This is a genomic window from Phytoactinopolyspora halotolerans (assembly GCF_010550675.1).
GTDB classification, from domain to species: Bacteria; Actinomycetota; Actinomycetes; order Jiangellales; family Jiangellaceae; genus Phytoactinopolyspora; species Phytoactinopolyspora halotolerans.
On record NZ_JAAGOA010000007.1, the window covers coordinates 1 to 112666 of the forward strand.

General features: G+C 67.2%; 113 protein-coding genes, 1 tRNA gene and 2 pseudogenes (1 of these 116 cut by a window edge). 53 read left to right on the forward strand and 63 right to left on the reverse strand.

The genetic code is table 11. The annotated features are described in order from the left end of the window. Positions 1-122: 122 nt before the first annotated feature. Both G1H10_RS11440 and G1H10_RS11445 read right to left on the reverse strand, forming a co-directional pair. Positions 123-2525: a M14 family zinc carboxypeptidase gene (locus G1H10_RS11440; RefSeq protein WP_163737208.1), complete on the reverse strand. Its 2403-nt coding sequence runs from the start codon at positions 2523-2525 to the stop codon at positions 123-125. Between the two features lie 104 nt (positions 2526-2629). Beyond that, complete coding sequence (locus G1H10_RS11445; protein ID WP_216853160.1) at positions 2630-3007, reverse strand: hypothetical protein; 378 nt, start codon at positions 3005-3007, stop codon at positions 2630-2632. Positions 3008-3121: 114 nt separating this feature from the next. Between G1H10_RS11445 and G1H10_RS11450 the strand changes: the two genes are divergently transcribed. Genes G1H10_RS11450 through G1H10_RS11460 form a run of 3 tightly spaced genes read left to right on the forward strand, consistent with a single transcriptional unit; the run spans position 3122 to position 5324 of the window. Then, positions 3122-3745 carry an ArsR/SmtB family transcription factor gene (locus G1H10_RS11450; protein ID WP_163737214.1) on the forward strand — a complete coding sequence of 208 codons (624 nt, stop codon included), beginning with the start codon at positions 3122-3124 and terminating at the stop codon, positions 3743-3745. After that, entirely contained in the window at positions 3735-4559 is an 825-nt protein-coding gene (locus G1H10_RS11455) for an SRPBCC family protein (protein ID WP_216853161.1), read from the forward strand. Before G1H10_RS11450 ends, G1H10_RS11455 begins: the two co-directional genes overlap by 11 nt. 12 nt (positions 4560-4571) lie before the next feature. Next, positions 4572-5324: an SDR family NAD(P)-dependent oxidoreductase gene (locus tag G1H10_RS11460; RefSeq protein ID WP_163737868.1), complete on the forward strand. Its 753-nt coding sequence runs from the start codon at positions 4572-4574 to the stop codon at positions 5322-5324. A gap of 10 nt (positions 5325-5334) precedes the next feature. Here the strand turns inward: G1H10_RS11460 and G1H10_RS11465 are convergent, their stop codons facing one another. Together G1H10_RS11465 and G1H10_RS11470 are read right to left on the reverse strand one after the other, a co-directional pair. Next, on the reverse strand, positions 5335-5742 hold the full coding sequence (locus G1H10_RS11465) for a hypothetical protein (RefSeq protein WP_163737216.1): 408 nt from the start codon (positions 5740-5742) through the stop codon (positions 5335-5337). Next, complete coding sequence (locus G1H10_RS11470) at positions 5742-8051, reverse strand: CehA/McbA family metallohydrolase (RefSeq protein WP_163737220.1); 2310 nt, start codon at positions 8049-8051, stop codon at positions 5742-5744. The genes G1H10_RS11465 and G1H10_RS11470 overlap by 1 nt, the downstream gene beginning before the upstream one ends. Positions 8052-8156: 105 nt before the next feature. On the opposite strand from G1H10_RS11470, the gene G1H10_RS11475 reads away from it, so the two are divergent. Next, positions 8157-8621, forward strand: coding sequence for an SRPBCC family protein (locus tag G1H10_RS11475; RefSeq protein ID WP_163737223.1), 465 nt, complete (start codon positions 8157-8159; stop codon positions 8619-8621). Between the two features lie 19 nt (positions 8622-8640). On the opposite strand, the gene G1H10_RS32360 is transcribed toward G1H10_RS11475, so the two are convergent. The 4 genes from G1H10_RS32360 to G1H10_RS11490 all read right to left on the reverse strand — a co-directional run bounded on the left by G1H10_RS32360 (position 8641) and on the right by G1H10_RS11490 (position 11835). Beyond that, entirely contained in the window at positions 8641-9045 is a 405-nt protein-coding gene (locus G1H10_RS32360; RefSeq protein WP_216853163.1) for a hypothetical protein, read from the reverse strand. Then, positions 9042-9479 (reverse strand): class I SAM-dependent methyltransferase, encoded by a 438-nt coding sequence (locus tag G1H10_RS32365; RefSeq protein WP_216853164.1) that lies wholly within the window; start codon positions 9477-9479, stop codon positions 9042-9044. The genes G1H10_RS32360 and G1H10_RS32365 overlap by 4 nt, the downstream gene beginning before the upstream one ends. Positions 9480-9612: 133 nt before the next feature. Beyond that, positions 9613-11265 (reverse strand): LuxR family transcriptional regulator, encoded by a 1653-nt coding sequence (locus tag G1H10_RS33930; protein WP_163737225.1) that lies wholly within the window; start codon positions 11263-11265, stop codon positions 9613-9615. 189 nt (positions 11266-11454) lie between these two features. Then, positions 11455-11835, reverse strand: a complete 381-nt coding sequence (locus G1H10_RS11490; RefSeq protein ID WP_163737230.1) for a winged helix-turn-helix transcriptional regulator — start codon at positions 11833-11835, stop codon at positions 11455-11457. A gap of 75 nt (positions 11836-11910) precedes the next feature. Between G1H10_RS11490 and G1H10_RS11495 the strand changes: the two genes are divergently transcribed. After that, positions 11911-12321, forward strand: a complete 411-nt coding sequence (locus tag G1H10_RS11495; protein ID WP_163737233.1) for a RidA family protein — start codon at positions 11911-11913, stop codon at positions 12319-12321. Positions 12322-12375: 54 nt separating this feature from the next. On the opposite strand, the gene G1H10_RS11500 is transcribed toward G1H10_RS11495, so the two are convergent. Further along, a complete protein-coding gene (locus G1H10_RS11500) occupies positions 12376-13128 on the reverse strand; it encodes an SDR family oxidoreductase (protein ID WP_163737236.1) in 753 nt (250 codons plus the stop codon). 102 nt (positions 13129-13230) lie between these two features. Between G1H10_RS11500 and G1H10_RS11505 the strand changes: the two genes are divergently transcribed. Together G1H10_RS11505 and G1H10_RS11510 are read left to right on the forward strand one after the other, a co-directional pair. After that, complete coding sequence (locus tag G1H10_RS11505) at positions 13231-14070, forward strand: helix-turn-helix transcriptional regulator (protein ID WP_163737239.1); 840 nt, start codon at positions 13231-13233, stop codon at positions 14068-14070. 38 nt (positions 14071-14108) lie between these two features. After that, positions 14109-14819 (forward strand): helix-turn-helix domain-containing protein, encoded by a 711-nt coding sequence (locus tag G1H10_RS11510; protein ID WP_163737242.1) that lies wholly within the window; start codon positions 14109-14111, stop codon positions 14817-14819. On the opposite strand, the gene G1H10_RS11515 is transcribed toward G1H10_RS11510, so the two are convergent. After that, on the reverse strand, positions 14801-15379 hold the full coding sequence (locus tag G1H10_RS11515) for a dihydrofolate reductase family protein (RefSeq protein ID WP_163737245.1): 579 nt from the start codon (positions 15377-15379) through the stop codon (positions 14801-14803). The two genes, G1H10_RS11510 and G1H10_RS11515, sit on opposite strands and share 19 nt — an antisense overlap. Before the next feature lie 141 nt (positions 15380-15520). After that, complete coding sequence (locus G1H10_RS11520; RefSeq protein WP_163737249.1) at positions 15521-16426, reverse strand: SDR family oxidoreductase; 906 nt, start codon at positions 16424-16426, stop codon at positions 15521-15523. Positions 16427-16527: 101 nt separating this feature from the next. Between G1H10_RS11520 and G1H10_RS11525 the strand changes: the two genes are divergently transcribed. Further along, complete coding sequence (locus tag G1H10_RS11525) at positions 16528-17106, forward strand: TetR family transcriptional regulator (RefSeq protein ID WP_163737252.1); 579 nt, start codon at positions 16528-16530, stop codon at positions 17104-17106. A gap of 277 nt (positions 17107-17383) precedes the next feature. Here G1H10_RS11525 and G1H10_RS32370 read toward each other — a convergent pair whose 3' ends face one another. Both G1H10_RS32370 and G1H10_RS11530 read right to left on the reverse strand, forming a co-directional pair. Further along, positions 17384-17530 carry a hypothetical protein gene (locus tag G1H10_RS32370; protein ID WP_216853165.1) on the reverse strand — a complete coding sequence of 49 codons (147 nt, stop codon included), beginning with the start codon at positions 17528-17530 and terminating at the stop codon, positions 17384-17386. A 593-nt stretch (positions 17531-18123) separates the two neighbouring features. Next, the gene (locus G1H10_RS11530) at positions 18124-18951 is read right to left on the reverse strand and encodes an SDR family NAD(P)-dependent oxidoreductase (RefSeq protein ID WP_163737255.1); all 828 of its coding nucleotides are present in this window, start codon (positions 18949-18951) and stop codon (positions 18124-18126) included. A gap of 101 nt (positions 18952-19052) precedes the next feature. Here G1H10_RS11530 and G1H10_RS11535 point away from each other — a divergent pair, with 101 nt between their 5' ends. Continuing rightward, a complete protein-coding gene (locus tag G1H10_RS11535) occupies positions 19053-19970 on the forward strand; it encodes a LysR family transcriptional regulator (RefSeq protein WP_216853166.1) in 918 nt (305 codons plus the stop codon). Positions 19971-20013: 43 nt separating this feature from the next. Here G1H10_RS11535 and G1H10_RS11540 read toward each other — a convergent pair whose 3' ends face one another. Both G1H10_RS11540 and G1H10_RS11545 read right to left on the reverse strand, forming a co-directional pair. Then, complete coding sequence (locus G1H10_RS11540; RefSeq protein WP_163737258.1) at positions 20014-20874, reverse strand: helix-turn-helix domain-containing protein; 861 nt, start codon at positions 20872-20874, stop codon at positions 20014-20016. A gap of 78 nt (positions 20875-20952) precedes the next feature. Continuing rightward, positions 20953-21300, reverse strand: coding sequence for a MerR family transcriptional regulator (locus tag G1H10_RS11545; RefSeq protein WP_163737263.1), 348 nt, complete (start codon positions 21298-21300; stop codon positions 20953-20955). A 75-nt stretch (positions 21301-21375) separates the two neighbouring features. Between G1H10_RS11545 and G1H10_RS11550 the strand changes: the two genes are divergently transcribed. Further along, on the forward strand, positions 21376-22122 hold the full coding sequence (locus tag G1H10_RS11550; protein ID WP_163737266.1) for an SDR family oxidoreductase: 747 nt from the start codon (positions 21376-21378) through the stop codon (positions 22120-22122). Positions 22123-22226: 104 nt separating this feature from the next. Here G1H10_RS11550 and G1H10_RS11555 read toward each other — a convergent pair whose 3' ends face one another. Next, complete coding sequence (locus G1H10_RS11555) at positions 22227-23420, reverse strand: MFS transporter (RefSeq protein ID WP_163737269.1); 1194 nt, start codon at positions 23418-23420, stop codon at positions 22227-22229. An 86-nt stretch (positions 23421-23506) separates the two neighbouring features. Between G1H10_RS11555 and G1H10_RS11560 the strand changes: the two genes are divergently transcribed. After that, positions 23507-24088, forward strand: coding sequence for a TetR family transcriptional regulator (locus G1H10_RS11560; RefSeq protein ID WP_163737272.1), 582 nt, complete (start codon positions 23507-23509; stop codon positions 24086-24088). A 13-nt stretch (positions 24089-24101) separates the two neighbouring features. Here G1H10_RS11560 and G1H10_RS11565 read toward each other — a convergent pair whose 3' ends face one another. Both G1H10_RS11565 and G1H10_RS11570 read right to left on the reverse strand, forming a co-directional pair. Then, positions 24102-25118 (reverse strand): alcohol dehydrogenase catalytic domain-containing protein, encoded by a 1017-nt coding sequence (locus tag G1H10_RS11565; protein ID WP_163737275.1) that lies wholly within the window; start codon positions 25116-25118, stop codon positions 24102-24104. A gap of 183 nt (positions 25119-25301) precedes the next feature. Next, positions 25302-25763 (reverse strand): MarR family winged helix-turn-helix transcriptional regulator, encoded by a 462-nt coding sequence (locus G1H10_RS11570; protein WP_216853167.1) that lies wholly within the window; start codon positions 25761-25763, stop codon positions 25302-25304. Positions 25764-25847: 84 nt separating this feature from the next. On the opposite strand from G1H10_RS11570, the gene G1H10_RS11575 reads away from it, so the two are divergent. From G1H10_RS11575 to G1H10_RS11585, 3 genes are all read left to right on the forward strand, one after another. After that, positions 25848-26495 (forward strand): FMN-dependent NADH-azoreductase, encoded by a 648-nt coding sequence (locus G1H10_RS11575; RefSeq protein ID WP_163737278.1) that lies wholly within the window; start codon positions 25848-25850, stop codon positions 26493-26495. Between the two features lie 143 nt (positions 26496-26638). Then, positions 26639-27700: an LLM class flavin-dependent oxidoreductase gene (locus tag G1H10_RS11580; RefSeq protein ID WP_163737281.1), complete on the forward strand. Its 1062-nt coding sequence runs from the start codon at positions 26639-26641 to the stop codon at positions 27698-27700. Next, positions 27697-28317 carry an NAD(P)H-dependent oxidoreductase gene (locus tag G1H10_RS11585; protein WP_163737284.1) on the forward strand — a complete coding sequence of 207 codons (621 nt, stop codon included), beginning with the start codon at positions 27697-27699 and terminating at the stop codon, positions 28315-28317. The genes G1H10_RS11580 and G1H10_RS11585 overlap by 4 nt, the downstream gene beginning before the upstream one ends. Positions 28318-28322: 5 nt before the next feature. On the opposite strand, the gene tal is transcribed toward G1H10_RS11585, so the two are convergent. From tal to G1H10_RS11600, 3 genes are read right to left on the reverse strand one after another with little or no spacing between them, the layout of a single operon-like run. Beyond that, entirely contained in the window at positions 28323-29435 is a 1113-nt protein-coding gene (tal, locus tag G1H10_RS11590; RefSeq protein WP_163737286.1) for a transaldolase, read from the reverse strand. After that, entirely contained in the window at positions 29432-30445 is a 1014-nt protein-coding gene (locus G1H10_RS11595) for an SDR family NAD(P)-dependent oxidoreductase (protein WP_163737289.1), read from the reverse strand. The genes tal and G1H10_RS11595 overlap by 4 nt, the downstream gene beginning before the upstream one ends. Beyond that, entirely contained in the window at positions 30442-31482 is a 1041-nt protein-coding gene (locus G1H10_RS11600) for an aldo/keto reductase (protein WP_163737292.1), read from the reverse strand. The genes G1H10_RS11595 and G1H10_RS11600 overlap by 4 nt, the downstream gene beginning before the upstream one ends. Before the next feature lie 281 nt (positions 31483-31763). On the opposite strand from G1H10_RS11600, the gene G1H10_RS11605 reads away from it, so the two are divergent. Next, entirely contained in the window at positions 31764-32330 is a 567-nt protein-coding gene (locus G1H10_RS11605; RefSeq protein WP_163737877.1) for a TetR/AcrR family transcriptional regulator, read from the forward strand. Between the two features lie 13 nt (positions 32331-32343). On the opposite strand, the gene G1H10_RS11610 is transcribed toward G1H10_RS11605, so the two are convergent. Beyond that, the gene (locus tag G1H10_RS11610) at positions 32344-33030 is read right to left on the reverse strand and encodes a FadR/GntR family transcriptional regulator (RefSeq protein WP_163737295.1); all 687 of its coding nucleotides are present in this window, start codon (positions 33028-33030) and stop codon (positions 32344-32346) included. Positions 33031-33212: 182 nt separating this feature from the next. Between G1H10_RS11610 and G1H10_RS11615 the strand changes: the two genes are divergently transcribed. The 5 genes from G1H10_RS11615 to G1H10_RS11635 all read left to right on the forward strand — a co-directional run bounded on the left by G1H10_RS11615 (position 33213) and on the right by G1H10_RS11635 (position 38188). Continuing rightward, positions 33213-34436: an aminotransferase class V-fold PLP-dependent enzyme gene (locus G1H10_RS11615; protein WP_163737298.1), complete on the forward strand. Its 1224-nt coding sequence runs from the start codon at positions 33213-33215 to the stop codon at positions 34434-34436. A 68-nt stretch (positions 34437-34504) separates the two neighbouring features. Beyond that, positions 34505-35833 carry an ABC transporter substrate-binding protein gene (locus tag G1H10_RS11620; protein WP_163737301.1) on the forward strand — a complete coding sequence of 443 codons (1329 nt, stop codon included), beginning with the start codon at positions 34505-34507 and terminating at the stop codon, positions 35831-35833. Positions 35834-35846: 13 nt separating this feature from the next. Continuing rightward, complete coding sequence (locus tag G1H10_RS11625) at positions 35847-36788, forward strand: carbohydrate ABC transporter permease (RefSeq protein WP_376778603.1); 942 nt, start codon at positions 35847-35849, stop codon at positions 36786-36788. Further along, on the forward strand, positions 36785-37684 hold the full coding sequence (locus G1H10_RS11630; RefSeq protein ID WP_216853170.1) for a carbohydrate ABC transporter permease: 900 nt from the start codon (positions 36785-36787) through the stop codon (positions 37682-37684). Before G1H10_RS11625 ends, G1H10_RS11630 begins: the two co-directional genes overlap by 4 nt. A gap of 54 nt (positions 37685-37738) precedes the next feature. Beyond that, positions 37739-38188, forward strand: a complete 450-nt coding sequence (locus G1H10_RS11635) for a nuclear transport factor 2 family protein (protein ID WP_163737303.1) — start codon at positions 37739-37741, stop codon at positions 38186-38188. 338 nt (positions 38189-38526) lie between these two features. Here the strand turns inward: G1H10_RS11635 and G1H10_RS11645 are convergent, their stop codons facing one another. Continuing rightward, on the reverse strand, positions 38527-38733 hold the full coding sequence (locus tag G1H10_RS11645) for a tautomerase family protein (RefSeq protein WP_163737306.1): 207 nt from the start codon (positions 38731-38733) through the stop codon (positions 38527-38529). Between the two features lie 29 nt (positions 38734-38762). After that, on the reverse strand, positions 38763-39521 hold the full coding sequence (locus G1H10_RS11650; RefSeq protein WP_163737309.1) for an SDR family oxidoreductase: 759 nt from the start codon (positions 39519-39521) through the stop codon (positions 38763-38765). A 101-nt stretch (positions 39522-39622) separates the two neighbouring features. On the opposite strand from G1H10_RS11650, the gene G1H10_RS11655 reads away from it, so the two are divergent. Next, positions 39623-40468, forward strand: a complete 846-nt coding sequence (locus G1H10_RS11655) for a helix-turn-helix transcriptional regulator (RefSeq protein ID WP_163737312.1) — start codon at positions 39623-39625, stop codon at positions 40466-40468. 318 nt (positions 40469-40786) lie between these two features. Next, complete coding sequence (locus tag G1H10_RS11660; RefSeq protein ID WP_163737315.1) at positions 40787-41506, forward strand: VOC family protein; 720 nt, start codon at positions 40787-40789, stop codon at positions 41504-41506. A gap of 49 nt (positions 41507-41555) precedes the next feature. Here the strand turns inward: G1H10_RS11660 and G1H10_RS11665 are convergent, their stop codons facing one another. From G1H10_RS11665 to G1H10_RS11675, 3 genes are all read right to left on the reverse strand, one after another. Further along, the gene (locus G1H10_RS11665; protein ID WP_163737318.1) at positions 41556-42560 is read right to left on the reverse strand and encodes a MerR family transcriptional regulator; all 1005 of its coding nucleotides are present in this window, start codon (positions 42558-42560) and stop codon (positions 41556-41558) included. After that, positions 42547-43230, reverse strand: coding sequence for a HEAT repeat domain-containing protein (locus tag G1H10_RS11670; protein ID WP_174264280.1), 684 nt, complete (start codon positions 43228-43230; stop codon positions 42547-42549). Before G1H10_RS11670 ends, G1H10_RS11665 begins: the two co-directional genes overlap by 14 nt. Positions 43231-43423: 193 nt before the next feature. Next, complete coding sequence (locus G1H10_RS11675) at positions 43424-44149, reverse strand: SDR family oxidoreductase (RefSeq protein ID WP_163737325.1); 726 nt, start codon at positions 44147-44149, stop codon at positions 43424-43426. An 82-nt stretch (positions 44150-44231) separates the two neighbouring features. On the opposite strand from G1H10_RS11675, the gene G1H10_RS11680 reads away from it, so the two are divergent. Together G1H10_RS11680 and G1H10_RS11685 are read left to right on the forward strand one after the other, a co-directional pair. Beyond that, entirely contained in the window at positions 44232-45110 is an 879-nt protein-coding gene (locus tag G1H10_RS11680; protein ID WP_163737328.1) for a LysR family transcriptional regulator, read from the forward strand. A 243-nt stretch (positions 45111-45353) separates the two neighbouring features. Continuing rightward, a complete protein-coding gene (locus G1H10_RS11685) occupies positions 45354-46358 on the forward strand; it encodes a beta propeller repeat protein (RefSeq protein WP_163737332.1) in 1005 nt (334 codons plus the stop codon). Between the two features lie 124 nt (positions 46359-46482). Here the strand turns inward: G1H10_RS11685 and G1H10_RS11690 are convergent, their stop codons facing one another. Then, positions 46483-47718, reverse strand: coding sequence for a glycosyl hydrolase (locus tag G1H10_RS11690; protein WP_216853172.1), 1236 nt, complete (start codon positions 47716-47718; stop codon positions 46483-46485). On the opposite strand from G1H10_RS11690, the gene G1H10_RS11695 reads away from it, so the two are divergent. The 5 genes from G1H10_RS11695 to G1H10_RS11715 all read left to right on the forward strand — a co-directional run bounded on the left by G1H10_RS11695 (position 47696) and on the right by G1H10_RS11715 (position 51654). Then, positions 47696-48289, forward strand: coding sequence for a TetR/AcrR family transcriptional regulator (locus tag G1H10_RS11695; RefSeq protein ID WP_216853173.1), 594 nt, complete (start codon positions 47696-47698; stop codon positions 48287-48289). The two genes, G1H10_RS11690 and G1H10_RS11695, sit on opposite strands and share 23 nt — an antisense overlap. Positions 48290-48608: 319 nt before the next feature. After that, positions 48609-49298: a helix-turn-helix domain-containing protein gene (locus G1H10_RS11700; protein ID WP_163737338.1), complete on the forward strand. Its 690-nt coding sequence runs from the start codon at positions 48609-48611 to the stop codon at positions 49296-49298. 56 nt (positions 49299-49354) lie between these two features. Further along, entirely contained in the window at positions 49355-49897 is a 543-nt protein-coding gene (locus tag G1H10_RS11705) for a dihydrofolate reductase family protein (protein ID WP_281354214.1), read from the forward strand. Between the two features lie 111 nt (positions 49898-50008). Then, positions 50009-50776 carry an alpha/beta fold hydrolase gene (locus G1H10_RS11710; protein ID WP_174264281.1) on the forward strand — a complete coding sequence of 256 codons (768 nt, stop codon included), beginning with the start codon at positions 50009-50011 and terminating at the stop codon, positions 50774-50776. A 137-nt stretch (positions 50777-50913) separates the two neighbouring features. Then, complete coding sequence (locus G1H10_RS11715; protein WP_163737344.1) at positions 50914-51654, forward strand: GNAT family N-acetyltransferase; 741 nt, start codon at positions 50914-50916, stop codon at positions 51652-51654. 147 nt (positions 51655-51801) lie between these two features. Here G1H10_RS11715 and G1H10_RS11720 read toward each other — a convergent pair whose 3' ends face one another. Both G1H10_RS11720 and G1H10_RS11725 read right to left on the reverse strand, forming a co-directional pair. After that, positions 51802-51996, reverse strand: coding sequence for a helix-turn-helix transcriptional regulator (locus tag G1H10_RS11720; RefSeq protein ID WP_163737346.1), 195 nt, complete (start codon positions 51994-51996; stop codon positions 51802-51804). Then, positions 51993-52409 carry a hypothetical protein gene (locus tag G1H10_RS11725; RefSeq protein ID WP_163737350.1) on the reverse strand — a complete coding sequence of 139 codons (417 nt, stop codon included), beginning with the start codon at positions 52407-52409 and terminating at the stop codon, positions 51993-51995. The genes G1H10_RS11720 and G1H10_RS11725 overlap by 4 nt, the downstream gene beginning before the upstream one ends. An 85-nt stretch (positions 52410-52494) precedes the next feature. Between G1H10_RS11725 and G1H10_RS11730 the strand changes: the two genes are divergently transcribed. Then, entirely contained in the window at positions 52495-52686 is a 192-nt protein-coding gene (locus G1H10_RS11730) for a hypothetical protein (protein WP_163737352.1), read from the forward strand. A gap of 89 nt (positions 52687-52775) precedes the next feature. Further along, positions 52776-53171, forward strand: coding sequence for a DUF2237 family protein (locus tag G1H10_RS11735; protein ID WP_163737356.1), 396 nt, complete (start codon positions 52776-52778; stop codon positions 53169-53171). Positions 53172-53326: 155 nt separating this feature from the next. Here G1H10_RS11735 and G1H10_RS11740 read toward each other — a convergent pair whose 3' ends face one another. From G1H10_RS11740 to G1H10_RS11755, 4 genes are all read right to left on the reverse strand, one after another. Next, on the reverse strand, positions 53327-53542 hold the full coding sequence (locus tag G1H10_RS11740) for a hypothetical protein (RefSeq protein ID WP_163737360.1): 216 nt from the start codon (positions 53540-53542) through the stop codon (positions 53327-53329). A gap of 133 nt (positions 53543-53675) precedes the next feature. Beyond that, complete coding sequence (locus G1H10_RS11745; RefSeq protein WP_163737363.1) at positions 53676-54422, reverse strand: SDR family oxidoreductase; 747 nt, start codon at positions 54420-54422, stop codon at positions 53676-53678. 73 nt (positions 54423-54495) lie between these two features. Continuing rightward, complete coding sequence (locus G1H10_RS11750; RefSeq protein WP_163737365.1) at positions 54496-55566, reverse strand: aldo/keto reductase; 1071 nt, start codon at positions 55564-55566, stop codon at positions 54496-54498. 67 nt (positions 55567-55633) lie between these two features. Next, on the reverse strand, positions 55634-56359 hold the full coding sequence (locus G1H10_RS11755; RefSeq protein ID WP_163737368.1) for an SDR family oxidoreductase: 726 nt from the start codon (positions 56357-56359) through the stop codon (positions 55634-55636). A gap of 136 nt (positions 56360-56495) precedes the next feature. On the opposite strand from G1H10_RS11755, the gene G1H10_RS11760 reads away from it, so the two are divergent. Next, the gene (locus tag G1H10_RS11760) at positions 56496-57095 is read left to right on the forward strand and encodes a TetR/AcrR family transcriptional regulator (protein WP_163737371.1); all 600 of its coding nucleotides are present in this window, start codon (positions 56496-56498) and stop codon (positions 57093-57095) included. Here the strand turns inward: G1H10_RS11760 and G1H10_RS35245 are convergent. After that, positions 57048-57224, reverse strand: a complete 177-nt coding sequence (locus G1H10_RS35245; RefSeq protein WP_446686744.1) for a hypothetical protein — start codon at positions 57222-57224, stop codon at positions 57048-57050. The genes G1H10_RS11760 and G1H10_RS35245 overlap by 48 nt on opposite strands. A 666-nt stretch (positions 57225-57890) precedes the next feature. Continuing rightward, positions 57891-58328, reverse strand: coding sequence for a nuclear transport factor 2 family protein (locus G1H10_RS11765; protein ID WP_216853174.1), 438 nt, complete (start codon positions 58326-58328; stop codon positions 57891-57893). On the opposite strand from G1H10_RS11765, the gene G1H10_RS35000 reads away from it, so the two are divergent. The 8 genes and pseudogenes from G1H10_RS35000 to G1H10_RS11805 all read left to right on the forward strand — a co-directional run bounded on the left by G1H10_RS35000 (position 58327) and on the right by G1H10_RS11805 (position 65450). Then, positions 58327-58641 carry a recombinase family protein gene (locus tag G1H10_RS35000; protein ID WP_216853175.1) on the forward strand — a complete coding sequence of 105 codons (315 nt, stop codon included), beginning with the start codon at positions 58327-58329 and terminating at the stop codon, positions 58639-58641. The genes G1H10_RS11765 and G1H10_RS35000 overlap by 2 nt on opposite strands. A gap of 348 nt (positions 58642-58989) precedes the next feature. Then, positions 58990-59247 (forward strand): annotated as a pseudogene (locus tag G1H10_RS11775) (ATP-binding cassette domain-containing protein); the annotation flags it as partial. A 398-nt stretch (positions 59248-59645) separates the two neighbouring features. After that, positions 59646-60808, forward strand: a pseudogene (locus G1H10_RS11780) (amidohydrolase family protein). A gap of 389 nt (positions 60809-61197) precedes the next feature. Further along, the gene (locus G1H10_RS11785; protein WP_163737380.1) at positions 61198-62142 is read left to right on the forward strand and encodes an ABC transporter ATP-binding protein; all 945 of its coding nucleotides are present in this window, start codon (positions 61198-61200) and stop codon (positions 62140-62142) included. After that, on the forward strand, positions 62139-62975 hold the full coding sequence (locus tag G1H10_RS11790; protein WP_163737383.1) for an ABC transporter permease: 837 nt from the start codon (positions 62139-62141) through the stop codon (positions 62973-62975). The genes G1H10_RS11785 and G1H10_RS11790 overlap by 4 nt, the downstream gene beginning before the upstream one ends. A gap of 53 nt (positions 62976-63028) precedes the next feature. Further along, a complete protein-coding gene (locus tag G1H10_RS11795; protein WP_163737385.1) occupies positions 63029-64231 on the forward strand; it encodes a sensor histidine kinase in 1203 nt (400 codons plus the stop codon). After that, the gene (locus G1H10_RS11800; protein WP_163737388.1) at positions 64228-64902 is read left to right on the forward strand and encodes a response regulator; all 675 of its coding nucleotides are present in this window, start codon (positions 64228-64230) and stop codon (positions 64900-64902) included. The genes G1H10_RS11795 and G1H10_RS11800 overlap by 4 nt, the downstream gene beginning before the upstream one ends. Positions 64903-65177: 275 nt before the next feature. After that, positions 65178-65450, forward strand: a complete 273-nt coding sequence (locus G1H10_RS11805) for a hypothetical protein (RefSeq protein ID WP_163737390.1) — start codon at positions 65178-65180, stop codon at positions 65448-65450. Positions 65451-65465: 15 nt separating this feature from the next. Here G1H10_RS11805 and G1H10_RS11810 read toward each other — a convergent pair. Next, a tRNA-Ala gene (locus G1H10_RS11810) sits at positions 65466-65538 on the reverse strand. A gap of 271 nt (positions 65539-65809) precedes the next feature. Here G1H10_RS11810 and G1H10_RS11815 point away from each other — a divergent pair. Continuing rightward, positions 65810-68017, forward strand: coding sequence for an MMPL family transporter (locus tag G1H10_RS11815; RefSeq protein WP_163737394.1), 2208 nt, complete (start codon positions 65810-65812; stop codon positions 68015-68017). A gap of 58 nt (positions 68018-68075) precedes the next feature. Further along, a complete protein-coding gene (locus G1H10_RS11820) occupies positions 68076-68678 on the forward strand; it encodes an acyl-CoA-like ligand-binding transcription factor (protein ID WP_163737397.1) in 603 nt (200 codons plus the stop codon). Positions 68679-68793: 115 nt separating this feature from the next. Here G1H10_RS11820 and G1H10_RS11825 read toward each other — a convergent pair whose 3' ends face one another. The 7 genes from G1H10_RS11825 to G1H10_RS11850 form a co-directional block, all read right to left on the reverse strand. After that, the gene (locus G1H10_RS11825) at positions 68794-69444 is read right to left on the reverse strand and encodes a histidine phosphatase family protein (RefSeq protein ID WP_163737401.1); all 651 of its coding nucleotides are present in this window, start codon (positions 69442-69444) and stop codon (positions 68794-68796) included. Next, on the reverse strand, positions 69441-69830 hold the full coding sequence (rsfS, locus tag G1H10_RS11830) for a ribosome silencing factor (protein ID WP_163737404.1): 390 nt from the start codon (positions 69828-69830) through the stop codon (positions 69441-69443). The genes G1H10_RS11825 and rsfS overlap by 4 nt, the downstream gene beginning before the upstream one ends. Before the next feature lie 36 nt (positions 69831-69866). Further along, a complete protein-coding gene (nadD, locus tag G1H10_RS11835) occupies positions 69867-70463 on the reverse strand; it encodes a nicotinate-nucleotide adenylyltransferase (RefSeq protein WP_163737407.1) in 597 nt (198 codons plus the stop codon). 10 nt (positions 70464-70473) lie between these two features. Beyond that, positions 70474-70620 carry a hypothetical protein gene (locus G1H10_RS32135; RefSeq protein WP_174264283.1) on the reverse strand — a complete coding sequence of 49 codons (147 nt, stop codon included), beginning with the start codon at positions 70618-70620 and terminating at the stop codon, positions 70474-70476. Positions 70621-70702: 82 nt separating this feature from the next. After that, on the reverse strand, positions 70703-71965 hold the full coding sequence (locus G1H10_RS11840) for a glutamate-5-semialdehyde dehydrogenase (protein WP_163737410.1): 1263 nt from the start codon (positions 71963-71965) through the stop codon (positions 70703-70705). A gap of 28 nt (positions 71966-71993) precedes the next feature. Then, positions 71994-72599, reverse strand: a complete 606-nt coding sequence (locus G1H10_RS11845) for a histidine phosphatase family protein (protein WP_163737413.1) — start codon at positions 72597-72599, stop codon at positions 71994-71996. 134 nt (positions 72600-72733) lie between these two features. Then, entirely contained in the window at positions 72734-73921 is a 1188-nt protein-coding gene (locus tag G1H10_RS11850) for a beta propeller repeat protein (RefSeq protein WP_163737416.1), read from the reverse strand. 167 nt (positions 73922-74088) lie between these two features. On the opposite strand from G1H10_RS11850, the gene corA reads away from it, so the two are divergent. Next, on the forward strand, positions 74089-75150 hold the full coding sequence (corA, locus tag G1H10_RS11855; RefSeq protein ID WP_163737417.1) for a magnesium/cobalt transporter CorA: 1062 nt from the start codon (positions 74089-74091) through the stop codon (positions 75148-75150). Between the two features lie 45 nt (positions 75151-75195). Here corA and G1H10_RS34510 read toward each other — a convergent pair whose 3' ends face one another. The 4 genes from G1H10_RS34510 to G1H10_RS11875 are packed head-to-tail and all read right to left on the reverse strand — an operon-like array spanning position 75196 to position 81876. Continuing rightward, a complete protein-coding gene (locus G1H10_RS34510; protein ID WP_163737420.1) occupies positions 75196-76368 on the reverse strand; it encodes a Wadjet anti-phage system protein JetD domain-containing protein in 1173 nt (390 codons plus the stop codon). Next, on the reverse strand, positions 76365-79769 hold the full coding sequence (locus tag G1H10_RS11865) for an ATP-binding protein (protein ID WP_163737423.1): 3405 nt from the start codon (positions 79767-79769) through the stop codon (positions 76365-76367). Before G1H10_RS11865 ends, G1H10_RS34510 begins: the two co-directional genes overlap by 4 nt. Then, entirely contained in the window at positions 79769-80425 is a 657-nt protein-coding gene (locus tag G1H10_RS11870; RefSeq protein WP_216853177.1) for a DUF4194 domain-containing protein, read from the reverse strand. The genes G1H10_RS11865 and G1H10_RS11870 overlap by 1 nt, the downstream gene beginning before the upstream one ends. Further along, entirely contained in the window at positions 80422-81876 is a 1455-nt protein-coding gene (locus G1H10_RS11875) for a DUF3375 domain-containing protein (protein WP_163737426.1), read from the reverse strand. Before G1H10_RS11875 ends, G1H10_RS11870 begins: the two co-directional genes overlap by 4 nt. A 222-nt stretch (positions 81877-82098) precedes the next feature. On the opposite strand from G1H10_RS11875, the gene G1H10_RS11880 reads away from it, so the two are divergent. Then, complete coding sequence (locus G1H10_RS11880) at positions 82099-83496, forward strand: ATP-binding protein (RefSeq protein WP_163737429.1); 1398 nt, start codon at positions 82099-82101, stop codon at positions 83494-83496. A 74-nt stretch (positions 83497-83570) separates the two neighbouring features. Here the strand turns inward: G1H10_RS11880 and G1H10_RS11885 are convergent, their stop codons facing one another. Continuing rightward, positions 83571-85577: a glycoside hydrolase family 84 protein gene (locus tag G1H10_RS11885; protein WP_163737432.1), complete on the reverse strand. Its 2007-nt coding sequence runs from the start codon at positions 85575-85577 to the stop codon at positions 83571-83573. Positions 85578-85714: 137 nt separating this feature from the next. On the opposite strand from G1H10_RS11885, the gene G1H10_RS11890 reads away from it, so the two are divergent. Next, positions 85715-86059 (forward strand): hypothetical protein, encoded by a 345-nt coding sequence (locus tag G1H10_RS11890; protein WP_163737435.1) that lies wholly within the window; start codon positions 85715-85717, stop codon positions 86057-86059. On the opposite strand, the gene G1H10_RS11895 is transcribed toward G1H10_RS11890, so the two are convergent. The 14 genes from G1H10_RS11895 to G1H10_RS11960 all read right to left on the reverse strand — a co-directional run bounded on the left by G1H10_RS11895 (position 86056) and on the right by G1H10_RS11960 (position 101804). Next, positions 86056-86973 carry a sulfotransferase domain-containing protein gene (locus G1H10_RS11895; protein ID WP_163737437.1) on the reverse strand — a complete coding sequence of 306 codons (918 nt, stop codon included), beginning with the start codon at positions 86971-86973 and terminating at the stop codon, positions 86056-86058. The genes G1H10_RS11890 and G1H10_RS11895 overlap by 4 nt on opposite strands. A gap of 67 nt (positions 86974-87040) precedes the next feature. Further along, a complete protein-coding gene (locus G1H10_RS11900; protein WP_163737439.1) occupies positions 87041-87727 on the reverse strand; it encodes a FadR/GntR family transcriptional regulator in 687 nt (228 codons plus the stop codon). A 9-nt stretch (positions 87728-87736) separates the two neighbouring features. Beyond that, positions 87737-88708, reverse strand: a complete 972-nt coding sequence (locus G1H10_RS11905; protein WP_163737442.1) for an NAD(P)-dependent oxidoreductase — start codon at positions 88706-88708, stop codon at positions 87737-87739. A 4-nt stretch (positions 88709-88712) separates the two neighbouring features. Beyond that, positions 88713-90215, reverse strand: coding sequence for a tripartite tricarboxylate transporter permease (locus tag G1H10_RS11910; RefSeq protein ID WP_163737445.1), 1503 nt, complete (start codon positions 90213-90215; stop codon positions 88713-88715). Positions 90216-90218: 3 nt separating this feature from the next. Next, on the reverse strand, positions 90219-90722 hold the full coding sequence (locus tag G1H10_RS11915; RefSeq protein WP_163737448.1) for a tripartite tricarboxylate transporter TctB family protein: 504 nt from the start codon (positions 90720-90722) through the stop codon (positions 90219-90221). A 1-nt stretch (position 90723) separates the two neighbouring features. Continuing rightward, positions 90724-91683 (reverse strand): tripartite tricarboxylate transporter substrate binding protein, encoded by a 960-nt coding sequence (locus G1H10_RS11920; RefSeq protein WP_163737450.1) that lies wholly within the window; start codon positions 91681-91683, stop codon positions 90724-90726. 63 nt (positions 91684-91746) lie between these two features. Beyond that, on the reverse strand, positions 91747-93159 hold the full coding sequence (locus G1H10_RS11925) for a sulfatase family protein (RefSeq protein WP_216853179.1): 1413 nt from the start codon (positions 93157-93159) through the stop codon (positions 91747-91749). A 668-nt stretch (positions 93160-93827) separates the two neighbouring features. Next, positions 93828-94961, reverse strand: a complete 1134-nt coding sequence (gene proB / locus G1H10_RS11930; protein WP_163737456.1) for a glutamate 5-kinase — start codon at positions 94959-94961, stop codon at positions 93828-93830. Between the two features lie 15 nt (positions 94962-94976). Then, positions 94977-96335 (reverse strand): GTPase ObgE, encoded by a 1359-nt coding sequence (gene obgE, locus G1H10_RS11935; protein ID WP_163737897.1) that lies wholly within the window; start codon positions 96333-96335, stop codon positions 94977-94979. A gap of 129 nt (positions 96336-96464) precedes the next feature. Continuing rightward, positions 96465-96725 (reverse strand): 50S ribosomal protein L27, encoded by a 261-nt coding sequence (gene rpmA / locus G1H10_RS11940; RefSeq protein ID WP_163737458.1) that lies wholly within the window; start codon positions 96723-96725, stop codon positions 96465-96467. Between the two features lie 9 nt (positions 96726-96734). Then, positions 96735-97046, reverse strand: a complete 312-nt coding sequence (rplU, locus tag G1H10_RS11945) for a 50S ribosomal protein L21 (protein ID WP_163737461.1) — start codon at positions 97044-97046, stop codon at positions 96735-96737. Positions 97047-97309: 263 nt separating this feature from the next. Beyond that, positions 97310-99028 (reverse strand): DNA polymerase/3'-5' exonuclease PolX, encoded by a 1719-nt coding sequence (gene polX / locus G1H10_RS11950; protein WP_163737463.1) that lies wholly within the window; start codon positions 99026-99028, stop codon positions 97310-97312. A 50-nt stretch (positions 99029-99078) separates the two neighbouring features. Further along, a complete protein-coding gene (locus G1H10_RS11955) occupies positions 99079-99753 on the reverse strand; it encodes a FadR/GntR family transcriptional regulator (protein ID WP_163737466.1) in 675 nt (224 codons plus the stop codon). A 53-nt stretch (positions 99754-99806) separates the two neighbouring features. Next, the gene (locus G1H10_RS11960) at positions 99807-101804 is read right to left on the reverse strand and encodes a glycoside hydrolase family 20 protein (RefSeq protein ID WP_174264285.1); all 1998 of its coding nucleotides are present in this window, start codon (positions 101802-101804) and stop codon (positions 99807-99809) included. Between the two features lie 202 nt (positions 101805-102006). Here G1H10_RS11960 and G1H10_RS11965 point away from each other — a divergent pair, with 202 nt between their 5' ends. The 8 genes from G1H10_RS11965 to G1H10_RS12000 all read left to right on the forward strand — a co-directional run. Then, a complete protein-coding gene (locus tag G1H10_RS11965; protein WP_216853180.1) occupies positions 102007-103914 on the forward strand; it encodes an alpha-L-fucosidase in 1908 nt (635 codons plus the stop codon). A gap of 70 nt (positions 103915-103984) precedes the next feature. Then, entirely contained in the window at positions 103985-105007 is a 1023-nt protein-coding gene (locus G1H10_RS11970; protein ID WP_216853181.1) for a LacI family DNA-binding transcriptional regulator, read from the forward strand. Beyond that, positions 105004-106011 carry a LacI family DNA-binding transcriptional regulator gene (locus G1H10_RS11975; RefSeq protein ID WP_163737468.1) on the forward strand — a complete coding sequence of 336 codons (1008 nt, stop codon included), beginning with the start codon at positions 105004-105006 and terminating at the stop codon, positions 106009-106011. The genes G1H10_RS11970 and G1H10_RS11975 overlap by 4 nt, the downstream gene beginning before the upstream one ends. A 529-nt stretch (positions 106012-106540) precedes the next feature. Then, positions 106541-108787 (forward strand): glycoside hydrolase family 127 protein, encoded by a 2247-nt coding sequence (locus G1H10_RS11980; RefSeq protein ID WP_216853182.1) that lies wholly within the window; start codon positions 106541-106543, stop codon positions 108785-108787. Between the two features lie 50 nt (positions 108788-108837). Further along, a complete protein-coding gene (locus tag G1H10_RS11985; protein WP_163737471.1) occupies positions 108838-110493 on the forward strand; it encodes a type 2 periplasmic-binding domain-containing protein in 1656 nt (551 codons plus the stop codon). Between the two features lie 4 nt (positions 110494-110497). Further along, a complete protein-coding gene (locus G1H10_RS11990) occupies positions 110498-111466 on the forward strand; it encodes an ABC transporter permease (protein ID WP_163737474.1) in 969 nt (322 codons plus the stop codon). A gap of 16 nt (positions 111467-111482) precedes the next feature. Next, positions 111483-112394 (forward strand): carbohydrate ABC transporter permease, encoded by a 912-nt coding sequence (locus G1H10_RS11995; protein ID WP_163737477.1) that lies wholly within the window; start codon positions 111483-111485, stop codon positions 112392-112394. A gap of 4 nt (positions 112395-112398) precedes the next feature. Next, positions 112399-112666 carry the start of a YesL family protein gene (locus G1H10_RS12000; RefSeq protein WP_163737480.1) on the forward strand. Its footprint extends 446 nt past the window's final position, so 268 of the gene's 714 nt are visible here — the first part of the coding sequence; the start codon lies at positions 112399-112401; the stop codon falls past the right edge of the window.

Here is a 112666-nt window from a genome sequence, read left to right on the forward strand (position 1 = left end):
CCGCCGCCGCGCCCAGCCGCTCAGCACGGAACGCTCCTCATCGGACAACACGACTTGATCAAGCTTCGGACTCGGCACGACCCGAGTCTACCCATTTGCCAACGAATTATTGACTCACGACACTAGTCGATCAGGACCACTCCGCGGCGGTAGTTGCGAGCGTGTCCGTTGGGGTCGTAGTTGCCTTCGACGTTGCCCGCCGCGTCCACCGAGAACCAGTGCACGGTGTATCGGCCCGGTTCGAGCTCGATCGGTGCCGCGCCTTCGCGCAAGCCTGCCGACTCCACCCGGGGTGAGGAGTACGTCGGCCGGGATCCGTCCAGCGTGTAGTGGATGGTGACCGGTTCCGTTTCCTCGAAGGTGATGGCGCCGTCCTGTTCGACCAGCGTCGTCCGCGGTGGGCGTCTGTCATTGCCGAATGCCTGCGCCACCTCCAACAGTCCGATCGTGCCGCTGGCGAACTCCATCGCCTCCTCGTATCCCTCCGCGAACGGCGGCTGGAAACCCACGGCCTCCCATTCGCCGGTCTCGGGATTCCAGAGGTCGGCGCCCACCTCGAAATCCCAACCGAAGATTCCGCGCTCATACCAATGCTCGTCGGCGGAGTTGCCGGCAGCGGAGTAGAGCACGTCGATGACCGGCCCGGTCCGTCCCGGCCACACCGCCGTGCCTCGCCACGACTGGACGGCCTCGAGAATGTAGCTGGACGACGCCCAGAAGTAGTTCTCCTCACCCACGGTGGGCCGTTCCAGCGGCACCCGACCGTCCTGGATGTACGCGCCCGGCGGCCACATGAAGTAGCCACCATAGGAGTGCGTGTTCATCGCGAACTTGATGTTGGGGAACTGCTCGGTGAGCCATACCTCGTTGCGGGCCTCCGGCTCGGACAGCTCGGCCGGCCCGGAGTAGACCGCGCTGGTGCACGACGCCGACGCTCCCGCATACCCGTCGAACCGCGAGCCTACGCTGAAGTTGCGGTTCAGGTCGACGCCCCACGCGTCCCGGGCCAGCGGGTCGCTGAACTCAGGGCCGCAGTGGTTCGTCATGTTCTTGCGCTGGAAGTTGTAGTCGTAGATCGAGTAATGCCCTCCGTCGGGGTTCACCGTGGGGATGATGAACACGTCGAGATCGTCGACGAGCTTCCTGGTGCGCGCGTCGTTGGAGTAGTTGCGCAGCAACCGCTCGGCCGTCTCCACCTTCACCAGCGGCGTCACCCACTCGCGCGCGTGTTCCTGCGAGTACGCGAGCACGCCGGTCTTGGACCCGTCGCGGTCCTTGCCGATGCGGATCGCCTTGACCGTGAACGGCTCCCGCGAGACCGAGTCCGGCGCGTCCAGAAAGTCGGACAGCTGCTCGCTTCCCACCTCGGCGATGCCGCCTCCGGCGTTACCCCGGTACGTCGATGCGGTCACCAGGCCGGCGGCGTCGTCAGATGCGTTGATAGCGGCGACCACGTCCGCTGCGGTGCTGGTCAGGTCGCCCGAATCGTCCGTCGCCAAGGTGACGATGATCTGTCCGTCCTGCACTGTCACGCCCAGAGAGCTGCCGGGGGTGCCCGGATCGACGGTCGCCAGGCGTAGGTCGTTCCCGCCCTCGTGGCCCCAGGCGTGCGAGGTGACATAGAAGGCGTTGCCGACGGTACTGCCGATCAGCGCCTGGGCGTGCCGGCGGTAGCCATTGGTCTGGTAGGGCAGCTCGACGATCTCGGCAAGATCGGGAAACTCCGCGGCGAGCGCCTCGATCCGTTCCGTTACCTCGGTCGGGTCCATGTAGTGGTCGACGAATCCGGTGGCGTAGTGCGGGCCGGGTGGCTTGCGCGGCTCGCCGAGCCACTCGTCGACGTGCGCCGTGACCTCGCCTCCCGCACTGCTGGTGATGGTCACCTGGTCGGGCACGTCGTCGATCGGAACCGGCTGGCTGAACCGGTGGTAGAGGTACTGGCCGGCGTCGACGAACCGGCTCATGGTGTAGTCGTTCCCGTCCCAGCTCACCGTGAGGACCGTTTCGCTGTCGGCTCCGGCCGACGTCTTCACCTCGACGTTCAGATAGATCTCGCCGCCCACGCTCTCGAACCACTCCGCACGCAGGACGTTCAGGGCGTCGGTTGCCTGAGCGGACACCGCATCGGAGCGGCGCAACGCCGCCTCGCGCTCATCGACGACGTCCTCCATCTCGTCCGCGGTGACCACCGGCTGATCGAGGTCGAACCCTAGGCCCGCAAGGCGCTCCTGCTCTTCCTCGGTGGCGACGACGTGCACCTCCACACCGCCGGATACGGGTTTGGTGTACTCCGTGACGTCGGCGCCGGCAGCGATGAGCTCGTGCACGTCGGACTCGTCCGGAACGATGACCGGCACCAGTTCCGCCGGCCCGGCCGACTGCGGCGGCAAGGGATCGTCGTCGTTCGACTCAGGCGATGCCTGCAAACCCATCGGCAGGCCGACGACCAGCAGCGGGATCGCGGTGAACACGACCAGCCAACGGCGGCTGACGGAGCGAGAGGTGGACGTCGGCGGTCTGGACATAACGGACTCCTCCACTCGGACGGAGTGCCGATGCGACACTGACCAACATCGAAAGCGATCACACGCACCGCGTCAATCCTCGCGGACCGAACTTTTCGGACGATTTACGTATTCTGGATACGCCCGCGTACCCGCTGACTGAGCACGACGTCATGCGGCACCCGCCGGAGCTCGGCCACATCGACCGCAACCCCCTGCCGCTGAAGGTTTCGCTGAAGGTAAGCCCAATGGTCTGCCTCCATGTCCTCATGGGTGCGGCCGCCGAACGGTTCGTCAGGTCCGACCACCACGCGTGCGGTCTCCTCGATGTCCTCAGCCGACGTCTCAGCCCAGCCCTGCGAGGAACTCCACCCTCGATCGTCCAGCAGCAGCACCCGACGTCCGTCGACGAGTTCCACCTCGTGCCGTGCCGACACCGACACGGTGCCGGCTTGCTGTCCGCTCACGTCGACGAACGTCACCAGGCGCGCCACCTCGGTCACGCACCCCTCCTCACACCAGGCTTCGGGACCTGCTCGCTGGCCCATATCTCTCCGAATCGTAATAAAGCCTCCGAACCATTGACAAATTATTTTGTCAATGGTTCGCTGGAGGCCATGCGGGACGTCGATGTGATCGCGGATCCGGCTTCGGCCGCGGCCGCAATGGATCCGGTACGCGCCAAGTTGCTGGCCGAGTTGCGGGAACCGGCTTCCGCGTCTGCCTTAGCCGGCCGGCTCGGCGTGTCCCGGCAGCGGATCAACTACCACCTGCGCCTGCTGGAGCGGCACGGCCTCGTCGAGGTGGCCGGCACCCGAACATGGGGCGGGCTGACCGAACGGCAGTTGGTGGCCACCGCGGCCGGTTATGTGGTCTCCCCCGAGGCACTCGGAGCCGCCGCCAGCACCCCGCAGCCGTCGGCCGAACGAATGTCGGCCGCGTACGTCGTCTCACTCGCTGCACGAGTAGTTGCCGAGGTGGGCGGCATGGCCCGCAACGCGGTTCGACAGCGGAAACGACTGCCGGTCTTCGGCCTGGACACCGACATCCGGTTCGGCTCGCCTGCGGACCGCGCCGCGTTCGCCGAGGAACTCACGGCGGCGGTGAACCGCTTGGTCTCCAAGTACCACGACGAGCGCACACCGGACGGCCGCTGGCAGCGACTGATGATCGTCGCCCATCCCGTGCCCAAGGGCGTCGAGCCCGGCGCCACGGTGAGCAGGAACACACGTGACGGATGAGAAGAACAGCCACATGAGCGACGATCCGACCGCCCGGCTCCGGAGCAACGAGATCGAGGTGCCGGGTACCCCGGAGGAGGTGTGGCGAGCGATCGCCACCGGACCGGGACATGCGGCCTGGCTGTTCCCGGCCGACATCGAACCGGACGAGGGCGGCGCGATGGTGATCCATCGCGAGCCGTACGCGGATGCGGCGAGCGCCACGGTGCAGACCTGGCAACCGCCGCACAGGTTCGGCTACAGGGAGCCGATCGGCCCGGACCGCAAGCCGTTGACCACTGAGTTCCTCGTCGAAGCCACGCGCGGCGGCAGCTGCGTGGTACGTGTCGTGAGCGGCTTCTACCACGACGGTGACGGGTGGGAAGACCTGGTCGACGGTGCCGGAGAGGGCTGGCGGATGGCGTTGACCGTCCTACGGGCCTACCTGACCCATTTCGCCGGGCTACCCGCCGGCAATGTCGACGTGATCGTCGACCTGGGCCGTCCCGCAGCGCAACGGGCTGCGGTCTCCGCCCGCCTGATGGAGCTGCTGGGGTTGTCAGACGTGGCCGCCGGCGCCGCGTTCCGAACCCCTCTGGACGCGCCCGACCTGACCGGAACCGTCGAGCACGTCAGCGAGGGGTACGTGCTGCTACGCGCCGTCGCGCCGCACCCCGCGCTGTACGCGATCTCCTGTTTCCCGATGGCCGACGGTGCGCCGCTCTCCGCGAACTTGCTGGCCCGGCTGTATGGAGCACCAGCGGCCGTCGCGGAACGAGAACGGGCGAGATGGCAGAACTGGCTCGTCGACGTACGACGGGCATTCGATGAGTAAGGGATGACGGACATGCTGTTGCGAGACAAGAACGCGATCGTCTATGGCGCCGGCGGAATCGGACGCGCTGTCGCCCTGGTATTCGCTCGCGAAGGTGCGACGGTGCACCTGGCGAGCCGTACACAGAAACGCCTCGACGCCGTCGCCGAGGAGATCAGATCGGCTGGCGGGACGGTACACACGGCACAACTCGACGCGCTGGACGAGGCGGCCGTCGACGCGCACGCCGACGCCGTCGCCGCCGAGTCGGGCAGCATCGACGTCTCGATCAACCTGATCTCCGTCGGTGACGTGCAGGGAACGCCGCTGGCGGAGATGTCTCTGCGCGATTTCGAGCAGCCCATCCACAGCGCCGTACGGACGACGTTCCTGACGTCGAGGGCGGCCGCTCGGTACATGCTCAGGCAACGGTCTGGCGTTCTGCTCACGTTCGGCGGCGCCGGCGACCCGATGCACGACTACTTCATCGGCGGATTCCAGGTCGCTCTCGCCTCCGTCGACATGCTGCGCCGGCAACTGGCCGCCGAACTCGGCCCGCACGGCATCCGCGTCGTCGGCCTGAAGACCGGCGGTGTGCCCGAGACCATCCCAGCGGATTTCCCGGGCCGCGACGCTCTGGTCGAGTCACTCGTGCAGCCGACCATGCTCGGCCGGACGGCCACCCTCGAAGATGTCGGGAACGCCGCCGCGTTCGCCGCCTCGGACCGGGCCGGCGCGATCACGGCCTCGGAGTTGAACATCACCTGCGGCGCGATCGTGGACTGAACCGGCGTCGTCAGGCAAGGGCCCGGGTGTCGGAGCGCAGCAGCAGGTGGATCGTGCTGTGGGTAGCGAGCCCGCCGAGAGCACCCAGCGCACGGAACGTGAGCGTGATGTCGGCGGCGGTCGGGACCCCGAATCGCACCCGGAACATGCCGTCCTGACGATGCTCGCCGGTGAGTTGATGGACCGGCAAATCGAGCTCGACGCCGGGGACGGGTTCAGCCTCGATGGCCAGCGGGCCCGTCACATATCCGTCGTTGACGATGGTGACGTCGACGGTGTGCCAATCGCCGACCGACATGGGACCGAGACGGGCACGCGTCCGGGCCACGTTGACTCGCGCCTCGGGGTTGACGGTGACCGAGATGGGCGCCGTGGTCTCGACCGGCGCGCAGCAGCCGGCCGGTTCGCCGTGGTTCATCAGTCCACCTCGCACTCGTCGTGCCGGGCCCGGTAGGCGGCCCTCGCCGCATCGTATGCCTCGCGCGCCGCGGCGCGTTCACCGTCGCGGATGAATCCGGACTTCGACTCCCACAGCGCCTCCACGGAGTCGTGCAGCCACTGCGCGCTGCGACGGGACGCACGGATCGGCTGGCCGGCGATCTCGACGAAGACCGGTTGCGTGTGCACGCTTGGCAGGATCCGCATGGCGATCCAGGACGAACGCTCCAGCGGCACGTCGAAGGCGACCGCGTGTTCGGCGCCGTCCGCAGCCACTTCCCGTGACGCGACCGGGACACCGTTGACCAGCACCTCCAGCAGGACGTCGCGGGTGTCCCCGATCCGGGCGCGTTCCAGGTGCCATCCGACCGGTGCGCTGTAGGCGGATCGGCCCGGTTCAGGCGGTGGTGGTGGCTGCTCGGGCAGCCAGGCGGCGACCGTCGCGGTCACTCGCACCGTTCCCGTTGCGTCCATGGCGTGCTCGCGGACGACGTCGCCGTCGACGGCCAGATCGAACACGTGGCTGCGCCCGTCGCCGAAGTACGACGCGTTGTTCTGAAGGCCGGCCATCCACGTCTCCAGCGCATGCGGACCGTGTGGCGCCTCGGGCAGGCGGACGTAGGTGCGGCCCACGCCCGGGCCTTCGTCATAGATGCAGGGGTAATCGGTCTCGCCGAGCATCAACGTGCGGTAACCGACGTTGAGCAGGTGGTACCAGATGTTGAGCTCGGCGGCCGGGGCGACCTCTGCGCCACATTGGAAGTCCGCCGCACCGAGCGGGACGTCGACGATGATCTCGTTCGATCCGATCGACGCGAACGAGGGGACGAGGTGGTTGGGCAGCTCGTCCGTGCCGACGGAGAGTCCGAGCCCACAGTGCGCATACCCGACCAGCGCCCCTTGCGCGCGTGCCCAGCGCATGATCGGTAAGTTCCACGACGGCCAGTCCTCCAGCAGGGTGATGTTCGGATAGTCCTGATCGGTGAGGCCGAGCAGGATGGCATGACCCGAATGGCTGGAGGGGAACCCCGACACCTCGACGTCGTACCGGAGCATGCTCTCGTGGTCGCGATCAGTGGGCCGCGGTGTCCAGGTCATGCCCTGTGCCTGCTGCATCTGAGCGTGCTCCAGCAGTGCGGGCGGACTGATCGACTCGCCGCTGAAGAACTGTTTCTGGTGGTAGTAGCACGGCCCCCACGTGAGCACGCTACCCAGCCACAGACCCTCGCCGCGCACGTGGCGGATCATCGTCTCCGGTGTCACACCCTCGGTCGGCACGTTGTAGTGCGAACAACCACCGGCGTGGATGTGCGGATCACCCGAGTAATACCCGCGGCGTGCAGGGTCGACCCAACGGTCCAGCGCGATCGCGACCGCTTCCGTGCCGGACGTGATCTCCACGTCCCGCCGGGTCTCCCGGTACTCCGGCCCCCGGCGTGCCGAGATCTGGTAGTGACCTTCGGGCAGCCGGATCACCTCGCCGGTCGCGCGGTAGACGTGATCGTGGAAGAACATGTCCGGCGCCAGCCGCATCGCCTTCGACGGATAGATCCGGCCCTGGGCGTCGCACACGGTGATGGTGGCGACACAACTGCTGCCGTCCGGCTCACGGACATCGAAGCGGATCTCCTGCGACGGCCGGCAGTCGAACTCGAACGATGCGGCGTACGACCGGCCCTCGAACATGGTCCGGCGCATGGCCAGACGCTCCGGCGGGCGGGTCAGGCTCTCCGGCTCGTCCGGCGCGGCGACGGCGAACATCACCGCCCCGGACCGGGTACCGCCGTCTCGGCTGTACAGGCTGATGACCGTGTACTCGGCCTCCAGCCCGGACAGATCGCCCGGCGACGCCAGCTTCACCTCCAGCCACGACCCCGCGATCCGCGGCACGCTGGTCAGGGCGTCGGGCAGCGCGGTGCGTGCCGCGTGGCTCCGCTGATCGATGATGCCGAACACACCCTGCGCCTGCGGATACAGCGTCGTCTCGATCCGGTGCGGATTCGCCACCCGCATCAGAAAACTCCGCCACCCGTGCTGCACCAACCGAGGCGGTGCCGCGCCAGGCGTGCAGACGATCATGCCGGACCGGTCGATCTCCGCCTCCACGAGCACGAACGGTCGCAACAGCGACTCCAGCTCGCGACGTAGTTCAACATCCGGCGACGAGCCGGGTACCAGTTTGGACACCTGGGCGGCCACGTCGGCCGGCAGTGGATCACCGAGCTCCGCCAGTCTCTGGACGGCGCGCGATGCGGATGCGAGCAGCGGCTGCGCGGCAGGCTCGGACAATGAGACCTCCTCTATGGGCGCCCATGGTTCGTCGACGGTCGTGACGTGCCGACTCCAGGCACCCTACGCCTGGTCCGGTCCTACGCGTGATGCTTCCATAGAGGCATGATCAGTCATGAGGACACACCGCGTGTCGTTTCCGCCAGCCGCGAGATCTCGGCCCCTGCCGAGCACATCTTCGAGCTCATCGCGGACCCGGCACAACAACCACGATGGGACGGCAACGACAACCTGGCCGAGGCACCCGGCGGGCAGCGGATCCGCGCCGTCGGTGACATGTTCACCATGACGCTCACGCGGACCGGCGCGGTCAGGGAGAACCACGTGGTGGAGTTCGATGAGGGCCGCCTCGTCGCGTGGAGGCCCGCCGAGCCCGGCACGAAGCCGCCGGGTCACCTGTGGAGGTGGACGCTGGAACCGGTCGACTCGTCGCGTACGCGCGTCACTCACACGTATGACTGGACCGAGCTGACCGACGAGAAGCGGTTTGCGCGTGCTCGTGCGACAACGGCCGACAAGCTTCAGGCGTCCCTGGACCGCCTTGCCACGCTGGCGGAACGGGACGGCTGAGCGCCGCGGTCGCTGGCCGTCACACGGTTCCGATGCCGATATTCATCTCGGTGTGTACCACGACGTCGGGGGCACCGCCGGAACGTTCCCGGAAGATCCCGTCGAGTACTTGCTTGGCCTCGGTTCGCTGCTCGTCGGTCAGGTCTCGAGTCATCTGCACCGCGATCGGATGACTGGAGGTGACGACGTCCCAGAACCGGTCGGCGGACGCGTGGATCATCTCCTCGGTGATGGTGTAAACGACGACGTCGGTCAGGCCGGCGTCGGCCAGGTGCTCCCCGAACCGAGCGGGATCGGCCAGCTGGAACGGCAGCGGCGGTGGATCCATCGGCGACGGCGTGAACCCGGGGACGGACGCCTTGAGTGCGCCGACAAGCAGGGCGAGGAACTCCGCCTTCTGCAGCGCGCCGAACGTGGCGATCATGACCTGGCCACCGGGCCTGGTGACCCGGACGATCTCCCTGAGCCCGTCCTTGAGGTGCGGAAACAGCGACACGCCGTTGAGTGAGGCGGAGAGGTCGAACGCGTCATCGGCAGCTCGAGGGCTTCGCCATTCATGACTCTGCCCTCGATGCGGGACAGCCCGTCGGCTTCCGCCCGCGCACGTAGCCGCTCGATCATGGTGGGAGCGATGTCCACCGCCACGACCTCCGCCCCGCGGCGAGCCGCCGGGATGGCGAGCGCGCCGCTGCCGCAGGCGACGTCCAGGAACCTGACGCCGGGATGGATGTCGAGCCGGTGAAGGACCCGCTCGCCGAACGGGAGCGTCCACTCCGTGGTGGTGAACTCGTCGAACCGCGGCGCAAGGGCGTCCCATGCGCCACGGATCTGCTCGGGCGTGGGTGTATGGATGGTCATGGCGGTGGTCCTCTCTCTCGCATGACGGCGATGAGAGAAGACTCCGCGTTCAGCACCGGCGTCCGCATCGGTCGCATCGACCAATTCGGCCGATGCATGCCGAGTGGGTATTTCTATGTAGCCGAGCCGGTCGTCAGACGAGGTCGTGTTCGTAGGCATAGGCCGTCGCCGCGGCCCGCGAAGAGAGTCCGAGCTTGGTGAACATGTTGCTCACATGGCGCGCGACGGTCTTCTCGCTGATCACCAGGTCCTCTGCGATCTCGCGGTTGGTCGCACCGGTCGCCAGCAGGCGCAGCACTTCGACCTCGCGCCGGGTCAGGCCGCCGGGGACAGCTGACACGGTGCGCTCCGCGAGTTCCCGGACCTGTTCCAGCCCTGGCGCCGAGCCCAGTTGCTCGAACGCCTGACGGGCCGCGGCCAATTCCATCTCGGCGGTGTCGTGGTCGCCCAGCTCGCGGCAGACCCGCACCATCTGCAGCCGCACTCGGGCCGACTCGTAGGAAGCTTTGAGCTCGTACCAGGCCGCCGACGCACGGCGCAGCGCGGCATGGGCGGCCCCTGCGTCGCCGTCGGCAAGGAGCAGACAGCCACGGGCGTATTCGACCATCGCGCGCAGGTAGAGCGTGTCGAACGCGGCCGCGATCTGGTCGAGTTCGTCCAGTGCGGAGCGTGCGTCGTCGCGTTCACCCGCGGCGAGCATGATCTCGACATACGCCGACAGCACCCGGGACCGGTCCACCGGACCGTCGGCCTCGGCGAGCGTCCGTTGGATGGCGGCGGCCGCGTCGTCGAGCCTGCCCTGCGCCAGCCGGAGCAGGGCCATGCCGGGCTGCGTCGGATGCCCGCAGCCGCTGGCATCGCGGTAGCACGTCTCGGCCCGGGCGAACTCGCCGCGCAGCCGGAGCAGTTCGCCTTGCTGGTACAGAGCCATCCCCAGGACCGGATCACCGGGCGGGTCGCTCAGGTGCTCGCGCGCCTGCCGTACCTCTTCCATGGCTGCCGGCCACTCGCCCCGCAACTGCATGATCTCCGAGCGATGCACCAGGCACTGGCCTCGATACGGCTTGAGATCCTGTTGGCGAGCACACCAGCGGCTCAGTACTACGGTCCACTCCTGCATCCGTTGCACGTCGAAGATCGCCCGGCAGACGATGACCATGGTGCAGTAGACGATGCCGGCGGCGACCGGCGATACCTCTCCGGTTGTCACTGCCACCATCGCCTCATCCAGCCTCGCCAGGCCTTCTGCCACCTGGCCCTGCGTGACCAGCGATCGGCCTTGCCCCAGCCGGCCGAGCGCCCGCAGGTCGGCGTCGCCGAACCGGTCTGCCAGCTCCGTGATGGCGACGAAGGAGCGGTACGCCGTCTCTGGATCGCCGCCCTCCAAGGTCCGCAGCGCCATCGGGATGCGCAGGTACCCTTGCTCGACGCAGTCCAGCGCCGCGTCGTCCAGGATGTGCTGCGCCCGTGCTAGCCAGCCACCGCCTCGCGCCTGCTCGCCGCGCTGCACGAGCGTCATTGCGAGCCAGAACGCGCACCGCACCGCGGCCGCCGTCGCACCACGGTCGAGGAACGCATGATGTGCGCGCTCCCAGGTTTCGCCGGACGCGTCGACGCGGCCGATCAGGTAGGCAGCCCGGGCCAGCTTGTCGAGATCCTCGGCGGCGAGGGTGTCCTGCCGGTCCGCGGCGGTCAGATGCTCGCACGCGTCCCGCCATGCCATCCGCTGGTACGCCTCGCGGCCGCGGGCGGCGGCGACGTCAGCGGCCGAAGATGCCTGTGCCATGGCCACAACTCCCCCGGCATCGGTCGGCTCTTCCGAGCCGTGCTCACCGTGCTCCGAAACGCCCTCACCTTGGAGGGAAATGTACTACCGAACCTGAGATTTCGCCCTGCTCCGTCTGAACTGACGGAACCGTGACACGCCGGGGACCGGAGCACTCGGGACCGCGGAACCAGACCGCGCCGATGAGGTTCACAGCGGCGTCTCGTCGTCGAACCGCTCGCGTGCACGCTGGACGTCGGCCATGTGGGCCGCGGTCCAGTGCAGAAGCGCGTCAATGAGGTCTTGAAGGGTCTTCCCCAGGGCGGAGATGCGGTACTCGACGGCGAGGGGTCGCGTGCTCGTGATGACTCGGTCGATCATCCCGTTGCGTTCAAGCCGTCGCAGTGTCGCGGTCAGGGATTTCTGCGTCACCACCGAGATCGCTCGACGCAGCTCGTTGAAGCGCCGGGGCCGCTCGCACAGCTTGTCCAGCACCTGCAGCGACCACTTGTCGAGTACCTGATCGAGCAGCTCGCGGTGTGCCTCGGTGAGCTGAGGCGGCGCGGCGTCGAGGCGGGAGGTATCGGCCATGACACCTAGTCTCGTTGAAGTTCCCTTCGTCTACCAAGTAGACATTGGATACCTACTACGCGACGGAGGAACCCTATGACCGTGCAATCACTGACCCCCAAGGGCATGTTCCAGCCTGTGCCGTATCACCACGTGTCGATCGGCACCGGCACCCGCCACGTGCATGTGGCCGGCCAGATCGCCCGCGACGCCGAAGGTCACCGCATCGCCACTGGCGATCTCGCCGGCCAGCTGATGCAGGCGTTGCGCAATACGGCACGCGGTCTTGCCGGTGCCGGAGCGACCTTCTCCGATGTGGTGCGGCTCAGGTTCTTCGTCACCGATTGGAGCCCGGAGAAGTACGACGACTTCGTCGCCGGCATCGAGGGTGTCGCCGACGAGCTCGGCATCCCGCGGCCGCTGCCGCCGCTGTCGGCCATCGGGGTGGACTACCTGTTCGAGCCGGACGTCCTCGTCGAGGTCGAGGCGTACGCCATCCTGGACTGACGCGAGGTGTGCGCCCGCGCCCCGGCACCCGCGGGCGCGCACCCCTTCACGGGTTCAGCGTTGGGCCGCCGGACGGACGATGATCTCGTTGACATCCACGTCGGCAGGCTGCGAGACAGCGAAGCTGACAGCTCGTGCGATGGCGTCGGCCGGTATGGCGGCGGCGCGGTAGTCGACCATGACCTTGGCCGCGTGCGGGTCGGTGATGTGATCGGCCAGCTCGGACTCGGTCACGCCCGGCGAGATCGTCGTCGCCCGGATGCCCGGATCGGATTCCTGCCGCAGGCCCTCGGTCAGCGCCCACGCCGCGAACTTGGTCGCCGAGTAGATGGCCGACGTGGGGACGACCTCGTGCGCGCCGATCGACGCGATGCTCACAACGTGCCCCGTCCCCTGTTCCTGGAAGTGCGGCAGCACTGCGGCGATCCCGTTGTACAGCCCGCGGACGTTGACGTCGAGCATCCGGTCCCACTCATCGACCAGCAGCGCGTCGAGACGGGAGAGCAGCATGACGCCCGCGTTCGCGACCAGGACGTCGAGCCTCCCTCGCCGCTCGATCACGCTGTCGACGAGTGCCCGGAACGCCGCCCGGTCCGTCACGTCCAAGGCACGCCCCTCTGCACTGTGACCGGCACCCTGAAGATCCCCGACGATCGCGTCGAGGCGGTCGGTACGCCTGGCGGTGAGCACGACGTGGTGGCCTTCGGCCGCCAGCCGCCGGGCCGTGGCCTCACCGATGCCGCTGGAGGCACCCGTGACCAGGATGACCTGCCGTTCCTGCCTGTTCATGTCGTTGTCGGTAGTCATGGCAACAAATCTGGTCGGCGCGGCGGCGACCAGGAAGGCAACCGTGTTCCTGGGAGTCACACACCCAGGAACACGGCCGGTTTCCGGCCTAGCATGGGCTCTATGTCGGAGAACCTCCTCGGTGACTTTCTACGGGCCCGGCGCGGGCAGGTCAGCCCCGCGGACGCCGGCATCCCCACCATGGGGACGCGACGTGTCCCGGGCCTTCGCCGCGAGGAGGTCGCGACGATGGCCGGCATGAGCGTCGACTACTACGTGCGGCTGGAACAGGGTCGCGAGCGCAATCCATCGGCCCAGGTCCTCGACGCCATCGCCCGGGTGCTGCAACTGAGCGACGACGCTCGCCTGCATCTGTTCCAGGTGGCCGGGCTGACCCCGACCCCATACCGCGGTTCCGCACCCGAGCGAGTCGATGCCCAGCTGCTGCGGCTGATGGACATGTGGCCGGACAACCCGGCGATCGTGCTGGGCAGGGCCTATGACGTCCTGGCCGGAAACCGGCTGGCGTATGCACTTTTCGATGGCTTTCGGTACGGCCCGAACCTGCTGATGAAGGTCTTCCTCGACCCGGCAGCACGGACCTTCTATGCCGACTGGAACCGTGCGGCGCTGAACACCGTCGCAGGCTTCCGGGTGCTGTACGGCGCGTACCCGAACGACGCACGCATCCAGGAGGTCCTGGAGACCGTCCGCATCCAGAGCCCGGACTTCGCGGCGATGTGGGAGCGCCACGACGCGCAGAGCAAGCAGTTGGAGAACAAGACGCTGCATCATCCCGAGGTCGGAGACCTCACGCTGGACATGAACGCCTTCGACGTGAAGTCCACCCCCGGGCAGGAGCTGATCGTCTACCACGCCGAGCCCGGCTCCCCCAGCGCCGACGCGCTGAGGTTACTCGGCACTCTCGTCGCCACCCGGGACGAGGAACAGCGCTCCCGGTGAGCTCGCCGTAGTTGCCCGGCCACGCTACTGTTCGCCTCGTGGAACTGCGGTTCGAGACACGCGGGTCTGACTCGCCATGGGTCGACATCGTGTGGACCTGCACGAGTGAGCGGGTCACGGAGATGACCTCCGTGGCGGCTGCCCGTTGGGGCCTGGTGTTCTGGGAGCACGAAGGCAGGGCATACGCAGGCGTCTCCGGCCCGGAATCCAGGACCGGCACAGCGCCGGTACCCGAGGGTGCCACCTTTACGGGCATCGAGTTCGCCCTGGGCACATCCCTCCGCGCCGTGCGCACGCAGACTCTCGTCGACGGCGGCATCGAGCTCCCCGACACCACGCGTCGGACCTTCCGGCTCGACGGCACGCGCTGGGAGATCCCGGGCCCCGACGACGCCGAGGCGCTGGTAGGGCACCTCGTCCGGTCCGGGATAGTCGCCCGTGATGCGCTCGTCGCCGAGGTTCTGCGCGGGCAGCGCCCGGCGGTTTCGGGCCGCACCGTCGAACGCCGGTTCCGCACGGCGACCGGGCTGACGCAAGGCGCGGTCCGACAGATCGAGCGTGCCCGCACGGCCGCCACAATGCTGGCCGGCGGCGATCCGGTCGCCGACGTCGTCGCCAAGCTCGACTACTTCGACGAATCACACCTGGCCCGGGCCCTGCGCACGTACGTGGGACGGACCGCCGGGCAGCTCCGCGACGGCGCCGGTGGGGCGATCGCGCTCGACCTGGCTCAGCGCGCGACGTCGTAGATCAGCTTGGTGATCCCGTTCGCATAGACCGCGGAGTCTCTGAGCTTGAGCATCTGCTTCTCCTTGTCCTCCCTGCTGAACAGGCTCTTGCCGGCCCCGAGCAGCACCGGGAACAGGAGCAGGTGGTACCTGTCGATCAGTCCCGCGTCCGACAGCCGCCGGGTCAACTCCGCGCTTCCATGAATGAAGACCGCTCCGCCGTCGCCCTCCTTGAGCGCGGCCACGTCGTCGGTGGAGCGCAGGATCGTCGTTGCGCCCCAGCCGTCGACGAGATCGTCGTCGGAGAGCGTGGTCGACACCACGTACTTGGGCAGTTCCTTGTATGCGGCGTGGTCCTCCGACTCGCGCCAGACCGGAGCGAACATCTCGTAGCTCCGGCGGCCGAACATCAGCGCCGTCGTCTCCTCGAGCTCCTCGCCCTTGATCGACCAGGCCTCGGGCACGAACTCGAGGTCCTTGAACACCCAGCCAGCGCTACGGTGCTCCTCCCCCGGGCCGCCGCCCGGGGAGTCCACGACGCCGTCGAGCGACATGAACCCCGTATAGACCAGATCACGCATGGTGCTGCCTCCAATGATCGAGCGAACTACCGCGCACCGTGGTGTGCGCACGCGCCAACGCTAGACCGCGCCGCCGCGATCGTCTTGGACGGAAACGACAGCAGGTGGCGGTGGCGGTGGCCGCGGCCGCCGCCGGATCGGTCAGGGCTGATCGTAGTGACCCGCGGCGATGTCTTCCAGCAACGTGGGTCCGGCTGGCCGCCACCCGAGCAGATCGCGGGTGATCTCACTCTTTGCCGGTATGCCGGCTGCCAGAAATCGTCCGATGAACGGGATCTCCTCGGCGATCTGCTCGGCCGGGGCCGACTTCGCCGGTACGCCGAGCCGGCCGGCGAGCGCTTCGGCGATCTGCCGGACAGCCACGCCCTCTTCGGCGACAGCGTGCAGGATCGTGCCGGCAGGAGCATGCTCGAGTCCGAGCCGGACCAGGCGTGCGGCGTCGGACCGATGAACAGCGGGCCAGCGGTTGCCGCCGTCGCCTGGATAAACCGAGGCACCGCGTCGCCGGGCGGCCTGCGCGACGATGGAGATGAAGCCGTGATCACCCTCGCCGTGCACGGTCGGGGCGAAACGGACAGGAATGACGCGCACGCCCTTCTCGACGTAATCCAGGGCGAGGTTCTCAGCGCCACCACGAGGCGAATCCGGGCCGACAGCCTCATTGCGGTCCCGTTCCGTCACCGGACGGCCGAGACCCGACTGACCGGCCAGGGCCGTGCCGGATGCCAGCATGAACGGCCGGCCGGACCCATCGAGGGTGTCGCTGATGACCTGGACCGCCGCCCGTTCAGCCCGGTTGGAGACCTCGGGATTGTCCCAGTCGTGCTTGTTCGCCAGATGGATCACGGCGTCGGCCGCTGTCGCGCCCTGGCGGATCGAGTCCAGATCGTCCAGGTCCCCACGACGGACCGCCGCCCCGAGTCTGGTGACGACGGAGGCCGACTCCGCAGAGCGGGCCAAGCCGGTCACCTCGTGACCAGCCGCCACAAGGTCGGCGACGACGGCGCTCCCGATGAACCCGGATGCTCCGGTGACGAAAACGTGCATGGTGTGCTCACTCCCTAGTGATGTCAGTGTCTGACATCAATGAGCTTAGCAATGATGTCAGTTTCTGTCATCACATTTCTCGTCCGGCTACGATTGCGGACATGGCACGTTGGGCACCCGGAGCGTCGGATCGTCTACAGCGAGCGGCGATGGAGCTGTTCGCTGAGCATGGCTTCGAAGCGACGACGGTGGCCGGAATCGCCGAGCGGGCTGGAGTGACCGAGCGCACATTCTTCCGGTACTTCGCGGACAAGCGCGAGGTGCTGTTCGCCGGCGAGCAGCACCTTGAGGCGGTCTTCGTCAGCGCAATCGCAGGGGCACCGGCAGACGCTCCCTTGACCGACCTGTTGGTCGCGGCACTCGACGCCGGCGGAGCGGCCCTGCAGGACATGCGAGGACGCGAGTTCGCCCGTGCACGAAACGAGATCATTGGGGCAAACGAGCAACTCCAAGAGCGCGAGCTGCTCAAACTAGCGAAGCTCTCTCACTCCGTGGCCTCCGCGCTCGTCGAACGCGGTATCGCTGACGTACCCGCACGCCTGGCCGGTGACCTCGTCGTATCCGTGTTCAGCACGGCTTTCGCCCGGTGGGTCGCCGCGGATGAGACTCGTGACCTGGTCGAGCTCCAGCGCCAAGGGCTCACCGCGATCAACACCCTGGTCCGAACTGAGACGGGGTAACGGCAGTTTCAACCGATGGGCTTGGGCAAACAAGCGCGACTGAAACATACGAACTTGTATCGTGCAACACGTATGTTTTCTGCCGGTAGAAGAGGCAAACCGGGTGCGACCGTTCTATGGCAGGTCCAACCTGCTGGCCACGTTCAGGCGGCACCTCCGCGACATCGAGGCATCGGGCGAAGGACGCATGCTCACCGTACGAGGACGTCGGTAGACGGAAATCAAGACTCCCTCACGCAACTGGTCGAGACTTCCGTTCGATCCGAACGAGTGTGCGTCAGTGCTCGCCCCGGCCATGAGTGCCGCGGACATCTTCGATGCCTATCTGGTCACGGGCGGGTATCCACGTCTCATCACCGAACTCGCGCGGTTCGGGGACGTTCATGAATTCATCCGAGACCAGCTTCGAGACGAGAACAGCCATCAAGCTACTGAGGGAGACAAAGGGCGTACTCGCCGTCGACCGTCCGGTTTGGCAGCAACGAGAACACAAAGCTCCGTCGCTACCGTATAGACCATCCGTATCTGCGGTTCTGGTTCCGGTTCGTCGAGGACCAGACCAGCCAGATGTCACGTGGCCGCTCCGACCTCGCCATTGGCCCGTTCGAACGGGATCGGCTCACATGGCGCGGCAAAGCCACCAAGCCCGTCGTCCACGATGCTGCGTTCCGACGCGCGGGGTACCCTGCCGGGCCTCAGCAAGGTGGAGCGGGTCGGCAGCTGATGGAACCGTACGAACACCCACGAGTTCGATGTCGTGGCTACCGATCGGCACACGAGCGTGGTCCTGGTCGGCACAGTCAGATGGCGTGATCACAAGCAGGTCAGCCATCGCGACGTGGCAGCGCTCACGACGGCGACATGCTCAGAGCATGGGTGACGTCGGACGGGTGCACAGAGCACCTGGATCCAAGGTGGCCATGATGCAGCCAGGGGTCGATCAGGTCGGCCGAGAGTGCGAAGCCGAGACAGCCGGCCGCCCGCCAGGCCTGCTCGACCACGCGCACGCAGTGCCGACTATGCCGCCTCGACGCCCTGGCCCGTTTCCCCGAACGCAGCGAGAGCGACAGGCTGCCATTCACGCCAGGTACGCAGGCGTTCGGTGTAGATCTGCTCGATCTCGGCGAACGTCTTGCCGAGGATGACCCGCAGCGGCGGGTCGTCGGCGTCGGCGATAGTCAGGATCGCTTCGCGCGTCGCCTGCGGGTCGCCGATGTCGAATTGCGGGGCGGTCGCCACGCGGACGTCGGCGTAGTCGGGCAGCTCGTCGCTGATGCGCAGGTTATCGGCGAACTCGGTGGCGTACGGGCCAGGTTCGACGTTGGTGACGTGGATGCCGAACGCCGCCACCTCCTGAGCGAGCGATTCCGAGAGACCTTCCACCGCCCACTTGGAGGCGTGGTAGGCACCGAAGGTCGGGTAGGCGCGCACGCCGCCCTCGCTCGTCACCTGCATGATCCTGCCTGCCCGCTGTGCGCGCAGCACGGGCAGGACCGCCTGGGTCAGCCACACCGCGCCGAAGAAGTTGGTCTCCATCTGGGCGCGGAGCTCAGCTTCGGAGAGCTCCTCGACCATACCGATGTGCCCATAGCCGGCGTTGTTCACGACGACGTCGAGCCGGCCGAGTGCCTCCGCCGCAGATGCGACGGCCTCGTGCACTGCGGCACGGTCGGTGACATCGAGCTGGATAGGGATCACAGCGTCGCCGAATCGCTCGACAAGCCGATCAAGCGAGGACCTGTCGCGGGCTGTGGCGGCGACACGGTCACCGCGCTCGAGCGCTGCTTCAGCCCACAGGCGACCGAAGCCGCGCGAGGCGCCAGTGATCAACCAAGTCTTGTACATGTCGTCTCCATGTGCGTGATGTGCTGCTGTCACTTCGAGCATGCTGCGGCAGAAGACATTCCACAAGCGAGACTTTCGCACTCTAGACATGAGTAGAACGCATGCCTCAAGCTGAGGGCATGGCCGAACTGACGGTGACTGCGTTGCGCGTCGCCCAAGCCGTCGTCGGGACCGGGTCGTTCACCGCTGCCGCCGACATGCTCGGGTACACACAGTCGGCGATCTCCCGGCAGGTGGCGGCGGCCGAGGCGGCGGCGGGCACGCCGCTGTTCGTCCGCGGTCCTCGCGGAGTCGAGCCCACGCCGGCCGGGGCCGCGGTGGCACGACGCGCGGCGAGCGCACTCAGTGAGATCGACGCCGTGGCCCGTGACCTGGCCGAGCTGACGGACCAGTTGGCCGGGCGCGTCGTGCTCGGCGCATTCCCGACGGCGATGTGGACACTCGCCCCGCGGACGGTCGCTGACCTCCGCCGGCGGCATCCGGCACTGGCGGTCGAACTGCGGGAGGGGTCCACTCCGGTGCTGCTACGACAGCTACGGTCCGGACGCGTCGACGTCGCCGTGATCGCGCTCGGACCCGACCTGCCCGCCTATGAGCTGGACGGGCTGCGCACGAGCCGCCTACCCCAAAGCGACCTGCTCGTCGCCCTCCCCCGCGACCACCGGCTCGCCGACCGGGGTCAGGTCCCGGTCACCGAACTCGCGGGCGAGGACTGGGTGGCCGGCACAGGCCTGCGCGGCGATCCGCAATTCGGTCCATGGCCTACATTGCCCAACCCACGCATCGCCCACACCGCACGCGAATGGCCCGCCCGCCTCGGCCTGGTCACCGCCGGCCTCGGGATCACCGTCGTGCCGAGCATCGCCGCGGATGGCTTACCTGCCGGGATAGTGACCATCCGGATCGACGACCCCAGCTGGCTCGGTCGTACCGCCGTCGCAGCCACCAGAGAAGAACGCGGGGCAGTCATCGATGTCGTCGTGGCGACCCTCCGCCACGTAGCCCTCAGCCTCCGATGATCATGAACACTAACCGTGCTATGTGAACGGTAAGTGTTCATGATCATGGGAGTTCGAGCTCCGGCACACGCGCCCAGCTTGCGAGCAGGTTCATCGCCTCCCGCGACGAGGTGCCGGCCTCGGTGGTGTAGACGAAGAGGGCCTGGTCGCGGTCGCCCGGCATGGTGAGGGTCTCGTACTGGACGGTCAGGTCCCCGACGACGGGGTGCCGCAGTCGCTTGGAGCCGAACGTGCGCTGATAGACGCCGTGTTCCTCCCACCACGCGCGGAACTGCGGGCTGTGCTGTGCCAGATCGGCGACGAGGTCTCGCGCAGCCGGGTCGTCCGGATAGTTGCCGAGATCGAGCCGCAGGTTCTCCACGCATGCCCGCGCCTGCTGGTCCCAGTCCAGGAACAGCGTCCGGGCGGCTTCGTCAAGGAACATCCAACGGGCGTAGTTGCGCTCCTTCGGCCGCATCGTGTCGAAATCGGTGAACAGCGCCCGGGCCAGCCGGTTGCTCGCCAGCACGTCGGTCCGCCGGCCCAGGATCAGTGCCGGGTGGCCGTCCAGCGAGTCGAGGAACTGGTACAGGCCAGGTCGCACCCGCTGGACGGTGGGCGTGTTGGTGCGCGGCGTGCCCGCCGTCGCGCCGACCAGGTGTCCCAGATGGGTCCGGCCCGCCTCGTCCAGACCGAGTGCCCTCGCGATCGCATCGAGCACGCTCTCCGATGGTGTGATCCGCCGACCTTGCTCCAAGCGCGTGTAGTAGTCGGTCGAGACGCCGGCCAACAGAGCGACCTCCTCGCGACGCAGCCCGGGGACGCGGCGGATCCTGCCGTCGTACGGCAGCCCGGCCCGCGCCGGATCCACCTTGCTCCGGGCACGGCGGAGGAAATCGGACAGTTCACGGTTGACGCTCGCCATTCCCCCATGGTGCCAAGAAACGCGCGGTCCTGCCTGGACCGATGAGTCCTAGGCATGCGGGACGCACCGCGCGCCGGGTCATGCGGGACGCGCCTCGGCCGCGGCGACGAGCTCGTCGAGTCGCGCCAGCGCATCGGTCAGCTCCGCGATCCGGCCCTGCAGGCGCGCGCGCTCCGCGTCGAGCATGGCGCGTTGCTCCGCCGTGGTGGTGCCGGTGTCGATGCACGGGAGCAGTTCGGCGATGCGCCGGCTCGGCAATCCGGCGGCGTAAAGCTGCTGGTAGAAACGGACGCGGTCGACGGCGTCGGCGGCGTACTCACGATGTCCGCCTGGGGTGCGATCCGAGGTGAGGAGGCCCTGTTCCTCGTAGTAGCGCAGCGCGCGGACGCTCACCCCGGAGCGTCGAGCGACCTCTCCTATCCGCATGTGACGCACCTCATATCCCGCGATCAACACACATACTTGATTCTGACGTCAACGTCAGGTTCTAGCGTACATCGCATGAACGCGCAGAACTCTCACCCGACCTCCGGTTTCCCTATCGAAGGCGCGATCGCGCTCGTCACCGGCGCCAATCGCGGCCTCGGTCGCCATTTCGCCGAGCAGCTCCTGGAACGAGGCGTGGCCCGCGTGTATGCGGCGGCACGCCGCCCGGAGACGATCGATCTGCCCGATGTCGTCCCGTTGCGGCTCGACATCACCGACGACGACGCCGTCCGCGCGGCAGCCGACACCGCGAGCGACGTGACGCTGCTGGTGAACAACGCCGGAATCAGCCGCTGGACGAGCCTCATGACCAGCGACCTCGAAAACATCCGTGCGGAGATGGAGACCAACTTCTGGGGCACCCTGGCCATGGTGCGCACGTTCGGGCCGGTGCTCGCGAGGAACGGCGGCGGAGCCATCCTCAACGTCCTGTCCGCACAGTCCTGGTTCGGGTTTCCGAACGTCAACGGCTACCACGCCTCCAAAGCTGCACAGTGGGCGCTGACCAACGGTGTCCGGCTCGAGCTGGAGGAGCAGGGAACACTCGTGACCGGCCTGCACCTGGGCGCGATCGACACCGACTTCAGCGCCGCCTACGACGGACCCAAGGGCGACCCTGCCGACTCCGCTCGTGCCGGCCTCGACGGACTCGGAAAGGGCGCCATCGAGGTGATCGCCGACGACTGGAGCGCACACGTCAAACGGTCGCTGGCCCACGACCCTGCGCGCCTCTACGCGGAGATCCGCGCCGGCATCGTCTGAGGAACGAACGGCTCCGCTTCGCACGTCGGCTCCGCTTCGCACGTCGGCTCCGTGTGGCCTTACGCTCCGTGCATGCGGAGCCGACGCTTCGCACGGGACGCCCGCTAGGTGTTCATGCGGGAGCCTGCCGCGAACGCGATGGCGGGGATCAGAAGGATGGCTGCGAGAACGCCGCACGTCACGGCGAACCCTGCCCCAGAGAGGGCGCCGGCCAGGAGCGGGCCGACGCTCGCGCCGGCACCGATCAGAAAGGCGTAGCCCGCCATGCCCGCCCCGCGCGCGGGTCCGGCGGCCATGGCGACGACGGTGACGGCCGCGGGCACAGCGACGGCCAGACCGGCGACGAACACGGCGCTACCGGCGAGCGTGAGCCACAACGGCCCGCCGAGAGCCTCGACACCGAGGCCGGCCGCTGCCAGCAGGAACGCCGCGGCTCCGGTCCGGTGCGGGCCGAACCGTCCGATGAACGTGCCGGCGAACCAGCCCACGACGATGCCCGGGAGCCCCGGCAGGCGGAGAAGCAGGCTGGTCACGGCGCCGGACGCGCCCAGCTCGGCACTGGCGTCCTGCAACGCGACATACATACCGACGAATGTCAGCAGAATCGTCAACGCCGCGGTGTAGGCGATGAGGATCTGCGGGCGCCGTACCATGCCGGCGAGTGTGCCCAAGACCCCGGCGAAGGACCCGGGAACGTCGGGACGAGCCGTTGCCGGGAGCCGGACGACCAGAAGAGCCACAACGGTCAGTAATGGCACCATTCCCCAGAGCACCCAGCGCCAGCCCAGGACCGGCTGCACCGACAGCGCCCACGCCTGACCGACGATCCCCGCCAGCAGAAAGCAACTGGACAGGACGGCGATCGCCGTCGGCCGGATCCGGTCCGGCACCACACGCGGCAGGTAGGCCAGCGCGACGGGCGGCAGGGCGGGGGCCACGAATCCCTGGACCGCACGGGCGGCGATCAGCGCCGGCAGGTTCGGCGCCAACCCCGCCAGTACACCGGTGACGGCGAGCGCCACCAGCCCGAACGCCATGACAGCACGCGGATCGACATGGTCGGACAGCGTCGGGAACACCAGATTTCCCACCGCGAACGTGAAACCGAACCCACTGCCGATCCACGCGGCGGCGGTCAGCGTCGTGCCGTACTCGTCGGCGACGTGCGGCACCAGCGGAATGGTCACGTAGATGTGCGAGACGACAAGAAGTACCGCCGCGATGAGGACCGCCGTGACTGCGACGGGCCGCTCGACGCGTGCGCGAGGCAACGCCTCGTTGTGGACGAGAGCGGTCACGATTTCTCCTAAACCCAACTCCAACGTTTCCGTTGGAAGTGTGACAGATCCAATTCCAACGTGCAAGTTGGAATTACGATGGAGCCATGGCCTGGAACACCGCAGCGACGAAGCAGAAGATCCTCGACGCCGCACTCGCCGAGTTCGCCGAGCACGGCCCCACCGGCACGACGATCGACCGGATCGCCGCCGCAGCGGGCGTCAACAAGGAGCGGATCTACAACTACTTCGGCAACAAGCGCGTCCTGTTCAGGCAGGTGCTCGCGGTCGAAAGCGAGCGCATCGCCGGTTCGGTGGTGTTCGATCCCACGCACGACGACCCCGTCGGCGACTACGCCGGACGGATCTTCGACTATCACGCTGCACACCCTGAGCTGATCCGCCTCATCCTGTGGGAGGGTCTGACCGTTCCGGGCGAGGTTCCTGACGAGGCGAACCGCGCGGCGTACTACGGCGCCAAGGTCGACTCGTTCGCCAAGGCGCAACGCGACGGGGTCCTACGCGATGATCTCGGCCCCGGGACTCTCCTGTTCTCGATCATCGCCATCGCCGCCTGGTGGCATGCCTCCCCGCACATCGCGCGCATGATGACCGGGGTCGGCGCTGACGACACCGGCACGCGGCGGGCGGCGGTCGTGACCGCCGCCCGCCGTCTCGCCGCGGCTTAGCGGTACGTACGTCTCAGTTGCCGGTGGTCAGCACGACACGGAAGCGGGCGTCGCCCGACAGCATCCGCTCGTAGCCGGCACTGATCTGGTCGAGCGAGTAGGTCTCGGTCATCGGACGGACACCGGCCAGAGTGGCGAACCGCAGAGTGTCCTCGACGTCCTTGGCAGTGCCGGACGGGTGGCCATGCAGGCCCTTGGATGTCGAGAGGATCTGGAACGGGCTGACCTCGATCGGCTCCGGTGTGGCGCCGACGACGAGCAGCTCGCCGTTATGGCGCAGCCCGTCGATGGCAGCCGTCATGGCGGCGGAACTCATCGCCGTGGCAAGCACGACCTGGGCGCCGCCGAGGGCCTGCAACCTGGCGGCCACGTCCCCGCCGTTGGAGTTGATGTAGTGGTGTGCACCCAACCCGGTGGCCAGCTCCGCCTTCTCTTCGCCGCGGGCGATGGCGACGGTCTCGAATCCCATCTTGTTGGCGAACTGCACGCCCAGGTGCCCCAGTCCGCCGATACCGAGCACGGCGACCAGGTCGCCGGGACGAGCACCGCTACGGCGCAACGAGTTGAACGTGGCCACACCCGCACACCCCATCGGGGCGGCCTCCACCGAGGTCAAGCTCTCCGGGATGCGGGCCAGCGCATTGGTCGGCACGATCGTCACATCCGCATAGCCGCCGGCGTACTGCCATCCAGGGGTCTTGACCTGGGCGCAGTGGATGAAGTCGCCCTCGCGACAGGCATCGCACCCGCCGCAGTTGCCGCCGAACCAGCCGACCGCGACCCGGTCGCCGATGTTCCAGCCCTCGACACCTTCCCCGAGAGCGTCGATACGCCCGGCGATCTCGTGGCCGAACACCGCCGGCCACTCGACGGGGAAGCCCCCGTTGATGAAGTAGTAGTCGGTGTGGCAGACCCCGACCGCTTCCACGGTGAGGCGGACATGGCCGTGGCCAGGCTTGTCGATCTCGCCGGTGACGATGCGGAACGGACCACCGGTCTCGCCCACCTGAGCGAAACGGACACTGGACATCGGTACTCCTTCGTGAGGTTCTCCCGCGCCACCGATCGGTGACGGTACGTGTCCAGTCTTGGCGCCGGAACGGCCTTCTAGGAGCTCATCAACGGCCCTGTCCGACCTGGGATACGCCCGCCTAGGACGCCCAGACCCACCCACCCCCGATGATCATGAACAGTAGCCGTGCTATGTGAACGGCTACTGTTCATGATCATGGGGCTGGGTGGGGTCGAGACGATCCCAGATGTCGGCGAGCCGGCGGAGATCGTCGTCGTCAAGCCGGTCGAAGAACAGTTCGCGGAGGTCTCGATAGTGCCGCCGCCACGCCCGACGCAGCAGTGCCCGCCCTTCCTTCGTCAAGACCGCATCAAGACTGCGGCCGTCGACGGTCGACGGGCGCCGCTCGATGAGTCCGCGGCGTTCCAGGCGGTCGGCGAGACGCGTGAATCCGCCGGTGGACATCAGCCGCCGCTCGGCGAGTTCCGACATCCGCATACCTTTCGGCCCGGCCTCACCGAGAAGAGCCAGCACGCCGTACTCGGCCATGCTGACATTCAGCGGAGCGATCCCCTCCTCCAGGGAACGCCAGATCCGGTCGTGAGTGAGCAGGAATCCCCGCCACGCCGCATCTTCGAGGGGTCGCAGTCGTTCGGTCGCCATGGCAGCACTGTATCCCGGGGGAATAGGTGCCGCCCGAGACTGGTTATAGCTGCCTGCGCAGGCAACTATAAGGAGAGTTGAACCATGCCACAGCTATTGCACATCGACGCGAGCATCCAGGGCGACAACTCGGTCAGCCGGCAGCTCACCGCCCGCGCCGCCGGCACCTGGCGCGCCGCTCATCCCGACGGCGCCGTCGTCTACCGTGACCTCGGGGCCGAGCCGGTCCCCCACCTCGACAGCATCGGCGGCCTCGCTCGCCTCCTGCCGCAAGACCAGCACACGCACGCCCAGGCAGAGTCCTGGACCCTGACCGAGGAGTTGGTCGGCGAGGTCGCCGCCGCCGACACGATCGTGCTCGGCCTCCCGCTGTACAACTACGGCCCGCCGAGCTCCGTGAAGGCTTGGGTCGATCACCTCATCGCGCCCGGCCTGTCCCACGACCCCGAAAGCGGACAGGGCCTGCTGGGCGGTCGCGAGTTCATCGTCGTTGTCTCCCGCGGCGGCGGCTACAGCGAGGACGCCCCGAAGGCGGGCTGGGACCACGCCACCGCGTGGCTTCCGCATGGGCTCGCCATGACCGGCCTGGAACCGCGGTTCATCGGCGTCGACCTCACGCTCGCACCAGTGGTCCCGCAGATGTCGGGCCTCGTACCACTCGCCGAAGAGCGCCGTCGACAGGCCGAGAAGGCCATCGATGACCTCTGGCCGCGCGTGCTGCCAACCGCATAACCTCAAGTCCCCCGCACGCCCGCGCCCCGCCGACCGGGACATGATCCGAGCGCCGGAATATCCGGAAATAACTGCCTGCGCAGACAAGTTAGTCAAGTAGGACAGGCGCTTTCATCGGCGCCGACGACCGAAAGGGAACCACAATGGCGTTCGAGATCGGAATCATGACCTTCGGAGAAGTGACCCAGGACCCCGTCACCGGGAGACTGCCATCACCGCGGCAACGTGTGCGGGAGACGATCGAGCAGGCCAAGGTCGCCGACGAGGCCGGCCTCGATGTGTTCGGCGTCGGCGAGCACCACCGCACGGATTTCATCGGATCCGCACCGACGATCCTGCTGGCGGCAGCTGCCGAGGCGACCGAACATATCCGGCTGACGAGCTCGGTCACCGTGCTCAGCTCGGAGGATCCCGTGCGCGTGTGGGAGCAGTTCGCGACGATCGATCTGCTCTCACACGGCCGGGCCGAGATCATCGCGGGCCGGGGCTCCTACACCGAGTCCTTCCCATTGTTCGGGTACGACCTGCGGGACTACTCCGACCTGTTCCGCGAGAAGCTCGACCTACTGCTGAAGATCCGCGAACGCAACCCGCTCACCTGGTCCGGGCGCTTCCGCGCCCCGCTGGTCGACGCCGACATCGCGCCGCGCGCCGACGGCGAGACGATTCCCATCTGGGTGGGAGTCGGCGGTTCCACGGCGTCCGCGATCAGCACCGGGCGGCTCGGCCTGCCGATGGCGATGGCCCTCCTGCTCGGGCCGTTGACCTTCCACGAGCAGACCATCGAGCTCTATCGCGCATCCGCCGAGCAGGCAGGGCACGACGCGCGTGCGCTGCCGGTCAGCATCAACACGCACGGATACGTCGGCCGCACCAGCCGGCAGGCGCGGGACGCGATGTATCCGTACTTCGCGAAGGGTATGGCGGAGAACAACCACCAGCGGGGCCGGGGGATCGAGCTTCCGAGGGCGGTCTTCGACGCACAGGCGTCACCTGGAGCCGGACTCCTGGTGGGCAGCCCGCAGGAGATCATCGACAAGCTGCTCGCCTACCACGAGTTGTACGGCATCAACCGTGCGATCATCCAGATGGGCTTCGGCGGGATGCCGCAGAAGGAACACCTGGAAGCGATCGAGCGGCTCGGAACCGAGGTGGCGCCCGTCGTGCGCCAGGAGATCACCGCACGGCAGGAGGTCGCAGCATGACCGTCACCAACCCGCCCGTCGTCGATGCAGGCCCGGGCATCCCCACGGCCGGCGCGGTTCTGCGAGTGGTCGTCGTCAACGGCAGCCCGAGCCGGCGGTCCAAGACCCTGGGACTCGCCGACGCCGTCCTCGACACGCTGGGAAAGATGCTTCCCATCGACGTGTCCCGGGTCGACGTGTACCGCTTGGGTCCGGGGTTCACCGCGGCCACCGAGCGCGACGATGTCACGCCCGACGTCGAGGCCATGCTCCGGCTGGCCGAGGACGCCGACCTCCTGATCGCGGCGGCACCGGTGTATCGAGGCTCCTACCCCGGGATGTTCAAGCACTTCTTCGATCTGGTCGACCAATACGCGCTCGCCAACACGCTCGTCCTGCTGGCGGCCACCGGCGGCGGCGAACACCATGCGCTCGTCCTCGAACACGCGATGCGACCACTCTTCGCCTTCTTCCAGGCGTTGACGGTGCCCGTCGCGATCTTCGCGTCCTCCGGGGACTTCGACGGCGTCACACTGCTGAACCCCCGCGTCCACGGCCGCATCGAGATGGCGCTCGCCGACGTCCTGGACCTGCTCAAGTCCCGCGCGACCGGGACGCGAGCAACCGCCGACAGCTGAGATCGCTAGGCGGCTTTCAGGGGCGCGAGCACGCCGTACACCGTCTGTTGCAGCTCGTACCAGGAGGCGATGGACCGCTGCACGCACTTGCGTTCGAGTACCCGCGCCACGTCGTCGACGTCGACGCCGATCGCCGCGAGTCGCTCGAACACGGCTCGCGCCTCCGCATACCCGCCTGTGACGACGTCACCGGTGATCTCAGCACGGTCGAGCGTGGCCCCGAGTGTCTTCTCCGGCAGCGTGCAGACCGTGTCCGGCGCGACGAGGCCCGCGATGTACGTCGTGTCGGGCCAGGCGGCATCTCCGACGCTGGTGGACGCCCACAGCAGACGTTGCACGTTGGCGCCGGCCGCGAGCAGCGCGGCGGCTCGCTCCTCGGCGAAGCGCTGCTTGTACAACTCGTAGGCGAGCCGCGCGTTCGCCAGCCCGGCGCGCGAGGCCAGGGCGTCGGCCTCATCGGTGCCGATGGCGGCGAGGCGCCTGTCCACCTCGGAGTCGACATCCGAGACGAAGAACGACGCGACCGAGTGAATGCCGGAGAGGTCGATACCCGCCTCGCCGGCCTTCTCCAACCCAGCGAGGTACGCATCGATCACCTCGCCGTAACGTTCGCGGCCGAAGATCAGCGTGACGTCGACGCTGATGCCGGCCCCGATCACCTCGGTGATGGCGGGCAAGCCCGCCGTCGTCGCCGGGATCTTGATGAGCACGTTCGGGCTGTCCACACGCGACCACAGTTCCTTGGCCTGGGCGACGATGCCCTCGGTGTCATGCGCGAGCTCGGGCGAGACGTCGATCGACACGCGGCCGTCGACACCCGCCGTCGCGTCATAGATGGGAAGGAACAGGTCGCAGGCGCTTCGCACATCGACCGTCGCGATCGAGAAGATCGCCTCGTCGATCGGCACCCGCCGCCTCGCGAGCCGGTCGACCTGGGCCTCGTACTCCTGGCCCGTCGACAGCGCGTTCGCGAAGGTCGTGGGGTCGGTCGTGGCGCCTGTGACGTGACGGGTGGCGATCAGTCGGGCGAGCTTGCCGGAGAGGATGTCCGGACGCGACACGTGGTCGAGCCAGACGCTCACACCCTCGGCGGCAAGCCGTTCGGTGGGGGTGTTCATGCGTACTCCTTGAATGATCCATAGGCGTCATGCTTGAGCAGCTGCTCGCTCAGGTCCCACAGCCGGCGAGCGGACTGCGGATCGATCGAGTGCGACACGACGTCGCCCGAGACCTCCTCCGCGGTCACGGGCGGTTGGTCGTCGTTCAGCTGCGAAACGTCGCTGTTGTTCAGGTAGACACCGCCGATCTCGGCGAGCAGAGGGCTGGTCGCCCCGAACACGATCGTGGCGGCCCCCTGCTCCTGGGTCTTCTTCCCGCGCTCGGGGTCGATGATCGGCCGACCGGCCTCGTCGATCAGCCCCATGGCGCGCTGCGCGTCCGCGCCGACCGAACTGTTGAAGGACGTGCTGGCGATCACGCCGGGGTGCGCGGCGTAGGCACGGATACCGTCCGCTGTCCACCGCCGGTCCAGCTCGACGGTGAACAGCACGTTGGCGGTCTTGGACTGGGCATAGGCGAGGACCGGCTCGTAGCCGCCGGAATCGAAGTGTGGGTCGTCCCACAGGATGTCGGACATCCGCTGGGCGCCGGACGTCGTATTGACCACCCGGGCGCCACGGGCGGCGCGCAGCGCCGGGTACAGGCCCAGGGTCAGCTGGAAGTGACCGAGATGGTTGGTCGCGAACTGCGCTTCGTAGCCGCGCGCGTCCCGCACGATCTGGGCGGGAGCAGGGAGGGCGGCGTTGTTGATCAGGATGTGGAGCGGTCGGCCGGAGTCGACATAGCGCGCGACGAAGGCGTCAATCGAGGTCGGGTCGATCAGGTCGAGTTGGCTGACATCGACGTGCTCGATCCCGGCCACCGCGGCGGCGGCGCGATCGGGGTCTCGGGAACCGACGGTGACCGAGGCGCCGGCCGTGGCCAGCGCCCGGGTGGCCACCAGACCGAGCCCGGAGTGCCCGCCGGTGACGACGACGTTCTTGCCGGTCAGGTCGATTCCTGCGAGAACGTCGTCGACCGTCGACGCGGCGGTGAATCCGGTTCCGATGGGGTGCTGTCGGTGTGTCATGCGGCAGAGCGCTCGCCGACGGGTCGGCGGCGGAGGCCGGGGCGCTCGATGGCCGGAGGGAGGTAGGCAGCCCCGTCACGCGCGCCGACATCGGTGCCGGGCGGAACGATCTCGTCGATCCGGTCGAGAATGTCGTCGCTGAGTGCGACGTCGATGCCGGCGAGCAGGTCGTCGAGGTGCTCCATCGTGCGTGGCCCGATGATCGCGGAGGTGACACCGGGGTGGGCGATGGCGAACGCCATCGCCATGTGGGTCAGCTTCAGCCCGGCGGCCTCGGCGACGGGAATGAGCTGTTCGACGACGTCGAGCCGGTACTCATCGCTGAACTGACCGGCCAGCACGGGTAGCGCGGTGCGGCGGAGGTCGGTCTGCTGCCCCTTGCGGACTCGTCCGGTGAGCATCCCCTTGGCAAGCGGGCTCCACACCATGGTGCCCATCCCATAGCGCTGCGCGACCGGCAGCACCTCGCTCTCGATGCCGCGGTTGAGGATCGAGTAGCTCGGCTGCTCGGTGCGGAAGCGTTCCAAGCCGCGCCGCTCGGCCACCCACTGGGCCTCGACGATCTCGGAGGCAGGCATCGCGGACGAACCGATGGCGCGGACCTTGCCGCTGCGCACCAGGTCCGACAGCGCCGAGAGGGTCTCCTCGACGTCGGTCTCGGGGTCCGGCCGATGGATCTGGTAAAGGTCGATGTGGTCGGTCTGCAGGCGACGCAGCGAGTCTTCGACGGCTCGGACCAGCCAGCGCCTGGACGCTCCCTGCTGGTTCGCGTCATCGCCCATCGGAAGCCGCGCCTTGGTGGCGAGCACGACGTGGTCGCGGCGACCCTTGAGGGCTTTGCCCACCACCTCCTCGGACTCCCCACGGGAGTAGGCGTCGGCGGTGTCGACGAGGTTGATTCCCGCGTCGAGGGCCTTGTGAATGATCTTGATCGAGTCGTCATGGTCGGAATTGCCGATGGCCGCGCCGAACATCATGGCGCCGAGCGCATAGGGGCTGACCTTGATGCCGGTTCTGCCGAGGGCGCGGTACTGCATGCTTCTCTCCTGGAGTCTGTGGTGCGGGCGTGGTGGGGCGGCATTCATTGCCGTATCCTCGAGGCTGAAAGCGGAACGCCCTTCCAGTACTATACGGAATAGCGTTCCGGTTATGCAAGTGAAGGAGAGACGTGACCGAGCACGAGAACACGGCGCCGACCGAAACCGGCTCGACCGAACCGGCCGGTCCGAGCAGTGCGGATCGTCCGGATGGTCCGGATCGTGCGGGTGGTCCGGATCGTGCGGGTGGTCCGGGTGAACGGCAACGCGCGCCGCGCCGGCTGCGCGCGGACGCGCAACGCAACGTCGATTCCTTGCTTCAGGCGGCGAAGACCGCCTTCGCCACGTCAGGCGTGGACGCACCCGCCAAGGAGATAGCGGACCTGGCCGGGGTGGGCGTCGGCACGCTGTACCGGCACTTCCCGCAACGCTCGGATTTGATCAAGGCCGTCTTTCAGCGCGAGGTGGATGCCTGCGCCGACGCGGCTCCGACGCTCGCCGCCGCGCACCCGCCCGGTGTGGCGGTCGAGCAGTGGCTGCGCCGGTACACCGAATTCCTCGCGACCAAACGTGGGCTCGCTACCGCCCTGCACTCGGGCGATCCGGCGTTCGACGCCTTGCCCGGCTATTTCATGCAACGCCTCGGACCCGCGCTCGGGTCGCTGCTCGACGCCGCGACAGCGAGCGCCGAGATCCGGGCCGACATCAGCGCCAAGGACCTCCTGTACGCCGTCGCGCTGCTCTGCCAGCCCGTGTCTGACGAGGGAGTCACGTACAACGAGCGCATGGTCGCGCTGCTCATCGACGGGTTGCGCTACGGCGCCGGCACTAGCCGGCCGGCCTCCTGACCGCGGGTCGCGATCATCCCGCCGCCGGCGGCCGATGCTTGCGTAACCACACCTCGGTCTGCGCGACGTGTGCCGCGGCCGCGGCAGCGGCGGCGACCGGATCTCGGCTCTCCAGCGCGCGTAGGATGGCGCGGTGCCCGGCGTCGGAGAGCTTCTTGATCTCGTCGGCATCCGCGGTGCTGAAGATCCGGTAGGCGCGCGAGCGCGAACGGAGCACCGAGAGCATGGCCACGAACGCATCGTTTCCGCCTAGCTCGACGATGCGCATGTGGAACGCGTGGTCGAGGCGGGATTGTTCGTCGCCGTCGGTCGTGTCTTCGAGCTCGTCGAGCACAGCCGCCAGCTCCACGATGGTCTCGTCATCGGCGCGCGCGGCGGCGAGCGACGCGGTGTGCGCCTCGAGGGCGCGACGCAGCTCGTAGAGCTCCAGGATGGCCTCGAGCGGCAGCAGCCCCACCGTCAGCGACAGGCTCTCGATCACGTCGGCGGCCCTGAGCTCGCCGACGTAGCTACCCGAGCCATGCCGCGTATCGAGGACCCCGAGCGCCGCGAGCATCCGGATGGCCTCTCGGAGCGACCCCCGGGACACGCCCAGCTGCTCGCACAACTCGCCTTCGCTCGGCAGCTTGTCCCCCGGGCCCAGCGTTCCGTCGGCGATGATCGATCGCAGGCCGTGCAGAGCCGTCTCGACCGCGCTCATGTGCACCCCTCCTCGTGGCCGGGTAGTCCAGCGCCGCGGCGCGTGATATGTTTCGCTGTCATTAAAGTTGTTGGACAACCTCTCCGAATCACCGCACGAGAGAGGCGCTTGTCCCGATCATTATGGCATGGTTGTCCGACAACTACGCGGCGACGCTCCGCGTCCGGTCCACAAGGAGAGCAATGGAACACCTCGGCACCGCCCCGTCGGCCGTACGGCTGGCCACGTGGGGGCGTGCCCGTGAGGCATGGCCGCTCGATCCCGATATCGTCCACCTGAACCACGGGTCCTTCGGCGCGGTGCCCACCGAGATCGTGGACTACCAACAGCGGTTGCGCCGGCAGGCCGACAGGAGCCCGATCGGGTGGTTTCCCCGCATCGGCGAGCACGTCGCGCGGGCCCGCGAAGAGATCGCTCCGTTCATCGGCGCAGCGGCCGAGGATCTCGCCTTCGTCCCCAATGCGTCGGCGGCGGCCACCGTCGTCTACAACAGCCTCCGTCTCGCGCCCGACGACGAGGTCCTGGTGACCGATCACGGATACGGCGCGGTCACCATGGGTGCGCGACGACTCACACGCCGGTTCGGTGCTCGGCTGCGCCCGGTCAGCATCCCGCTCCTCGCCGACGAGGACGAGACGGTCGAGATCGTCAGCGACGCAATCGGGGCGCGCACCCGGCTCGTCGTCGTCGACCAGATCACCTCACCCACGGCGCGCAGATTCCCGACCAGGCGCATCACCGAGGTCGCCCACGCCAAGGGCGCACGCGTCCTCGTCGACGGTGCGCACGCGCCGGGTCTCATCGAGGATCCGGCGACGGAAGCCGGCGGCGACTGGTGGATCGGGAACCTGCACAAGTGGGCGTGCGCGCCACGCGGCACCGCGATCCTCGCCACGACCGCCCCCGACCGGCAGGATCTATGGCCGCTCATCGACTCGTGGGCCGCCGACGATCCGTTCCCCGCTCGATTCGACGTCCAAGGCACCATCGACGCGACGAGTTACATCGCGGCGCCACGCGCTGTCGAGTTCATCGAGCGCGAGCACGGGTGGAGCCGCACTCGCGAGACGATGGCCGAACTCGCCGATCACGGCGCCGACCTGATCGCCGCGGCCATGCAGCCGCACGTCACATCGGACGCGCGCATCGTTCTGCCCATGCCGGTGCCGTCGATGCGCCTGATCCGCCTGCCCGACAGCCTCGGGCGAACCCGGGAGGACGCGGACGAACTGCGGAACCGAATGCTCGACCGTGCCGGCGTCGAGACGGCGTTCACCAGCTTCGACGGCATCGGGTACCTCCGGCTCTCCGTCCACCTGTACACCGAGCCGTCGGACTTCGACGCCTTCGTCGAGCGAGGCATCCCGCTCATCGCCGACCTCGCCGCCCGGCGGGAGCTGTCTTGACCACCCCCATCCGCACCCTGACATCGATCCGGAAAGCAGTGACATCCATCCAGAAAGCGAGGCGCACTGTGAAGAGCACCAGACTGACGATCGCCGCCGGGGCGGGCGCAGCCGCCCTCCTCGTGCTGGCCGCCTGCTCCGGCGACTCCGGCACGGGCGGATCAAGCTCGACCGGAGCGGAAGGTGGCGATGTGACCTTGCAGATGGTCGAGAGCCTCACCAACCCCGCGCGCACCGAGCTCATCCGGCGCCTGCTCGACGACTTCGAGTCCGAGAACCCCGGCGTCACGGTCGAGCTCGTGTCACCGCCCACCGAGCAGGCTGACCGGACCATCCAACAGATGCTGCAATCCGGCTCCGGGGTCGACGTGCTCGAGGTGCGCGACATCACGGTCGGGCCGTTCTCGAACAACGGCTGGTTGTACGACCTCAGCGACGACCTCGCCGACTGGGACGGGCTGGACGCGCTCACCGAGAATGCGCGCGCCGTCGCCGAGGGCGACGGAGGCAGCTATTTCCTCCCGTACGGTTTCTACGGCCTGTCGCTGTTCTACCGCACCGACCTGGTCGAGCAGGCGGGGTTCGACGGACCGCCGGAGAGCTGGCAGGACCTGCTCGAACAGGCGACGGCGATCCAAGATCCGGCGAACAACACATACGGCTACGCGTTCCGTGGCGGCCAGAACGCCAACAGCAACGTCGTCGTGGCGATCGAGGCGTACGTCATCGACGAGCTCGACACCGAGAACGCATTCCTGATGGAGGACGGCAGCACCATCTTCGCCGCCGACGAGGCGCAGGAGGCCGTCGACGACTACTTCGCGCTGTTCGAGCAGGCGTCTCCCCCGTCGGCGGTGTCGTGGGGATACCCGGAGATGGTCGAGGGGTTCACCAACGGTTCGACGGCGTTCCTGCTGCAAGACCCGGAGGTGATCGCGACGGTGCAAGAGTCGACCACGCTCACCGACGAACAGTGGGATACCGCGCCTCTGCTGGTCGGACCGACAGGTAAGGCCGCTCAGCCGCTCGCCGTGGCCGGGTGGGGAGTGACCGAGGCGAGCGAGCACAAGGCCGAGGCGGTCGCGCTCGTCGAGTTCCTCGCCTCCGAGGGGCCGGCGACCGAGTTCGCGCAGGCCAACAGCTTGGTTCCGATCATCGCGTCGGCGGCCGACGACGAGTTCTATGCCGAGGGGCCGTGGACCAGCTACGTCACGATGACGGAGAACCCCGACACGTACGTCAACGTCTCCCAGCCGCGCGGCGTGAGCTGGTGGACCGAATGGATCCAGAAGTCGGATCAGGAGATCCAGAACGTGCTGCTCGGCAACATGACCACGGCCGAGTTGCTCGAGTCGTGGGACACGTTCTGGACCGAGAAGTACGCGGCCGAGGGGTAGCCACGTGACCACTGTGACCGCTGACCGGAGGCGCCCCGCCGCACGTGCCGGCGGGGCCTTCCCCGGCGGACGCCAGAGCGCCTTCGGCCGCCGGCACGCGCTGACGATCCTGGCGTTCCTCGCCCCGGCGATCGTGTTCGTGTGCTGGTTCACCTACTACCCGATGCTGCAGGGCGCCCGGATGGCGTTCCTCGACTGGAACCTCTGGGATCTGACCAGCACGCCGTTCGTCGGTTTCGGTAACTTCACGACGGTCATCAACGATCCCGTCTTCCCGACGGTGGTCGCCAACTCCGTGCTGTGGGTGGTCGGGTCGCTGGTGCCGCAGTTCTTGATCGGCTTCGCGATCGCCCTCGGGCTGCGCAAGAGGTTCCGCTTCCGTGGCGTCTACCAGGCGCTTGTCTTCTTCCCGTGGGCGGTGTCCGGCTTCCTGATCGGTTTGCTCTTCCGTTGGATGTTCAACGCCGAGTTCGGCGTGATCAACGACCTGCTCATGAAGGTCGGCGTCATCGACGCGCCCGTGCCGTGGCTGGCCGACCCGAGCCTGGCGATGCTCTCCGTGATCGTCGCGAACATCTGGTACGGCGTCACCTTCTTCGCGATCATGATCCTGGCGGCGCTGCAATCCGTCCCGGACGAGATCCTGGAGGCCGCGAGCCTCGACGGCGCCGGCAAGGCGAGACAGCTGTTCTCGATCATCATTCCCTACATCTCCATCACGCTGTACCTCACGGTGCTGCTGCGGGTGATCTGGATCTTCAACTTCCCGGACATCATCTACGCCATGACCGGCGGCGGGCCGGCCAATCAGACGCACATCATCACGACCTGGATGATCAACTACACACAGCAGGGGAACTACGGGCTGGCGAGCGCCATCGGCCTGTTCGTCGTCGCATTCCTGTTCGTCTTCTGCGCCTTCTATCTCGTCGCGATGCGGAGGTCGAGCCGATGACCGCGATGCTCTCCGAGAAGCCGCCGGCGGGGACCACTGCCGCGTCGGCCGAGCGCGGGCCCTCGACGCGGAGGATCACGATCGGCGGCGTGGCCCGGGTGGTCGGCCTCGGCCTGTGGCTCGTGTTCACCCTCTTCCCGCTGTATTGGATCGCCGTCACGTCGTTCAAGGCGCCGGGATCGATCAACCGCTTCCCGCTCGAGTACTGGCCGGGCGAGCCGTCGCTGGAGAACTACCGCGGGCTGTTCTCGCACAGCAACTTCGGGGTGTTCCTCGGCAACTCCGCACTCGTCGCGCTCGTGGCCGGTGCGACCGCGACGCTCATCGCCTTGTTCAGCGCCTACGTGCTCGCGCGGTTCGAGTTCCGCAGCAAGGGCGCGGTGATGATCGCGTTCCTTCTCACCCAGATGATTCCGGCGTTCATCGCGCTAGGACCGCTGTACACGATGATGTCCGACCTCGGGATGGTCGACAACAAGTTCGGTCTCATCCTCGTCTACATCGCCATCTCCATCCCGTTCTCGACGGTCATGCTGCGCGGCTTCTTCGAGAACGTCCCGGACGCGCTCGAAGAAGCCGCGATGATCGACGGCTGCTCCCGGTTGGGAGCGCTGTTCCGTGTGCTGGCGCCGGTGATGGCCCCGGGCATCGTCGCGGCGTTCATCTTCAACTTCGTCAACTCGTGGAACGAGTTGTTCCTCTCGGTCGTCCTCATGCACTCGGAGGAGAACCGCACCATCCCCGCGGCGCTGAACGCGTTCATCTCGACGTTCAACATCGACTGGGGATCGATGTCCGCGGCCGCGGTGCTCACGATCCTGCCGACGATGGTGCTGTTCGCCATGGCGAGCAGATGGATCGTGCAAGGACTGACCGCAGGGGCCGTGAAGGAGTAGCACGCAGATTCTGACGTCGGAATATGCACACCACAACGCCGAGTTGACGCGGACATGAGTGATGCGCGTGATCGTGCGGAGTTGGTCCGCGAATATTTCCGCAAAGTTGATGCAGGTGATCCATCCCTGATCGATATGTACACCGACGACGTGGAGTTGTACTTCCCGAAGTTCGGTCTCGGACGTGGCAAAGACGACATGGTCGAGTTCGCCCGCCGGCTTACGCGGGATCTCGGCAGTCTGGAGCACGATATCGACGGCTTGGACATCATGGTCGCCGGTGACCGGATCGTCGTGGAAGGGCGCGAATGGGGCACCACCGCAGATGGACGGCCGTGGCCTGACGGCGAGGTGTCCACGGGGCGGTTCTGCAACGTCTTTACCTTCCGTGGCGACCTCATCAGTGCCGTGCACATCTACACGGACCCTGACTTCACCAGTAGCCACGAGGCGAAGGTGCGACAGCTGTACCGCGGCCGGCAACGAGCCGGGAGCGGCTCCTGATCAGGCAGAAGTGCCGGGCAACGACTCCGGGGGGAGGGTTCCTGCGGCCCGATGTTCGGCGCACTGTTCGCGAGTCCCTGGCCGCGCTCGGCCGCAAAGCCTACGCGCCTACACGCTCGGTCTCGACGAGTCGCACCTGCGCATGCCTCGCGGAGCCATGAATCGATCTGATTCTGTCCTCCGGAGACGCCACGAGTCGACCGCATGGTCATCACGACAGGCGACCGCGCCTACCGCCGCCTGGACGGCGTCGCCGTGCTCCCACTGGCCCTATGGGGCCCCTGAGTGTGCCGCTCTAGCGACGGATCGAACAGCAACGGCTCTACAGACGATGGGCGTCAGCTGCGACCGAGGTTCTGTTCGTTGAGGATGGTCCCGCCCAGGCTCCAGCCGCCGTCGGCGACCTCCTCCAGGATCACGAGCGTGGTCGGCCGCGCACGCTCTCCGTACACGTCGGCGAATGCATCGGTGACGGCGTCCTGGAGCTTCTTCTTCGACTCCGGGGTGAGGGTTCCTGCGGGCACTTTGAGGTTGGCGAACGGCATGATGCTTCCTTGTCGTCGGTCGAAGGTACTCAGCTTCCGTGCGGGTCGGCGGCGTTGAGCACCGCGACGACTTGGTCGTAGTCGCCACGCGCCTCGCCGTGGCGGAGGAACTTCACCCGCTCGACGAGCACCTCGTGGGCCTCGGGGTCGGAGTCGAGCAGAGCCATGACCTCGTCGGCGTACTCATCAAGCGGCATGGCGAAGTCCGAGGTCTCCTGGCCGGGCAGAAGTGCCGTACGCACCGCCGGCGGCACCAGCTCCACCACCTGCACGCCGGTCTCCGCGAGCTGCAGGCGCAGCGTCTCGCTGAGCATGTGGATCGCGGCCTTGGTCGCGTTGTACGTTGGGGTGACGCGTAACGGAGCGTGCGCCAAGCCGGACGATACCGTGACGATCGCCGCCCCGGGCCGCGTCTGCAGGTGCTCGGTGAGCGCTGCGATCAGGCGGATCGGGCCGAGCAGGTTGGTGGTGACGATCTCTTCGGCGTCGGCCAGGAAGCCGGGCGTGCGCCAGTCCTCGACGCGCATGATCCCGGCCATGGCGACGAGTACGTTCAGGTCGGGATACCGCGCGACCACGTCGGTGGTGGCCCGGGTGATCGAGGCCGCGTCGGCGGTGTCGATGTGCACCGTGCCGAAGCCGTGTTCGGCGGCCAGCTTCTCCAGGAGCTCGGTGCGTCGCCCACCGACGATGACGGTGTTGCCTTTCTCCTGCAGGCGCTGAGCGAGGGCCAGTCCGATGCCGGATGTGGCGCCGGGGATGAAGATGGTGTTTCCGGTGATGTTCATGGTTCTACTCTGCGCGGCCCGCACCGGATGCGGGAGAGACCTGGCGATCGGGGGATCGGCAGTACCTGGCTGGCCGGTAATCCCTACCGCAGTATGGAGACATGAACCGTGCCGCGCTCGCCGATTTCCTCCGTCGTCGCCGTGAAGGACTGCGCCCGGCCGACGTCGGCCTGACGCCCGGTCCGCGCCGCCGCACACCGGGGCTGCGACGCGAGGAGGTGGCGGGGCTGACCGGGATGTCCGTCGATTACTACGTGCGGCTGGAGCAGCAGCGCGGTCCGCAACCCTCGGAGCAGATGCTCGGCGCGCTCGCCCGTACGCTGCGGTTGACGGCCGATGAGCGCGACTACCTTTACCGGCTCGCGGGGCACAACGTACCGCGGCGCACGGCGGATGACGCGCACGTGGCGCCCGCGCTGCTGCGCGTGCTGGACCGGCTGGAGGACAGCCCGGCATTGATCCTGTCGCCGCTCAGCGAGGTGCTCGTCGCGAACCGGCTGGCGACCGCGATCTTCGGTGATCGGACGCAGCTGACCGGCTGGGCGCGCAGCGACATCTACCGCTGGTTCACCGATCCCGCCTCCCGAGCGGTGTATCCGCCTGAAGACCACGACCGGCAGGGCCGCAGCATGGTCGCCGCCCTGCGCGCGGCGTACGGCGCGTACGGGGAACGCTCTCGCGCAGCCGAACTGGTCCGGATGTTACTGGCGGAGTCCGGCCAGTTCCGCGAGGTATGGGATCGCCACGAGGTCGCACACCGATTCGAGGACCACAAGACCTTGGTGCACCCCGAGGTCGGCCGGATCGAGGTGGACTGCCAGGCGCTGTTCACCGAGGATCAGTCACAAGCCCTCCTGGTCCTCACACCCGCCCCTGGCAGCGAGGCGGAGGAGAAGATCCGCCTGCTCGCGGTCCTGGGCCACCAGGACTTCTCCGCCAGGATCTGAGCTGCCGCCGTCGTCCACGACCGCGGTCGTGGACGACCGCCCGGGGTTGGGCCGGCCATAAGGCGCTCGCGGTCACGCCCGGGAGCCACCGTGAACGATCCGTTCTCATCGTGGTCGTCAGCGCCTCTGTCAACCCGAACCGATCACGAGTCGAGAAGCGCGACCCCGCGGCCGTCACTCAGGCCGTGCTCGACCTGTGCGAACACACGAACGGCCGCGCCAGCTGAGGATAGGCTCGTGTTCTGGACGTCGCAGGCGTGATCCGCCGCATCCGGATGCCTACACGGTGCTGTCTGTGGCGGTGCTTAGGGTGGATGCGTGTACCTGGAGAACCTCGTCTTCGACGCACTCGACCCATCCCGACTCGGCCGGTTCTGGGAGGCGGCACTCGACGCCGAGACGCTGACCGACGAGCCGGACGGCTTCGAGACCCGACTCCGCCACCAGGGCGGACCGGATCTCGACCTCTGCTTTCAGCGCGTGCCCGAGCCGCCGTCCGAACCCCTCCGGCTCCACCTCGACGTGCGCGGCGGCGACCACCAGCAGGACACCGTCGACCGGCTGCTCGGCCTCGGTGCCCGCCACCTCGACATCGGCCAGCGCAACGTCCCGTGGGTGGTGCTCGGCGACGTGGAGACCAACCCCTTCTGTGTGATGGAGGAGCGGGAGGTATACGTCGACACCGGCCCGATCGCCGCGCTGCCGCTCGACTCCCGCGACCCCGCTCGCGACGGCGAACTCTGGGAATGGCTTACCGGCTGGACGCCCGCACCAGGGGTCGCTCCCGTCAGCCTGCGCCACCCCTCGCGACGTGGGCCGCTGCTTGAGCTCTGTCCCGAACCGGAGCCCAAGGGTCCCGGAAAGAACCGGCTGCACCTCGACGTCCGGCTCGAGAGCGGCGAGGACCCCGATCAGGTTGCCCGCGGGATCGCCGAGCGCGGCGGACGCGAACTCGGCCACGGGTGGGGCACGCTGCCGTGGCGGGTGTACGCCGACGGCTCGGGCAACGAGTTCTGCGTACTGCCGGCCCGCGGCTGACCGATCTGACCGGGCCCCCGGATTCACAGTCCTGATCTGACGCGCAGGGCTACGACTCCTCGAGTGCCTCCGCGAAGGCCGAGGCTATCTGCGCGACCGCCCGGTCATCGTCGTCGGCCAGCCTCCGCAGGATGCCCTGCGCCATCGTCCCCGGCATCTCCACGAACGCCTGGGCGAGACGGATCCGCACCGCGGAGTCCGCGGCCGCCGCAGAAAGCGCGTCGACCAGCGCGGTCATGATCCGGTCCGCACATCCGGGGTCGTGTGCCAGCTGCCCCAGGATCTCGGCCGCTTCGACGTCGTTCTTACCCTCGACCACCATGCCGACGAGCGCCGGCACGGCCGCGATCTCACCACGCGCGCCGAGGGCCAGTGCGGCGTGCCTGCGCACCGTCAGGTCCGGGTCGTCGAGCACCTCCGCAAGCACCGTGGTCGCGTCGTCGCCGGGTATCTCCGCAATGGCCTGGACCGCCCGCCGCCGGACGTCCACGTCCGCCGAGTGCGCGCCGGAAGCCAAATACGCCATGCCGTCACCGTCTGCCCGTGCGAGAGCCCACCGCAAAGCACCTGCGACGTTCGGGTCGGATTCGGCGAGGACCGCCCGGGCCAGCAGCTCGGCGGGAAGCGGCACATCCTCGGCCGGCGCCAGGACGGCCTGCTGTCGCCGCGCGGCGCTGAGTGAGTCGAGCCCGTGGATGAGCTCGACGATGCGCAGAACGTCTTCCCAGCCGGAAGGGGCCGAAGCATCCACCATCCGCAGTCGCTGCAGCAGTTCCTGTTCCTGCCGCAGCCGGTCCTCGGTCCTCTGGATGAGGTCACCGACCATGGCGGACGGTGTGAAGTCCGGCTCCTGTAGTGCTTGTCCGATCTCCCGCAACGACAAGCCAAGAGACCGTAGACCTTCGACGTGGAAGAGTCGGCGTATGTCGTCGGCGGAGTACTCGCGGTAGCCGCCCCTGGTGCGGCCGGTCGGCCGCACCAGCCCGAGGGAGTCGTAGTGTCGGAGCATCCGGGCGCTTACTCCCGAGCGGCGTGCCACCTCACCGATCAGCACGTTGGCTCCCAGGCTTCGTCACGGTCGGCGTGACGAGCTGTTGCGCTTCGTCGACGGCGGAGTCGAATCCGGCGTCTGGGTCACGGAGCATCAGCTCTGTGGCACGAGCGTGTACGCGCACCGCCGGGTCGTCACTCGTCATTGCCGTGTTCAGGGCCGGCACGATCACCTCGCCAAGCGCCACGAGCGCACGGGTGAGACTCAACTGCACATCCCGGTCACCGCGACCAAGCTGCGACGCCAATTCCGCGGCCAGCCCCGTCTCCTCCCCCGCGGGAACCAGAGCGACGGCCGCGCGCCATGCGGCTCGCGCGACCTCGTGGTCGGCGTCGTGCAGCAACGATCGCGTGATCGCCGGCCACGCACGTCCGTCGCCGATCTTGGACAAGGTATGCAACGCCTGGCTGCGAGCCTGAGCGACGTGGGACCGAAGCTCCACGAGGAGTCTCGGTACCGTGATCTCCGCCGGGTAGCGGGTCAACGCCCAGGTAAGCATGTCGCGCACGAAGAAGTCCGGCTCGACGGAGCACCGTGCCAGCAGTGCGTCGACGAAGCCAGGTCTGACGTGCGTTCCGATCGCCAGCGCGACCGCTAGCCGCGTCGACGCGTCGTCGGCGCCCAACCCGAGGAGCAGCCTGGTGTCCGGTGAGTTCGTGTGTGTCGCGTTCATCTGGACCACCTCCCCCACCAAGTGAAGAGGTTATCAGCGTGTCAAGGTCAAGCAGTTCCTGGCGCTCGGGCACTTAATGGTTAGCGCAATAACCATGAGCTGCCAGAATGGTCTCTGTAACAACCATTGACTGCTCGACACAAGATGCGCCCTCAGCCACTGGGAGTGGCCGAGCCTGCCGCAGAACACCGGGTCACCAGGGGACGACGCCCTCGTCGTCGAAGAAGCCTCCGCGCGGTCCGTCATCCGGGAGGGTGGCGAGGTGGATCGCGATCGCCGCGCCCTGCTCGGGTGTCCGCGGTGCATTGAAGCCGGTGAAGTCGGTCGCGACGTAGCCGGGGCAGGCGGCGTTCACGATGATGTTCGTGTCGGCGAGTCGGCGGGCGTACTGTGCCGTGACGCTGTTGAGCATTGACTTCGACGGTGCGTACGCGGCCATGATCGGGCCGGTCTGCAACGTAAGCGAACCCATATTGCTCGACATGTTGACGATGCGCGGCGATTCTGCGCGGCCGAGCAGCGGAAGCATCGCGTTCGTCACCCGGACGACCCCGAACACGTTCGTCTCGAGGACGGTACGGACGACGTCGAGGTCCAGCGTCGTCGGGTCCTGCGCGCCACCGTCGCTCCGGCCGGAGATGCCCGCGTTATTGACGAGCACGTCGAGCTGTCCTGCCGTCTCTTCGATGGCCGCCGCTGCCGCGGCGACGCTGTCGTCGGAGGTGACGTCGAGCGCGACCCCGAATGCGTCGATGTCCGCGGCACGCAGACGTTCGACGGCCTCCTTGCGCCTGACCTCGTCACGCGCGCCCACGGCGACCGTGAAGCCGATCGCCCCGAGGCCCTGTGCGATGGCGAAGCCGATTCCCTTGTTCGCGCCGGTGACCAGCGCGGTCTTCGTGTTGTTCACACGACCCATGCTCGGCGAGCGCGCGCTCGGTGTCCAAGACCGATCCAGTACGCCGTGATACTCGCCAGGTATCAGTCGCTACGCTTGTTCCGTGGACGATCTCGAGACGCGGGAGCTCCGGTACTTCGTCGCCGTCGCCGAGGACCTGCATTTCGGGCGCGCCGCCGATCGGCTCGGTATCGCACAGCCGCCGCTTTCCCGCGCCATCAGCCGGCTGGAGCGGCGGCTCGGCGTCCAGCTCCTCGACCGGGATCGTCGCGGAGTGGAGCTCACCGACGCCGGCAGGGTCATGCTCCGCGAGGCACGGGCCGCCCTCGATGCGGTCGCCGCCGCTGCGCGTCGGACGCGGCGCGCCGGGAATCCGCAACCGTCGCTCGTGCTCGCGACGAAAGCCGGCGCGTCCCACGAACTTCTGCAACGGCTCCTCGACGCGCACGCGAACGAAGCCGGTGCGGCGCCGATCGACGTCCTCCTGTGCGAGGTCGGCGAGCAGGCGGGACTTCTGCGCAACGGGCGCGCCGACGTGGCGATCATGCATCGGCCGTTCGACGACCTCGCCGGGTTCGACACCGAGGACCTCTACGTCGAGGGCCAGATCGCGCTGCTTCCCGCGGGGCATCCGCTCGCGGCACGTGATCAGCTCACCATGGCGGACGTCCGCGACGTGCCGGACCTACCGATCGCGAGGTGGCCCCGGCTCGACGGGTCCTACCCGGACGGGCCCGGGCCGGAGGTGCACACCCAGTCACAGCTCGCTCAGCTCGTAGCGCTGGGTAAGACGCTGCTTGTCATCCCCGCGTCCAGCCGTGCCTGGCAGTGGCCCGACCACGTCGCCGTACCCGTCGTCGACGCGCCGGACGTCACCACGGTGATCGCGTGGTCGCCGAGCAGCCACTCACCGGCGATCGCCTCGCTCGTCCGCACCGCGGCCGGCCTCCGCAGCACCGCATTGCCTGCGCCCGCAGGCTGACGAACGCATGCCGCGGCGTCGATCCGCTGAGCGCATGCAACGTGACAGCCTCCGTCGGCGTCAACAACGTCAGGAAGCTCCGTCGCGTGGCGTGGCTGTGAATCAACAGGAGTGTGGATGTCGAACCAAGGGGCAAGGCGAGTTGAAAGCCGAGATCCGTCCGCTGGACGCCTACGGTGGGCGATCGGTGCCTCGGCTCTGGCGCTCGTCGCGACCGCGATGTCGGCGATACCAGCGTCGAGCGTGGTGGCACCGAGCGCCGATCCGTACAGCTGGACAGAGACGCCGATCGGTCAGCCAGGTCTCATGATCGAAGATATCGACGCCGTCGACGGTGTGGCCTGGGCCGTGGGAACCGAGCACCACGAGCGGCTGGTGGCACTGCGCCACGATGGTGACAGCTGGACCGACGCGACGCCGGACATCTCGGGAGCCAACCTCGTCGAGGTGGCCGTCGCCGCTGACGACGACGTCTGGGCAGTCGGCTGGGACGGTTCGGCCGACACCGGCATGACCACTCCTCTAGTGGCGCATTGGGACGGCACGACGTGGGCGGAGATCCCGAGCCCGGCCGAAATCGGCGCGTTCGATGACGTCGTCGTCGACGCGGAAGGCACTGTCTGGGTGACCGGTTGGGCCAGGGTCGGCTCCGCCGAATCCGCCGTCGTATACCGGTACGCCGACGGCGAGTGGGCCGAGTACTCCGACGGCCTCGAGGGCGCGATCAACGGCAACAGCCTGACGGTACTGGCCGCCGACGACGCGTGGCTGGCCCTCAACCCCGGCCTGGCGCATTTCGACGGCACATCCTGGACCATGGTCGAGGAGTTCCCGGCTGACGGACTGCAGATCTTGACCGGCATCGCGGCCGCCGACGCCACCGACGTCTGGGCCACGGGCGTCCAGTACACCGGGAGCGGCGCCATCCAGCCGGTCGCCTGGCATTACGACGGCTTGACGTGGAGCCAGGTGCGCACGCCGCGGATCTCGGCGCAGGCCTACGACGTGACTATCGTCGATGGGCAACCCGTCATCGTCGGCGAGAAGCTCGACCGTGATTGGGCCTCGACCCCACTGGTGCTCACGGCCAAGAGCAGCGGCAGGCATACCCGCCTGGTCGAGGTGCCGGGCCCGACGACGAACGCGGTCGTGTTGACAAGCGCCGACACCGACGACGGACGGCTCTGGGTGGCCGGCGGCGACATCGACGTGTTCACCGGCTTCGCCGCCTACGCCGACCTTCCATGACGTGAGTCGACGACCATGATCATGAACACTTACCGTGCCATGTGAACGGTTTGTGTTCATGATCATGGGACACCGAGCCATAGCCGTCAGTGTGATCAATGGCCGCACGTCGGGTTGTGGAGTATCAGACCGCTCCCGGATTGATCATCATCATTCGGTACACCCGACCGAGGTGGGTGAGCTCGCCGTCGCGGTCGAACAGGGACGTCTGTGCAAAGCGGAGGAAGAACGCGCCGAAACCGGTTGACCTCAGCTTGTCCCACGGCGAGAGCGGTTGTGCAATGAACCATGCCCACCGTTGCACGAGGCGATCGTCGTCGGGATGACCGAACCGGCTGTCCGTGGCCGTGGCGACGAAGCGGAGCGCTTCGTTCATGAACGCCTCGATCTCCTCGGACGCCGAGCCGCGAGTCGGTACGCCTATTTCGGTCAGGATGACGTCTTTGTCGCGCAGATCATGCGCGTCGAGGAGGCGGCGCATCTCGACGATGCGCTCAGCGAACACATCGAACTCCTCGGCGTGCATCACATGGTTGGTCGCCGCGAAGTAGTCGGCGGGGATCGGCGTTCCGTGCTGTTCTTCGTAGGCGCCGATGACCTGACGGAGGTAATCCAGCCCATCCTCCGCGTCGACGATCGCGTCCGTGATGCCCTCGTCCGGCGTCAGGATCGCGGGACCTACCGATACCCGGAACGTGGGGTTCAGAGACATCAGCAACGTGCGGCAGCGGTGAAAATCCTCGGCGTACTGGCTCGGAGATCGTTCGTCGTTCTGATGCTCGTATCCGATCTCGTTGCCGATCAGGAAGATCGTGCCGTCGGGGTAGGCGGCCGGATCGCCGCGGATCGCCTCCTCGACCTCCGCCAGGTGCTCGTCCGATACCTGCCCATCGCCGGGATAGCCGCAGACAAGAGGCACGAACTCCAAGTCAACGTCCTCGTGCGGGCGGAAGTCCCAGTTGAAATACCAGCGCGCACCGATATCACGTAACCCCGGGTCATCACTCTGCACGGCAAGCGCCACCCCACCGCCGCTGGCATCCGCAGCTGTCAAGGGCGATGGTTCAGCCCCCTGCAACTGCGACGGTGGCGATGGCTCGTGGAGAAACACGTACGCCACGGCCAGGAGCGCAACGACGATAGTGACTCCGACGACGATCTTCCGCACGCGAGCACGACTCCGTTTCGAGCGCGCGGCAGTGTCATTCATGCGTGGGATGTTGTCAGCCTCGCAGCCCGTCGGCAAGCTGGTTAGTATTCTGGCTATGCGGCCAGGAACCGAGACAGGCGGCCAAAAGACGCGGACGTTCGTCGAGCAGGCCCGGCGAGCCCAGGTCGTGGAGAGCGCGATCGAGGTCATTGCCAAGGAGGGCTATGCCAATGCCTCGTTGGCACGGATCGCCCGGCACACGGGCATCAGTCGAGGGCTGATCTCGTACCACTTCGCCGGCAAGGACGAGTTGATCTCCCGGGTGCTGGTCACCGTGTTCGGCGAGGTGGCGGCGTATATGGGGCCACGGGTCGAGGCGGAGCGCACGGCGGTCGGCCAGTTGCGTGCCTATATCGAGTCGAACCTCGCCTACATGGACGCACACCGCAGCAGAATCGCCGCCGTAGTGGAGATCATCTCTGGGGGCGGTCTCGCCACGCTTGGAGTCGACCCGATCCAAGCGGAGGAAGAGTCGCTCATGCCGCTGGCGGAGCTCTTTCGCCGTGGCCAGGTCGACGGCGAGTTCCGTGCGTTCGATCCGCTTATCATGGCGCGTTCGGTTCGTGGCGTCATCGACAGCATGGCGCCGCGTGTGACCGACGTCGACCTCGACCTGAAGGCATGCGCCCGCGAGCTGACGACCTTGTTTGAGCTGGCCACCCGGAATCCGAGCCGGCGTGACAACGAATCGCCGGACGTCTCCGGGGCAAAGCCCTCGTGAAGTAGTCGGACACCACCGCGCGAGCTTGCGTCGGCTCGCCGGGCCCGGCTCGGTATCGTCGCGTGTGGAATCGTGGTCTTACTAGCCTTGGGAAACTGCCGCATGGCATGGCTGCTGATCGTCGCCATAGCTATCGGGGCGAGGTGAGGATCTTCGGCCCGCGGCCACGTCACACGCGCCAGCGAGCTCGGGAAGACCGGAACCGTCCTGCTCTGGCTTGTATGACATGAGCGGGCAACACCGAGATGAGACGGTTCCCGTGACGCTTGGAACCGCATCGACGCAGCAAGCAGATCATCGCGAGGTCTAGAATCACGCCGTGGGGCTGATCTTCAACACTGTCGCCGGCGAACTCCCGCTGGTGCAACGGGTGTGGTCGGCGACCTGTGAGGCCACGACCGGCTTCAGCTCGGCAGCCAAAGCCTCCTCCATGATCTGTTTTGCGCGCAGCGATGACAGCGTGACGGTGCACGTCAAAGGACCGGAGACGACGGGCACCCTGATGACGTGCCCGGAGGGCTGGGAGTTCTTCGGGGTGGAGCTACGGCTCGGTGCTTATCTGCCGCCGTATCCGCCCTCCGACCTGACCAACTTCAAAGACGCATTGCTGCCGACCCTGCCGGGCAACCGGATCTCGTTGGACAACCGGGTCTGGGAGATGCCGTCCGCGCAGAACGTCGACGTCTTCGTCGACCGACTGGTACGCGCAGGATTGTTGATCTTTGATCCGCTTGTCGCCGAGATCCGGCACGGCGAGCGACCACGCGGCATGTCGGAACGGATCGCGCAGATCCGGTTCCGTAGAGCCGTCGGGGTCTCGCACCGCAAGCTCGTCAGCATCGAGCGGGCTCGGAACGCTGCGCAACTCCTCACGGCGGGCAGATCGATCGCCGACGTGGTCACCACCAGCGGCTACTACGATCAGTCGCAGCTCGCGCGGGCGATGCGGTGGGCGACCGGCCACACCCCTGGCGAGTTGAGGGCCGGCATCCCGTTTCTCGCGTTGTGATGCGGCTTCGGTTCGATACAAGACGGACCGGTCAGCCGCCTGATTGACTCCCGGACATGCGCAAACTGATCGAATACGACCACCTCTCGATCGACGGGAGGATGTCCGGCGACGCCTGGTGGGCCGGACAACAGAATGTCGTACCCAACGACAATCATTTCGCTTATCAGCTCCGTCTGCTGTCCTCAGCGGTCGGCATCGTGCTCGGCCGGGTGACCTACGAGGGCTTTGTCGAAACCTGGCCGAACATGACCGGCGACGTCGCAGACAAGATCAACTCGTTACCCAAGTATGTCGCCTCCACCACGCTGACCGCGACCACGTGGAACGCTGAAGTACTGGCCGGCGATGCGGTAGATGCGGTCGCCCAGCTCAAAGAGACCGGCGACGGCACATTGGTGAAGTACGGCAACGGCCCGTTCAGCCGGGCGCTGGTCGAGGCGGGTCTGCTCGACGAGCTGCATCTGAGCATCTCCCCCTTCGTCGCTGGGTCCGGTGAGTCGCTGCTGTCCGGTATCCGCACGACCGCCATGGACCTGAAGGAAGTGACCGAGCTTGGCAACGGCACCGTGGTGCTGACCTATGCACCGAGTCGGTAGCCGGTGGGGCCAAGTAGTCGGCGATCTGTCGCCCGCCGATATCCACGTACGTGACGGATGCCGACACCGGGGCGCTGCGTAGCGTCCGTGACGGCGATGAAAGGAATCGACATGGCTCAGGGCACGTACGCCTCCGTGAACGGCATCGACCTCTACTACGAAATCCTCGGCGCCGACCTGCCCGGTCCGCCGCTGATCATGCTGCACGGCGGCGCGTACACGTTCCATCTGAGCTTCGACTCGCTGCTGCCGGCGCTGGCCGCCGAGCGGAAAGTGATCGGCGTCGAGCTGCAGGGACACGGGCATACGGCTGACGTCGACCGCCCCTTCTCCATTCGGCAGTGCGCCGTGGATGTGATCGCGCTGCTCGACCAGCTCGGCATCGAGCAGGCCGGCTTCTTCGGCTACAGCCTGGGCGGGCTGGTCTCAACCGAGGTCGCCGTGCTGGCTCCGGATCGGGTGGGCCGGCTCGTGCTGGCAGCCGCACATTTCGGACCGACCCGTTCCAAGGGCTACTACCCTGAGATCACCGCACTGGAGCTGACTTCGCCTCGGATGCCGACAGAGGAGGAGTCCATGGCCATGCAGCGCGCCTACGAGGACGTGGCGCCGAATCCTGAGGACTTCTTCCCATCCATACAGAAGATCCAGCCGGCGGTGCACGACTTCGAAGGGTGGCCCGATGATCAGCTGGCTCGGCTGACCATGCCGGTCTTGATCATCCTCGGTGACACCGACTTCGTCCGGCTCGAGCACGCCGTCGAGATGAAGCAGCTGCTGCCCAACGCACAACTCGCGATCCTGCCGGGTACCAAGCACCTGCAGGTCATCCGGCCCGACCTAGTGCTGCCGATGGTCAGTGCCTTCCTGCGGCCGTGATTCCCAGCAGGAGTCTGCCGATCATCTCTGGCAGGTCACCTCGTTTGACTGGAGCGGTTCTTTCATGTCTCGTCGGTCCGCCGCAGACCTGCAAAACCAGTCGTGGCGGTCTCGTTCGGACGGCTACGCTCGGCCGCATGGCCCCCTTGATCACCACCCGCGCTGAGAGGCCCGAGTTCGGGTCTGACATCTGGGAGATGCCCGACTCCTGGCCCGCATTCATGGACCATGACCCTGTCGCCTGGTCGCTCTACGGTGTCGCCACCGCCGCCTACCCCGAATTGACGGTAGTCGCCACCGACGAGGGGACGGTCGTTGCGCACGGCCAGGCCACTGCTTTCCGGCAGAATCTGGAGGGCCGACGCGAGCTTCCCGACACCGGCTGGGACCAGGTGCTCATGTGGGTCAACTCCGACCTGCGCAAGGGCATCGAGCCGGACGTGGCCAGCGCGCTCGAGGTGTCAGTGCACCCTGGCTGGCAGGGGCGCGGCATGTCAAGGCTGATCCTCATGGCGATGCGCGAGGCCGCACGGGCCAGGGGATTCGACACCTTGCTCGCGCCAGTCCGCCCTAGCGGCAAGCACCTCGAGCCGGCCACACCGATGAGCGAGTACGCGTATCGAACCCGCGCGGATGGGCTACCCGAAGATCCGTGGCTGCGCATACACGTCCGCGCTGGCGGCGTCATCGAAAAGATCGCGCCCGCCTCCATGGTCGTCGGGTCCTCGCTCACGAACTGGCGCACGTGGACCGGACTCCCATTCGATGTGGACGGCCTCGTCGAGGTCCCGCACGCGCTCACTCTCGTTCACAGTGCGCCCGCGCACGACCACGCTGTGTACGTGGAGCCGAATGTGTGGGTGCGGCACCGGTTGTGAGCCTGTTCCGGCCCTCGGCAATGGCGTCGTACCGGACCAAGCTGGAGAAGTGATCAGCCGCCCCTGCACCTCTGACAATGAGGAGATCCGCCGCGCGGCGGCATCCAGGTTCCATCTCTAGTAACAGAGTTGGACAGCTTCCGCACCTCATTCGTCGTCGGCGAAGATGTCCTCGATCCTCAGGTTGAACACCCGGGCGAGACGGAACGCGACAGGCAGGCTGGGGTCGAACTTGCCCGTCTCGATCGCGTTGATCGACTGTCGTGACACGCCGATGCGCTGAGCCAGGTCGGCTTGCGTCCAGGAGCGTTCGGCCCGCAGGTCCGCGATGCGGTTCTTCATCGGTACCTGATCCAGCCGACGATGACAGCGATCACGTAGACGACGCCCAGCAGGGCGGGGAAGATCGCGATGTGGAGGTCGTCGGCGACGAGGCCTGCGTCGTCCGCGACGACGTATCCGAACCCGGCGACCCAACCTGTCCCGAATGCCACCGCCAGTGCATTCTGGATGATCTTGCGCCAAAGATCATCCAGTGCAAGGAGGAAACGGGCGAAGGCGATGATCCAGGCGACACCAGCGAGAACGTTGACGGCGACGGCGGCCCAGCTTGCCACCCGCTGCGAGTCCCACACGAACTCGGGGCCGAATCTGGCCACGGCAAGCGTCGCGACCCAGATCAGTGTCCAGAGCGCAAGCCGAGCGGTCGCCCTGTTCGAGTCCCGATAGCTTGCGGCCTCATCGCGTGCTTGCACGGGCTGCCTCCCTCGGTCTCCCGAGTCAAGTAGACTTGACTTTCATCCGGAATATAGACGATACGCGTGAGGTTCAGGAGACGCCATGCCCAGCTACCGGGTGCAGAACCAGTACGTCAAGCACGGGTTCATCGACCATGCCGAAGACAAGATCGAGGAGGCGATCCAACCCGTCCTGGAAGCGGGAACGGCGAACGGCTGGACACTTCACTCGTTCCAGGCCACGGCTGCGGCGAAGGGCACCAATCTCGTCTTCATCTGGCAACTGCCCGACTGACACCGGCGCCTCACCACAGCTCGCGCGAGTTGGCAGCGGATGGCCTCCACGCGGTTGACGAGGCGTCCGCAGCGCAAAATGCTGGTGGTATGACAGGTGAGCGAAACGTTCTCGGCGGCGATCTTGAACACTGCGGCACCGATCCGTTGACGGGTTTCTACCGGGACGGCTGCTGCCGTACCGGTCCGGAGGATATCGGCGGCCACACGGTGTGCGCGGTGGTCTCACGCGAGTTCCTCGAGCAGCAGCAGCGCATAGGCAACGACCTGACTACCGCGCGACCGGAGTACAGCTTCGCCGGGTTGAGCCCCGGAGACCGGTGGTGCGTGTGTGCGGAGCGCTGGCTACAGGCGTACCAGATGGGTGCGGCGGCACCCGTCGTGCTGGCTGCCACGGACATCCGGGCCCTGGATATCATCCCGTTGGACGCGTTGCGCGAGCACGCCGTGGACGTCCCCGCCGATCTGAGCGGCCTCGACGACTAGGAGCCGACGGCGAGGACGGCCGGCCCTGGTCTTGGCCTCACTCACGCGCAGCACCGAGCAGCTCTCGGTGGGAGTGTGGCGCCGAAAACGCGTCAGTAGCCGTCCAGGCCTTGCTCCGGCTCGAGAAGCAGGCAACTGCGATCCGCGAAACCACGTCACCGGGACACTGAGCGCATCACCGATTCGAGATCGGCCTCGCCCTCGGAACTCTGGGCGCCCTGTTGGAGCGCCGTGCGCATGAGTTGCTGGGCGGCCGGCTGCCCGACGAGCAGGGACCAGGCTGCTTCTTCTTGCAGGTAGCCAGCCGTCAGGTCAGCCGAGACCAGCGCGGCCTTCGCCTTCTCGATGACGCCGTCAGGGAGGGCAGCCATGTTCGCGGCGATTGTGTCGACAAGGGTGTCGAGGTCCGTAGCGGGGACGGACCGGTTGCGCCCCCTACCCCGCTCGGGCGAGACTTTACCTTCCCGGCGGGCCTTACGCCCGCGGCAGGATGGCAGCGCGTGCTCAGAGTTGGGTTTCGCCGCCGTCCACGGTCAGCTCGATGCCGGTGGTGTAGGTGGCGTCGAACGCGAGGAACGCTGCCGCCTTGGCGAACTCATCGACGGTGCCGTAGCGCTTCATGGGGTTGCTCTGGGTCCGTTCCGCCCGGAATTCCTCTTCGGCTTCCTTGGACAAGCCCATCGTTTCCAGAATCCCTGAGTCGATGGGCCCCGGGCTGATCGCATTGACCCGGATTCCGCTGGGGAGCAGCTCGCTGGAGAAGGTGCGCGCCATCGAACGCAGCGCCGCCTTACCGGCCGAGTAGACACTCGTCTGCGCCATTCCCATGACGTTCGCGATCGACGTGGTGAGGACGATCCCAGCGTTCGAGCTCAGCATCGGTGCGAGCTTCTGCACCGTGAAGAAGGCTCCCTTGACGTTGATCGCGAACAGCTCGTCGTACATCTCCTCGGTCGTCGACTCCAGCGGCGTAAGGAGTGAGATGCCGGCGTTGACGAACAGAGCCTCGACCGACCCAAGCTCGATCTTCACGCGGTCGGCGAGCATGTCCAGGTCGGACAGCGAGGCCACATCGGCCTGGACGGCCACGGCATTCTCACCGAGCCGCTCGCGCGCAGCGTCGAGCTTGGCCTGGGAACGGCCGGTGATCACCACGCGGGCTCCGCCTTGCACCAGCAGCTCCGCGAGGGCGAGCCCCATGCCGCTGCTGCCTCCGGTAATCACGACATTCTTGTCGCTGTACTTACCCATGTCTGGTTGCTCCGTTCCATTATTAACGTCGTGATATGTATCCGGATGTCGCTGTCCGTCGGACGAGGACGCATCAGCGGCGGGTCTCGATCGTCATGTCACCCGAGGTGACCGCGCGGATGTGGTCACTGGCGAGCAGTCCGTGCGGATTGCCGAGGTCGATGGCGCTGACCTCGTCGAGGCGAGCCAGGTGGGACGCAGAGAGATCAACCTCCAGGGCACCCAGGTTGACCTCTAGTTGAGCGAGGGTGCGGGCGCCGATGATGGGTGCTGTCACGCCCTGGGAGTGCAGGGCCCAGGCGAGTGAGACCTGGGCGGGGGTGCGGTCCAGTTCCGCGGCGATCTCCTTCACCGCATCGGCGATCGCGAGGGTGCGGTCAGTAACCATTCCCAGGGCGGCGTTGAGGCTCTTGCGGCTGCCCGCGCTTTCGCCAGCGACGGTGCCTATCGGGTTCAGGTCGTCCCGGCTGTACTTGCCGGTGAGCAGTCCTCCGCCCAGCGGGGAGAAGGCGACCACGCCGAGTCCCATCTCGCGGGCCATCGGGATGAGGTCACGCTCCCCGGTGCGTTCGATCAAGCTGTACTCGATCTCCAGCGCGACCAGTGGCGACCAACCGCGCAGGTCGGCGATCGCCTGCATGCGCGAGACCTGCCAGGCCGGGGCGCTGGAGATGCCCACGTACAGAACCTTGCCCCGCCTGACCAGGTCGTCCAGGCCGCGCAGGATCTCCTCCACCGGCGTCCTGAAGTCCCATACGTTGACATAGAGCAGATCGATGTAGTCGGTGTTCAGCTGCCGCAGGCTGGCTTCCACCGACCCCACCATGCTCTTGCGGTGCGTACCCCCGGAATTGGGGTCACCGGATTGGCGCAGCGTCGAGTACTTCGTCGACAGCACCATCTTGTCGCGGTTGCTGCGGGCGAACTCGCCCAGCATCTGCTCGGAGCTGCCGTTGGTGTAGGTGCTGGCGGTGTCGAAGAAGTTGCCGCCGAGTTCGGTGTAACGATCGAAGAGCCTGCGCGCCTCGTCACGCTCGGCGCCCCAGCCCCACTCGGTACCGAACGTCGCCGTGCCCAGTGCGAGCGGTGAGACTCGGAGTCCGGACCGGCCCAGCAGCCGATAGGTGTCGAGTGTGAGTGCCATCGTGTTCTCCTGTAGTTGCTGTTTCGTGGCGTTCGGGAGGTGCGGCTTGGTGAGAGCTCGCCCGAGTTCAGGCGCCGAGTCCGTAGCCGCCTGCCACGGTGATGTCCTGGCCGGTGACGTAGCCAGCGGCCTCCGAGCCGAGGAAGGCCACCGCCTCCGCGACCTCCTGGGGCGACCCGAAGCGCCCAAACGGGATGTTCGCTGCCATGGCGTCCCGGCCCTCCTGGGGCACCCCGAGCTTGTCGAACAGCGGCGTGTCGGTGGCCCCCGGGCTCACGGCGTTGACGCGAATTCGGCGCGGAGCCAGCTCGAGCGCGAGCGAGGGCAGCATTGCCAACAGCGCGCCGCGCGTCGCCGCACCAACCGTGGCACCAGGACTGCCCACGCGAGCCGCAACGCCGACGGTCAGCACGATCGAGCCGCCGTCGTTCATGAGAGGAAGTGCCTTTTGCAGGGTGAAGTACTGACCCTTGAAGTTGACGTCGACCTGCTGGTCGAACGAGTCCTCCGCCACCTCGACTACCGGTGCCGGACGGAAGATCCCCGCGTTGAGGAAGAGCAGGTCCAGTGACCCGAACCTCTCCGACACCACAGCCATCAACGCGTCAGTCTCGGCCAGAACGCTCGCATCGGACCGGACGACGAGTACGTCGTCGGGGAGCTCGGACTGTACCCGCGCCAGGGAATCAGGATTCTGCCCGGTAACCGCGACCTGGTAACCGCGGGCGTGCAGCAGCTCGGCCGTTGCTCGGCCGATCCCCGTCGTCCCTCCGATGATGAGAGCTGTAGGCATGGTGGACCCTTTCGTTGCTGAGGAAGTGCGAACCCAGTCGAAACGGGGATGTCCCCGTTTGACTTACGGTACACTGAACCGGGGAGCTCCCCACTTAATTCCCACGTCTCATCAGAAACTTCCGATCACCTAGGCCATGACACCTCCACCCAGCACCCAGCACGGCGCTCAGCTCGGCGCCCACCGCAGCACCCTGCGTGCCGACGCACAGCGCAACCGCGAGCAGCTCATCGCCACTGCCACCGAAGCCTTCGCATCCGGACGCGCGATCTCACTTGACGCGATCGCCAAACGCGCAGGGGTCGGAAACGCCACCCTCTATCGACATTTCCCCACCCGGGAAGACCTGGTCGAAGAGGTCTACCGGGACCAGATCCGGCCCCTACGCGAAGACGCGCACGCCCTGCTAGCCACCAAGCCACCCGCGCAAGCCCTCCACGCATGGATGCTTCGATTCGCCGACTGGGTCAGCGAACGACGCGGCATCTGCGAAGCCCTGGTCGCCATGAGCGCCTCGGGCCGTTTCGGCACCGGACCAGTCTGCGACGAGGTCCAGCAGATCCTGACGATGATGCTCGAGACTGGCGCTGCGGCAGGAGAACTACGCGACGACATCGACCCGGTCGACGTCGGCAGCATCCTCGCCGGGCTCTTCTCGGTAGCCGGCGCCCCCGAGCAACGCCCCCAGCTAAACCGCATGCTGGGCATCCTCATCGACGGACTCAAACACCGCTGAGGAGATCGGCGGGTCGCCCTCAGAGTCAGCACCGTGCTGAGATCCGGCCTTGCCTCGCTCGGGTCGGCAGCTGGCCACGCGGTCAGGTCGGAAGGTACGGACCTCCTCGCTCAAGCGGTCGTGCCCCATGACGTACCAGCGCCACCGTGCGCGACGATCCCCTACGGCTCGATGGTTGCGGTGCGTGCGGCGCCCCTAGGTCGATATGCCCGAGCCGCCGTCGATCAAGCGGCGATCGGCCCCGGCGGGCCCGGCAACTCGGTGCCGATCAAGTCGAGGAGTTGAACGCGGGCTGCCAGGCCGGCACGACGGTGTACGAACTCAGTGACCGATTCGGCATCGAACGGCGAACGGTCAGCAACATCCTCCACCGACACGGCGTACCGATGCGCCGCCGCGGCCTCCCCCGACCAGGTTGACCACGCCATCCACCTCTACAACCTCGGCAGGTGCTGAACACGCTGCGTGAACGCGGCATCCCCACGCGAGACACCCACGGACGTCCATCTCCTACACAGCCATGGCAAGAAGCTCTACCTACAACCGAACTCCGTTCCACGTTCGTGGCACACGTAGGTTCTCATGCTTGATTGCGCTTTCTCATTGATTCTGCGCCTATCTTGCACTTGCACAGTTTCGATGAGAATCGAACCGCAGGACGGGGACAGTCGTGGCGGCTCGGCATCCGATGCCGTAGCTTGTTGCCGCGATGCATCAATGCCGCCGGCCCGCTTTGCAACGACCGGCGGCGTGATAACACCGCCTTTGTGGCCTCTCCGAGGTCGCTGCGGGCCATCAGCCGGTCGAGCAGGCCTTCGCAATCGCTGCGGTGTCCCAGTAGAACGGATGCACCTCGGTGATGCGCCCGTCCTCGACCGTGATCGTCTGCAGGATCGGGAAGCGCAGCTCACGCCCGGTGGCCCGGGCACGTGCGCGCACGCGAGTCAGGACGACGAGTGGACTCGTGTCACTGAGGAACTCCTGATCCACCATCTCGAAGGCGTCCCACGCTTGGCTCATCGCGAGAAAGAACTGCTTCAGACCTTCATGGCCGCGCCAGATTCCCCCGTAGGGCAGGGAGTCTGCCTGGTGCAGCACAACATCCGGGGCAAAGTATGGTACGAGCAGCGCGAACGACGCACTCCCCGGACCACCCGCGGCGAGATACTCAGCCTCCGCTGCATACATACCTTTGAGCACGGACATGGCGGCCGTTGTCGATGACATAGTCATGACGATCACCCTGGATCATCACACCACGCTTCGCTGGCGGGAATCCGCCGTCGCGATCTCCTGGCGCCCAGCCAGTGGTCGCCCACCTGGCAACCAGCACACAAGGCGCCCCGGCGCCATGACTTCTGCGACGAACGCACAGCACGGAGAAAGCGAAGTAGCGATGAGAAAACTGTCACGCATGGCGCGCAACCGGCTCGACGATGCAATGGTCATGGATGACCTCCGCAAGCGCGGCGTGACCCTAGCATCTGCGACAGAGTCCATCGACGACTCACCCGCTGGAGAACCTCGTCGTGGCCAAGTCACCTGAGTGGCGCGCCCCAAAGTCCACTCGGGTAGATCGTCGCTATGGATGGCACCCACTGGTTCACCGTGGCGGCTATAACGCCGAGAAGCAATCGATCAGCAAGCAGACGAGGATATCCATAGAGTTGCTTGCGCCGGGCGGAACGGTTGTGTCCCGCCCGGGAATGGGGTCAATGCGTCGCCCAGGGGAAGCGTGTCGCATCGGAAGGGGCCGTTCCCACACCGCCCTGTAACCGAGCTCGTGCCTACTGCAGACGCAGTAGCCGCGATTGCCTGCGCAGAGACGACGACTGGCGCAGTTGTGATGCGGATGATGGGACATACACAACCACCTTCAAGGAGCACCAACGAGATGATCGACGTCACCAACCTCACGAAACACTACGGCAGACACATCGCCGTCGATGACCTGAGCTTCACCGTCAGACCCGGTGTGGTCACGGCCTTCCTCGGCCCCAACGGCGCGGGGAAGACGACGACGATGCGCATGATCCTCGGGCTCGACAGGCCCACCGCGGGGCGGGCGCTGGTGAACGGCCGACCGTTCGAGCAGCACCGGGCGCCGCTGCGCGAGATCGGGGCGCTGATCGACGCGAAGGGCATCAACCCCCGGGCTTGACAGCCTGATCGCCATGACGACTGAACTACGGGCGCCTAGCCCACACGATCCGATCCCAGACCGAAGAGATCACCGGCCAAGACGACGGATGCACGAGGCACCTCCCAGATACTCCCGGAGGAGTACCGATTGCCCTCCTGCCAGCGGATAGTGACCCGTGCGTTCTCGTTCACAGTGACAGGGCATCCCCCAACCCAAAGGAACATGTCCTGAACGCGATCGCCACCACCTGACCTCTGGCCCGCCCCGGGCCGGTCACGTCGCGCCACGCCCGCGCACTCGCCGAGATCCGCACGGAGCTGTCATGCCCCTCGAGGATGGACGCCTCGGCCTGTTCCACGAACTCGCCGACGCTCACTACACAACACAACAAAGGAGCACATACAGACATGAAACCGATCGAACAAGGCCCAGCGCAACCGTTGATTGGGCGCCGCAGTTTTGTCACTCACGCGGCTGCACTCGGCGCTGGCGTTGGATTGTCCGCGACGGCATTCGCGTTATTCGACGACGACAAAAAAGACCCGGAAATCTCGCGTGATGACCAGGATATCTCGCTTCGTGACCAAGATCTGAAATTTATCGGCACGGAGGAGACCTTTTCGACTCCCGAGTTGTTGATGTTGAACTCCATCAACGAGGATCACATAGCGTTCCTTGAGGAAATAGGTCTTTCGGATCTAGGGGAACGCCGCATCGGCGATATGGACGAGGGGGGACTCAACGTTCAAATCCTCTCTGCGCATACGCCGTCCGTACAAAATGTCCCTGGGCAAGAGGGCATCGACTTTGCCTATCGCCTCAACCGGCAGCTCATCGACGGACCAATGGCCAGTTATCCGGGCCGCTTCCAGGCTTTCGCCACCTTGCCCTTGCAGAGCCCGGAGGCGGCGGCGGACGAACTGGAACGTTCGGTTCGGGACGACGGTTTCTTGGGCGCACTGACCAACGGACACATCGGGAAGAAGTATCTCGATCATCCCGATTTTGAGCCCGTGCTGGCGCGTGCCGAAGCTCTCGATGTGCCGATCTACCTGCATCCCGGCTATCCAGCTGACGAGATTTTCCAGATCTACTACAGCACGACACGGTCGGAATACACGAAAGAGTACCAAGATTACATTTTCAGTGGGTCTGGATATGGCTGGCACCAGGAGGTGCTGACCCAATGCATCCGGATGATCGCGTACGGGGTTTTCGACAGATTCCCCGATCTGAAGATTATCGTCGGCCACATGGGCGAAGGTCTTCCGTTCTACTACGAGCGGATCGCCGGAGACATGGGCGAGCCGACCGAAGACTCGCTCGAGAAGCCTTTCGAGCAATACTTCCAGGACAACTTCTGGTTCACAACCAGCGCGTTCTTCCAGAATGAGCTGCTCCATCTCTTGCTGAAATACATCAGTATAGATCGAGTGATGTTCGCAACCGACTATCCTTCGCAGGCATCAAAGAAGGGACCGACTGGTTCCGAGCAGTCGATCTTCCGCGTGAGGACAAGGAAAAGATTGCGTTCCGCAATGCCGAGAATCTGTTCGGCATAAAGGTCTGACGCATCGGGCCCGACCGAGGCATCCCGCTTGTTCCCGAGTCAACGGCGGCTCAGCAGCGGTGACTTTGGCGGTGCCGTGAAGGTACAGCCAAAATACACGCATTCAGCGCACGAAGGTGCCGTCAGACAAATTCGAAGCGGTATCCATTGAGGACGTGGTGACCCTGAACCGCGCGTCGCCACGGGGTCAGTTTCCAACCGTTGTTGACAAATGCGTCGCCCGGGGAAGCGTGTCGCATCGGAAGGGGCCGTTCCCACACCGCCCTGTAACCGAGCTCGTGCCTACTGCAGACGCAGTAGCCGCGATTGCCTGCGCAGAGACGACGACTGGCGCAGTTGTGATGCGGATGATGGGACATACACAACCACCTTCAAGGAGCACCAACGAGATGATCGACGTCACCAACCTCACGAAACACTACGGCAGACACATCGCCGTCGATGACCTGAGCTTCACCGTCAGACCCGGTGTGGTCACGGCCTTCCTCGGCCCCAACGGCGCGGGGAAGACGACGACGATGCGCATGATCCTCGGGCTCGACAGGCCCACCGCGGGGCGGGCGCTGGTGAACGGCCGACCGTTCGAGCAGCACCGGGCGCCGCTGCGCGAGATCGGGGCGCTGATCGACGCGAAGGGCACCCATCCGGGCCGCCCTGCCCGCGATCACCTCTCGGCGCTCGCCGCCACCACGGGCATCTCGAAGCGCCGTGTCGGCAAGGTGCTCGACCTCGTGGGTTTGAGCGAGGTGGCCGATCGCCGCAGCGGCGGCTTCTCACTCGGGATGGGACAACGCCTCGGCATCGCGTCCGCCCTACTCGGCGATCCGCACACGGTGATGCTGGATGAGCCGGTGAACGGCCTCGATCCGGAGGGAGTCCTGTGGATCCGCAATCTGCTCAAGTCGCTGGCAGCCGAGGGACGCACGGTTCTCGTGTCCTCGCACCTGATGAGCGAGATGGCGCTCACGGCCGAGCACTTCATCATCGTCGGGCGGGGACGTTTGATCGCCGACATGTCGGGCTCCGAGCTCACCGCGATGACCGAGCCAACCAGCGTCCGCGTCCGGTCGCCGCACGCCCGCCAGCTTCGTGATCTGCTCGCCGGCGACGCGACCGACATCGCGATCCGCGGCCACGACCTATTCGACGTCGTCGGTGTGGACGCCGACGAGATCGGCGCTCGAGCGCGGTCGGCGAACTTGCAGCTCCAGGAGCTGACACCCGCACGAGCCTCGTTGGAGGACATCTTCATCGATCTCACCAAGGACGCCGTGGACTACCACGGCGCCACCGATTCCACCAACAGCACGCACAAACTGGAGAACCCGCGATGAGCACCACCAACACGACACTGGTCCCACCAGCCGGATCGCCACGAGCCGACGACGTGTCGGCCCAGAACGTCACCCTTCCTCGGGTCATCCGATCGGAGTGGATCAAGTTGCGATCGCTCCGCTCGATGATCGTCACGCTGGCCCTGACCGCCGCCGCCGTCATCGCCACCGGCGTGTTGGTGTCGATGCTCAGCAACGGCGCCCCCATAGCTGCCGATGGCGAGGGGATCTACGACCCCGCAGGCAACAGCCTGTTCGGGGCGACGCTCGCCCAAGTCGTGCTCGGCGTCATGGGCGCGCTGGTCGTCACGTCGGAGTACTCGACGGGTCTGATCCGCACGACGCTCACCGCAGTGCCCCGGCGGCTGCCAGTGTTGTGGGCCAAGGTGGTCGTCGTCGCTGCTGCTGCGTTCGCCACGATGGTGGCATCGCTATCGGTGGCCTTCTTCGTCGGACAGGCTGTCTATAGCGGTGGCGGGCCGTCGGCGTCACTGTCCGACCCAGGTGTGCTCCGAGCCGTGCTCGCGGCGGCGCTGTTCCCGACCGCGATCGCAGTGATGGGTGTTGCCTTCGGCGCGTTGATGCGGCACACCGCGACAGCGATCGGCATCCTGGTCGCGATCTTGTTCGTCCTGCCCACGCTGTTCGAGACGCTGGGCGGAGTGTGGGGCGATGCTGTCGAATACCTCCCGAGCGAAGCGGGACAGGCGATGATTGCTGTCGTCAGGGAATCGGGCGATATGTCACCGAGCGTTGCTCTGCTCGTGCTGATCGGCTGGATCGGGGTCCTGCTCGCCGCAGGCACGATCGCCCTCAAGCGCCGAGACGCGTGAGGATCGCCGACCTGCGATGGGGCTCAAACGCACAGCACGTACAGGTGTCTGCCTTGTCTAACGTCTCGGGCATCGATCGCTCGTGGCCAGCACTGCGCACCGCCGTCGCCGATCTGGCGATCGCCGCCGCCGTCTACGCTGGGGGCCTGATCTACGAGGCGGTCGACGCTGGCGACGTCGGCGCCAGCCTCGATGCCGTCGACTTCGTCACGTGCGCTGGCGCAGCGGCCCTGATCCTGCTGCGCCGGCGTGCCCCGCTGCCGGTGTTAGTGGTCGCGATGGTCGCCGCCGTGTGGTCGCTGATCCCGGACGATGACCCAGGTGAGCTCCGGGTCGCTGCGATCATCGCTCTGTACACCGTGGCGTCGACGTCGGGCCGCAGGACCGCCTGGACGGCCGGCGCGGCGACGGCAGCTGCGCTGTATGTGACGGCGGCGGTCACATCACCGGGCCCGTGGTACGACGGTGAGAACCTGGAGCTGATCGCCTGGGCCAGTCTCGCCACAGCGGCAGGCGACGCAGTGAGGAGCAGACGCGCATACAACCTGGCACGGCAGGAGAGAGCGACAGCCCTTCAAGATCGCGCCGAACGCGCAGAACATGCGCTCGAGGAGGAAGCCAGGCGGCAAGTGATCGAGGAGCGCATGCGCATCGCTCGCGAGCTGCACGACGTGGTCGCTCACCACATCGCCGTGATCAACGTCCAAGCTGGGGTCGCCGCACACCTGCTACGGGACGACCCGACCGGTGCGCAGGAAGCTCTCACGCACGTCCGTCGCGGAGCCGCAAGCGTGCTCGACGAGTTGAGCAGCATCCTCAGCGTGATCCGCCAGTCCGACGAAGCCACCTCGACGACAGACCCTCTCCCCACCCTCGACGACCTGCAACGCCTCATCGCCGACTTCGCCAACGTCGGCCTCGAGATCGAATGGCACACCGCTGGCACGCGCAGACCGGTGGCGCCGACGATCGGCCTCGCCGCCTACCGGATCATCCAGGAATCCCTGACCAACGCCCATCGCTACGGCTGTCATCATCGAGCCACCCTACGACTCACCTACGAGCGCGATACGCTGCGCATCGAGATCCTCAACGACATCGACACCGACCGACCAATGGGAACGCCACGAGGACACGGCACCGTCGGCATGCGAGAGAGGGCCGCCGCCGCCGGTGGCACGATCGAGATCGGGCCAACCGCAGGCGGCCAGTTCCGCGTCCATGCCACCCTCCACACCGAACAGGCCGAACCATGACGATCCGTGTGCTGCTCGCCGACGACCAAGCGCTCATTCGTGCGGGCTTCAAGGCCCTGATCGACTCCGCCCCCGATCTCACCGTCGTCGCCGAAGCGGCAACCGGCGCCGAGGCCGTGACGCAAGCCCGGTCGAGCCGCGCTGACATCGTGCTGATGGACATCCGCATGCCCGACATGGACGGCATCGCGGCGACACGAGCTATCACGACAGACGACGACATGGCCGGTGTCCGTGTCGTCATCCTCACCACCTTCGAGATCGACGACCTCGTGATCAGCGCCGTCCAGGCCGGAGCCAGCGGGTTCCTCGGCAAAGGCGTCGACTCCGCTGAACTCCTCGACGCGATCCGCATCGTCGCCTCCGGTGAGGCACTGCTCTCCCCGCGAGCGACGAGCGGTCTCCTGGCCCAGCTCCGCCACCACGAGCGGCCCTTCCCGACGACCGAATCCGAACGGTTCAACAGCCTCACCGCACGCGAGCGCGAGCTCACGACGCTCGTTGCAACTGGACTCAGCAACGACGACATCGCCGAACGCCTCCACCTCTCACCGCTCACCGTCAAGACCCACGTCAACCGGGCCATGATGAAACTCGGGGTGCGCGACCGCGCCCAACTCGTGGTCCTCGCTTACGAAGGTGGGCTCATCCAGCCCGGCCGGCAACCATGACCCTTGGCACAGAGCTGGGGGCGGGAGGCCGTCGACTTGCTGGGAGTCGCGCGCCCGTGCGGCGACTCGTTCCTTTGGAGGTTGGCATGAAGCGTCGCGTGGCCGGTGTTCACCACCGTCAATCTCAATCGGGACTACGTGGCGGATCAGGTGTTCTGGCAGAACGCCCCGATCCTGTACGGCCGGCTTGAAGCACGCGCGATCCTCGACGCCCGCTTCTCCGAGCAGGCACAGATTCTGGCTCTGGGAGAAGACCGGACCGGTTACCTGTTGCCGTGGCTGGAAGAGCTGGTTGCGCTGAGCATCGACGGGCCGCACCCGGAGCGCTTCTACCGAATGCAGTCCCTCGCCTGTGCAACCAGGCGTTCTTCACCCGCATCTACCTCGAAGAAGACGACGACGGGGAGCTGCGGGTCGAGCGCTCCCACCCGTTCGACATGCTGCTCGACCCCGGCGTCCAAGCCGACGCCGCAGCGTGGGCCGGCGGCGGGACCCTGGCAGCACACGAGGCCCAAACCCGCCAAATGTTGGATCAGGCGAAAGTTTGAACCTCGTGCGTCGGGTGGAGCTAAGGGGATTCGAACCCCTGACCTCCTCCATGCCATGGAGGCGCGCTACCAACTGCGCCATAGCCCCTCGTGGACAGCGATGCTAGCTTAGCCGACTCTCGGCCGAAGTTCATAATCGACTACCGTCACCGCACTGAGCAGCAGCTTCACGTCGGCACGTCGAGTCCGCATACAAAAGCCACCGAACCCCCTTGCACCCCGAGAAAAGTGGCAGTTACTGTGAAAAGAGAGTAACTGTCAGGTTGGGTTCGGTCCCGCGGACCACATGCCAGGCAGCGCTCGCAAGCCCGTCGGCTGCTCCCGCAGCCGTTGTACAGATTGCGCGAACGGAGCGAACGGTGGCGACAATCCTCTACCGACTGGGCCGGTTCTCGTACCGGAGCCGCCGGCTGGTCGGCCTCATCTGGTTAGCGGTCGTGGTGGCGGTCGGGGTAGCCGCCGCGACACTCTCCGACTCGACCTCTGACTCCTTCTCGATCCCCGGAACCGAGTCTCAGGAAGCCTTCGATCTGCTCGGCGAGCGCTTCCCTGAGATGGACCTCAACGGCGCATCGGCGCGGGTCGTCTTCCAGACACCTGAGGGTGAGACCGTTCAGGAGCCCGAGAACCGCCAAACCGTGGAAGCCGTGCTGGAAGAGATCGCGGCCGGCCCGCAGGTCGCACGCATCGACAGCCCGTTCGACACCGGGCTGGTCTCAGAGGACGGTACGATCGCGCTCGCCGAGGTCACCTACACGGTCGAGTTCTACGACGTCGTCGATCTCGACGACGAGGCCCGCGACGTCCTGCACGACGCCGCCGATACCGGCCGTGACGCGGGCTTGACCGTGGAACTCGGCGGGCCCGTCCTGGAAGAGCAGCCAGAGATCAGCAGCGAACTGATCGGTCTGGCCATCGCCGCCCTGGTCCTGATCATCACGTTCGGCTCGCTGCTCGCCGCAGGAATGCCGCTGGTCACCGGCGTTACCGGGGTGACCATCGGGATCGCCGCCATCACTGCCGGTACCGCATTCCTGGACCTCGGCACGACGACGCCCATTCTCGCCACCATGCTGGGCCTGGCGGTCGGCATCGACTACGCGTTGTTCATCATGTCCCGCTACCGGCACGAGCTGGCGATCCGCCACGACGGCGCAGAGGCCGCCGGGCGCGCGCTCGGCACGGCCGGCTCCGCCGTCGTCTTCGCCGGGCTCACTGTCATGATCGCCCTGTCCGGATTGTCCGTCGTAGGGATCCCGATCCTCACCGAGATGGGCCTCGCCGCCGCGCTGACCGTCGGGATCGCCGTCGTCATCGCGCTGACCCTGCTGCCCGCCCTCCTCGGCTTCGCCGGCCGTCGTGTCCTCTCCACGCGGATACCCGGCCTCAAAGTGCGCGACCCCGAGGACGACAGCCGCCCGACGATGGGCCGCCGCTGGGCGAGTTTCGTCGTCCGCCGCCCGGTGGCCGTGTTGACCGTCGCCGTCGTCGGTCTCGGTGTCCTGGCCCTCCCCGTCACCGACCTCCGCCTCGGCTTCCCTGACGAGGGCACGTACCCGGAACACACCACCCAACGCCAGGCGTACGACCTCACCGCCGAGGGCTTCGGTCCCGGATTCAACGGGCCCCTGCTGGTCGTCGCCGACATGAACGACGTGTCCGCGCCAGAGCAGGCGGCCGAGGACCTACACGCGACCCTGTCCGGCCTGGATAACGTCCAGATGGCCGCGCCGCCGCAGTTCAACCAGGCCGGTGACACCGCCGTCTTCAGTGTCGTGCCGCTGACCGGCCCTGACCACGAGGACACCGAGCAGCTGGTGAACACCATCCGCTCGGACGTCAACGCACAGGCCGACCAGGCCGGCGCCGAGCTCAGCGTGACCGGCTCGACTGCTGTGTTCATCGACTTCAACGACAAGATGGGCGACGCCCTGCTGCCCTACCTCAGCGTCGTGGTCGGGTTGTCCTTCATCCTGCTCATGATCGTGTTCCGGTCGATCATCGTGCCGCTGAAGGCTGCACTCGGCTTCCTGCTGACCATCGCCGCCACCTTCGGTGCTCTGGTCGCCGTCTTCCAGTGGGGCTGGCTGACCGGTCTGCTCGGGCTTCAGGAGACCGGGTCGGTCATCAGCCTGCTGCCCATCTTCATCATCGGCGTCGTGTTCGGCCTGGCGATGGACTACGAGGTCTTCCTGGTGACGCGGATGCGTGAGGAATACGTCCACGGGGCGGCGCCGACGTCCGCCGTCACCGTGGGGTTCCAGCACGGTGCACGGGTGGTCGCTGCGGCAGCGATCATCATGATCAGCGTCTTCGGTGGATTCATCCTGGGCGACGTGAGCGACATCGTCCAGATCGGTTTCGCATTAGCCGTCGCCATCGCGTTCGACGCCTTCATCGTCCGCATGACCATCGTGCCGTCGGTGCTGGCCCTGGTCGGCGCACGCGCATGGTGGCTCCCCAGATGGCTGGACCGGCTGCTGCCCAACGTCGACGTCGAGGGCGAACGACTCGCCCGCTACCTCCAGGCGCAGGAACGCAGCCCGGACACCACCGAGGTCAGATAGGACGTTCACCATGTGGGCGATCCTCACAGCAGCGGCCAGACCAGTGAGAATAGCCGCTATGGGCTCGCGTGGACACGCACCGCAAGCAGGATTGCGGGAACGCAAGAAAGAACGCACGCGTTCCCGCATCCAGGATCACGCGCTCCGTCTCTATCTGAAACAGGGGTACAGCCGGACCACCGTCGAGCAGATCGCCGAAGCCGCCGACGTCTCGCAGAGCACCTTCTTCCGATACTTCTCCACCAAGGCGGAGACGGTGCTCTACGACCGGTTTGATCCCGTGTTCTTGGAGAAGTTCGGGCACCAGCCCGCCGAGCTCGCCCCATTCGATGCGCTCCGCCGGGCTCTCTGGGAGGTGTTCGAGGAGATCGAGCCCGAAGCGTTGATGCTGGAGCAGAGCCGGTGGCGGCTCGTGGCCGAGGAACCGGAGCTACGCGCGTCGCTACCGGAAGGGACCCGGCAGGGCACGGCCATGCTGGCCAACGCCGTCGCCGAGCGCGTCGGCCGCCGACCGGACGACCTCGCCATCCGGATCTGGGTAGGGGCCCTGGTCGGAGCGATATACGCGGCCTTCTTCGCCGCCACAGAGGACCCGGACGGGAATTACCTCGAGTACATCGACGCCGCCATCGCCCAGCTCGAAGCCGGCCTCCCCCTATGAGCCCTCACATCGCCGGAAAGCGGGGTAAGGGGGGCTCTCCAGGGTTCGGACGGGCATCGGCGAGTGAGGAACGAACGAGCCGCGGGCGGGGAGAGCCTCCCCTTACCCCGCGTGCTCAGCCTTCTTCGATGGCCACCGGCGTCGGGAGGGTCCCGGCGTTGTGCTCGACCAGGATCCAGCCCTCGTCGCCGTGCTCGCCGTCGTTCCGGCGCAGCATCGACCACGAGCAGTTGGACAGCCCACCGATGTTGGTGAACAGCTTCAGGGGCATGCCGATCAACGACGCGATCCCGAGCCGGGCCGCACCACCGTGAGTGGTCAGTACCGCCAGCCCGTCGTCGTCGAGTCTGGCCGCGGCATCCTGCACCGCAGCGACCATCCGGTCGGCGACTTCCTGCCGGGTCTCGCCACCGCCGACGCGCAGCAGCGGATCACCGGAACGCCACGCCTTGTACTCGTCCGGCCAGCGCGCCGCGATCTCCGCCGCCGTGCACCCCTGCCACTCCCCGGCGAACGTCTCCCGTAGCCGCTGGTCGGTCTCGTACGGCTTGCCGGTCAGCGCCGACAGCGTCGCCATCGTGTCCTGGGTGCGCTTCAGGTCGGACGCGACCAGCAGATCCGGCTCCAGCGACGCCAGCCGCGCCGCGGTCTCCCGGGCCTGCTGCCGCCCGACGTCGTCCAGGTCGACGTCCGTCTGACCCTGGAACCTGCCGGCAGCGTTCCACTCGGTCCTGCCGTGTCTCCACAGGACGACCCGCCGACTCACTCCCCCACTCCGTTGCGGCCCACGTGGACGCTCTCCGGCAGTTCGATGACGGGACAGTCCTTCCACAGCCGCTCAAGGGCGTAGTAGGAACGCTCTTCGGCATGCTGCACATGGACGACGATGTCCACATAGTCCAGCAACACCCACCGTCCCTCGCGCTCACCCTCGCGTCGCACCGGCTTGGCCTCGAGCATGCGCAGTCGTTCCTCGATGGCTTCGACAATGGCTCTGACCTGGCGGTCATTGGGGGCGGAGCAGACGACGAACGCGTCGGTGATGGCCAACTGGTCCGAGACGTCGAACGCGACGATCTCGTCGGCCAGCTTGTCGGCTGCCGCCTCGGCAGCGGCGAAGGCAAGTTGTGTAGCGCGGTCGGTAGCGGGCAAATCTGAGCCTTTCGAGCGGACGATTCCCTGACGATCCTACGTCGGCCGGTACAGTCGACGCTTGTTGATGTACTGGACGATCCCGTCCGGCACCAGATACCAGATGGGTTCGCCTCCAGCCACCCTCTCCCGGCACTCGCTGGAGGAGATGGCCAGCGCCGGCACCTCGACCAGCGTGACCTTTCCCTCCGGCAGCCCGGCGTCGGACAACTCATGGCCCGGCCGGGTACACCCGACGAAGTGCGCCAGGTCGAACAGCTCCTCCGCATTTCGCCAGGTCAGAATCTGGTGAAGTGCGTCGGCACCGGTGATGAAGAACAACTCGGTGTCCGGCCCGTGCTCCGTGCGCAGATCGCGCAGCGTGTCCACGGTGTAGGTGACCCCGCCGCGGTCGATGTCCACCCGACTGGTCGAGAACCTCGGGTTCGATGCGGTGGCGATGACCGTCATCAGATACCGGTCTTCGGCGGCAGTGACGTCGCGATCACCCTTCTGCCACGGCTGACCGGTGGGGACGAACACGACCTCGTCAAGGCCGAACCAATGCGCGACCTCGCTGGCGGCGACAAGGTGGCCGTGGTGGATGGGATCGAACGTCCCACCCATGATGCCGAGGCGCTTGTGCTCGCTCACCGATATCAGCTCACGCGTGCGGGCGGCCCTTACCGAAGGACAAGGTCACGAAGAGCAAGACGAGCAGAATGATCAGCGCACCGATTCCCCAGCCCTCGGCCGGGAAACCCTCGCTCTCGTGGTGGACCTCTTCCGCCAGCAGCACGACCTTCTCCATGGGCAGCACACTATCTCATGCGCTGGCCAGGCCCGACGACGACGTGCTCTGCTCGTACCGGCACCTGCGCCCCACGCGCGTCCTAGCCGCGTACGTGACCGTCGCCGGTCACCACATACGTGGTGGTGGTCAGCTCCCGAAGCCCCATCGGCCCGCGCGCGTGCAGCTTCTGGGTGGAGATGCCGATCTCCGCGCCGAACCCGAACTGCTCGCCGTCGGTGAACCGGGTGGACGCGTTCACCATGACCGCCGCAGAGTCGGTAGTGGCGGCGAACCGCCGCGACGCCTCGAGCGAGCGCGTCACGATCGCCTCCGTGTGGCCGCTGCCCCACCGCCGGATGTGCGCGACCGCGTCGTCCAGCGAGTCCACCACACCGACGGCCAGGTCCAGGGAGAGATACTCGGCCGACCAGTCGTCGTCGGTGGCCGGCACCGCCGATGGATCGTGGGCCCGCACGCGCTCGTCACCGTGGACGGTGACGCCCGCCTCGCGCAGCGCGGGCAGCACCCGCGGCAGGAACGTCGCCGCCACGTCGGCGTGTACCAACAACGTCTCAGCCGCGTTGCACACGCTGGGCCGTTGCGTCTTGGCGTTGAGCACGATCTCCAGCGCCTTGTCCAGGTCCGCGTCGGCGTCGACGTAGACGTGACAGTTGCCGACGCCGGTCTCGATCACCGGGACCGTCGACTCCTCAACCACGCTGCGGATCAGCCCGGCACCGCCGCGCGGGATGAGCACGTCCACCAAGCCGCGCGCCCGCATCAGGTGCTTGGCCGCGTCGTGCCCGTCGCCCGGCACCAGCTGAACCGCGTTCAGCGGGACGTCGGTGGTGACGGTGGCGTCGCGCAGCACCTGGACAATGGCCGCGTTCGACGCCGCCGCGCTGGACGAGCCGCGCAACAGCACCGCGTTGCCGCTCTTCAGCGCCAGGCCGGCGGCATCGGCCGTCACGTTCGGGCGCGCCTCGTAGATGATCCCGACGACGCCCATCGGCACCCGGCGCTGACGGACCTCCAGGCCGTTCGGCAACGTGTAGCCGCGCTCGATCTCGCCGACCGGGTCCGGCAGGGCTGCCACCTGGCGCAGTCCGTCCGCCATGCCGGCGATCCGCTTCTCATCCAGCCGGAGCCGGTCGATGATCGCCTCGCTGGTGCCGTTCTCCCGGGCCCGGGCGACGTCATCGGTATTGGCCTCGGTGATCCGCGCGGAGTTGGCCACCAACGCGTCGGCCATCGCCAGCAGCGCGGTGTCTTTCTGCGCACGCGTCAGAATGGCCAGGTCAGCCGCTGCTTCGCGGGCTCGCCGGGCGGCGTCGTGAACAGAGGCGGCAAGCTCATCGGTCATGCCGAAAGTCTACGACGCCGCGTCTGCCTCAGTCCGCGCGGCGCCCGGCGTCACGGGTGTTCCAGGCGCTGATCACCGGATGGCCGTGCTCGGTGCCCAACAGCGACACGGTCCCGGTCTCCAGCTTGAACAGCCGGCCCGCGGCAGGCTCGAGGCCGAGCCATCGAGCGGTGAGTACGCGCAGCACGTGACCATGTGCGACGAGTACCACGTCGCCGTCGTCCAGCAGCGGGCGCGCACGCTTCAGAACGGCGTCTACCCGTGCGCCCACCTGCTCCACCGACTCGCCCGGATGCTCAGCGTCTCCGGGGATGACGCCGTCGGTCCACAAGTACCAGCCAGGTCTCTCTTCCCGGATGTCCGCCGTCGCCCGGCCCTCGTAGCCGCCGTAATCCCATTCCCACAGGTCCTCATCGGCCTCCGCGCCGTCCAGACCGGCCAGCTGCCCGGTCCGCCAAGCCCGGATCGCCGGGCTGACCAACGTGTGTGCCACCGAGTACTCACTGAGCAACGGCCCGAGCAGGCGTGCCTGTTCTTCACCGTGCGCGGTCAGCGGCAGGTCCGTCCGGCCCGTATGCCGCCGATCGCGGCTCCACTCGGTCTCGCCGTGCCGGACCACGATCAACTCACCCATATCGAGTCCACTTCCCTGATCCGGCGGCGAGTAACTCCCCCGACGAACATCACCGGCCACGCGCCACGAGCATCTGTCGAGATCCTCACCGATGAACGGTGACCGGACTGGCGCGGTCGAGAGGCGGCCAACGGTCAGTCGCCGCGCTCCGACATCGGGCCGATCCGGAATGCGACCGGCGACCAGTCCTGTCCGCCGTTGCGCGTCGTCAGCAGGGTTCCGGCGCCGTCGGCCCACGCCGCGGGCGCGTGGACGACGAAGCCACGGCCGTCGTCGAGCAGCATAGGGTCGTTCCAGTCCGCTCCACCGTCGGCCTTCTCGAGCGGGGTCGTCCACTCGGCGCCGCCGCCCGCGTTCCGGTACAGCCAGCTGCCGCTCGACGTCGAGGCCAGCAGGAGCGTGTCGTCCGGACCGGCCGCCAGCTGCGTCCGGATCCCCATCTCCGGTGCCACTCCCGCAGGCGCCGTGGTCTGTCCAGCATCGTCGGAGACGAACACCCGCTTGACCGACTTCGACCAGCCTGCACCGCCGATGCACAGCAACGCGACCCGCTGCCCGGGCATCGCGGCGACATCGACCAGACTCTCGCCCTCACCGGTGCGGCACGGTGTGGAACGCTCGGACCAGCGCCAGCCGTCGGTGGTCGCGTAGAAGACGTCCGGCTCTCCCGGCTCCGTCGGGACGACGACGTAGGCCGCGCCGTCGCTGACGGCGACCCTCGCCTCGTACGCGACCGGTAACTCGACCGACGCCCGGATCCACGTCGACGACCCGATCAACGAACGCCACACCGTGGATGGCCGGTCGCAGTCGTACGGCGGTGTACCGACCTCACACGGCGACACGACCATGTACATCCGGCCCTCGCTCGTGGCCATGGCGACCACGTGCCCGCCGGGCTCCGGGATGGCCTCTTCCGACCAGCTACGTCCACCGTCCCTGGTGGAGTACAGCGACGGTCCGTACGCCCATCCGTGCCGCTCGTCGGCGAACGCCAGCTCGGTGACGCCCGGCTCCGCGGGCTGCGCGAGCGGTGCCGGTACGCTGCCGATCTCGGACCACGTCCGTCCGCTGTCGACCGTGCGGATCACCGGCGACCGTTCGGCGCCGTCGTCGCCTCCATCACCGTCGTCGTCCGCGCCGTCGTCAGTCCCCAGCACCCAGCCGCTCGAGTCAGACGTCCATGCGGTCGCCTGCGCGCGGAAAGTCTCCGGCACCGGCGCCTCCGGTGCCGCCACCCGCGCACCCGCGGATGCCCCACCGGCCATCACGAGCATCGCTGCAATACCGGTCACCAGAACCTCGACCGTTCGACGTCGCATTCCCGCTCCCCGTGTCAGTCGGTATGGCCATTCCGCCATCACCACATCTCGTCCCACCCTGCGACGTATCCCGGAGCGAATCAACAAGATCGGCTCGGATCGCGGAGCCACGGCGCCGCCACGGGGCACAATTCCCTTATGTGCATCGTGAGTGCGACGAGTAGCCCATGACCCGCGAACCCCGTTTCGGCGGCCGTCATGAGCGGCACAGATCCCACATCGTCGACGCGGCAGGCGGGACGGCCATCGCCGAGCACATCGTCGACATCGGCATCTACCGCGACGGCCAACGGGTCGCCAGCCCGGCATCGGCGACGGAAGCCGCCCGTGCGGTCCGGGACGACCGGGAAGCGATGGCGTGGATAGGGCTGTATCGCCCCACCGACGCCCAACTGCTCGCCGCAGCGGAAGAGTTCGGCCTGCATGAGCTCGCCATCGAAGACGCCATCGTCGCCCACCAGCGGCCCAAACTGGAACGCTACGGGGACACGCTGTTCGCCGTCGTGCGGTCGGCGCGATATCTGGATGACACCGAGGAGGTCGACTTCGGCGAGATCCACGCGTTCGTCGGCCCAGGGTTCATCCTCACGGTCCGGCACAGTCACGCCCCGGACCTCAGCCGCGTTCGACGCCGGGTGGAGGCGGACCCGAAGCTGCTACGTCTGGGACCCGAGGCGGTTCTGTACGCCATCTTCGACTCCGTCGTCGACGAGTACGCGCCGGTGGTCGAAGGCCTGGAGAACGACATCGACGAGATCGAGACGCAGGTGTTCGGCGGCGACCCGAGCGCCTCCAAGCGCACGTATAAGCTGTCGAGAGAGGTGGTGGAGTTCCAACGAGCGGCCCGTCCGTTGCTCGGGATGCTCGACGCACTCGCCGCCGGCTTCGAGAAATACGGCGTGGACGAGGAACTCCGACGCTACCTACGCGACGTCGCCGACCACGCCACCGTCGTCGCCGAACAGGTCGACAGCTTCCGCCAGGCGCTGGGTGAGATCCTCACGCTCAACGCGACGCTGGTCAATCAAGCGCAGAACGAGCAGGTCAAGAAGATCTCCGCATGGGCGGCCATCCTCTTCGCGCCGACCCTGATCGGCACGGTCTACGGCATGAACTTCGACCACATGCCGGAGCTGCACTGGCTCTTCGGCTATCCCTTCGCACTGGCCCTGATGCTGGCCACCTGCACGACTCTCTACCTCGTCTTCAAACGCCGTGACTGGCTGTGACCGCACGCCGCCGGTGTCCGCGTCCGCGCGCGCCCAGGGGCCAGGTCACAGCGTGTCGAGCATGCGACGGATGGCCGAGTAAGAGATGCGCTCCTGCTCCAGGCGAACCGCCGGCCCGAACGCGTCCTCCACGAGGTCCCGGTACAGGTCTGCCTCGTCGGGTCGCAGGCCGTCCAGGTGCGCGACGTAAGGGCTGTCTTCTTTGACCCACTGGCCCTCGTGAGCCAGCAGCGTGGCCCGGTCCATCAGCATGGACCGGGCCCGCGGAAAATGCCGGCGGAGCCGGTCGAGGATGGCGAAGCCGTGGGTGTCGATGTCGCCCCAGTAGATCAGGTCGCGCTCCGCGAGCCAGGTGAGGTGTTCGAGGCTGGACACCCCATAGCCGCCGCCGAAGATGGCCACGGCATCCTCGACGGGAGGGAAGGCCAGGTACGTGACGTCGTTCTCGATCACATACACCACGGAGCACTCCGGCGGGCGCTCGACCAGCTCCTCCAGGCGCACCGAGAGCTCGCTGAATCCACCCGCCAGCCGCACGTCAGGGTCCAAGGCGCGCAGACGGACGTAGACCGGGCGGTCGCGGAAGCCGTACCGGGCGACGAAGTCGGACCTCGTACGCGAGTGATCGATGCGCTGCTCGTCCAGCTGGAGGTCGAGCAACTCGGCGACGACGCCACGGTGCCGCTCGATGAACTTGGTGTCCGCGCCGGACACGTCGACCTGCCTGAGGTACGGGCGGCCCGCGCCGTACTGGTCGACCCACAGCACGACATCGACGATCGTCCACCACTCGGCAGCCAGATCGAGGACGCGCAGCGGCCGCTTGAGCATCCAGGCGACCAGCTTCGGCGCACGGGTCCTGGTCTCGTCCAGGAGCTCGACGAACCGCGCCGCCTCTCGCCGCACACCCAGGGCCGACCACAGCTGCTCGTAGGTGTCGACCCACACCCTCGCCGGCAGCTCGTTCGCGCCGACCGTCCGGCCGCCGACGCGCTTGTATTCCAGCCGCCCCAGCCGGCCCGCCGCACGTTCCCAGGACTGGACCCATGACCGGACCCTCTCCAGGTCGGACGCCACATCTCGAGAACCCGGCCCACGCAGCGGAACGGTGAGCGGCTCCCACGCGACACCGCCACCGAGCGCCGCCAGCGCCGCGCCCGAGTCCCACCGTCGCCGGAGTCTCCGTTCGACGTCGGCCGGGGTGGTCCACTCGGTCACGCCGTCTCCTCGCTGCGCAGCAACTCGTGGGCGATCCGTCGTTCCTGGTATTCCTCGATGGACATGCTCTGCAGGCGCGAGTAGTTGCCTTCCTTGGTGTTGTCCACGTATCCGACGCTGTAGACGTACGGCTCGATCACATGGATCTTCTGCAGGGGTGTGACGATCAGCAACTGAAGCCCCAAGCGGCGGAAGAGCTCGAGAGCGTACCTGGTGGACTCGTCGGAACCGCGGCCGAACGCCTCGTCGATCACCACGAACCGGAAGGCCTTGGAGCGCACCGCACCCCACTCGAGCTTGAACTGATACGCCAGCGACGCCGCCAGGATCGTGTACGCCAGTTTCTCTTTCTGCCCGCCCGATTTGCCGCCGGAGTCGGTGTACGTCTCATGCTCGGAATCGTCCTCCCGCCACCGCTCGGACGCGGAGAAGAGGAACCAGTTGCGGACGTCGGTGACGCGCCTGGCCCAGGTTCGGTCCGCCTCGGTCTGGCCCTCCCTGCCCTGGAAACGCTCGATGATCCGCTTCACCTGCACGAACTTCTGTTCGGAGTACTGCTCCGAGGCGTCGCCGGAGACCGTGCTCGCGGTGCAGGCCCGCAGCTCCTCCCGGAACTCCCGGATGTCGGTGTTCGGCGTCCAGTGGTGCTCGAGACGGATGTAGCGGCCCGGGTTGTAGTCCACGCCGACCAGCGAGTCGTTGATCGTGTGGACCCGCTCCTTGATGAGCTCGACCTGCTTGTACAGCTGGCCCTGGAAGCTGGCGATGTCGCGGATGGTGTTGGTGTTCAGATAGTCCTTGAACTGCGCTTCGAACCGCGGCAGGTCGTCGTCGACCAGGCGGCGGTGCATCTCCCGGTACTCGCCGGCGGCCTGGATAGAGTTGTCCACCTCCGCCGTCTCCAACGGATACCGCTGGCGGAAGTCGGCCATCTTCTGAACGACGCGGTTCCCGACCGTGCTCTGTCTCTTGCCGCGCGCGTCGATCAGGGACGTCAGTGTGCTCGTCGTCTCGGACAGGACGCGATCGTAATCGGAGGCACGGGCCATCGTGGATTCGTCCACCCGTCCGGCCAGCCGGTCGAAGAACTCCGTCGCGGCCTCGTACCCCGGCTCCTCGAATCTCCGCCGGGTCCGCTCCAGCTCGTCCTCGTCGTTTCGCAGGCTGGTCTCCAGGCCACCGATCTCCGAGACCAGGGTGTCCCGCGCCTCCTTGGCCTTCGCCATGGCACGCTCGACAGCCTCGATCTCTCGTCCGAGCCGTTCCAGTTCGCTGGACGCCGCCTCCAGCCGCTGCTTCTCCTCGGTGAGGTCGGCGACGCGCTTGACCATCGCCTGCCAGTCCACGTCCACGTACTCGCGGGTCTCGGCGAGTCTGACCAGGACGTCGCGACGACGCCGAGTCTCGTCGGCCTTCTGGGTGAGCCTGCGGCGCTCGGCGTCCAACTCGTTCATCTGCCGTTGAACCTTCGCCGCCCGCTCCAGCAGCGTGTCGATCTTCTGTTCGTTGCTCCAGCCGAGCACGTACTCGCTGCGGTCGTCGATGCGGCGGCGGTCGTCCTTCTCGTGCCGGCCGCCGGTCCCCTTGATCTGGCCGGTCTTCGTCACCGCGCGGTGCGCCCGGCGGAACTCCTCCATCGTCTCGACGCACTCGTAGCCGGCCCGGCGCGCAAGCTCCTGCTCCAGCCAGGGATAGAACTCCGAGTCCTTGATCTCCAGCTTGGACACGAGCTGCCGTTCCGTGCTACCCGCGTCGGCCGCCGGTCGCGGTGCGACCTTCGTCGGCACCCGGTAATAGACCAGGCGGGCTCCGAGATGGTGGTCGTTGATCCAACCGGCCACGTCCGGATAGTGCTCATCCGGAACCAGCAAAGACAGGCCGAAGGAGCGCAGCAACCGTTCGGCCGCGCCCTCCCATTCGGACCACTCTGGCCGCACCTGGATCAGCTCACCGGCGAACGGCAGCTGAGCCTCGTCGACACCGATCTCCCGGCTCAACCACGCCCGCAGCTCCAGACTCCGCGTAGGGATGTTGCTCCGCCGGGAGCGCAGGCTGCGCAGCTCCGTGTTGAGCTCGTCGGCGTCGTCCTTGAGCGCCTTCTGGTCGACGGCCACCTCCATCAGCCGGTTCTCGAGTCCGGCATCCGAGCTTTCGGTCCGTGCCAACTCCTCGTCGACCTCGCGTCGCCGAGCCTGGAACTGCTCGGCGCGCTCGATCTCGTCCAGACCCGCCTGGCGCAGCTGCTCGTTGAACCGGTCCCACTTGGCGCGCCGCTCGTCCCGGACCCGCTCGGCGTCGTCGATGTCGCGCTCGATCTGGCCCAGTCGGTCGCCGCCGTGCCCGGCTCGCTCGATGACGAGGGCCTGGTGCTTCTCCTCGAGTGCACGTATTTCGTCGTCCGTGCCGGCACGATCGTCGCGTCGAGCGGCGATCCGCTCGGTCAGCTCGTCAATGCGCCGTTCCAGCAGGCGCGCCTTACGCCCCGCGCAGAAGTACGGCAGCGCGGCCCGCTCTCCATCGAGTCCGCGGATCTCCTCGGCCAGGGCGTCGTACGTGTCACAGTCCGCCAGCAGCGGGTTGAGCTCCTCGAGCTGGGCACGCGCCTTGACCACGGCGTCGTGGGCTTTGGTCAGATCCTCGAAGTGCGCTACCAGGCGGGCGATCCACTCCTTGGCGTCGAACGGCTCGAGCATGTGACTGCGGACGAAGTCGTTCAGGTCTCCCACCGACTTCATCGAGACCGTCTGGTGGAACAGCTCCATGGCCTGCTCGGACTCGATGCCCAACCGCCGACGGAAATCCTTGCCGTACTCCGGGAAGTGATCGTAGACGCGGATCCCGTTCGTGCCCCGCAGACGCCTGCGCAGCGCGGCGATGTCGCTGCCGAAGTCGGAGAAGTCCGTGGCGATCGACAGCGGCGCGTCGGCGGTGACGAAGAACCGGTCGGGCTGGCCGGCGTTGCCGTCCTTCATCCAGAACACCTGAGCCAGCGAGACGGTGGAGTCGTAGCCCTCGTTCCGGAAGATGCCGAGGATCACCGAGAACGACGACGCGTCGCGCAGCCCCACCGGGCGGGACGTGCCGGTCGTCTCGTTCCGCTCGGACTTGTAGTAGCCCATGACGTAGGAGCGAAGGCTGCGCTCCTTGACCTCGGCGCCGGCCGCCTTGTTATAGGAGATGCGGTTCGCCGGCAGGAGCAGTGTGGTGACAGCGTCGACCAGCGTGGACTTGCCGGAACCGATGTCACCGGTGAGCAGACCGTTGTCGCCGTGGACGTCGAGCGTCCACACGCGGCCGTGGAACGTGCCCCAGTTGTAGAGCTCTAGCCGGTCGAGTCGGAATCCCGCGCGCTGGCCGGCGACCGCCTCCTCCAGCTCGACCGCGCTGAACAGGCCGTCCATCAGCTTCCCTCGTCTCGGTCCGTGTCGCGATCGTCCGCATCGTGCTGACCCGCGTCGTCTCCGCGTAGCTGGGCCGCGTACTCCGCCAGCCGCTGGTCGAAGTCGGCCAGCCATTGCCCGTCGACGAAGGCCTTGAGGATGCGGCGCACCTCGAAATGTCCGTCCTGGCCCTTGATACGGCGCAGGAAGCCCAGCTCCACCACCTTGGAGATGTGCGTGTCGATCTGGTCCACCAGACGCGCCTCGTTGCGGCCCTCGGGCAGGAACACCCGCACCATGTCGATGATCTGCTCGCGCGTGAGCACCAGCTTGGTGTCGCCGCCCTTGGCGTCGAACTCGGTCAGCTTCTTCCGTAGCAGCGCTAGCAACAGGCTGACGTGGAACGACAGTGCCCGGCGAGGGATCAGCCGCGGAATGCTGGGGCCTTCGTCGTCCTCCAGGTCCGGTCTGGAGCGGAGAAACGCGTACCCCTCCGCCTCGTCGACGACGACGGTCAGCCCGATCGTGGAGACGTAGTCGCGCACCCGCGACTGCAGCTGGAGCAGATGGCGCCACTGAGCCTCGTGCGTGTCCCGGTACACTACGCCCTTCATCAGCTGGGTGACGACCAGCGACAGGTTCGGCTCCTCGTCACGGGTGATGGTGGCCGTCGTCATGTCGCCTCCCCTTCTCCCGGTCCGGTCCGTACGAACGTGACGCGTGGCAGCGTCGCGACCCGCTCTCGGCCGTCCGCGTCGCGCCAGTTCACCCGCTCGCGGCTGGTCTCGTCGAAGACGACGCCGAAAGAGTCGTCGGTCAGCGACAGGTAGCCGACAAGCTCCGCAAGCCCGTGCTCGAGCGGGTGCTCTCCCACCAGCTCGGGCAGGCCGACCTGGCTGCGCTGTTGCAACGCCCGCCGGACGTCGACGGCCAGCCGAGCACGATCGATGTATACCTGATCGAAGAGGACCGACGAGTCGACCTCCTCGTCTCCGCTCTCGACGCTGCTGTCGATCGGCGTCTTCGCCGACGGCGTGTACAGCGGCCGTTCCATGGGCAGGACGATCGCGGGGACCGTGCCGTCGATCTCGAAGGTCATCGGCGGCGCTCCGTGGTCGCGGAGATCCAGCGCCGTGGCCTCGATGCTGCGCAGCAGGTCCATCACACGCCGGTTCTCCAGCCAGGCCTGATCGTCTAGGAACCGTCGCAGCTGATCGGAGAGGAGCCGAACAGTGTCCTGGGTGCGTTCGCAGGCGTCCAGCCAATCGAAGTGGATGCGCCGCATGCGCGGGTCCTTCTCGTCTATCGCGTCCAGCTGCTGAACCCGGTCGAGGAGGCCCTTGAGCTCGTCCTGCTTGTCCGGCGAGAGCAGGAAGTCGTAAAACGCCTGGAAACTTGTGCCCTGGTCGGAGTCGGCGATCGCGTCACGGTCGCCGAGCACCTCGTCGAGCAGCTCTCCCTTCGATCCGCTCCACGCGGCCACCTTCTCGCGCAGCTGCCGGTCGAGTATCCGGAAGTTCGCCTCGACCTCACGGAAGTCGGACAGCAGATCGCGGGCCATGCTGGAGAACTGCTGGTAGCGGTCGCGTTGGCTCGCGGCGTCGAGAACGTCGACGTTGCCCCGCTCGGCCTCGGCGATCTCCACGTCGAGCTCATGCCGGCGGCGACGCAGCTCCTCGAGCCGTACTTCCGGGTCGCCTTCAGCGCCGTACACCATCTGCCGCAGCAGCTCGAAGATCGTGTTGAGGCGGGACTCGGTGCCGACGAAGGAGCGAGCCTGCAACGACCGCACCCACGAGATCGCCTTCTCCACCGCCGGTGTGGCATCGAAATGAGGCTCGTCGGAACCCGCCGGGTAGTACTTTCGAAGCCACCCCGCCTCGGGCGCGGACCAGTCATCGAGGTAGGCCTTGGCGGTCTTGGGAAACGTCCCTTCGCCCAGCCGCTCGTTCAGCGCGTACAACTCGTCGTCGAGCAGGCTGACCAACTCGGTGCTGGTGATGGTACGGACGTTGTCCTCAACGAAGATCCGATGCAGGAAGCTCAGGATGAGCGGCGCGTTGTCTGCGCGCAACAGCCTCCACGCAGGGCTGTGCTTGCGTAACGCGTCGACGTCCTCGAACTGCATTTCTTTCCCGACGGCTCATCACTCCGGGGCGGGCGCTGCGGGCTCCTCAGCCCATGGTCTCCACGCCGTATGCTACGGGCAACTACCGACACATCGATGGATCGGTGGGAGAACGTCCCCCGATTCGGCTCCTGCGGATTCGCAGCTGGTACGGCGGCGTAGGTAGCATAGGACGTCACTGACGTAGCGCGTCAGTGACGTCCCTTGCAAGGGTGGTACGCCATGGATTTCGTCAATCGGGTAGATGAGCTGGCCCAGCTGCAAGAGTGGTGGGAGACGCCAGAGGTTCGGCCCGCCCTCATCTGGGGACGACGCCGCGTGGGGAAGACCGCGCTAATCGCGGAGTTTGCAGCCCGTACAAGAGCACGAACCGTCTTCCACATCGCCGGCACCAGGTCGGCAACTGCCGAGCTGGTCGCGCTGTCTCAGAGGGCAACCGCCGTAACGAGTCGCGGTCGACGGAGCCCCTCGGACCGGCCCTACGAAAGCTGGGACGATGCTCTGGATCACTTGGCTGAACAAGCCGCTGATGAACCTGTCCTGCTCGTACTGGATGAGTTTCCAGAACTCATCCAGTCCTCGCCGGAGTTGCCCGGTGTCTTGCGCGCATTCCTCGATCATCCCGTAGGGACAGGCCGACTCCGGATCCTCATATGTGGCTCGGCCGTACGGACCATGCTAGCCATGCAGGAGTACCGAGCACCGCTCTACGGCAGGTTCGATCTGGTCATGCAGGTGCACCCGTTCCGGCCGCATGAAGCCGCTCAGCTGCTTCCCAATCTGTCCCCGGCTGACCGCGCCTTCGTCTATGGGGTACTGGGCGGAACGCCGCTCTACTTGAGCTGGTGGCGGCAGGACGTCTCGATCCAGAAGAATCTGCTACGGCTAGCCTGCCGCCCTGGGGCCCGCCTACTTGCCGAAGGCGAGCTGGTACTGGCAACCGAAGTCGATCCCGGAGATTATCCGGCCGCGGTATTAGAGGCCATCGCCACCGGCAAGACTCGTCACCATGAGATCGCCGACGCTGTCGGAGCCGAACCAAGCCGCACGCTCCGACGACTGCGCCAACTGCGGCTAGTGGAACAGCTACTCCCGGTGACCGAGTCCGAGCGGCGGACGCGGCGCAAGATCTACCAGATCAGCGACCCGTTTCTTGCCTTCTTCCTTGGTCCCCTGCAGCGCTACCGCACCGAGATCGAACAGGGTCTCGGTGAACGCATCGTCGATGCTTTGATCGATTCACTCAGCGAGCATATGGGCCGCATCTATGAAGAGGCGTTCCGAAACCACTTGCGCAGGCTCGCTGCCGCAGGCGACCTCGGGCGACGCGTTGTCGCGGTTGGCCCATGGTGGAGCGAGGGTGGCCAGGATCAGATTGACGCGGTCGTCCTCAGCGAGCCAGACCGCACTCGTGTACCGGTTCTGGTAGGAGAGTCGAAATGGTCCCGCAAGGTCGATGCGCGACGACTCCGAGCCAAACTCACGGCCAAAGCCAGCAAGCTCACAGACGATGTCGACACACTCACTTACGCGATCTGCGCACGAGACGAGGTCACCAACGCCGACGAGGGCGTACTTACGGTGACCGCCGCTGATATCTACGGTTTGGCGGAGAACTAGCTCTACATGCGTTCCGCCCGCAAACAGTTCTCCTCCGGCCGTAGCGGCCGGCTGCCCCTGCCGCATGGTTTGAGTCACATGCCGAGTTGTGGCGCTTCAGCGAGGAAGACGTCCAGCACACCGTCGCCCATCTGGATCACACCCTCGGTCCGGGTCTCGCCCGGGATCGTCTCGATCTCGCCGGCCGCCTCGATCGAGTCGGCCGCGTCGGCGAAATGCTGCTCCGCTCGTCCTTCGTCCCCGTCGAGCCGCGCCTGCAGGCCATCGAGTGTCGCCACGAACGCGCCGCCCCAGAGCGTCAGGGATTCCATCCACGGGCCGACGTCGTCGTGGAAGAGCGGGTCCGCCACTCCGTCGCCGATGATCTCCGGCGCGGTTGCCAGCAGCTCGGCGTACGGGCGCAGGTCGTCCAGCGCCTGCTGGTGGTCACCGTCGTCCCAGGTAGCGCGGAACTCCGTCAACCTGCGGTCCAGCTCCGGAGCCGGCGGCTGCCACGGCTCGCCGGAGAACAGCGGCGCACGGTGCTGAAGGTCGAAGAAGGCCAGCAACGCCTCCGTCGTGGCATCGTCACCGCCGGCCAGGTAGCGCGCCGCGACCTCCCACGTCCGGTACGGCTGGTAGGCGCCGTCGTTCCAGCCGAAGTCCGCCCCGCCGAACAGGGCGACCTTGCTAGCCGAAGCCTGGTTCATCGGGTTCAGCACGATTCCCGACACCTGGGTGTGCAGGCCCGCCTCACGTTCCGCGTACGGCGCCATGAGCAGCCGCCCGGTCGTCCACCAGAAGTCATTGACCGGGTAGTTGTCCCAGATGAAGACCTTCCGGCCCCACACCTCGGCTGCCGCGGCGGCCTCGTCGACGCTGATGCTCGGCGGCACGACGTCGGTCCCGGTCCACATCACCTCGACGCGCTCGTCCAGTTGCTCGCGGATGACCTGCTTGTACGGGGTGTCCTCGACGTCGCCGTACTCGGTCGGCACGAACTGCAACGGGTTCGCACCGTCGCGGGCGTCCACAAACTCCTGCTGGACCCTGTTGAGCAGGTCGACCTGCGCCTGACCGGCCGCGGCGGGCGAGGGATCGCCGTACGTCTGTTGATCGGCCGCGCAGTTCCACTCCTGGTAGCTGATGTCGTCCAGCGCGATCGAGAAGCTGCGTACGCCGAGCTCGTACATCGCCTGGAGTTTGGCGAGCAGCGCCTGCACGTCTGCGGGGTCGCTGTAGCAGATCGACACACCAGGCGAGACGGCGAAGGTGAACCGGACGTGGTGGTCGAGCGCCTGCTGCACCAGCTCGCCCAGCTGCGCCTGCAGATCGGCCGGATAGGGTTCGCGCCACTGGTCGCGGTGGTAGGGGTCGTCCTTAGGCGCGTAGATGTAGGTGTTCGCCTTGATGTCGCCGTAGAAGGCGAGCTGGTCCATACGCTCGTCGTGGGTCCACGGGCTGCCGTAGAAGCCCTCGATCGATCCGCGCAAGCGCATCAGCGGGTAGTCCGTGATCGACACGGCCGCGATCGCCTGGTCGGTGACGAGCTGCCGCAAGGTCTGTACGCCGTAGTAGATGCCGTCCCGGTCTGCCCCTCCGATCGCGACCAGACCACCGGTGCGCCGCTCCTTCGATGCGAGCACGTACCCCTCGGCCGGCAGCTCCGGGTCTGACCCGGCTGCGCCGGCGTCGCGGAGGGCATCGTCGACGCTCGGCTTTCCGGCGGTCCCGACGACGACGGTCAGCCAGCCGGGCCGATCCCTGAGCCGGTCGAGGCCGACGACGTCGATGCTGCCTGCCCCGGCTGCACGCAACGTGGACACGACGAGGTCCCGTGCGGGATCGCTGACGTTCTCGTCGACGGCGACCTGGACCCGTCCCCGCACACTGAGCTCACGCCCGTTGCCGGTCATCTGCTGCGGCACCGGGGTGATGGCCGGAAGCGCGTCGTCCGTCGAAGCGTCGCCCTTCACCGCACCCCGATCCGCACGTGACGGTATCCCGTCGGATGAGGCGCCGCCCGAAGGCGCCCCAGCCACACCCATGACTGCTAGCAGAGAGGCGGAGAGACCGGCTACATAAGCGCTTAAGTTGACCATTCGCCGAGTGTATTGACCCGATGTTTCTCTGTGAAGTACCTGCGGACGGAAATCCGCAGACCCAGCCTGTGGATAACTCTGAACCAGCCCTGCGGCCTTGGTAGCCTGAAAGCGCCCACCAACCGGGAAGGAGCCCGATGTCCAGCCTGGAGGAACGCGTGACTGCCCTCGAATCCCGCGTCGACGACCTCGCCGCGAGAAACGGGCACACCGCGGGCATCGCCGTGGAAGCCGCCCATGATGCGCGGACCGCCCGCGATGCGCATCAGCAGAACATAGAGCTCCTCAATGCGTTGCGGAAAACCCAGGCCGAGCACAGCAGGGCGCTCGCCGAACACGGCAGGATGCTCGCCGAACACAGCGAACGGCTGGACTCGATCGACGGCAAACTCGGTCAACTGACGGTGGGCGTGCACACCATCGAGTCGCTCCTCCACCGCCTGGTCGATGAGGACGGCACCGCCCTCTCCGACGACACCTAACGACGCTCAGCGCGATGAAGCCAGTCGAGCATCTCTGCCGGCGCCAGTTCCTCGGTGCGGGCGCGGTAGCGTGCTCGGTCATCTGCGGAGAGCACGGCCTGCCCCGAGCCCGAGGTTCCCTGCCGGAAGAACGCTGACCGACTCTTCATGATCCCGGCCGGGTCCGGCGCGAGGTGCTCTGCGTTCGCCCGCATGTGTTCGAAGCTCGCCGCCTTCACGAGCGCCGGCCACGTCTCCTCCGCGACGGAAAAGCCGAGCCGGTCGGCCAGACGGCGCATCTCGCCCTCCAGATCGGCGGTGAGGTCGTCGTAGTGCACCAGGACGACGTTGCCCGACTCGCGACGCGCCCATGCGTCCGCGAGGTGCCACATCACGCCGGGCAGCGAGTCCAACTCCGCGCGCGGGTCGGCGTCGTTCTCAATCCACGCCCGCAGCCACTCGTCCAGCGGCCGCACCGGCCTCGGCGCCTCGTCTCGGTCTGAGGACATCTCCTGTTCCGGTTCACCGGCAAGCGCCCGGATGCGTTTCCGGTCGAGGTTCTGGCCCTGGTGGTACAGCGACACCGCCATGTCGAGCGGATGCCGGGCCACCACGATGTACGTAGCGCGCGGGTCGATCGGCACACCGTCCAACGGCGTGTGCGTCTTGATGAAGCGACGGTGCTGCTGCGCGGCCAGCCGATCGTAGACCTCGTCGCGCGGGACGATCAGCCAGTCCAGCCACGGCGACAGCGTCGACAGCGGCGCCGGAAGATCGGGTGTCTGGAACACCAGCAACGCGCAGATCATCTGCATCCATGTCGTACCGCTCTTGGAGCGCGTGCTGATGACGATGTCGCCCTCACGGAACGGGAACTCGAGCCAGCGTGCGCTGTCCTCGTCGGCGGATTGATAGCGGATGGGAGCGTCGGGCATTCTCGACAGCCTAGATCACATCAGACTTCGATCGCCGCCGGATATCCGGCGGCGATCGCCAAGACCGTCACACCAGCTTGAGCGCCGCTCGGACGTCGCTGAGCAGAGTGGTCATCGCCTTCTCGGCGCCGTCCGGGTCGCCGGCGCAGACGGCCTCCATGACCGCCTCGTGGTAGCCGATCGTCTCCGGCACCGGATACTCCGGTCGTCCGTGCGACGGGGACTCCTGGAGCACCTCGGCGATCGGCTCGAACAGGGCTACGTACATCTCGTTGCGCGACGCCGTCAGGATGATCCGGTGAAACTCGACATCTGCGGAGAGGTAGCGCCCGGGCCGGTGCGTGTCGCCGAACCGGCGCATATCCCCCGTTGCGGCACGCAACTCGGCACGCTCCTCGTCCGTTGCCCGGAGCGAGGCCAAGTGCGCGGCGATCGGCTCGATGCCAAGCCGCAACTCGGTCAGTGATCGCAGCTGCGCACCGCGATGCTTACTGTCCAGCCGCCACCTGATGACGCGCCGGTCGTAGACATTCCAGGCGCTCTCCGGTTCGATGCGGATACCGGTCCGGCGCTGGGAACGCACGAGATGCAGGGACTCCAGAATCCGCATGCACTCCCGGGCGACGCCCCGGGAAACCGAGTAGCGTTCTTGCAGACTCTCCAGCGTCAGCACCGAGCCGGCAGGGAGGTCTCCGCTCACGATGTCCGAGCCCAGCGCATCGAGAACCGCCGAGTGCAGCGTCGGGCTCACCATGGCATCACCTTATCCATCAGCCTCGGCACCCGAACCTGACCGCACGACATTGCGCCATTGCCCGCGGCCGAGCAGGGCCTCGACGTTCTGCGCGATCAAGTCCGAGTAGCCGCGCGGCCGGCCGCCGGCCGCGTGCGGGCTGATGATCACGTTGTTCATATCCCAGAGCGGCGACTCCGGCGGCAACGGCTCGACCTCGAACACGTCCAGCGCCGCTCCGCCGATCCGTCCAGCCGCAAGCGCGCGGGCCAGCGCGGATTCATCCACCGTGCTACCTCGCCCGACGTTCACCAGCCAGGCTGTCGACGGAAGGAGCCGGATCCGCCGCTCGTCCAGCGCGTGCCGGTTCTCGTCGCTGCCGGGCAGCACCATCACCAGCAGGTCGGTCTCCGGCAACAGCCGGTCGACGTCGTCGAGCGCGACCACGGGAAAGCCGGCACGTTCGCCGGTCGACCTCGCCACGCCGGTGACGTCCGCTCCGAGCATCCGTAGATGGGGCGCGAGTGTCTGGCCGATCCCGCCGAACCCCCAGATCAGCACGCGAGCACCGGCGAGCGTGGTGAACTCGCGCGCGTTGTCCAGGTCTTGCAGCCCGCCCCGGTCGCTCCAGCGTCGTTCGGACTGGTCACGGAGGAAGACATCGACCCGGCGCGCAGCGGCCAGGCTGAGCATCAGGGCATGCTCGGCCACCGTCGCATCGTGCAGCGATGCGCCATTGCAGATCGTCACCGAATCGTCGAATCCGGCTGCCGACACGTTCTCGTAACCCGCGCCGAGCGTCTGCACCCACCGCAAGCTCGGCAGCTCTCGCGCCGCCCGGTCCGGCAGGTCCTTCGCGCCGCCCCACAGGACGAGCCCGTCGGCGGTCTTCGCCGACTCGGCCAGTGGCGCATGCGGGTCGTAGGGCACGGCCCGAGCGCCCGCGGGCATCGGGATGGTGGTATCGATCGTTGTCGGCAGCAGAATCTCAACAGTGCTCATACGCCTAGTCTTCCGCTTCGATCGTTTCTCTGGCACGCCGGACCTTAGGCAGGACCGCACTCGCCAGCACGGTCATAGCCGCGATCAGCAGCACGACCGTCACCGGCGACGAAACGAAGATGCCGAAACTGCCATCGGACAGGATCAGGGATCGGCGGAAATTGGTCTCGAAGATCGGTCCGAGGATGAACGCGAGCACGATCGGCGCCGGAGGAATGCCCAGCCGCCGCAACAGATAGCCGGCGATACCCGCGGCCACCATGACCCCGACGTCGAAGGCGTTGCCGTTGATGCTGTATGCGCCGACGATGAGGATCGCCACCGTCAACGCCGCCAAGACCTCGGGAGGGATCTCCGCGATCTTGACGAACAACGGCACCAGCGGGATGTTCATGATGAGCAGCATGACGTTGCCGATCACCATCGATCCCACCACGCCCCAGAAGATCTCCGGGTGGTCGGCGATCAGCGTCGGACCCGGTGTCACACCTTGGATCAGCAACGCACCGAATATGACCGCCAGCACGCCGTTCGGCGGAAAACCGAGTGTGAGCAGCGGGATGAAGGTGGAGATGCTCGCCGAGTTGTTCGCCGTCTCAGGACCGGAGACGGCTTGCGGTGCCCCTCTGCCGAACCGCTCCGGGGTGGCCGAGACCTTCCGTTCCACGCCGTACGAGACGAGCGAGCCAAGCACGCCTCCCCCTCCGGGGACGAGGCCGAGCCCAGTTCCGATCACCGACCCGCGCCCGATCGCCCCGGCGTTTTCTCGCAGGTCGCGCCCTGTGGGCAACACCCGCCCCACATTCCGGATCGACGACCGTCGCCGACGGTTGTCCGCGACGTTGTTGAGAATCTCGCTCAGCCCGAACAGCCCCATGATGACGGCCACCTCGTCGATGCCGTCCAGGAGCGCCGGGACGCCGAGCGCCCAGCGGCTTCCTCCGGTCATCGGATCCTGGCCGATGGTCGCGAGGATCAACCCGATCCCGACCGCGATGAGCGACTTCGTCATGGTTCCGGCCGACGTGTAGCTGACCAGGATCAACCCCAACAACGCGAGCACGGCGTACTCCGGAGAGCCGAAGCTCAGGGCGAAATCGGCCAGCGCCGGAGCGAACAGGATCAAGCAGGCGGTGGCGACCAACCCGCCGATGAACGAACCGATCGCCGCCAGGCCGAGCGCCCTGCCGGCCTGCCCGTTCTTCGCCATCTCATGACCGTCGACCGTGCTGACGACCGATGCCGCCTCGCCGGGGATACGCAGCAGCACCGATGTAATGGTGCCGCCGTACATAGCGCCGTAGTAGACGCCGGCGAGCAGGATGATCGCGGTGGTGCTATCCAAGCCGAACGTGATCGGCAGCAGCAGCGCGACGGTGGGCGCCGGCCCCAGGCCGGGCAGCACGCCCACCATCATTCCGACCGAGACACCGAGCAGGACGAAGAGCAGATTCTCGGCGCTCAGCGCCAGCTCCAGTCCGCCGGCGAAGTTCGAGAGCACGTCCATCGCCTACCGCACCCCTGTCCACGATCCGGCCGGGAACGGCACCTGGAGGAGCTCCAGGAACACCACCTCGATACCGACGGTGATCGCAACAGCGCCGATCAAGCTGCGCACCAGACCGGTCCTGGTCACGACGGCGAACCAGTAGCAGGAGGCGATCGCGGTGGTGATGATCAACCCCAGCGTGGTCAGCAAGGACGGCGCGAGCACGAGTAACGGAACTGCTTGCGCGACGACGCTCGCCTCGCTCTTGGAGATCCGGCTGACCTCGTCGAGGACGATCCGCGGGTTGAGCAGCGCAGCAACGACCAGGAGCAACGTCATGACCGACACGCAGGCCACCCAGAACCCGGGCGCCGGCTGAGCGGCCGAGCCGAGGTCCAGTGTGGTGAACGCCGCGAGCGTCGTCAGTGCGGCCAGCGTACTGAGAACCCCGAATCCGATCCGTGCGAACAGCACTCGGTCGGTGTCGGCATCCGTGCGGTCCGTCATACCGGTGTGGTCCGTCATCTCAGCCGACGCTCTCCGCGTAGTCACCGGCGGCTTGCTCGAGCCGCTTCTTCACCTCAGCACCGTCGATGAAGGAGCTGGGCGCGACGCCTTCGCCCAGCTCGGAGGCGATGCTCTCTGAGGTCATGCAGGTTTCCATCGCATCCTCGAGGGTTGTGACGACCTCGTTAGGGGTTTCTGGCTGTGCGGCAAGGAACCAGAACGAATCCGCGTAGGGAAGACCCGAGTAGCCGAGGGATTCCAGCGTCGGCACGTCGGGCATGGTCTCGATCGGTTCGGTCACCGCCGTCGCCAGCACCCGCACCTCGCCCGATTCGATTCTGGGCAGGGCGACGCCGCCGTCGGCCGACATGTACCCGGCCTGGACCTCGCCGGAGACCAGCGCGGCCATCGTGCCGCCGTTGCCATCGAACGGAACCGGCTCGATCTGCAGATCGGTGCGGTCGATCAGCGCATTGACCGAAATACCGGGGACGCTCGTCATTCCCGGGACGCCGACGGTCACCGTCCCTGATTCGGCCGCTGCGAACAGGTCCTCGGCGCTCTGGAAGGGTGAGTCCGCTGGGACGAGCAGGACCACCGGCGCGACACCGATCATTCCCACCGGGCGGAAGTCATCGACCGTATAGCCGACGTTTCCCTCCAGGATCGGAGGCAGCGCAGCATTCGCCGCGGTCGTGGACACGAGCGTATAGCCGTCCGCCTCGGCCTGCGCGAACACTCCGTTGCCGACCGCGCCGGAACCGCCTTCGCGGTTCTCCACGACGACGGACGTGCCCAGCTCTTCCTCCAGGCACGGCGCCACCACGCGGGTGGACAGGTCGGTGGAGGAACCGGCCGGCACCGGCACGATGATCGACACGGAGCCGGACGGGTAGTCCGACGATCCCTCCGAGCCGAGCGCGGAACAGCTTGCGACGAGCGCGGCGGCGCCAACGGCTGCGACTGTTGCGAACTTCATTGTTCAACCCTCTCCTCGATGACATACGTATGTGGTCGATCTGGGTGAATGCGCTGGTTCACGTCATTTGGAGACACCAGGAGGGAAGACGTGAACGTCGGCGTCAGGGATCGCGGGCAGCCACTCGTCGGCCCAACGCGATTCGATCCCCTCGCGCCAGCGCGTGGCGAGCGCCGTCAGTTCATCCACGACACCCGGGTAGTCTGCGGCCAAATTGTGCTGCTCGCCAGGATCCGCGGCGAGGTCGGCGAGAAACACCTCCTTCTCCGGGGGCAGTCCTTCCTCGAGCTGTCCGTTCAGGACCAGCTTCCAGCGCCCGCGCCGCACGGCGGTCTGGTCGCCCTGTTCCCAGAACAGGTACTCGTGGGGCGACGGCGCGCCGTCGGTGAGGCATGGCAAGATGTCCACGCCGTCCAGTTCGTAGCGGGTAGGGTCGCCGCCCGCCGCACTCAGCACCGCCGGGAAGACGTCCATGGCCGCCAGCGGCTCGTCGATGACCTGCCCAGCCGGGATGGCGGCGGGCCAGCTGACGATGCCGGGCACTCGGATGCCGCCTTCGAAGAGGCTGAACTTGTGGCCCTTGAAGCCGCCGGTGCTACTCCCGCGGTACGGGGTCTGCGCGCCGTTCATCCAGTTGCGGATCTCCCGCGACGGCCCGTTGTCGGACATATAGAGGACGATCGTGTTCTCCGTGAGCTGCTGCCGCGCGACCTCGTCCAGGACGTCCCCGATCGCGTCGTCCATGGCACTGATCATGGCGGCCATGATCATCTGTTCCCACGGCAGGTGGGCGAACCGTTCCTTGTACTTGTCCGGCGCGTGCAGCGGGTAATGCGGGGCGTTGAACGGCACGTACAGGAAAAACGGGTCATCGCTCGACGCCGCCCGTCGTACCGCGTGCACAGCGCGCTCCGCGATGATCTCGGTGAGGTACTCGCCGTCGCGGTACACCTCCGCCCCATCCTCCCAGAGGTCATGCAGCGGCGTACCCAGGTAGGTCTGGCCATTCATGGTGACCCGGCGGTTATTCGGGCTGTAGTGGATGTGCGAGTAGTAATCGACCGCACCGGCCAGATGTCCGAAGGTGCGGGCGAACCCATGGTTCTCCGGACGCGACTCGGATGCGAGCCCGAGGTGCCACTTGCCGATCAGCTCGGTGTGGTAGCCGAGGTCGGAGAGGGCCGTGGCGAGCGTCGGCACTTTCGGGCTCAGGCCCGGTGTGGTGCGGTAGCCCTGCAGGATGGAACGGACGCTGGCGTTGCCCGGATACCGTCCGCTCAGCAGCGCAGCCCGCGCCGGCGAGCACACCGGCGAGTTCGAGTACCAGCTTGTCAACAGGGCCCCCGACGCGGCCAGAGCATCAAGCCGAGGCGTGCGCACCGTCGGCGAGCCCATGCACGACAGGTCGCCATACCCGTGATCGTCCCCGACGAACACGATCACGTTGGGCCGTTCGGACGGCACGCTCGCAGGCATAAACGCGGCTCCTTTTCTCATTCCAGTCGACGAGGCTCGAGAAAAGTAGCACCTTTAGGCTAAAGATACAATCATTCTTCACTCAGTGTTCTGCGCTCCTCAGCGCCACGGCCTCTTCACCCGTGCGACTGCCGCTTACCTGACGTGGCCCCATACCGGGCATGGCCGCGTGGCCGCTGACACGTACGGTCATGTCGATGCGGACTGCGTCGCCGCAGTCGCGGAGCCCGGTTCGGATGACGTCAACCGAGCGACTCAGGTGCTGTGAGGGCTGTCGTGTTGAGCTGGGCCGCTCTCCGACGTGTTGTGCGGCCAGCCGTGTTGAGCCCGGCCGCTCCCAGCAGGGTCGTGATACCGGTCGTGTGACTGCAAGCCGCCAAAAGCCCGGATTCGGATGTCGTGTGCCGAGCCGTGCGAGGAATCGCCGCTCCACGCGGCTGGAACTCCCACGGCTGAATGCACGAGCCGTCACAACCGCCAGAATTCCCACAACCGGGCACACGAAGCGGATACACGACCGAATGTGCGGTTGGTCGTGCGCGACCGTCGTACGCCTACCGTCGTGAGCCCATCCAGCACCCGGTGAACGGCCACATGTGCGGTTGGTCGTGCGGGACCGTCGTACGCCTACCGTCGTGAGCCCATCCGGCGCTCTGGCGAGTTGGCGCTCAGCTGTGGTGCAGGACGACCAGGTCGTCGCGGTGGATGACCTCGCGCTCGTACTCCGCGCCGAGTTCTCGGGCCAGCTCACGCGTCGAGCGTCCCAACAGCGCGGGCAGCTCGGCGGCGTCGTAGTTCACCAGCCCGCGAGCGACGACGACGCCCGACGGATCCACCACATCCACCGGATCGCCAGCCGTGAACGACCCGTCGACGGCGGTGATGCCGGCCGGCAGCAGCGATTTGCGCCGGTCCACCACCGCCCGCACCGCCCCCGGGTCAAGGTGCAGCCGCCCCAGGCTGTCCGCGACGTGCTCCAGCCACAGCAACCGGGTCGAACGACGCCGGGCGCGGGAGTGGAACCAGGTTCCCACCTCCTCGCCACGCAGCGCATCGCCCGCGTCGGCCGCCGAGGTGAGCACCACATCGATTCCTGACCCGGTGGCGATCGAGGCGGCTTCCACCTTCGTCTGCATACCGCCGCTGCCCAGGCCTGACGCGCCGGTACCGCCGATCTTCAGACCGTCGAGCTCGGACAGGTCATGGATCTCGGACACCCGTGACGTCCCGGCCCGGCGCGGATCGCCGTCGTACAGACCGTCGACGTCCGAGAGCAGAATCAGCGCGTCGGCATGCACCAGTTGCGCCACCAGCGCGGCCAGCCGGTCGTTGTCGCCGAACCGGATCTCGTGCGTGGCGACCGTGTCGTTCTCGTTGACCACCGGCACCACGCCCAGCTTCAGCAGCATGTGCAGGGTGCGGTAGGCGTTGCGGTAATGCGAGCGACGGGTCACGTCGTCGACGGTGAGCAGGACCTGCCCCACCTGCAGTCCGTGCGCGGCGAACGCGCCCGTGTAGCGCGCGATCAACAGACCTTGCCCGACACTCGCCGCGGCCTGTTGACGCGCCAGGTCACGCGGACGGGTTGGGATGTTCAGCGGCGCCAGCCCGGTGGCGATGGCCCCGGAGGAGACGAGCACCACCTCGCGACCGGTCGCCCGCGCTCTGGCCAACACGTTCACCAGCCCCTCGAGCCGGCTCTCGTCCAGTCCGCCGCGAGCCGTCGTCAACGACGACGAGCCGACCTTGACCACCACACGGGCAGCCTTGGCCACGGGCTCACGTCGTCCCGATGATCCCATCGTCCGCCTTCCTCGTCAGCCGTTCAGCCGCGTATCCGTCCCGCGGGGGCCCAGCCGTTCCGCACCGCTCTGGATCGTCGGCTCCCAGTCGAACACCACCGCGTCCTCGCCACCGATGACCACCTCGTCACCGGGCTGCGCGCCGACGCGCACCAGTTCCTCCTCCACGCCCAGCCGGGCGAGACGGTCGGCCAGGTAGCCGACAGCCTCATCGTTGGTGAAGTCGGTCTGGCGTACCCAGCGCTCCGGCTTCGTCCCGCGCACCCGGTAGCGCTCGCCGTCGTGCGTACGTTCCCTGGTGACGGTGAAGCCCTCGTCGTCGACGGCGGTCGGCCGCAGCACCAATCGGGTCGGCTCGGCCGGCGGCGCGGCCGCGCGTGCGGCGCTGACGATCCTCGCCATCTCGAATGTCAACTCCCGCAAACCTTCGCGAGAGACCGCCGAAACCATGAACACCGGCCAGCCGCGCGCACGCACCTCGTCGCGGACGAACTCGGCCAGCTCGCGTGCCTCCGGTACGTCGATCTTGTTCAGCACCACCATCCGGGGCCGCTCCGCCAAGCCGCCGTACCTCTCCAGTTCGGCCTCGATGACATCGATGTCGCTCAGCGGATCCCGCCCTGGTTCGAGGGTGGCACAGTCGATGATGTGGGCCAGCGCCGAACAGCGCTCGACGTGCCGGAGAAAGGTGTGCCCCAGCCCGCGGCCCTCGCTGGCTCCCTCGATCAAGCCGGGAACGTCGGCGATGGTGAACCGCACCTCACCGGCCTCCACGACGCCGAGGTTCGGGACGAGAGTGGTGAACGGGTAGTCCGCGATCTTCGGCCGGGCGGCGGAGACCGCGGCGATGAGGCTCGACTTTCCGGCGCTGGGGAAGCCGACCAGCCCGATGTCGGCGACGCTCTTCAGCTCCAGGATGACGTCGAGCGTCTCGCCGGGCTCACCGAGCAGCGCGAAACCCGGTGCCTTGCGCCGGGTGCTGGCCAGCGCGGCGTTGCCGAGGCCGCCCCGGCCGCCGCGCGCGACGACCAGCTTGGTCCCCACGCCCACCAGGTCCGCGACCACCTCGCCGTCGCGGGTGGAGACGACCGTACCGTCCGGGACCGGCAGCACCACGTCGTCGCCGTCGGCGCCATTGCGGTGCCCGCCCTCGCCTGCGGTGCCGTTGCCGGCCTTCCGGTGCGGCGCACGGTGGTAGTCGAGCAGCGTCGTCGTATTCGCATCGACGACGAGGATCACGTCACCTCCGCGGCCGCCGTTACCCCCGTCCGGGCCACCGAGCGGTTTGAACTTCTCCCGATGCACGGACGCGCAGCCATGACCGCCGTTCCCGGCAGCCAGGTGCAGCACGACGCGGTCGACGAACGACGGTATCGCCACGGTCCGTCACCTCCCTCTCACATTCACGCTAGTCGCCGCCGCCCTGGGGCCTACGGCGACACGAAAAAGCGGGCCGGTCATGGTGACCGGCCCGCTGCTCTGTCTAGATCCCTGAAGCGGGGGTCACTCCCCCGCGGGCGGGACGATGTTGACGACCTTGCGGCCACGCCGCCGGCCGAACTCGACGGTCCCGGCGACAGTGGCGAACAGGGTGTCGTCACCGCCGCGGCCGACGTTGTTGCCGGGGTGGAAGTGGGTGCCACGCTGGCGGACGATGATCTCGCCCTCGTTGACCAGCTGGCCGCCGAAACGCTTCACACCGAGCCGCTGTGCGTTGGAATCGCGCCCGTTCTTGCTGGACGAGGCGCCCTTCTTGTGAGCCATCGCGCTTACCTACTTCGTCTCAATACCGGTGATCTTCACCTGGGTGTACTTCTGCCGGTGCCCCTGGCGCCGACGATACCCGGTCTTGTTCTTGTACCGGAGAATGTGGATCTTCGGACCCTTGACCTCGTCGAGGACCTCGCCGGTCACCGAAACCTTGGACAGCTTGTTCGGGTCGCTGGTGACGGTCTCGCCGTCCACCACAAGCACGGCCGGCAGGGTTACCGTCGAACCGACCTCACTGTCGAGGCGGTCGACATCGACGACATCGCCGACGGACACCTTCTGCTGGTTGCCGCCGCTACGGACGATCGCGTACACCGCGGTCTCACTCTCTCAATCAGGCCTGATAGCTCGTCGGGCGTTTCGGGCACACACGCACCACCGCGAGGTGGGCATGCGGGTCATCGGCGCGAAGCACGCCGACGTCCAAGGATACGAAGCCACACCCCCGATGGTCAAACGCGGCCCGGCGCTGAGACTCAAGGTCGCCGATCGAGCCCGGCACGAGCCGTCGTTCCCGGATCGAAGACGACTTTAGGGCGCCATGACCCACCAAACTCGCATCCCATCAGCTCACGTGGCTAGCCCCGACCCAGGAAGGCGAGCAGCCGGTCCAGCGGCCAGGTATTGATGACCTCGTCAGCACTCAGCCAGCCACGCTGCGCCGTCCCGATCCCATACCGCACGAACGGCAGATGGATCCGGGAATGCGAGTCGCTGTTGATCGCGAACTTCACGCCGTGCCGTCGCGCCCACAGGATGTGTTCATCGCGCAGATCCAGCCGGTCCGGGAACGAGTTGATCTCCAATGCGGTCCCGGTACGGGCACATGCCTCGAACACGGCGTCCAGGTCCACGTCGATGGGGTCCCGTCGTCCGATCATCCGCCCGGTGGGATGTCCGATGATGTGCACATGCGGGTTCTCGCAGGCGCGCACCAGTCGCCGCGTCATCTCCGCCTTCGACTGAGTGAAGTGTGAGTGCACCGACGCGACGCAGAGGTCGAAGGCCTCCAGGAACTCCGCGGGCCAGTCGACGCCGCCCTCCGGATCGATGTTGAGCTCGGTGCCGTGCAGCAGCCGCATGCCGCCGTGCTCCCGGTCCAGCTCGCGCACCCGTCCGCGCTGCTGCAGCATCTTCTCGTCGGACATGCGCTGCATGTACAGATTCGGCGCATGATCAGTCACGGCGTAGTACTCGTAGCCGCGCTCCGCGGCGGCGGCCACCATCTCCTCCAACGCACTCAGGCCGTCGGTGAGGTCGGTGTGCGTATGCAGGTCTCCACGGAGGTCGTCCTCGGTCACCAGGTCGGGCAGCTCGCCCCGCTGGGCAGCCTCGATCTCGCCGCGGTCCTCGCGCAGCTGCGGCGGGATCCACGGCAGGCCGAGCCGCTGGTAGACCTCTTCCTCTGTTTCGGAGACCAGCAGCTCGTCGGTCTCGGCGTCGAAGAGCCCGTACTCGGACAGCTTGAGACCGGCATGGACGGCCATCTCCCGGGTGCGGACGTTGTGTGCCTTCGACCCGGTGAAGTACTGCATCGCCGCGCCCCATGACGCCGGCGGCACGACGCGGAGATCGACCTGCAGGCCCTTCGCCGTGCGGATGGACGTCTTCTTCTCCCCGTGTGCGATCACCTCGGCGACGTCCGGGAGTCCGACGAACGTCTCCATCAGCGGGCCGGGATCATCAGAGGCGGCCAGGATGTCGATGTCGCCGATGGTCTCCCGCATGCGCCGCAGCGACCCGGCGTACGCACACCGCCGGCAACCGGTCACCGAGGACAGCTCGCGCACCATCGTCTCGGCTGCCTCAGTCGCCAGGTCGATGCCCACCCGTCCACCGGACGCCTGCAGCAGCTCGATCCCGTGCAGCAGGTTCGCCTCGGTCTTCTCGCCGAACCCCTTCAGATCGCGGAGCCGCTCGGACCGGATAGCCTCGGCCAGTTCGTCGACGGAGGAGACCTCAAGCTCCTCGTACAGAGCCATGGCACGCTTCGGACCCAGCGTCGGGATCGCGGTGAGCTGCCGGACACCGGCCGGGATCTTCGCCCGCAGTTCCTCCACGGCCCCCACCTTGCCGGTGGTCATGTGCTCCACGATCTTCTCGGCGATGGACGTGCCGACGTTCGGGATGCGCTTGATACCGGCGAGGTCGAGGTCGGAGACATCTTCATGGTGGCCCGCCACGGCGCGGGCGGCCTTCTCATAGGCACGCACCTTGTAGGCGTCGCCGCCGGTGATCGAGACGAGATCGGCGTACTCTTGCAGCAGCTCCGCGACCTCATCGTTCGCGCGTCCCATGACATACTCAGTCTAGGACGACGCCGGCACACCTCGCCTGCGGCACACGGTCAGGCACGCGCTTGGCGGAGCCACTGCTCGACGCCCGCGACATGCACGGTCATCCAGGACCGCGCCACGTCCGGCTGGCCGGCCGCCAGCGCGTCGTAGACCGCGCGATGTTCGCTCAGCGTCCGCTCCGGGGCGCCCTGCTCAGTGAGGCCGCGCCAGACCCGCGCGCGCTGGGTCGGGGCCGACAATCCCTCGATCAACGACGTCAGCACAGGATTGCCAGAGGCTTCCCCGATCCTGCGGTGGAACTCCAGGTCGTTCGCGACCAGTTTCTCCACGGGCGCGTCGGAGTCGATCTGGTCCAGCAGGTCGCGAAGACCCGCCAGCTCGTCATCGTTGATCCGCGTCGCCGCCATCGCCGCCGCAGCCGGTTCGATGATCCGGCGCACCTCGAAGAAGTGCAGCACCGAGTCGTCACTGTGGAAGTCGACGACGAAGCTCATCGCCTCCAGCAGCAGTGGCGACTCGAGACTCGTCACGTAGGTCCCGTCACCCTGACGCACGTCGAGGATGTTCATCAGCGACAGCGCCCGGACGGCCTCTCGCAGCGAGTTCCGTGCCAGGCCGAGGCGCGCCGCCAAGTCCGCCTCACGCGGAAGCCGGTCTCCCGGTTTGAGCTCCCCGCCGACGATCATCTCCTTGATCTTGAGGATCGCCTCATCGGTGACGGCCATGCCCACGCCTCCATCGAAAACATCGGATGTCTACCCCACAGGGTATGCCGATGTCACCCGGAAGCGCTCAACACCACGGGTTCCTGCACGTCCGGTGGCACCTGGACGGCCAGCCCGTCGCCGTTCCGCGCCACCGGCAGCTGCGAGATCGCGTTCACCACCCGGAGCTCGCCCTTCCCGTCATCGATCACCTGCCAGCGCTGCGTCTTCGCGTCCGCCGCCGTGGAGCAGGGCGTCAGCGTGAACGGCGCGCCGGATTCCAACGGAACGTTCAGGTACCGGCGGCCCTCGGTGATGTTCATGCACAGCTCCGTGCCGTCCGCCCGCAACCGGTAGTACCCGTCGTCCGTGGGCAGCAGATCCCAGGTCGCCGCGGATCCGGAGGCGAACACCACATGGCCGCCGTCCTCCGCCGCGACGGGCGCGAGCCGGTCACCGGTCACCGCATCGGCCAGCGCGTACGTGCCCTCCGGCAGCGGCTGACGATCACCGTCGTCCCAGCCCGGCGCCCGGCCGATCGCCTCGGCGAGCGCGACGAACTCCGCATACGTCTCCGACGGCTTGGGCCCGCCCCACGTCGCCAGGGCGATGTGCCGCAACGGCATGAAGGCCTGCTCCTCGACCTCGTTCTCCGTGTGGCCGCGGCCGTTGTCCGGCCACATGGTGATCTTCGCGCCGGTCACGTCGTCGTGCGGCTCGGTCAGCGTCTCGTTCTCGAAGACCAGCGGGGTCCAGTCCTGTTCGTAGAGCGCCTGGGTGTCCGTCATGAACCCGCCGCGCACCAGGTACAGGGCATACGAGGCGTTCATCACCCGGTGCCCCTGATCGAGCAGCTCCGACGGCGTCAGGATCCGCTCCCGCCCGTCCCAGTGTTCGACGACGATATCGGGGTCGAGCGGGACGGTGTTCTCACCGGCGAGCCCGTCATTCCAGATACGCAGCTTCTTGCCCTGGCCCTGGACGTGCGCGTTGATGCGGTTGACGAAGTCCACGAACGCGTCTTGCGGCGTAGCGTCAGGCCCGAACCTCTCCTGCGCGTATTCCAGGATCTGCGGGAAGTTCGCATACTCGGAGCCGAGCATGTATTCGTCGGCGCCCATGTGCCAGTACGGCGCATCCCACACCTGAAGTGCCTCATCGATCAGTCCGGTGAGGAAGTCGAAGGCGGCGTCTTCGGTGATGTCCAGCCGGGAGGGCTGACGCTCACCGCTCCGGTCCTCTAGCTGCAACTCCGGGTAGTTCTCCAGGTACGGGTCCATGTGACCGGGCGAGTTGATCTCCGGGACGAGCGTGATGTGGTACTTCTCCGCCATCTCGGAAAGCTGCCGGATCTCGTCCTTGGTGTAGTAGCCCCAGAACGCCGTCTCCGGGTACTCGTCGCTCTTGACCTTCGCCTCGATCCAGAGCTGGTTGAGCTTGAGGTAGGACATGTCCTTCATCAACCGCTCGAACCACTCCATGGAGATGTGGATGTAGCAGGCGCAGACACCGACGCCTCGCTCCGCGTATTCCGGGACGTCGACGCTGCGGCCCATCGGGAGCGCGTCGTCGGTGGCCAGCATCTGCAGTATGGTCCGGGTCCCGTAGAAGACGCCCGTCTCGGTGGCCCCGGTGATGCGCAGGACGTCGTCGATCTCCAGCTCGTAACCCTCGTCGCCGAGGTCGTCGGGGTCGGCGCGACGCGTGTCCAGCGTGAGCACGATGTCGCCGGCGCGTGCCCGGGCCGAACCGGGAACGACCGGGAGCCGGCGGCCGGTCTGTGCGGAGATCTCATGGACGAGTCGCCGCGCGTCGTCGAGGGCCCGATCCGTACCGGCGTCGACGATGATGCGCGACCGCCTGGTCAGCTCGAACTCACCGCCGTGGCGTTCCCGATCGTCCCCCTCCCAGTTCTCCAACGTCGGGATCACGTCCGGGCTCTCCGGCGCGGCCGTCACCGGTTTCGGCTGTTCGGCGTTGGCCGGCATGAGCGGCAGGGCGAACACGGCGACGATAATGATCAACGTGGCATGGACACGTGCGGGAATTCGAGGAGCGGGCCGAGTGCGCATTCAACGGTCCTTCCGATCGGGACCCATACGTCGGATGAGTGCCCCACCATACACCGAGATACACGAAGACTAAAGCCCTTTACAACGTGTGCCTATCCGACCACTATGGGGTCATACGTCTAGTCCACTCGGCCAGATCGGAGTAGGACAGTTGCGCCAGTCACCGCCCCGCCGCGCGACCGCGGCAGTCACCGTTGGGACCGTGTTCGCCATCACCGCATCCATCGCCGCCACCACCTCGCCGTCCGCGTCGGCACCCCGTTCCGGAGGGAACGGGCACGACCCGGAGTGCGTGTCGACCGTCCGCCCCGCATCCGTCCTACCGGTGCTCGACTGCGACGGGTTCGACCGCGTCCTCGACAAGGCCTCGAAGACCGTCCCCGAAGCCCGGCACATCAGCTGGCAACGGCACGAGATCACTGGATTCACCCATTTCGGCATGAACACCTTCACCGACCGGGAGTGGGGCTCCGGGATGGAGTCCGAGGAGGTGTTCGAGCCGCCGCGGGTCGACGTTGACCAGTGGATGGAGACGTTCACCGCGATCGACGCCGGCCTGGCGATGCTGACCGCCAAGCACCACGACGGATTCGTCCTCTACCCCACCCGCTACACGCCGCATTCGGTGATCGCCAGCCCGTGGTGGGTCGACCTGGAGAACTGCGACGACGCCGAAGCGGCCGCCGTCGTCGACGCACGCGAACAGGCCGAACAGGACCGCGGCTCCGGTCTCGGTGACGCCTACTGGCAGATCCGCGACGCCGGCTGCCGGAACCCGCAGGGCGACATCCTGCGCAGTTACGTCGACGCGGCGCGTGCGGCCGGCAAGCGGGTGGGTGTCTACCTCTCCCCATCCGACGGAGCCGAGCTGCCGCACGCGTGGCACGCCGACACGTATCTGCCGTACGTCGAAGACAAACCGGCGGACCAGCGCAACAGCGCCGAACGGGCGACCTTGGAGGACGCGCCCGCGCCGCCGGCCGGCCTGGGCAGATTCGGCAACGGCAGCGAGCCGACCGAGCGGACCATTCCCACCCTGGTGCCGAACGACGACCGCGCCGACGACGTCGCCTCCGGCGAACTGCCCAGCTTCGAGGTCGTGGCCAACGACTACGACGCCTACTACCTGAACCAGATCTACGAGATCCTCACCGAGTACGGCCCGATCGACGAGTTCTGGCTGGACGGCGCGAACCCGTGGGCGGACTCCGGCATCACCCAAGATTACGACTTCACCACCTGGTTCTGGCTGATCGAGCAGCTCTCCCCGGAGACTCTGGTGTTCGCCGGGCCGCAGGGCACCCGCTGGGTGGGCAACGAAGCCGGTGTCGCGCGCACCACCGAGTGGAGCGTCGTACCGATGACGGGCGACCCGGACAGCACCCACAACGAGGGCCTGATCCCCGGCGGCGCATGGGCCGAGGACATCGGTTCCCGCACCGTGCTGGCCGATCCGCGCATCGAGTACCTGCAGTGGTACCCGGCGGAGGCCGACACGTCCAACCGGCCGGGCTGGTTCTACCACCCGGATGAGAACCCGAAGACGGCCGAACATCTGGTCGACACCTACCAGAAGTCCGTCGGCCGCAATGCGGTGCTACTGCTCAACGTGCCGCCGGCGCCGGACGGCCGCGTCGACGGACGCGACGTCGCCGAGCTGTCGGCCTTCGGCGACGCGATCCGGGCGACGTACCGGACGAACCTGTTGGAAGCGCAGCCCGACGATACCGAGCCGCCCGGCGATCCGAAGCTCGTCGCCACGCTCACCGACGACGCCCTGGCCACTGCCTGGTCACCGCCGCGGAAGGCGACGACCGGCACTCTCGAGGTTGAGCTGCCGGCCACGCGGACGTTCGATCGGATCAGGCTCGGCGAGGACATCACCCGCGGGCAACAGGTGGAGCAGTTCGCCGTCGACGCCTGGGATGCGGACGCGCAGGCGTGGACACGGCTGACCGACACCGACGGCGACCTGACGGCGACGACCATCGGCTACAGCCGCATCCTCGCTCTCGAGGAGGCGGTCAGCACGGACCGGATCCGGGTGCACATCCTGCAGGCGCGGTCGACGCCACGTGTGACGTTCCTGGGCCTGTACAACCGTCCGTGAGCTGATCGGGCACCCCGCACCGGAACGTGCGGCAGCGGGGCGCCGCGAGGTCGCCGCATACACTGTCCGCATGCGCGTGACCATGCGAGATGTGGCCGAGCACGCCGGAGTCTCGGTCAAAACCGTCTCTCGCGTGGTGAACCTCGAGCCGCACATCCGGCCCGAGATGGTGCAGCGGGTACGGGCCGCGATCGAGGAGCTCGGATGGGTGCCGAACGGCAGCGCCCGCGCCCTGCGCACCGGGCGCACCGGCGTCGTCGGGATCGCCGTCGCCGAACTGCGGCGGCCGTATCTGGCCGGTCTGGTCGAGGCGCTCGTCACCGAAGCGGATCGGCGTGGAATGCAGGCCGCGGTCGAGCCGACGCACCGCGATCCGGAGAACGTGCACGCCGTTCTCGACGCCAGAGGCCGGACCTTCGACGGCGTCGTCCTCATCGGCGACGACGACGCCACCGCCGTCGTACCGGACGGGCTGGGCGAGCGACCCGTCGTCGCGGTGCAGGCGCCGCGGATCTCGGGCGCCGTCGACCACGTCGCCGAGGACGTCGCCGACGCCGCGACGCTGATCGCGCGACACCTGGCCGTGATGGGCCGTGCCCACCCGGCGATCCTCGGGCCAGACCGTGCCCGCACGCCCGGCGAGCCGGGATCCGCGCCGTCAGCGGCGATGCGGAGCGCACTCTTCGCCGCCGGCTTCGACGTCGACTCGGTACAGCACGTGCCGCTCGGCGGGACGTGGGACCGTCGCGCGGGTCAGCAGGCAGCGGCCGACGTGTTACATCGACATCCGGGGGTCGACTCGCTGATCTGCGTCAACGATGAGGTCGCGCTCGGTGCGCTGGCGAGCCTCGCCGCCGCGGGGGTAGACGTCCCTGGGCAGGTCGCGGTGGTCGGCTACGACAATCTCGACGACGGCTGGTTCTCCACCCCGTCGCTCACCACCATCGACCCCGGCCGGGAACCGCTCGCCCGGGCGGCGCTCGATCTGCTCGCCGACCGGCTCTCCGGCCAGGCGTCCGCGCATGCGCGCTCCGCGGTGGTGCCGGTACGGCTGGTGCGTCGCGAATCGACGCTCGGCGCGGGAGCGACATGAGGCGGGCCACGCTCGACGACGTCGCGGCGCGCGCCGGTGTGTCCGCCAAGACCGTCTCCAACGTGCTGCTCGGCCGGCCCAACGTCTCGTCGGCGACTCGGGAGCGGGTACAGACGGCCGTGGCGGAGGTCGGGTATGCGGTCAACCCCGCAGGCCGAGGGCTGGTGTCGGGGCGCACCGGGCGGGTCGCCGTCGTCGTGCCGAACCTCTACCAGCCGTACTTCGCCGAGCTGGCGGAGCGGCTCATCCTCGCTCTCTCCGACCGGGGCCTGACCAGCACGTTGCGCATCGCTCACGGCCGTGCGGCGGAGCGGGATGCCGCGCTCGGTGTGACGACCCGCGACGTCGACGGCGTCATCGTGTGCCCGCATCACTTCACCGGCGAGATGCTCCTTGCGGGAGGCGTGTCCCGGCCCGTGGTCCAGCTCGGCGGCGCGCCGACGCCTGTGCTCGATTGCGTGGTCATGGGCGAGCACATCGGCTTCGAGGCGGTGACCCGGCACCTGCTGGCCACCGGGCGACGCCGGATCGCCCTCGTCTGGAACGGTCCCGAAGGGGTGCATCCGCAGGGCGCACGGTACGCCGGCTACCTCGCGGCGCACGAGGCGTTCGGCGTCCACCCGGACGAGGCGCTCGTCGCGTTCGGGTCGGACTGGGACCGGCGCGCATCCGGCTACGAGGCGATGGTGGGGCTGCAACGCACCGGCGCGACGTTCGACGCCGTCGCGTGCATGAACGATGCACTGGCCATCGGCGTCCTGCGGGCGCTGCGCAGTGGTGGTGTCCGGGTACCGGACGACGTCGCGGTCACCGGATTCGACGACACGGATGAGGGCGAGTTCACCACGCCGTCGCTCTCGTCGGTCAGCCCCGAGCAGGGCGAGATGGTCGACGCCGCGGTGCGGATGCTGGTCGATCGGCTGGGCGGATACGACGGTGCTGGCCGCGAGGTGCGCACCGGCGCACACCTGGTGATCCGGGACTCGTCCGCGCCTGCGTCATGACGCCACGCCGCGCGCCACGACGTCGTGGGCTCACGTAACGCTTGAGCGCCCCGGCGACGCCGCAAGCGTTACCTGAGCCCACGACGTGCAGTAGAACAGCGTTGCGCGGACGGCCGCCTGGACCACAGCCGCCGATGGGACGGTCGAGCCATCGGTCGCGTGGCCAATCGTGCGGATTTCGGCCGCCTCAAGGCGGTCGTGCCACCGGTCGTGCGGAACCCAACCGCTCCAAAGCGGGTCGTGCCGCCCGTCGTGCGGAATCCAACCGCTCCAAAGCGGGTCGTGCCACCGGTCGTGCGCATTTCAGCCGCCTCTCGCCGCCTTTGGCCCGTTGAGTGACTCGTCGTGTGATGCCGAGCTGCTCCACGCGGTCAGAATCACCACGACCCGACACACGAACACGCCGCACGGTCAGAATCACCACGACAGCTCACACAGGTGCCGCCCGACCGCTCCGAGTCCACCTATTGACAACGCTGAACTAGGCGCTTAGCGTCTCCTGCAACCTCGACGCCGAAGGGAGCCAGCGTTGGCCGAACCCCTCGCCCAGCGGATGCCCACCGACACGACCGGCGCGACAGAAATGACCGGCGCGACCGACACGACCAGCCCGACCGATACGACCAGCGCGACCGATGCGACCAGCCCGACAGACGCAGCCAACCCGACCGACGCGACCGGCGCGACCAGCGCGACCGACACGCGCATACCGGCCGGCCCCGCCATCCCGCGTGCACGGATCGCGGTTCTCCGCCCGCTGGATGTACGCGCCGTCCGCCTCGGCACCGCGGGTGCGCTCGGCGCGTGGCAGGAGCGCAACGCCGACGCCACGATTCCGCACTGCGTCGCCCAGCTGGAGGCGTCTGGTGTGCTGGACAACTTTCGCCGCGTGGTGGGTGAGTCGGACGCCGAGTATCGAGGGTTCGTCTTCGCCGACTCCGATCTGTACAAGGTGATCGAGGCGGTGGCCTGGGAGATCGCCCGCTCCGGCACCCGGCGCTGGGACACCTGGCTCGACGACGTGATCGGCCTGGTCGCGCGGGTACAGGACGCCACGGGTTACGTGATGACCTGGATCCAGGGCGTGCGCCCGGAGAAGCGGTTCGCCGAGCTCGAGTGGACCCACGAGATGTACATCCTGGGCCACATGATCCAGGCCGCCGTCGCCTTGGACCGGGCCGCCGGCCGGGACGATCTGCTCCGGATCGCGCGGCGGTTCGCCGACCTGATCGACAGCCGGTTCGGGCCCGAGGGTCAGAAGGGGGTCTGCGGGCACCCGGAGATCGAGACCGCGCTCGTCGAGCTGTACCGGCACACCGGCGAGCGGCGATACCTCACCCTGGCCCAGCGGATGATAGATCTGCGCGGCACGGGCCTGCTCCCGGTCGGTCGGCTCGGAGCGCGCTACTTCCAGGATCATGCGCCCGTGCGGGAGGCGACCACCGCGGTCGGACATGCCGTCCGCCAGCTCTACCTCAATTGCGGCGTCACCGACCTCTACCTGGAAACCGGCGAACCCGCACTGATGAAGGCGCAGCTGGCGCAGTGGGTTAACGCTCACAAGCGGAAGCAGTACATCACCGGCGCGTTCGGTTCCCGCCACCGGGACGAGGCCTTCGGCGACGACTACGAACTCCCCTCCGACCGCGCCTACGCGGAGACCTGCGCGTCCATCGCGGACCTGCATTGGAGCTGGCGGATACTGCTCGCCACCGGGGACGCCCGGTACGCCGACACCATCGAGCGCGAGCTCTACAACGCGATCGCGGCCTCCGTCGACGCCACCGGCACCCGCTTCTTCTACTCCAACCCGCTGCAGCTCCGCCCGGACCGGTACGACGAGGAGAACGCCCCGCGCGAGCGCGCCGAGTGGTACGCGTGCGCCTGCTGCCCGCCCAACGTCGCCCGCCTCATCGCCCAGCTCAGCTCGTACACCGCCGCACTCGGCGACGACGAGCTGCGGATCTGCCAGTACACCGATTGCGACATCGAGCTCCCGCAACACGTCGGCGACGGAGTCGTCCACGTCCGCTCGACCTACCCGGCGAGCGGCGTCGTCGACATCACGCTCAACGGCCGGCTGGCGCCGGGTTTCCGGCTCGCACTGCGTGTTCCGCGCTGGTCCAACGGCGCGACCAGCGACGACGGCCGGATGCCGGCGGACGCGGACGGATTCGTCCGGCTCCAACCCGGCCACGCCGCTCCTCCGGTCGCCGGTGACCAGCGACCCGAACCGGCAGGCCAGGCGGACGAGCAGTGGCGGTGGCGGGTCGAGTTCGACGTCAAGCCCCGGTGGACGCGCGCCCATCCACGTGTCGACGCGGTGCGCGGCTGCGTCGCGCTGGAGCGTGGCCCCGTCGTCTACTGCGTGGAACAGGCCGACCTGCCGCCCGGCGTCGACCTCGACGACGTGGCGGCCGATCCGAGCGTCGCGCCGTCCGAACGCACCGGCGTCCGCATCCCCGGCAGCGCCGACGCCGTACCGGCTCCCCCGGTGCTCGAGGTGGCCGGTGAGCTGATGGAACCCGAGAACGAGCTCTACCGCGCCGCTGCCGACGACGTTGACCCCGACGCCGACGCCGACGCCGCCGGCGCCAGCCACACCGACGACGCCATGGCGGCTCGGCGAGCTACACGGCGCCTCACTGTGTCGGCGATCCCCTTCGGCAGCTGGGGGAATCGCACGTCGGGAGCGATGCGGGTCTGGCTGCCGGCTGCGCGATACCCCCTCCACGACCTCGACCCCGGCGACGTGAAGCCGGACACCACCGACTGACCCGACGGCGCCGCCCGGCGCGCGTCAGACCTGAACTCAAGGAGGAGTCCATGGCCAGCAGGAACAACGGCCGGCAAGAGCCGGCGCGGACCACACCAGCACGGACGGCGCTACGTACGGCGTCGTCCACCGTCGCGGCGGCCGGACTCATCCTCGCCGGGTGTTCCGGCGGCGACGGCGGGGGTGGTGACGGTTCGGGCGACGGCCGGGTGAGCATCCTGGTGACCAAGCACGCGCTCACCGGGCCGGTGGAGGAGATGGGATGGGTCACCGATCTCGAGGAGCTCGCCGACGTCACCATCGAATGGGAAGAGGTCTCGTCGGACTGGGACCAGAAGAAGTCGACCATGCTGGCTGCCGGCGACGTCCCTGATCTGATCGTCGGCACCAACGCCATCACCGATTCCGACCTCGCGACATTCGGAACCCTCTTCGAGGACCTCAGCGACGATCTGGCGGCGATGCCGAACGTCGAGGCGATGTTCGCCGAGAACCCGGAACTGGAGTCGATGGCTACTCAGACCGGCGGCGAGGTCTACGCCATCGGCGGATACCGGCGCTTCTGGCCGGAGACCGTCACGCACCAATACATCAACCAGCAGTGGCTGGACGAGGTCGGCCTCGACGTTCCGACCACCTGGGACGAGTTGTTCGACGTGCTGGTCGCCTTCAAGGAGCAGGACGCGAACGGCAATGGAGATCCGAACGATGAGATCCCGATGGACTGGTCGCCGGTAGGCACCGACGGCTTCGGCTATTTCCAGCCCAGTGTCCTGCTCGGCAGCCTCGGCCTGCCGATCTCCAGCGGCGGCGGTCAGGGCTACTTCCTCGAGGACGGCGAGGTGGGGAACTTCCTCGTCGACGAGCGCTACCGGGAGGTCATCGAGTTCCTCCGCCGCTGCTACGCCGAAGGCCTGATCAGCGAAGACGTGATGACGCAAGACTACTCCGCGTACCAGTCGGTGGGCCGTGGCGACGGCGACACCGCACGGGTCGGCTTCAGCTGGGGATGGACGGCGAGCGACCGGTTCGGCGCCCAGCTGGCCGAACAATACGTCGCGACCGCGCCGCTGCTCGCCGAGGCCGGCCAGAGCGAGCCGGTGACCTGGACGTACGACGGCTACGGGGAGAACTATCCGGCCAATCAGATCGTCATGTCGGCGAACGCCGGGGACAAGGAGGCCGCCCTGCGCGTCGTCGACGCATTCTATGAGCAGGACATCTCGCTGCAGGTCCTGTGGGGAGAGTTCGGCGAGAACATCGAGAAGGTCAGCGACACCGAGTACGAGGTGCTGCCCCCTGCTGACGGCACCACCGACCCGTCGACCTGGAAATGGACGACGACGATCGCGGACCTCGGTCCCATGTGGATCCGCGACGACATCGACGTGACGCTGCCGACCGACCTGCAGGAGGCCAGGGACGACACCGAGCCCCTGCAGGAGGCCCTGGACAACATGGATCTCGAGCAGGACGTCTACCCGTCGCAGTTCATCCAGTTCAGCCAGGAGGACCAGAACACGCTCGCGCTCAACGACACGAACATCCTCAACATCACCCAGACGAAGTTCGCCGAGTGGATCACCTCCGGCGGCGTCGAGGACGAGTGGGACAGCTACGTCTCCCAGGTCGAAGGCTCGGGGCTCGGCGACAACATCGAGATCCACCAGCGTTACTACGACGAGTACATGGCCGACCAGGGCTGACGCCATGGCAGTCGCAGCCAAGGAGGCCGCCCCCGCCGCACCGCCCCGACCGCGCGTGCAGCGGCGGGGGCACGGCCTCGCACGACACGTCAAGCTGTACTGGCAGCTGTGGGCGATGGTGGCGCCGGCGGTGGCCTTCGTCGCCGTGTTCGCCTACATCCCGATGTACGGGATCCAGCTGGCCTTCCGCGAGTTCGACTTCGCCAGCGGCCTCACCGGCGGCGAATGGGTGGGGCTGAAGTACTTCCAGCAGTTCTTCGACAGCCCGCAGTTCTGGACGCTGATGCGGAACACGATCGCGATCAGCCTGGCGACGTTGGTGGTCGGATTCATCGCCCCGATCGTGCTGGCCCTGATCGTGAACCAGATCGCCCACGCGGGCAACAAACGGTTCATGCAGACGGCCACCTACCTGCCGCATTTCATCTCGATCGTCGTGGTGGTCGGGATGCTGCACGTGTTCCTGTCCCCGTCGTCGGGGCTGCTCACCCAGTTCCTGGAACTCTTCGGTATCTCGGGTGTCAACCTGCTCGGCGACACCCGGACGTTCGTACCGGTCTACGTGATCTCCGACGTCTGGCAACACTGCGGATGGAACAGCATCATCTATCTGGCGGCGCTCTCCCGCGTCGACCCGCAGCTGTACGAAGCGGCCAAGATCGACGGCGCGAACCGGCTGCAGCTCATCCGGCACGTCGACCTTCCCGCACTGACGCCGACGATGATCATCCTGCTCATCCTCAACATGGGCAACGTGCTGAACACCGGCTTCGAGAAGGTGTTCCTGATGCAGAACACGCTGAACCTGCCGGTCTCCGAAGTGATCTCGACCTACGTCTACAAGATCGGCATCCTGAACAACCAGTTCAGTTACTCCACGGCGATCGGACTGTTCAACACGCTCATCAACTTCACGTTCCTGGTCGTCGCCAACCAGATCGCCAAGCGCGTGTCGAACACGAGCCTGTGGTGAGGAGGGCCCGAGTCACATGTCGAGGCTGAACATGCCCGTCCGAAAGCGGAAGGCGGGCGACGTCGCGTTCTCGATCGCGCTCGCCGTGGTCTGCTTCCTGATCCTCTTCGCCGTCGTCTACCCCGTCTACTTTGTGGCGATCGCGTCGATCAGCGATCCCTCGAAGGTCGCGACCGGCCAGGTCTGGCTCATCCCGCAGGGCGTGAACCTGTTCGGATACGAGCAGATCTTGAGCGACGGCCGGATCTGGACCGGTTACCGGAACACGCTGCTCTACAGCGTGGTGGGTACGGCGCTGAACCTGTGCGTCACGCTGCCCGCCGCCTACGCGCTCTCCCGCCGCGAGTTCCGCCCGCGGCGGCCGCTGATGTTGTTCTTCGCGTTCACGATGTTCTTCAACGGCGGGCTGATCCCGACCTACCTGCTCTACCGCGACCTGAACCTGCTGGACAACTGGCTGGTGTTCATCCTGCCGTCGGCGGTGAACGTGTACAACCTGATCATCACCCGAGCGTTCTTCGAGTACTCCTTGTCCGAGGAGCTGTTCGAGGCGGCGATGATCGACGGGCTGTCGTATTTCCAGTATTTCCTGAAGGTCGCATTGCCGCTGTCGAAGGCGATCATCTCCGTGATCGGCCTGTACTACCTGGTGTATCACTGGAACGACTTCTTCACCGGCCTGGTCTTCATCCGCGATTACAGCCTGCAGCCTCTGCAGATCGTGCTGCGCGACATCCTCATCTCCAACCAGGCCTTCGCCGGCGGATCGGGTGGTGCCGGTGGCTCAGGCACGAGCTATGCCCAGCAGTACGCGGATCAGATCAAATACGGCGTGATCATCGTCTCCACCCTCCCGGTGATCGCGCTCTACCCGTTCCTGCAGCGCTACTTCGAGAAGGGCGTCATGATCGGGTCGGTGAAGGGCTGATGAGATGAACCGGCTGCTCGGATGGCACATCGGCCTCGGTGAGACGGGGCTACGTCTCTTCCAGCTGCACCTGCTCTGGCTGGGCTGGACACTCGTCGGCGGAGTGGTCTTGGGCGTGTTCCCGGCGACGGCGGCCGTCTACGCCGTGCTCCGCAAGGACCTCATGCGTGGCGGCGACGACGGCGGCGGCCAAGGCGGGGCGCGTGCCGCACCGCGGGCACGGCTGCGTACGGAGTTCCGCGCGGCGTGGAGGCGGGAGTTCCGCGCCGCCA

Excerpts from the sequence above, each read along its gene's own strand:
- G1H10_RS11670 (WP_174264280.1), bottom strand. The coding sequence starts at position 43,230 with ATGAACGCGACACACACGAACTCACCGGACACCAGGCTGCTCCTCGGG.
- G1H10_RS11650 (WP_163737309.1), bottom strand. The coding sequence starts at position 39,521 with ATGAACATCACCGGAAACACCATCTTCATCCCCGGCGCCACATCCGGC.
- G1H10_RS11610 (WP_163737295.1), bottom strand. The coding sequence starts at position 33,030 with ATGAGCGCGGTCGAGACGGCTCTGCACGGCCTGCGATCGATCATCGCC.
- G1H10_RS11920 (WP_163737450.1), bottom strand. The coding sequence starts at position 91,683 with ATGAAGTTCGCAACAGTCGCAGCCGTTGGCGCCGCCGCGCTCGTCGCA.
- G1H10_RS11560 (WP_163737272.1), top strand. The coding sequence starts at position 23,507 with ATGGCCTGGAACACCGCAGCGACGAAGCAGAAGATCCTCGACGCCGCA.
- G1H10_RS11495 (WP_163737233.1), top strand. The coding sequence starts at position 11,911 with ATGACCGTGCAATCACTGACCCCCAAGGGCATGTTCCAGCCTGTGCCG.
- G1H10_RS11925 (WP_216853179.1), bottom strand. The coding sequence starts at position 93,159 with ATGCCTGCGAGCGTGCCGTCCGAACGGCCCAACGTGATCGTGTTCGTC.
- G1H10_RS11800 (WP_163737388.1), top strand. The coding sequence starts at position 64,228 with ATGACGATCCGTGTGCTGCTCGCCGACGACCAAGCGCTCATTCGTGCG.
- G1H10_RS11865 (WP_163737423.1), bottom strand. The coding sequence starts at position 79,769 with ATGGACGGCCTGTTCAGCGCGGTCGAGCTGGAGGAGGCGGTCGCCGGC.
- G1H10_RS11960 (WP_174264285.1), bottom strand. The coding sequence starts at position 101,804 with ATGCGCACTCGGCCCGCTCCTCGAATTCCCGCACGTGTCCATGCCACG.
- G1H10_RS11545 (WP_163737263.1), bottom strand. The coding sequence starts at position 21,300 with ATGCGGATAGGAGAGGTCGCTCGACGCTCCGGGGTGAGCGTCCGCGCG.
- G1H10_RS11460 (WP_163737868.1), top strand. The coding sequence starts at position 4,572 with ATGCTGTTGCGAGACAAGAACGCGATCGTCTATGGCGCCGGCGGAATC.
- G1H10_RS11905 (WP_163737442.1), bottom strand. The coding sequence starts at position 88,708 with ATGAGCACTGTTGAGATTCTGCTGCCGACAACGATCGATACCACCATC.
- G1H10_RS11630 (WP_216853170.1), top strand. The coding sequence starts at position 36,785 with ATGACCGCGATGCTCTCCGAGAAGCCGCCGGCGGGGACCACTGCCGCG.
- G1H10_RS11955 (WP_163737466.1), bottom strand. The coding sequence starts at position 99,753 with ATGGCCGTCACCGATGAGGCGATCCTCAAGATCAAGGAGATGATCGTC.
- G1H10_RS11520 (WP_163737249.1), bottom strand. The coding sequence starts at position 16,426 with ATGCACGTTTTCGTCACCGGAGCATCCGGGTTCATCGGGAGCGCCGTC.
- G1H10_RS11550 (WP_163737266.1), top strand. The coding sequence starts at position 21,376 with ATGAACGCGCAGAACTCTCACCCGACCTCCGGTTTCCCTATCGAAGGC.
- G1H10_RS32365 (WP_216853164.1), bottom strand. The coding sequence starts at position 9,479 with ATGACCATCCATACACCCACGCCCGAGCAGATCCGTGGCGCATGGGAC.
- G1H10_RS11745 (WP_163737363.1), bottom strand. The coding sequence starts at position 54,422 with ATGGGTAAGTACAGCGACAAGAATGTCGTGATTACCGGAGGCAGCAGC.
- G1H10_RS11535 (WP_216853166.1), top strand. The coding sequence starts at position 19,053 with ATGCCTCAAGCTGAGGGCATGGCCGAACTGACGGTGACTGCGTTGCGC.
- G1H10_RS32370 (WP_216853165.1), bottom strand. The coding sequence starts at position 17,530 with ATGGCTGTTCTCGTCTCGAAGCTGGTCTCGGATGAATTCATGAACGTC.
- G1H10_RS11995 (WP_163737477.1), top strand. The coding sequence starts at position 111,483 with ATGTCGAGGCTGAACATGCCCGTCCGAAAGCGGAAGGCGGGCGACGTC.
- G1H10_RS11715 (WP_163737344.1), top strand. The coding sequence starts at position 50,914 with ATGGCCCCCTTGATCACCACCCGCGCTGAGAGGCCCGAGTTCGGGTCT.
- G1H10_RS11440 (WP_163737208.1), bottom strand. The coding sequence starts at position 2,525 with ATGTCCAGACCGCCGACGTCCACCTCTCGCTCCGTCAGCCGCCGTTGG.
- G1H10_RS35000 (WP_216853175.1), top strand. The coding sequence starts at position 58,327 with ATGACGATCACCCTGGATCATCACACCACGCTTCGCTGGCGGGAATCC.
- G1H10_RS11890 (WP_163737435.1), top strand. The coding sequence starts at position 85,715 with ATGTCCAGCCTGGAGGAACGCGTGACTGCCCTCGAATCCCGCGTCGAC.
- G1H10_RS11600 (WP_163737292.1), bottom strand. The coding sequence starts at position 31,482 with ATGCAGTACCGCGCCCTCGGCAGAACCGGCATCAAGGTCAGCCCCTAT.
- G1H10_RS11735 (WP_163737356.1), top strand. The coding sequence starts at position 52,776 with ATGACAGGTGAGCGAAACGTTCTCGGCGGCGATCTTGAACACTGCGGC.
- G1H10_RS11530 (WP_163737255.1), bottom strand. The coding sequence starts at position 18,951 with ATGTACAAGACTTGGTTGATCACTGGCGCCTCGCGCGGCTTCGGTCGC.
- G1H10_RS11675 (WP_163737325.1), bottom strand. The coding sequence starts at position 44,149 with ATGGGTCGTGTGAACAACACGAAGACCGCGCTGGTCACCGGCGCGAAC.
- G1H10_RS11465 (WP_163737216.1), bottom strand. The coding sequence starts at position 5,742 with ATGAACCACGGCGAACCGGCCGGCTGCTGCGCGCCGGTCGAGACCACG.
- G1H10_RS11870 (WP_216853177.1), bottom strand. The coding sequence starts at position 80,425 with ATGACGACGGCCACCATCACCCGTGACGAGGAGCCGAACCTGTCGCTG.
- G1H10_RS11450 (WP_163737214.1), top strand. The coding sequence starts at position 3,122 with ATGCGGGACGTCGATGTGATCGCGGATCCGGCTTCGGCCGCGGCCGCA.
- G1H10_RS11990 (WP_163737474.1), top strand. The coding sequence starts at position 110,498 with ATGGCAGTCGCAGCCAAGGAGGCCGCCCCCGCCGCACCGCCCCGACCG.
- G1H10_RS11765 (WP_216853174.1), bottom strand. The coding sequence starts at position 58,328 with ATGACTATGTCATCGACAACGGCCGCCATGTCCGTGCTCAAAGGTATG.
- G1H10_RS32135 (WP_174264283.1), bottom strand. The coding sequence starts at position 70,620 with ATGGAGAAGGTCGTGCTGCTGGCGGAAGAGGTCCACCACGAGAGCGAG.
- G1H10_RS11475 (WP_163737223.1), top strand. The coding sequence starts at position 8,157 with ATGATCAGTCATGAGGACACACCGCGTGTCGTTTCCGCCAGCCGCGAG.
- G1H10_RS11970 (WP_216853181.1), top strand. The coding sequence starts at position 103,985 with ATGCGCGTGACCATGCGAGATGTGGCCGAGCACGCCGGAGTCTCGGTC.
- G1H10_RS11710 (WP_174264281.1), top strand. The coding sequence starts at position 50,009 with ATGGCTCAGGGCACGTACGCCTCCGTGAACGGCATCGACCTCTACTAC.
- G1H10_RS11585 (WP_163737284.1), top strand. The coding sequence starts at position 27,697 with ATGACCGTCACCAACCCGCCCGTCGTCGATGCAGGCCCGGGCATCCCC.
- G1H10_RS11820 (WP_163737397.1), top strand. The coding sequence starts at position 68,076 with ATGGGCTCGCGTGGACACGCACCGCAAGCAGGATTGCGGGAACGCAAG.
- G1H10_RS11575 (WP_163737278.1), top strand. The coding sequence starts at position 25,848 with ATGCCACAGCTATTGCACATCGACGCGAGCATCCAGGGCGACAACTCG.
- G1H10_RS11615 (WP_163737298.1), top strand. The coding sequence starts at position 33,213 with ATGGAACACCTCGGCACCGCCCCGTCGGCCGTACGGCTGGCCACGTGG.
- G1H10_RS11515 (WP_163737245.1), bottom strand. The coding sequence starts at position 15,379 with ATGCGTGATCTGGTCTATACGGGGTTCATGTCGCTCGACGGCGTCGTG.
- G1H10_RS11845 (WP_163737413.1), bottom strand. The coding sequence starts at position 72,599 with ATGGGTGAGTTGATCGTGGTCCGGCACGGCGAGACCGAGTGGAGCCGC.
- G1H10_RS11740 (WP_163737360.1), bottom strand. The coding sequence starts at position 53,542 with ATGGCTGCCCTCCCTGACGGCGTCATCGAGAAGGCGAAGGCCGCGCTG.
- G1H10_RS11915 (WP_163737448.1), bottom strand. The coding sequence starts at position 90,722 with ATGACGGACCACACCGGTATGACGGACCGCACGGATGCCGACACCGAC.
- G1H10_RS11580 (WP_163737281.1), top strand. The coding sequence starts at position 26,639 with ATGGCGTTCGAGATCGGAATCATGACCTTCGGAGAAGTGACCCAGGAC.
- G1H10_RS11570 (WP_216853167.1), bottom strand. The coding sequence starts at position 25,763 with ATGGCGACCGAACGACTGCGACCCCTCGAAGATGCGGCGTGGCGGGGA.
- tal (WP_163737286.1), bottom strand. The coding sequence starts at position 29,435 with ATGAACACCCCCACCGAACGGCTTGCCGCCGAGGGTGTGAGCGTCTGG.
- G1H10_RS33930 (WP_163737225.1), bottom strand. The coding sequence starts at position 11,265 with ATGGCACAGGCATCTTCGGCCGCTGACGTCGCCGCCGCCCGCGGCCGC.
- G1H10_RS11705 (WP_281354214.1), top strand. The coding sequence starts at position 49,355 with ATGCGCAAACTGATCGAATACGACCACCTCTCGATCGACGGGAGGATG.
- G1H10_RS11755 (WP_163737368.1), bottom strand. The coding sequence starts at position 56,359 with ATGCCTACAGCTCTCATCATCGGAGGGACGACGGGGATCGGCCGAGCA.
- G1H10_RS35245 (WP_446686744.1), bottom strand. The coding sequence starts at position 57,224 with ATGGGGCACGACCGCTTGAGCGAGGAGGTCCGTACCTTCCGACCTGAC.
- G1H10_RS11595 (WP_163737289.1), bottom strand. The coding sequence starts at position 30,445 with ATGACACACCGACAGCACCCCATCGGAACCGGATTCACCGCCGCGTCG.
- G1H10_RS11910 (WP_163737445.1), bottom strand. The coding sequence starts at position 90,215 with ATGGACGTGCTCTCGAACTTCGCCGGCGGACTGGAGCTGGCGCTGAGC.
- G1H10_RS11790 (WP_163737383.1), top strand. The coding sequence starts at position 62,139 with ATGAGCACCACCAACACGACACTGGTCCCACCAGCCGGATCGCCACGA.
- G1H10_RS11760 (WP_163737371.1), top strand. The coding sequence starts at position 56,496 with ATGACACCTCCACCCAGCACCCAGCACGGCGCTCAGCTCGGCGCCCAC.
- G1H10_RS11505 (WP_163737239.1), top strand. The coding sequence starts at position 13,231 with ATGTCGGAGAACCTCCTCGGTGACTTTCTACGGGCCCGGCGCGGGCAG.
- G1H10_RS11525 (WP_163737252.1), top strand. The coding sequence starts at position 16,528 with ATGGCACGTTGGGCACCCGGAGCGTCGGATCGTCTACAGCGAGCGGCG.
- G1H10_RS11880 (WP_163737429.1), top strand. The coding sequence starts at position 82,099 with ATGGATTTCGTCAATCGGGTAGATGAGCTGGCCCAGCTGCAAGAGTGG.
- G1H10_RS11645 (WP_163737306.1), bottom strand. The coding sequence starts at position 38,733 with ATGCCGTTCGCCAACCTCAAAGTGCCCGCAGGAACCCTCACCCCGGAG.
- G1H10_RS11690 (WP_216853172.1), bottom strand. The coding sequence starts at position 47,718 with ATGACCTCGATCGCGCTCTCCACGACCTGGGCTCGCCGGGCCTGCTCG.
- G1H10_RS11840 (WP_163737410.1), bottom strand. The coding sequence starts at position 71,965 with ATGACCGATGAGCTTGCCGCCTCTGTTCACGACGCCGCCCGGCGAGCC.
- corA (WP_163737417.1), top strand. The coding sequence starts at position 74,089 with ATGACCCGCGAACCCCGTTTCGGCGGCCGTCATGAGCGGCACAGATCC.
- G1H10_RS11885 (WP_163737432.1), bottom strand. The coding sequence starts at position 85,577 with ATGGTCAACTTAAGCGCTTATGTAGCCGGTCTCTCCGCCTCTCTGCTA.
- rpmA (WP_163737458.1), bottom strand. The coding sequence starts at position 96,725 with ATGGCTCACAAGAAGGGCGCCTCGTCCAGCAAGAACGGGCGCGATTCC.
- G1H10_RS11975 (WP_163737468.1), top strand. The coding sequence starts at position 105,004 with ATGAGGCGGGCCACGCTCGACGACGTCGCGGCGCGCGCCGGTGTGTCC.
- polX (WP_163737463.1), bottom strand. The coding sequence starts at position 99,028 with ATGGGACGCGCGAACGATGAGGTCGCGGAGCTGCTGCAAGAGTACGCC.
- G1H10_RS11500 (WP_163737236.1), bottom strand. The coding sequence starts at position 13,128 with ATGACTACCGACAACGACATGAACAGGCAGGAACGGCAGGTCATCCTG.
- G1H10_RS32360 (WP_216853163.1), bottom strand. The coding sequence starts at position 9,045 with ATGATCGCCACGTTCGGCGCGCTGCAGAAGGCGGAGTTCCTCGCCCTG.
- G1H10_RS11900 (WP_163737439.1), bottom strand. The coding sequence starts at position 87,727 with ATGGTGAGCCCGACGCTGCACTCGGCGGTTCTCGATGCGCTGGGCTCG.
- G1H10_RS11720 (WP_163737346.1), bottom strand. The coding sequence starts at position 51,996 with ATGAAGAACCGCATCGCGGACCTGCGGGCCGAACGCTCCTGGACGCAA.
- G1H10_RS11895 (WP_163737437.1), bottom strand. The coding sequence starts at position 86,973 with ATGCCCGACGCTCCCATCCGCTATCAATCCGCCGACGAGGACAGCGCA.
- proB (WP_163737456.1), bottom strand. The coding sequence starts at position 94,961 with ATGGGATCATCGGGACGACGTGAGCCCGTGGCCAAGGCTGCCCGTGTG.
- G1H10_RS11635 (WP_163737303.1), top strand. The coding sequence starts at position 37,739 with ATGAGTGATGCGCGTGATCGTGCGGAGTTGGTCCGCGAATATTTCCGC.
- G1H10_RS11850 (WP_163737416.1), bottom strand. The coding sequence starts at position 73,921 with ATGCGACGTCGAACGGTCGAGGTTCTGGTGACCGGTATTGCAGCGATG.
- G1H10_RS11565 (WP_163737275.1), bottom strand. The coding sequence starts at position 25,118 with ATGTCCAGTGTCCGTTTCGCTCAGGTGGGCGAGACCGGTGGTCCGTTC.
- G1H10_RS11785 (WP_163737380.1), top strand. The coding sequence starts at position 61,198 with ATGATCGACGTCACCAACCTCACGAAACACTACGGCAGACACATCGCC.
- G1H10_RS11655 (WP_163737312.1), top strand. The coding sequence starts at position 39,623 with ATGAACCGTGCCGCGCTCGCCGATTTCCTCCGTCGTCGCCGTGAAGGA.
- G1H10_RS11730 (WP_163737352.1), top strand. The coding sequence starts at position 52,495 with ATGCCCAGCTACCGGGTGCAGAACCAGTACGTCAAGCACGGGTTCATC.
- G1H10_RS11490 (WP_163737230.1), bottom strand. The coding sequence starts at position 11,835 with ATGGCCGATACCTCCCGCCTCGACGCCGCGCCGCCTCAGCTCACCGAG.
- G1H10_RS11875 (WP_163737426.1), bottom strand. The coding sequence starts at position 81,876 with ATGCAGTTCGAGGACGTCGACGCGTTACGCAAGCACAGCCCTGCGTGG.
- G1H10_RS11985 (WP_163737471.1), top strand. The coding sequence starts at position 108,838 with ATGGCCAGCAGGAACAACGGCCGGCAAGAGCCGGCGCGGACCACACCA.
- G1H10_RS11750 (WP_163737365.1), bottom strand. The coding sequence starts at position 55,566 with ATGGCACTCACACTCGACACCTATCGGCTGCTGGGCCGGTCCGGACTC.
- G1H10_RS11540 (WP_163737258.1), bottom strand. The coding sequence starts at position 20,874 with ATGGCGAGCGTCAACCGTGAACTGTCCGATTTCCTCCGCCGTGCCCGG.